73 protein-coding genes and 2 pseudogenes (1 of these 75 running past the window's edge) are annotated in these 115,343 nt (G+C 69.7%); 36 read left to right on the top strand and 39 right to left on the bottom strand.

The annotated features are described in order from the left end of the window. Positions 1-120 carry the start of a hypothetical protein gene (locus tag D187_RS27815; protein ID WP_002632302.1) on the bottom strand. Its footprint begins 525 nt before the window's first position, so the window shows 120 of its 645 coding nt (coding positions 1-120); the start codon lies at positions 118-120; its stop codon lies off the left edge, out of view. A gap of 285 nt (positions 121-405) precedes the next feature. On the opposite strand from D187_RS27815, the gene D187_RS57190 reads away from it, so the two are divergent. Next, the gene (locus D187_RS57190; protein ID WP_211241579.1) at positions 406-1,530 is read left to right on the top strand and encodes a CDP-alcohol phosphatidyltransferase family protein; all 1,125 of its coding nucleotides are present in this window, start codon (positions 406-408) and stop codon (positions 1,528-1,530) included. A gap of 145 nt (positions 1,531-1,675) precedes the next feature. Then, positions 1,676-3,634 (top strand): D-arabinono-1,4-lactone oxidase, encoded by a 1,959-nt coding sequence (locus D187_RS27800; protein WP_002632304.1) that lies wholly within the window; start codon positions 1,676-1,678, stop codon positions 3,632-3,634. A 42-nt stretch (positions 3,635-3,676) separates the two neighbouring features. On the opposite strand, the gene D187_RS27795 is transcribed toward D187_RS27800, so the two are convergent. The 3 genes from D187_RS27795 to D187_RS27785 all read right to left on the bottom strand — a co-directional run bounded on the left by D187_RS27795 (position 3,677) and on the right by D187_RS27785 (position 7,289). Further along, positions 3,677-3,880 (bottom strand): YbdD/YjiX family protein, encoded by a 204-nt coding sequence (locus tag D187_RS27795; RefSeq protein ID WP_002632305.1) that lies wholly within the window; start codon positions 3,878-3,880, stop codon positions 3,677-3,679. Position 3,881: 1 nt separating this feature from the next. Continuing rightward, positions 3,882-5,945: a carbon starvation CstA family protein gene (locus D187_RS27790; RefSeq protein ID WP_002632306.1), complete on the bottom strand. Its 2,064-nt coding sequence runs from the start codon at positions 5,943-5,945 to the stop codon at positions 3,882-3,884. A gap of 78 nt (positions 5,946-6,023) precedes the next feature. Further along, the gene (locus D187_RS27785; protein ID WP_162159692.1) at positions 6,024-7,289 is read right to left on the bottom strand and encodes a right-handed parallel beta-helix repeat-containing protein; all 1,266 of its coding nucleotides are present in this window, start codon (positions 7,287-7,289) and stop codon (positions 6,024-6,026) included. Between the two features lie 607 nt (positions 7,290-7,896). On the opposite strand from D187_RS27785, the gene D187_RS58205 reads away from it, so the two are divergent. Next, positions 7,897-9,468, top strand: a complete 1,572-nt coding sequence (locus tag D187_RS58205) for a hypothetical protein (RefSeq protein WP_020918325.1) — start codon at positions 7,897-7,899, stop codon at positions 9,466-9,468. Between the two features lie 132 nt (positions 9,469-9,600). Further along, entirely contained in the window at positions 9,601-9,915 is a 315-nt protein-coding gene (locus D187_RS27770) for a hypothetical protein (RefSeq protein ID WP_155893611.1), read from the top strand. Positions 9,916-9,935: 20 nt separating this feature from the next. Here D187_RS27770 and D187_RS27765 read toward each other — a convergent pair whose 3' ends face one another. Next, positions 9,936-10,514: a DUF1360 domain-containing protein gene (locus D187_RS27765; RefSeq protein ID WP_002632218.1), complete on the bottom strand. Its 579-nt coding sequence runs from the start codon at positions 10,512-10,514 to the stop codon at positions 9,936-9,938. A gap of 169 nt (positions 10,515-10,683) precedes the next feature. Here D187_RS27765 and D187_RS27760 point away from each other — a divergent pair, with 169 nt between their 5' ends. Genes D187_RS27760 through D187_RS27750 form a run of 3 tightly spaced genes read left to right on the top strand, consistent with a single transcriptional unit; the run spans position 10,684 to position 12,775 of the window. Then, positions 10,684-10,977, top strand: a complete 294-nt coding sequence (locus D187_RS27760; RefSeq protein ID WP_002632219.1) for a hypothetical protein — start codon at positions 10,684-10,686, stop codon at positions 10,975-10,977. Beyond that, the gene (locus D187_RS27755; protein WP_002632220.1) at positions 10,974-11,261 is read left to right on the top strand and encodes a hypothetical protein; all 288 of its coding nucleotides are present in this window, start codon (positions 10,974-10,976) and stop codon (positions 11,259-11,261) included. Before D187_RS27760 ends, D187_RS27755 begins: the two co-directional genes overlap by 4 nt. Next, entirely contained in the window at positions 11,258-12,775 is a 1,518-nt protein-coding gene (locus D187_RS27750; RefSeq protein ID WP_002632221.1) for a PepSY-associated TM helix domain-containing protein, read from the top strand. The genes D187_RS27755 and D187_RS27750 overlap by 4 nt, the downstream gene beginning before the upstream one ends. Here D187_RS27750 and D187_RS27745 read toward each other — a convergent pair. Further along, the gene (locus tag D187_RS27745) at positions 12,753-14,876 is read right to left on the bottom strand and encodes a TonB-dependent siderophore receptor (protein ID WP_002632222.1); all 2,124 of its coding nucleotides are present in this window, start codon (positions 14,874-14,876) and stop codon (positions 12,753-12,755) included. The genes D187_RS27750 and D187_RS27745 overlap by 23 nt on opposite strands. A gap of 304 nt (positions 14,877-15,180) precedes the next feature. Between D187_RS27745 and D187_RS27740 the strand changes: the two genes are divergently transcribed. Continuing rightward, positions 15,181-16,344: a fatty acid desaturase family protein gene (locus tag D187_RS27740; RefSeq protein ID WP_002632223.1), complete on the top strand. Its 1,164-nt coding sequence runs from the start codon at positions 15,181-15,183 to the stop codon at positions 16,342-16,344. 16 nt (positions 16,345-16,360) lie between these two features. Here D187_RS27740 and D187_RS27735 read toward each other — a convergent pair whose 3' ends face one another. Further along, positions 16,361-17,203 carry a GRP family sugar transporter gene (locus tag D187_RS27735; protein WP_043431754.1) on the bottom strand — a complete coding sequence of 281 codons (843 nt, stop codon included), beginning with the start codon at positions 17,201-17,203 and terminating at the stop codon, positions 16,361-16,363. A gap of 95 nt (positions 17,204-17,298) precedes the next feature. Between D187_RS27735 and D187_RS27730 the strand changes: the two genes are divergently transcribed. Further along, positions 17,299-18,474 carry a lactonase family protein gene (locus D187_RS27730; protein ID WP_002632225.1) on the top strand — a complete coding sequence of 392 codons (1,176 nt, stop codon included), beginning with the start codon at positions 17,299-17,301 and terminating at the stop codon, positions 18,472-18,474. A gap of 2 nt (positions 18,475-18,476) precedes the next feature. Here the strand turns inward: D187_RS27730 and D187_RS27725 are convergent, their stop codons facing one another. Further along, positions 18,477-19,376, bottom strand: coding sequence for a LysR family transcriptional regulator (locus tag D187_RS27725; protein ID WP_002632226.1), 900 nt, complete (start codon positions 19,374-19,376; stop codon positions 18,477-18,479). Positions 19,377-19,468: 92 nt separating this feature from the next. Here D187_RS27725 and D187_RS27720 point away from each other — a divergent pair, with 92 nt between their 5' ends. After that, entirely contained in the window at positions 19,469-20,506 is a 1,038-nt protein-coding gene (locus D187_RS27720) for an NAD-dependent epimerase/dehydratase family protein (protein WP_002632227.1), read from the top strand. Here the strand turns inward: D187_RS27720 and D187_RS27715 are convergent. From D187_RS27715 to D187_RS27695, 5 genes are all read right to left on the bottom strand, one after another. Further along, positions 20,457-20,780: a hypothetical protein gene (locus D187_RS27715; protein ID WP_002632228.1), complete on the bottom strand. Its 324-nt coding sequence runs from the start codon at positions 20,778-20,780 to the stop codon at positions 20,457-20,459. The genes D187_RS27720 and D187_RS27715 overlap by 50 nt on opposite strands. Next, on the bottom strand, positions 20,777-21,439 hold the full coding sequence (locus D187_RS27710; RefSeq protein WP_002632229.1) for a hypothetical protein: 663 nt from the start codon (positions 21,437-21,439) through the stop codon (positions 20,777-20,779). Before D187_RS27710 ends, D187_RS27715 begins: the two co-directional genes overlap by 4 nt. Continuing rightward, the gene (locus D187_RS27705) at positions 21,436-21,972 is read right to left on the bottom strand and encodes an RNA polymerase sigma factor (protein WP_043431721.1); all 537 of its coding nucleotides are present in this window, start codon (positions 21,970-21,972) and stop codon (positions 21,436-21,438) included. Before D187_RS27705 ends, D187_RS27710 begins: the two co-directional genes overlap by 4 nt. Before the next feature lie 129 nt (positions 21,973-22,101). Next, a complete protein-coding gene (locus D187_RS27700; RefSeq protein ID WP_020918322.1) occupies positions 22,102-22,623 on the bottom strand; it encodes a CAP domain-containing protein in 522 nt (173 codons plus the stop codon). Between the two features lie 413 nt (positions 22,624-23,036). Continuing rightward, positions 23,037-24,008: an MBL fold metallo-hydrolase gene (locus tag D187_RS27695; protein WP_002628877.1), complete on the bottom strand. Its 972-nt coding sequence runs from the start codon at positions 24,006-24,008 to the stop codon at positions 23,037-23,039. Positions 24,009-24,112: 104 nt separating this feature from the next. On the opposite strand from D187_RS27695, the gene D187_RS27690 reads away from it, so the two are divergent. From D187_RS27690 to D187_RS27680, 3 genes are all read left to right on the top strand, one after another. Further along, positions 24,113-24,709: a TetR/AcrR family transcriptional regulator gene (locus tag D187_RS27690; protein WP_002628878.1), complete on the top strand. Its 597-nt coding sequence runs from the start codon at positions 24,113-24,115 to the stop codon at positions 24,707-24,709. A gap of 149 nt (positions 24,710-24,858) precedes the next feature. After that, a complete protein-coding gene (locus D187_RS27685) occupies positions 24,859-25,365 on the top strand; it encodes a DUF1993 domain-containing protein (protein WP_002628879.1) in 507 nt (168 codons plus the stop codon). A 376-nt stretch (positions 25,366-25,741) separates the two neighbouring features. After that, a complete protein-coding gene (locus D187_RS27680) occupies positions 25,742-26,872 on the top strand; it encodes a Kelch repeat-containing protein (protein ID WP_162159690.1) in 1,131 nt (376 codons plus the stop codon). Positions 26,873-26,914: 42 nt separating this feature from the next. On the opposite strand, the gene D187_RS27675 is transcribed toward D187_RS27680, so the two are convergent. The 6 genes from D187_RS27675 to D187_RS27650 all read right to left on the bottom strand — a co-directional run bounded on the left by D187_RS27675 (position 26,915) and on the right by D187_RS27650 (position 61,518). Next, on the bottom strand, positions 26,915-41,647 hold the full coding sequence (locus D187_RS27675) for a non-ribosomal peptide synthase/polyketide synthase (RefSeq protein ID WP_002628881.1): 14,733 nt from the start codon (positions 41,645-41,647) through the stop codon (positions 26,915-26,917). Next, entirely contained in the window at positions 41,644-53,040 is an 11,397-nt protein-coding gene (locus D187_RS27670) for a hybrid non-ribosomal peptide synthetase/type I polyketide synthase (protein WP_002628882.1), read from the bottom strand. Before D187_RS27670 ends, D187_RS27675 begins: the two co-directional genes overlap by 4 nt. Continuing rightward, the gene (locus D187_RS27665; protein WP_002628883.1) at positions 53,033-58,369 is read right to left on the bottom strand and encodes a non-ribosomal peptide synthetase; all 5,337 of its coding nucleotides are present in this window, start codon (positions 58,367-58,369) and stop codon (positions 53,033-53,035) included. The genes D187_RS27670 and D187_RS27665 overlap by 8 nt, the downstream gene beginning before the upstream one ends. Before the next feature lie 83 nt (positions 58,370-58,452). Beyond that, a complete protein-coding gene (locus D187_RS27660) occupies positions 58,453-59,583 on the bottom strand; it encodes a hypothetical protein (RefSeq protein WP_043431719.1) in 1,131 nt (376 codons plus the stop codon). A gap of 76 nt (positions 59,584-59,659) precedes the next feature. Next, the gene (locus tag D187_RS27655) at positions 59,660-60,613 is read right to left on the bottom strand and encodes a hypothetical protein (protein ID WP_002628886.1); all 954 of its coding nucleotides are present in this window, start codon (positions 60,611-60,613) and stop codon (positions 59,660-59,662) included. After that, positions 60,610-61,518, bottom strand: coding sequence for a TFIIB-type zinc ribbon-containing protein (locus D187_RS27650; protein WP_002628887.1), 909 nt, complete (start codon positions 61,516-61,518; stop codon positions 60,610-60,612). The genes D187_RS27655 and D187_RS27650 overlap by 4 nt, the downstream gene beginning before the upstream one ends. A 90-nt stretch (positions 61,519-61,608) precedes the next feature. On the opposite strand from D187_RS27650, the gene D187_RS27645 reads away from it, so the two are divergent. Both D187_RS27645 and D187_RS27640 read left to right on the top strand, forming a co-directional pair. Further along, positions 61,609-63,039 (top strand): MDR family MFS transporter, encoded by a 1,431-nt coding sequence (locus D187_RS27645; protein ID WP_002628888.1) that lies wholly within the window; start codon positions 61,609-61,611, stop codon positions 63,037-63,039. Continuing rightward, a complete protein-coding gene (locus D187_RS27640; RefSeq protein ID WP_002628889.1) occupies positions 63,036-64,346 on the top strand; it encodes an APC family permease in 1,311 nt (436 codons plus the stop codon). Before D187_RS27645 ends, D187_RS27640 begins: the two co-directional genes overlap by 4 nt. A 54-nt stretch (positions 64,347-64,400) precedes the next feature. Here the strand turns inward: D187_RS27640 and D187_RS27635 are convergent, their stop codons facing one another. Both D187_RS27635 and D187_RS58885 read right to left on the bottom strand, forming a co-directional pair. Then, a complete protein-coding gene (locus tag D187_RS27635; RefSeq protein ID WP_043431718.1) occupies positions 64,401-66,290 on the bottom strand; it encodes a putative metal-binding motif-containing protein in 1,890 nt (629 codons plus the stop codon). Positions 66,291-66,435: 145 nt separating this feature from the next. Continuing rightward, positions 66,436-68,295 (bottom strand): putative metal-binding motif-containing protein, encoded by a 1,860-nt coding sequence (locus tag D187_RS58885; RefSeq protein ID WP_020918321.1) that lies wholly within the window; start codon positions 68,293-68,295, stop codon positions 66,436-66,438. Positions 68,296-68,492: 197 nt separating this feature from the next. Here D187_RS58885 and D187_RS27625 point away from each other — a divergent pair, with 197 nt between their 5' ends. From D187_RS27625 to D187_RS27605, 6 genes are all read left to right on the top strand, one after another. After that, positions 68,493-69,182, top strand: a complete 690-nt coding sequence (locus D187_RS27625) for a hypothetical protein (protein WP_002628893.1) — start codon at positions 68,493-68,495, stop codon at positions 69,180-69,182. 191 nt (positions 69,183-69,373) lie between these two features. Then, positions 69,374-69,823, top strand: coding sequence for a hypothetical protein (locus tag D187_RS52740; protein ID WP_076606246.1), 450 nt, complete (start codon positions 69,374-69,376; stop codon positions 69,821-69,823). Between the two features lie 107 nt (positions 69,824-69,930). Next, the gene (locus D187_RS55520) at positions 69,931-70,200 is read left to right on the top strand and encodes a hypothetical protein (protein WP_155893610.1); all 270 of its coding nucleotides are present in this window, start codon (positions 69,931-69,933) and stop codon (positions 70,198-70,200) included. Between the two features lie 165 nt (positions 70,201-70,365). Next, on the top strand, positions 70,366-70,587 hold the full coding sequence (locus D187_RS27615; RefSeq protein WP_002628896.1) for a hypothetical protein: 222 nt from the start codon (positions 70,366-70,368) through the stop codon (positions 70,585-70,587). Continuing rightward, the gene (locus tag D187_RS27610; protein ID WP_002628897.1) at positions 70,584-71,783 is read left to right on the top strand and encodes an FIST signal transduction protein; all 1,200 of its coding nucleotides are present in this window, start codon (positions 70,584-70,586) and stop codon (positions 71,781-71,783) included. Before D187_RS27615 ends, D187_RS27610 begins: the two co-directional genes overlap by 4 nt. A 123-nt stretch (positions 71,784-71,906) precedes the next feature. Then, on the top strand, positions 71,907-72,317 hold the full coding sequence (locus D187_RS27605) for a hypothetical protein (RefSeq protein WP_002628898.1): 411 nt from the start codon (positions 71,907-71,909) through the stop codon (positions 72,315-72,317). Positions 72,318-72,326: 9 nt separating this feature from the next. Here the strand turns inward: D187_RS27605 and D187_RS27600 are convergent, their stop codons facing one another. The 3 genes from D187_RS27600 to D187_RS27590 form a co-directional block, all read right to left on the bottom strand. Next, positions 72,327-72,980 (bottom strand): HAD family hydrolase, encoded by a 654-nt coding sequence (locus D187_RS27600; RefSeq protein WP_002628899.1) that lies wholly within the window; start codon positions 72,978-72,980, stop codon positions 72,327-72,329. 135 nt (positions 72,981-73,115) lie between these two features. Then, a complete protein-coding gene (infC, locus tag D187_RS27595) occupies positions 73,116-73,799 on the bottom strand; it encodes a translation initiation factor IF-3 (RefSeq protein WP_155893628.1) in 684 nt (227 codons plus the stop codon). A gap of 331 nt (positions 73,800-74,130) precedes the next feature. Beyond that, positions 74,131-74,883: a hypothetical protein gene (locus D187_RS27590; RefSeq protein WP_002628902.1), complete on the bottom strand. Its 753-nt coding sequence runs from the start codon at positions 74,881-74,883 to the stop codon at positions 74,131-74,133. A gap of 124 nt (positions 74,884-75,007) precedes the next feature. On the opposite strand from D187_RS27590, the gene D187_RS27585 reads away from it, so the two are divergent. Further along, entirely contained in the window at positions 75,008-76,276 is a 1,269-nt protein-coding gene (locus tag D187_RS27585) for a GAF domain-containing sensor histidine kinase (RefSeq protein ID WP_002628903.1), read from the top strand. Between the two features lie 65 nt (positions 76,277-76,341). On the opposite strand, the gene D187_RS27580 is transcribed toward D187_RS27585, so the two are convergent. The 3 genes from D187_RS27580 to D187_RS27570 all read right to left on the bottom strand — a co-directional run bounded on the left by D187_RS27580 (position 76,342) and on the right by D187_RS27570 (position 82,281). Beyond that, positions 76,342-78,591, bottom strand: coding sequence for a M4 family metallopeptidase (locus D187_RS27580; RefSeq protein ID WP_002628904.1), 2,250 nt, complete (start codon positions 78,589-78,591; stop codon positions 76,342-76,344). Between the two features lie 290 nt (positions 78,592-78,881). Next, positions 78,882-80,327 (bottom strand): carotenoid oxygenase family protein, encoded by a 1,446-nt coding sequence (locus tag D187_RS27575; protein ID WP_002628905.1) that lies wholly within the window; start codon positions 80,325-80,327, stop codon positions 78,882-78,884. Between the two features lie 157 nt (positions 80,328-80,484). Next, positions 80,485-82,281, bottom strand: a complete 1,797-nt coding sequence (locus D187_RS27570; RefSeq protein ID WP_002628907.1) for a M4 family metallopeptidase — start codon at positions 82,279-82,281, stop codon at positions 80,485-80,487. Positions 82,282-82,687: 406 nt separating this feature from the next. Between D187_RS27570 and D187_RS27565 the strand changes: the two genes are divergently transcribed. After that, positions 82,688-86,638, top strand: coding sequence for a serine/threonine-protein kinase (locus D187_RS27565; protein ID WP_002628909.1), 3,951 nt, complete (start codon positions 82,688-82,690; stop codon positions 86,636-86,638). Positions 86,639-86,650: 12 nt separating this feature from the next. Here the strand turns inward: D187_RS27565 and D187_RS27560 are convergent, their stop codons facing one another. Both D187_RS27560 and D187_RS27555 read right to left on the bottom strand, forming a co-directional pair. Next, on the bottom strand, positions 86,651-87,610 hold the full coding sequence (locus D187_RS27560) for a hypothetical protein (protein WP_051256571.1): 960 nt from the start codon (positions 87,608-87,610) through the stop codon (positions 86,651-86,653). A 329-nt stretch (positions 87,611-87,939) separates the two neighbouring features. Beyond that, a complete protein-coding gene (locus D187_RS27555; RefSeq protein WP_155893608.1) occupies positions 87,940-89,766 on the bottom strand; it encodes a hypothetical protein in 1,827 nt (608 codons plus the stop codon). 472 nt (positions 89,767-90,238) lie between these two features. On the opposite strand from D187_RS27555, the gene D187_RS27550 reads away from it, so the two are divergent. Together D187_RS27550 and D187_RS52735 are read left to right on the top strand one after the other, a co-directional pair. Further along, positions 90,239-91,543, top strand: a complete 1,305-nt coding sequence (locus tag D187_RS27550) for a cation:proton antiporter (protein ID WP_002628912.1) — start codon at positions 90,239-90,241, stop codon at positions 91,541-91,543. A 136-nt stretch (positions 91,544-91,679) separates the two neighbouring features. After that, positions 91,680-92,555 (top strand): acyl-CoA desaturase, encoded by an 876-nt coding sequence (locus D187_RS52735; protein ID WP_002628913.1) that lies wholly within the window; start codon positions 91,680-91,682, stop codon positions 92,553-92,555. Here the strand turns inward: D187_RS52735 and D187_RS27545 are convergent. Further along, a pseudogene (locus tag D187_RS27545) lies at positions 92,516-93,337 on the bottom strand (YihY/virulence factor BrkB family protein); the annotation flags it as partial. The gene D187_RS52735 and the pseudogene D187_RS27545 overlap by 40 nt on opposite strands. A 72-nt stretch (positions 93,338-93,409) precedes the next feature. Further along, positions 93,410-94,072, bottom strand: a complete 663-nt coding sequence (locus tag D187_RS27540; RefSeq protein ID WP_002628915.1) for an FMN-dependent NADH-azoreductase — start codon at positions 94,070-94,072, stop codon at positions 93,410-93,412. Between the two features lie 165 nt (positions 94,073-94,237). Between D187_RS27540 and D187_RS27535 the strand changes: the two genes are divergently transcribed. The 4 genes and pseudogenes from D187_RS27535 (at position 94,238) to D187_RS27525 (ending at position 96,377) form a co-directional block, all read left to right on the top strand. Further along, on the top strand, positions 94,238-94,972 hold the full coding sequence (locus tag D187_RS27535) for a LysR family transcriptional regulator (RefSeq protein WP_002628916.1): 735 nt from the start codon (positions 94,238-94,240) through the stop codon (positions 94,970-94,972). Beyond that, positions 94,941-95,123: pseudogene (locus tag D187_RS59580) on the top strand (LysR substrate-binding domain-containing protein); the annotation flags it as partial. The gene D187_RS27535 and the pseudogene D187_RS59580, both read left to right, overlap by 32 nt. 266 nt (positions 95,124-95,389) lie before the next feature. Continuing rightward, a complete protein-coding gene (locus D187_RS50455) occupies positions 95,390-96,181 on the top strand; it encodes a GTPase family protein (protein WP_002628918.1) in 792 nt (263 codons plus the stop codon). Positions 96,182-96,194: 13 nt separating this feature from the next. Beyond that, on the top strand, positions 96,195-96,377 hold the full coding sequence (locus D187_RS27525; protein WP_020918320.1) for a hypothetical protein: 183 nt from the start codon (positions 96,195-96,197) through the stop codon (positions 96,375-96,377). Positions 96,378-96,451: 74 nt separating this feature from the next. On the opposite strand, the gene D187_RS27520 is transcribed toward D187_RS27525, so the two are convergent. Both D187_RS27520 and D187_RS27515 read right to left on the bottom strand, forming a co-directional pair. Next, the gene (locus D187_RS27520) at positions 96,452-98,752 is read right to left on the bottom strand and encodes a xanthine dehydrogenase family protein molybdopterin-binding subunit (RefSeq protein ID WP_002628919.1); all 2,301 of its coding nucleotides are present in this window, start codon (positions 98,750-98,752) and stop codon (positions 96,452-96,454) included. Between the two features lie 78 nt (positions 98,753-98,830). Further along, complete coding sequence (locus tag D187_RS27515) at positions 98,831-99,385, bottom strand: hypothetical protein (protein ID WP_002628920.1); 555 nt, start codon at positions 99,383-99,385, stop codon at positions 98,831-98,833. Positions 99,386-99,506: 121 nt separating this feature from the next. On the opposite strand from D187_RS27515, the gene D187_RS27510 reads away from it, so the two are divergent. The 4 genes from D187_RS27510 to D187_RS27495 all read left to right on the top strand — a co-directional run bounded on the left by D187_RS27510 (position 99,507) and on the right by D187_RS27495 (position 104,549). After that, the gene (locus D187_RS27510) at positions 99,507-100,058 is read left to right on the top strand and encodes a YaeQ family protein (RefSeq protein ID WP_002628921.1); all 552 of its coding nucleotides are present in this window, start codon (positions 99,507-99,509) and stop codon (positions 100,056-100,058) included. Further along, a complete protein-coding gene (locus D187_RS27505) occupies positions 100,055-100,417 on the top strand; it encodes a hypothetical protein (RefSeq protein ID WP_002628922.1) in 363 nt (120 codons plus the stop codon). Before D187_RS27510 ends, D187_RS27505 begins: the two co-directional genes overlap by 4 nt. Before the next feature lie 68 nt (positions 100,418-100,485). Next, positions 100,486-101,505: a LacI family DNA-binding transcriptional regulator gene (locus D187_RS27500; protein WP_002628923.1), complete on the top strand. Its 1,020-nt coding sequence runs from the start codon at positions 100,486-100,488 to the stop codon at positions 101,503-101,505. 392 nt (positions 101,506-101,897) lie between these two features. Then, on the top strand, positions 101,898-104,549 hold the full coding sequence (locus D187_RS27495; protein ID WP_043431714.1) for a pectate lyase-like domain-containing protein: 2,652 nt from the start codon (positions 101,898-101,900) through the stop codon (positions 104,547-104,549). A 115-nt stretch (positions 104,550-104,664) separates the two neighbouring features. Here D187_RS27495 and D187_RS27490 read toward each other — a convergent pair whose 3' ends face one another. Continuing rightward, positions 104,665-105,369 carry a Crp/Fnr family transcriptional regulator gene (locus tag D187_RS27490; protein ID WP_002628926.1) on the bottom strand — a complete coding sequence of 235 codons (705 nt, stop codon included), beginning with the start codon at positions 105,367-105,369 and terminating at the stop codon, positions 104,665-104,667. Between the two features lie 94 nt (positions 105,370-105,463). Here D187_RS27490 and D187_RS27485 point away from each other — a divergent pair, with 94 nt between their 5' ends. Further along, positions 105,464-105,991, top strand: coding sequence for an Mpo1 family 2-hydroxy fatty acid dioxygenase (locus tag D187_RS27485; protein ID WP_002628927.1), 528 nt, complete (start codon positions 105,464-105,466; stop codon positions 105,989-105,991). A 134-nt stretch (positions 105,992-106,125) separates the two neighbouring features. Next, complete coding sequence (locus tag D187_RS27480) at positions 106,126-106,452, top strand: hypothetical protein (protein WP_020918319.1); 327 nt, start codon at positions 106,126-106,128, stop codon at positions 106,450-106,452. Between the two features lie 1,541 nt (positions 106,453-107,993). Here D187_RS27480 and D187_RS27475 read toward each other — a convergent pair. Continuing rightward, a complete protein-coding gene (locus tag D187_RS27475; RefSeq protein ID WP_002628929.1) occupies positions 107,994-109,409 on the bottom strand; it encodes a phosphatidylserine decarboxylase family protein in 1,416 nt (471 codons plus the stop codon). Positions 109,410-110,114: 705 nt separating this feature from the next. Here D187_RS27475 and D187_RS27470 point away from each other — a divergent pair. Then, entirely contained in the window at positions 110,115-111,716 is a 1,602-nt protein-coding gene (locus D187_RS27470) for a HEAT repeat domain-containing protein (protein ID WP_002628930.1), read from the top strand. A gap of 36 nt (positions 111,717-111,752) precedes the next feature. Here D187_RS27470 and D187_RS27465 read toward each other — a convergent pair whose 3' ends face one another. The 4 genes from D187_RS27465 to D187_RS50450 form a co-directional block, all read right to left on the bottom strand. Next, the gene (locus tag D187_RS27465; RefSeq protein ID WP_002628931.1) at positions 111,753-112,178 is read right to left on the bottom strand and encodes a DUF1761 domain-containing protein; all 426 of its coding nucleotides are present in this window, start codon (positions 112,176-112,178) and stop codon (positions 111,753-111,755) included. Between the two features lie 7 nt (positions 112,179-112,185). Beyond that, complete coding sequence (locus D187_RS27460; RefSeq protein WP_002628932.1) at positions 112,186-112,884, bottom strand: TetR/AcrR family transcriptional regulator; 699 nt, start codon at positions 112,882-112,884, stop codon at positions 112,186-112,188. 68 nt (positions 112,885-112,952) lie between these two features. Beyond that, the gene (locus D187_RS27455; protein WP_002628933.1) at positions 112,953-113,999 is read right to left on the bottom strand and encodes an aldo/keto reductase; all 1,047 of its coding nucleotides are present in this window, start codon (positions 113,997-113,999) and stop codon (positions 112,953-112,955) included. A 262-nt stretch (positions 114,000-114,261) separates the two neighbouring features. Continuing rightward, positions 114,262-115,191, bottom strand: coding sequence for a hypothetical protein (locus D187_RS50450; protein ID WP_002628934.1), 930 nt, complete (start codon positions 115,189-115,191; stop codon positions 114,262-114,264). Positions 115,192-115,343: the final 152 nt, after the last annotated feature.

The raw sequence follows: 115,343 nt of genomic DNA, 5'->3' as shown, positions 1-115,343 counted from the left end.
CAGCGCGAGGAAGGGGGCACCGTCGGCCGCCTGGACTTCGGTTCCATGAAAGGACCCCGGCGTCAGCAAGGTGGGTTGGGGCGTGGCGGACAACAGCAAGAGCAGGAGGAGCGGGTTCATGGGCCTCCCTCATTGCAGGAGGCACGCCGGGCCCAAGTGGCCGGAATGACGGAGGATCCCCTCGTGCCGGACGTGGGTGCACGCCCACACCGCGTGTCGCGGCGGCCACGATGCCCCCGCGCGAGTCCTGAACCGTCAGGGGCCGCGGGGCCCGGCAACGAGGCTGTGATCCAGGCCACGGCCCTGGAGTGAGGCGGCGCACTGCTCGGAAGTCCGCCTCCCCGCACCATGCACCTCATCCCGGGCCACGAGACCCGCTCGGGACCGAAGGGGCAGTGGGAAATCATGGCGATGAGCGAGCAGCAGGCAGGGACGTTGGAGCCGCATGTATTGGTCCTCGACAAGCAGCAGAGCTACAAACGCCCGGAGGAAGACGCCCTCATCCGGACGCTCCGGGAGGGCTGCCGGCGCGCCGCCGTCCGCTACCTGCCCTACCGCCTCTCCCCGGTCATCCTGGGCATGCCCGGGTTGCTGCTGCACCTGTTCCTGCTCGCCGCCGTCCATACCTTCGAGCGCGCGCGGTGGATGTATGGCCTCTGGGTGCTCTGCCGGGTGATTCACTTCTGTCTGGATGCCATGGATGGCACCCAGGCCCGGCGCAACGGGACGCAGTCGACCGCGCGCCACTTCTGGGACCATTGGGTCGACGTCGCCAATTCGGCCATGGCCGTGATGATCGTGGCGCGGCTCGGTCCCCAGCAGGGCGTCTCCTTCATGCCCTACATCCTGCTGACCGCCACCGGCCAGTTGTTCTTCTACCTCGGGCTGTGCCGCTACTTCGCCACGGGCATCATGCGAGACCCCTACATCAACCACCTCTGGAACTATGTCTTCTGTCTGTTCCTCGGGTTGTCCGTCTGTCTTCAGGGCGTGGAGCTGCTCGACACCCGCGGCTTCCAGCTCACCTACGCGTTCGCGAGCCTCGCGGCCTTCGGGTGCGGCTTCGTGTCCCTGGTGAAGGATCTGTTGCTCATGTCCCGCTCGAAGCTGTCCTCCGCGCGCTTCTACGTGCGGATCCTCACGGCGCCGGCGCTCATCCTCGGCATCCACGTGCTCTGGCTCCAGGACTCGAGCGATGTCTTCTGCGCGCGGGCCCTCGTCGCCCTCGCCATGAGCAGCCTCGCGGTGGGCATCCACGCGCGCCAGCTCGTCAACAAGGCTCCGGCCTGGCTGACGGCCGAGGGGGCCTTGTTCCTCCTCGTGCTCCCCCTGTCGGCGCTGCCCTCGTCACTCCAGCCCGCGCTCCACCGCGTACTGCTGCTGGTGATGGTGCTGACCATGGTCATCAACCTGGTCCGCTACCTCCGGGAGATGATCTCCCAGTACCCGGAGATTGGCTTTCCGTGGGTCTGGCTGCCCTCCACGTACCGGCCGGGGCTGCTGCGGGTCAGCAACAAGCTCGCGGCATGAACGGGCTGACATGTCATCGACAGTCCACTGACATGTCAAAGCCCAGCTGGCGCCGCTCCTCCCAATGCAACTCAGAGTGAGGCGCGCGCGACATCCCCGTGGAACAGGCGTTGCTAGGGAGTGGATGCCCAACCACGAGGTAGACATGACTGTCGCAAGAGCGTTCTCGCCGCAGGTTCCCTCCGTCCAGTTCGATCCGCAGACGTGCCTCCACTACCCCACGAGCGAGGAGGAGATCGTTCAACTCGTTCAGTATGCCTCCTCGAACAACCTGCAAGTTCGGGTGATTGGTTCAGGCCATTCCGTGCGGGAGGCCATCCTGTCCACCGCGTCGAATGCCATCAACATCTCGCTGGAGCAGTACCGGAAGGTCACCTCCAACTCGGATGGGACCTTCACGGTCCAGGCCGGGTGCTGCCTGGGGCTGGATGCACCCGAACCCTGGGAGAACACGTTCTTCTACCAGCTGCAGCAGCTCGCACAGGCCGTGCCGGACATGGGCGGTGTCACCCATCAGGCCGTGGGAGGATTCACCACCATGGGATGCTCGGGGGGCTCGCTGCAGTACGCCTACACCGACAGCATTGTCGGTATCTCCCTGGTGGATGGGCAGGGCGTGGTGCGCTCGTACAGCCGAGGGAAGGATCCGGAGTTCGAGGCCGTGCTCGTTTCCATGGGGCTCATGGGCATCACCTCCACCCTCACCTTCAAGCCCAACGATGCCTTCAACATCATCGGGAGCGAGACGTGCTACGCCTTGAATGACGTCAACTGCCCCATCGACTTCTTCGGGCCAGGAACACCCGACAAGCCCTCGCTGGAGCAGTTCATGCGCCAGACGGAGTACACCCGTCTGATGTGGTGGCCCCAGAAGGGGGCCGAGCGCATCGTCGTCTGGAAGGCCCAGCGCATGACGAGCGAGGATTACACCACGTTGGGGATGACCCCCGAGAACTTCCAACCCAAGCAATATCTCGAGTTTCCGGTCGTCCTCGGGAGCCAGATTCCGGCGCAGATCGTCGCGTCCCTGTTCTACCAGCTCTCCGCTGGCTGGCCGACCCTGGTCAATCTCATCCAGGATCCGTTGTTGCGCGCCGAGATCACCCTGCTCATCGATTTGACGTATGGGCCATGCATCCTGCCCTTCGTGATCGACCAGTTCGCCCCTGTCTACACGGGGGACTCGCCGCCGACGGAGGCCCCCCAGTTGGAGATTCCACAGGGCGTGTTCTCGGACGAGGTTCGCATCGTCGAGCTCGGGAAGAACACGGGTGGCGAGTCCATGCGGGGCGCGGCCGCGCAGGGTTCCGCGGGACGGCGCGCCGCCGGGGGTCCGGTCCTCCGGCTGCTGCGCCCGGATGCCCCGACCTCGGCGGATTCAATCCGCGTCACCTCGGTGGCGATCGATCTCTGGAAGGATGTGCTGGCCCGGATGCCGAACGCGAGCACCCACCTTCCCAAGCTGCAGTCCCTCCTGAGCGAGCGGGGCCTGAAGTTGCCCCGCTACTACCACATCCACGTCCCGAGCGACGTCCTGGAGGAGCTCCAGCCCGGGAACAGGACGGCCCCCCAGGATGCGAAGGGCAAGCAGCAGTTCTGGGACTCCTGGTACCGCGGTCTGCCCATGGACAACGATGTCTCCGACTTCTTGATGCCCACCGAGTTCACCGAGCTGTGGATTCCCCTCGAGAAGACGCAGGCGGTGATGAACAAGCTGCGGGACTTCTATGAGCAGGGGGGGCTCGGGGCCACGGGCTCCTACTCCTGCGAGATCTACGCGGCCAAGGCCGATGAGCTCTGGCTGAGCCCCGCCTACAAGCAGGACGTGGTCCGCGTGGACGTGTTCTGGTTCCACGACCTGTTCCGGGACGAGGCGGCCCTCAAGGCCTTCTACCAGCAGTACTGGGAGCTGCTGCGGGAGTACGACTTCCGCCCGCATTGGGCCAAGTACCTGCCGGAAGGGGACCTGGGGCCCGCGTACCTGGCGCGGCTCTACCCCCAGTGGAACCAGTTCCTGGCGCTGCGCGCGCGGATGGATCCCAAGCAGCTCTTCGTCACCGACTACTGGCGCGAGGCGCTCGGCATCCCCCAGAACAACTCGTAGCTCGTCCGGGATGGCGGAGGGGAGAGCCCCCTCCGCCACGGCTCAACAGCAGCGCCCGCCCCCGCTCCGGTAGCGCGCCCGCATGCGCTCGTCGAAGAACTCCTCGTAGGTCATCACCCCGCGCTCCGGATGCTTCGCGCGCATGTGTGCCACGTAGGTGTCGTAGTCGGGCACGCCGATGACCAGCCGGGCGGTCTGCACCGCCCGCCGCCAGAAGTGCCGCAGCGCCTCGCTCGTGCCCGCCATGTCAGGAGCCCACCACCGGCAGGGTCGCGGGAGCCGTCTCGCGCGCCGTGGGCTCCACCGAGCGCCGGGCGGCCAGAATGGCGCGCACGCCGAAGCCGAGAATCACCACCACCACCATCATGAACAGCACCGTCAGGGCGGCGTCCACGTAGTCATTGGTGATGACCTGCTGCATGTCCGCCACGGTCTTGGCCGGAGCCAGCACCTTGCCCTGCTCGGCGGCGGCCGAGAACGCACGCGCGTGGGCGAGGAAGCTCACCCGCACGTCCGAGCTGAACACCTTCTGCCAGCCAGCCGTCAGCGTGCAGCACACCAGCCACACGGTGGGCAGCGCGGGGATCCACGCGTAGCGCTCGCGCTTCATCTTCACGAGCACCACGCACGAGAGCGTCAGCGCGATGGCCGCCAGCATCTGGTTGGCGATGCCGAACAGGGGCCAGAGCGTGTTGATGCCGCCGAGTGGATCCACCACCCCCTGGTAGAGGAAGTAGCCCCAGCCGCCCACGCACACCGCCGTGGCGGCCAGGTTGGCGCCCCAGGAGTCCGTCCTGCGCAGGGGCGCGTAGACGAGCCCCGCCAGTTCCTGGATCATGAAGCGGCCCACGCGCGTGCCCGCGTCCACCGTGGTGAGGATGAAGAGCGCCTCGAACAGGATGGCGTAGTGGTACCAGAAGGCCATCATCCCCTCCCCGCCCACCAGGCCATGGAGGATCTGCGCCATGCCCACCGCGAGCGTGGGCGCGCCGCCAGCACGCGACAGGATGGAGGACTCGCCGATGTCCTTCGCCGTCTGGGCGAGCAGCTCGGGGGTGATGACGAAGCCCCACTCCCCCACCACCCGCGCCGCCTGCTCGACCGTGGTGCCAATCACCGCGGGCGGCGAGTTCATGGCGAAGTACACGCCCGGATCCAGCACCGTGGCGGCGATGAGCGCCATGATGGCGACGAAGGACTCCATCAGCATGGCGCCGTAGCCCACCAGGAGCGACTCGCTCTCGTTGGCCAGCATCTTGGGCGTGGTGCCCGAGGCGATGAGCGAGTGCCACCCCGACACCGCGCCACACGCGATGGTGATGAACAGGAAGGGGAACAGGCTCCCGGAGAACACCGGCCCCGAGCCATCCACGAAGCGGGTGATCGCGGGCATCCGCAGCTCCGGCGCGGCCAGCACGATGCCCAGCGCCAGCACCAGCACGGTGCCGATCTTCAGGAAGGTGGACAGGTAGTCGCGCGGCGCCAGCAGCAGCCACACCGGCAGCACCGCGGCGCAGAAGCCATAGGCGATGAGCATCCACGCCAGGGCCTTGCCGTCATAGGTGAACAGCGGCGCGAGCGAGGGCGAGTCGGCGACCCGGCCCCCCAGCCAGATGGACAGCATCAGCAGCACGAAGCCGATGACGGAGACCTCCAGCACGCGGCCCGGGCGCAGGGTGCGCAGGTAGATGCCCATGAGCAGGGCGATGGGGATGGTCATCGCCACGGTGAAGGTGCCCCAGGGGCTCGACGCGAGCGCCTTGACGACGACGAGCGCCAACACCGCGAGGATGATCATCATGATCATCAACACGCCCACCATGGCCACCACGCCCGCGGCGGGCCCCATCTCCAGGCGCACGATGTCGCCCAGGGACTTGCCGTCGCGGCGCGTGGACAGGAAGAGGACGATGAAGTCCTGCACCGCGCCGGCCAGCACCACGCCGAAGAGGATCCACATCGTCCCGGGCAGGTAGCCCATCTGCGCGGCGAGCACCGGCCCCACCAGCGGCCCCGCTCCGGCGATGGCGGCGAAGTGGTGGCCGAACAGCACCCACTTGTCCGTGGGCACATAGTCCAGGCCATCGTTGCGCAACTGCGCGGGTGTGGCCCGGGTGGGGTCCAACCGCAGCGCCGCGCGCGCGATGAAGCGCCCATAGAAGCGGTAGCCGAGGAGATAGACACAGACCGCGGCCACCACCAACCAGGTGGCGTTGATGGTTTCTCCCCGGTGCAACGCCACCACGCCCAGACAGGCCGCTCCCACACAGGCGAGCACGGCCCAGCCCAGCTTGCTCACGACATGACCCATGAAACCTCCGCGAAGACTCGATCGGGTCAACACTTCCCCCGAGCCCGCGATCGGGTCAACCCTCGGAGAGGCGGAAACTCACTCGATCAGCGCCGTCCCCGTGTCCACCCCCATCACCTGCCGCCACACCTGGAGCTTGTCCGGGTCGGTGAGGGTGAGCCGCTCGCCCGGAAAATCCACCCGGAAGGGCGACAGGGGCCCCTCGAGCAGCGCCAGGACACCATCGGCCTTCAGGATGCCGCCCAGGGAGTAGAAGTTGCCCTGGAGCACCAGGTCCGGACGGAAGCCCTCCCCGCCCAGGCGCAGCAGCGGGGCGTCCGCGCCGCCCCGCAGGGTATTGTCGCGCACCTCGAGGCCCGTGACGCGCTTGCCGTCCGCGGCCAGCATCAGGGCGTAGTTGGCCGAGTACTCGACCGTGTTGCCCACTACCACCACGTCCCGGCCCCCCTCCACCCGGATGCCAAACCCGTTGCCCTGGGGGTTGTCGCGGAGGTTGCGCAGGTGGTTGCCCTCCACCCGGATGTGAGCGGGGGGCGCGGCGTCCTCCAGGATGGAGATGCCCCGGCCCGCGTTGGTGATGGTGTTGTCCTCGACGGTGACGTTGCGGGCCGACAGGTGGACGACCACCGCCTCTCCCGCGGAGGACCCCACGGCGCGGATGGCCGTGTTGGGCAGGCTGGAGATGACATTGCCGCGCACGATGACCCCGTCGCACTGCTTGATGTCCACGCCGTTCTCCCCCTCGTCGTGCAGCGTGTTGTTCTCGATGACGAGGCCGGTGGCGGGAGCCGTCCCCGCCTGGCATTGGACCGAGTCCCCCGAGTTGTGATGGATGTCGTTGTCCCGGATCACGACGTCGCGCGAGGGGCCCACCACCACCACGCCGTGGGAGTCCTCCCCGGGCTTGATGAAGTGGTGGATGGTGTTGTTGCGCAGCGTGAGGCCCTTGGGGCCGTCCACGAGCACGCCCGCGCTCAAGGTGCCGCTGCGCAGCTCGCTCCCGGACAGGGTGGAGCCGTCGGCCCCACTCTCGAAGATGATGGCGAACATCGGCTTGCCCCCGACATCCACCCGCAGGTTCTCCAGGTTCCAGCGCCCCTGTACGCGGATGACCGTGCTGCGCCGCGTGTTGCCCGGAGCGACGGTGGGCAGGGGCGAGCCCTCGCCGCGCACGGTGATGGCCGCCACGCCCGAGCCCTTCGAGCCCAGGATGAGTTCCTCGGGGTACACGCCGGAGAGCACCCGGATGACCTCGCCCGGGCGCGCGCGCTCCACGGCCCGGCCAATGGTACGCAGCGGCGCCTCGCGTGTCCCCGCCGCGTCATCCCGTCCCTTGGTGCTCACGAACCAGGCGCGGCCCTGGGGAACCTCGGGAGGCGGTTGCGTGGGCGGCGGTTGCGTGGGTGATGGCTGCGTGGGTGCCGGTTGCGTGGGCGTCGGCTGCGCGGGCGGTGGCCTCGAGGAGGAAGGAGCCTCGCTCGAGGGTTGCGAGATACTGGGGATCTCCAGCGGAAAGGCCACCATCTCTTCCGTGGGGGGCTCACACGCGACGAGGAGAAGACAGGAGAGCAACCCTCCCGTGCCCATGAAGCATCGTCCGCCCCTGGCCGCTGGCCTTCCCATGTGCCCTCCCTCCCACGCCATCCGTCCGTGGCGCCGCAAGGTCGGCACGCGCGAAGGCGGCATCAAGGGAGGCAGGGCCCCCAACGTGAAGTGGAGCACGGGTTACAGTCGGCGCCCGCCACGCACATGAGCGGCGCGCTCACTGCGCATGCCAATGTTGGCCCACGAGATCCCCGGCCATTCTGTCCAGGCTATCCGGATTTGTCGGGGGGCACCCGTTAGATTGGGAGTCAGCCAACGGAGGCGCTGATGACGTCCACGCTGCTGGTGCCGCGGCTCCTCTCTCAGGCGGAAGGACCCAACAACCCTCCCGATGAGGCACTGGACCATGCCCGCTGAGATGACGCGAAAGTGGGTGGCGCTGGTGCTTGGGGCCGTCGTGCTGTCCACCGGCTGCATCACGGTGACGCCGCCCGTGGGACGCGGTGTGCTCCTGGACAGCAACCCGCGTGCCGCGTCCGGGCTGGTGGGCGAGGTACGTGGTGATGCCCAGCACGTGGACACGGGGGCGAATGCACCCGCGAGGCTGCTGCGCCGACGGGGAGCGCGCGTACAGAGCACGCAGGTGGCCATGGTGAGCCCGGCGGAAATGGCCGTGCGCGCGGTGGCCAGCGGGGCCAGGCAGGCGGACGCCTTCGAGTATCTGCTGCTGCTGGCGGGCCTGGACAACGTCAACGACGAGCCCCCGCGAGGCGCTCCCCTCACTCCCGAGGAGGCGGCCCGGGTGCTGGCGGTGCTGTTGAACAAGCCCGTGACGCTGGGCTCGTTCCCGCCGCGCATGGCCGCCTGCCACCTGCTACGGGAAGTGCTGGCGGGAGGGGAAGTGTCCCGCGAGGAGTTGCTTCGCCGGGTGGAGCGATTCAAGGGGGTGGCCGTGCTACGGCCGGACGGCTATCTGGCCTGGACGCTCAACGGACGCACGCAGCAGAAGGTGGGCCCGGTGGAGTGGAAGGCGGAAGCCTTCCGCGCGGGCTCCTTCGAACTCGGGCGCTTCTACATCGTCCAGGGGTGGGTGTTCCGGCAGGCGGATGCGCAACTGCGCCCCGTCATGCAAGGGCCCGGGCTGGCCGAGGTGTACGACGATGCCGACTACCTCGGCCGCTCGCTGGATGGCGCGGAGGAGGCTTTCGTCGAGCTGTACCATGTCATGGGCCAGCTGCTCACGCGCCCGCTGGACAGCCTCGCGGCGCTGCAACACCTCCCGGTGGGAGTCGCGGCCCTCATCGCCTCCTCGCCCGAGTACCTCGAGCGTTTCCGGTACATGACTCGGGGCGAGCAGGTGAAGGCCACCTCCAAGCTGACAACCCACCTCCTTCTCGCCTTTGGCACGGCTGGGGGCACGACGAGCACGCTGACGCGGGCAGTGGGCGAGCTGGAGGTTACCCTGCCCGTGCTGTCCCTCTCGGCCGAGGGCCTGCTGGTGATGAGGATGGTGGCGGTGGCAGCGGGCACGGTGACGACCACGCTGGAGGTGGGCGTGGGCTCCGTCTCCATCCTCCACATGGCCAGCCGAGGGCAGCGCGCGAATGGTGTGGACCCCCCCAGGCCCGTGAGGTCACCTAACAGGGCGGAGCCTCGGATCGAGGATGGCAACCCTCAGGAGGGCTGGCAGCATATCGAAGCAAGGCACATCACCGGCACGCATCCAAACGGGCAGGGTGATCTCTTCGCGCCGGGAACCTCTCGTGCACAGCTCCTGGAAGCAGCGAAAGACATCGTCAAGAATGGAAATCGCATTTCGGAACCTGACAATGGAAATCGCATTTCGGAACCTGACAGGCGTATCCAGGTCTTCCAGATGAAGGTAAAGCTCAACGGTGTGAGGGACTTGGTGCGGGTCATCATTGATTCGGATGACGCCAACCGGGTCATCACGATGTTCCCAGTCAGGGGTGGATAGATGTTCCAGTTCCAATGTGAGTGGGCCGATGGACCGAGGACCTCCACACGCTCGGGCTTTGACCTGGGGCACATGACATTCGTGAGCGAAAAAGGCATCTGTAGCTCGCGGGGCAGGACACCGGATCAAGCCATGATGCTCGCCATCGCCATCGTGGAGATTCTCGATGGACTGCGTCGGTTCCTGCTGGAGAGGCGAAGCGAATACACCTTCGTTGGAGCCGACTCGTCATTCTCCGTGAGCTTCCGGAAGACGAAGGGGGAACGTATCGCCGTCCAATGCGGTGCGAGCCGTCTCGGCGAAGTGGATGCCACGACCCTGTGCCGGGCTGTTCTCTCCGGCGCTGAAACGTTCTTTCAGCAGCCGAAGAACAAGCTCCCTCAAAGTGATCCAGCTCTGGAAGATCTCACCTCTGCCCTAGAGGCGTTCGCTCGCGCCTTTCGATAAGGGCGAACTGGCCGGCGCGCTCAGTGGGTCGGCGTGGGCTCCGGCTCGCGCAGGGAGCCCTCGGAGACCTCGAGCGCCTCGGCGCGCTCGCGGGTGCGCTTCAACCCCTGCCCCACCCATTCATAGGAGCGGTGGAGGAAGTCGGAGAGCGTGGTGAGGGCGAAGATGGAGGCGACGAGGCGGGTCTCCCTCGGCCGCACGGCATGCAGACAGGCGAGCGCTCCCGCGACCCACGGCCCGAGACAGAAAGGGCACGAGAGGAGGTCGCCCACGGCCCGGCGCAACCCCCGTCCCCGCGAGGACTCCGACACCTCACTCGCGCGGTCCGTGCTCTCGAAGCGGACAAAGGGTGCCCGGACGGGCGCGGTCACGAAGTCCTTGGAGAGGATGCGCGTGACCTTGTGGGTGGCCAGACCGAACAGCGCCACGTCCTCCACGCCCATCCGGGGAAACGCGCTCCGGCCCCGCCCTCCCCTCCACGCGAAGTAGCCCGCCAGCGCGGACCCGTACACGCCCATGAGCAGCGCATAGGAGCCGAGCGGCATCTCCGTGTTGCCGTAACCCGCGAAGAGCTTCGTCTCAGCCAGCGCCTTGCCCATGAATACCTCCCTCGCTGGACGCTGTGCATTCCGCGCCGCCGCTCCAACCCGGCGCAGGCTCCTGGCTGGGGAGCGCCAAGGCGCTTGACAGCCGGGCCGCTCCAGATGAAAACGCGAGTCATTTGCATCTTCGTCTCGAGTGCCTGACATACGGGAAGCGGGGAGCGCGATGCTGAGTCTCGCCGCGCTCGCGTTCTCCCTCTCGGCGGTCTCGGTCCTGGGCCAGGCCGGCCGCGGAGCCTCCCGGTGGATGGCGGCGCCGCTCGCGCTCGCCGCGGCGGGCTCGGCGGTGGCCGGGTTCGGTGTCCTCCAGGGACTCATCGTGTCGCTCGTGCTCGCCATGACGGCGGCCTCGGTGCTGGTGCTCGTGCTGGCGCCCCGCCCCGAGCGCGCGCGCACGGTGGCGCTGGTGAGCGGGCTCGTGGGGCTCGTGCCGGTGGTGATCGCGGGAGTCTCCAGGTGACGGACTCCGTGTTGAGCAAGGCGGCGAATCACAGCGCCGCGCGCACCCTGGCCGCGCTGGTGGGCGCGCCGCTCGTCGCGTTCGCGGTGGGAGCGGCCCTGGTGGCGTTCCTGCCCGTGTCCGGGGTGTGGGCCTTCCTCCTCGGCTTCCACGTCATGGTGCCGCTCTGGGTGGCGCTCGCGTGCGTGCTGCCACTGATGAGGGACGGCCGGGTGGCGTGGGGCGTGTGCCTCGCCATCGTGCTGCCCATCGCCGTGGCGCTGGCGGCGAGGAGGTCCGGGTGAAGCTCGCCCCCCGTACCTTCCGCATCCAGTGGGACTTGCACGCGTGGGCCGGAGTCATCGCGAGCCTCTTCCTCTTCGTCATCTTCTTCTGCGGCGTCTTCTCGCTGTTCCGCGAGGACATCGAGGTCTGGCAGGAGCCCGCGTTCCAGCGCGCGCCGCCCGGCGAGTCCCCTCCGTCCTTCGACGTGCTGCTCGAGCGCGTGAGGGCGCACGTCCCGCTGCCGCGCGGCGCGAACCTGGGGCTGCTGACGCACGAGGAGACGCGGCTCGTCACCGCCTACGTGTTCGAGCCCTCGGGGACGCGGGTGCTCTGGCTGGATCCCCTCACGGGCGAGGTGCTGCCCGAGCGCAGCCGGTTGTCGAGCGAGCTGTACTGGATGCACTTCTTCTACCGGCTTCCCTGGGGCCAGGAGTTCTCCGGGCTGGTGGCGGTCGCGCTGCTCGTCACCCTCGTGAGCGGGCTCGTCATCCACCTCAAGGATCTGCGCCAGCAGTGGTGGCGGTTCCGGCCGGAGGTGAAGCCGCGCTTCTCCTCCTCGGACGCGCACAAGGTGCTCGGGGTGTTCGGGCTACCCTTCACCGCGATGATGGGCTGGACGGGGGCGGTGCTGTGCCTGGCGGGCCTCATGAGCCAGGGGCTCGCGGCCGGCGTGTTCCGGGGAGACCCGGCCCGGGTGAACCAGCTCCGGGGCTATGCCCAACCGGTGCGCGAGGAGGCCCACCGCGAGGCGGCCATGCGGCCCCTGGATGAACTCGTCGCCCACGCGCGCGCCGCCGTGCCCGGAGCGGAAGGCACGCCGCGCTACGTCGACCTGCACTTCCACGGCGACGCGAAGGCCTGGGTGAGCGTCTTCTTCCAGATGGCGCCGCTCGGCGCGGACCACTACGCCTTCGTCGACTCGGTGAGCGGAGAGACGTTCGGCACGAGCATCGACTCCCGGACCCCCTCGTTCAGCTTCGAGCGCGTCCTCTTCGATCTGCACTACGCGCACTATGGGGGCCTCTTGCTCAAGGGCCTCTACGCCCTGCTCGCGCTCGCGATGTGCGCGGTGCTCGTCACGGGCAACCTCATCTGGTTGGAGCGCCGGGACGAGCCGCGCGCCCACCGGGGCAACCGGCTGCTGGAGCGGCTGACGGTGGGTGTGTCCGGAGGACTCGTGCTCGCCGCCGCGGTCTACTTCGCGAGCAACCGCGCGCTGCCGGACGCGCTGGAGCGGCGGGCCGATTGGGAGTTCGGCCTGTTCCTCGGCGTCTGGGCGCTCGCGGCCGCGCTCACCCTGCTGCCCCGAATCCCGCCCCTCCGAGCGGGAGTGTGGCTGTGCACGGGGGCGGCGGCGCTCTACGCGGGCGTCGCCGTCACGGACGTGGTGTTCCACGAGGCACACCTGTTCACCGCGCTCGCACGCGGACTGCCGTCGGTGTTCCTCACGGAGCTGCTGCTGTGCGCGCTCGCCCTGGGCTGCGGAGCCCTCGCCCGAGGGCTCGCGCGGGCTACCACGTATAGCCGACGTTGAGCATGGCGCGGCGCCGGTCGCCGTAGAAGCAGGCCACCTCCGAGCTGCAGGACGACACATACGTGGCATCCAGCAGGTTCGAGGCGTTGAGGGCCGCCCGCCAGTGCTCGCGCTCGTAGTGCACGCCCGCGTCCACGAGCACGTAGCCCGGCACGGACAACGTATTGGCGCGATCGACGAAGGATTGGCCGACGTAGCGCACGCCCGCCCCGACGCCCAGTCCCTTCAGGACGCCGTCCGGCTGGGTGTAGTCGAGCCAGAGCGACGAGAGGAACTCCGGCACACCCGTGGGCCGCTTGCCCTGCTCGAGCTCCACGCCCTGGGTGATGGCCAGCTGGTAGTACGACGCCGAGCCCACGAGGTCGAGCCCCTGGGCCAGGCTCGCGTTCGCCTCGAACTCGACGCCCCGGGAGCGCACCTCGCCAATCTGCCGCTGCACGAAGCCCTCCGTCGTCAGGAAGTTCTCGCGCCGCAGCTCGAAGACGGACAGCCCCAGCACGAGCCGTGTGTCCTCCGGCTGGAACTTGACGCCCGCCTCGAGCTGCGTGCCCCGCTCGGGCTCGAAGAGCGCGCCCTCGGCGGTGGTGCCCGCCACGGGATTGAAGGAGCGGGAGTAGCTCACGTACGGCGCGAAGCCACTGTCGAAGGCGTACAGCAGGCCCGCGCGGCCGCTGAAGGCCCGCTGGCCGCCGTCATAGCTCGACGCCGGCGTGAGCGCGTTGTCCAGGCTCAGCCCCACCCAGTCATGACGTCCGCTCAGCACCAGGTGCAGGCGCTCGAGGAACCGGAGCTGATCCTGCGCGTACACGCCGAGCTGGTTCTGGCGGATGGCGTTGACGGCGTAGCGCGCCCTGGTGGGCGCGTAGGTGGCGTAGGTGGGGTCGAGCAGATCCAGGGGCGCGCCGGCCTCGTAGCCCTGCTCGTCATCGAGCGCGTAGTGCTTGTAGTCGAGCCCGACGAGCACGGTGTGGCGCACGGGGCCGGTGGACAAACGCAGCTCGGCCTGGTTGTCGAGGGTGAACAGCCCGACCTTGGGCGTCGTCACGAAGTTGCCGCGGGCGAGCTGGGCCTCGTCGGCCGGGCCGGCATGGCCCACGCCGTAGAGGTTCTTGAAGTCGATGGCGAGCCGGCCGTAGCGCAGGTTCTGCCGCACCGTCCACGTGTCATCGAAGCGGTGCTCGAACTCGTAGCCCACCAGGCCCTGGTCGCGCTTGAAGCGATCCAGGCTGGGATCGCTGGTGAAGAGGTCCGTGGGGATGCGTCCATACGGCGCGTCCACGACGGTGCCCTCGTAGGGCAGGAAGTTCTGCCCACGGGTGCGATCGATCAGGTAGCTGCCGTGGAGCGTGAGCGAGGTGCGCTCGGTGGGCTTCCAGGTGAGGCTCGGCGCGAGGAAGAGCCGGTTGTTGTCGGTGTAGCGCACCTGGGTGTTGCCGCCCCGGGCGAGCGCCGTCACCCGGTAGAACCACTGCCCGCCCTGGCCGATGGGACCGCCCAGGTCGACCGCGCCGTAGCCGTTGACGTACTCGTTGACGCCCAGCTCCACGTGCCGCACCGCCTCCGTGGGGGGCTTCTTGCTCACCAGGTTGAGCAGACCTCCCGGGTTGGTGCCGCCGAAGAGGACGGACGAGGGGCCGCGCACCGCCTCGATGCGCTCCATGCCGAACGGCTCGAGGCGCCAGGTGGCGAAGGAGCCGGCGGGCAGTTGCAGCCCGTCCAGGTAGTAGCCGGACTCCTGGGCGGTGAAGCCGCGCACCAGGAACCAGTCGTTGCGCGAGTCGCCGCCGAACGTCTCCGAGCGCACCCCGGGTGTGTAGCGCGTGGCCTCGACGATGGACTGCGCCTGCTGGGCCTCCATCTGCTCCCGGCCCACCACGGAGATGGACTGGGGCGTCTCCAGCAGCGACGTGTCCGTCTTGGTGCCGCTCGCGCTGCGCCGGGCGGTGTAGCCCACGACGGGATCCGTCGCGCGCTCCCGCTCCGCCTCCACCTTCACGGTGTCCAGGGTGAGCGCCTCCCCCGACTCCTGCGCCACCGCCGCCGTCGCGAACGCGAAGGAGAGACCCGCCCATGCACGCCTGCTTCGAATTGGAGAAGACATATTGAGAATGATTCTTACTCGCGGAGTCAAGGAGGTTCGGGACGCGGCGTAACATGGGCCTGGGGGGTGGGCAAGGGGGAAGGCGCTCGTGGGGAAGGCGGCGGGCGGCCCGGTGCAACTCCTCTCGTGACGCCCTCGTCAAACACGGGTGCCAAGCCTTCCTGGCAGTGCGCCAGGCGGGCGCGTGAGACCGTCCCGCCGGAGTGCTTTCTCCAGGACGATAGTTCTAGCGGTCCCCGCTCGCGATGGGCGAGCCTCGTGGCCAGTCCACCGACCGCACGAGCAACCAGGAGCCCACATCTTCATGACCACGGCCGTCGCCTACCGCACGGAAGCGCCCCCCCCGGCAGTCTTCCCGGACATCGATGAGGAAGCCTTCGCCCGCGACCTCCAAGCCCTGCGCGTGGAGTTGGAGTCCTCCATCGGTCCCGAGGACCGCGCGCACTTCCGGAAGATCCAGCGTTGGGGTCGGGTGTGCTCGTTCCTCGGATATGCGACGTCCTGGCTGATGCCCAACCCGCTGTCCGCGCTGCTCATCGCGCAGGGCAACACGGCGCGCTGGACGATGATGGCCCACCACGTCACGCACCGGGGGTATGACCGGGTGCCCGACATGCCCGAGCACTCCACCGGCAAGCGCTTCGCCACCGGGTGGCGCCGCTTCATCGACTGGCCGGATTGGATCCACCCCGAGGCGTGGCGCCACGAGCACAACACCCTGCACCACGGGCGCACGGGCGAGACGGCGGACCCGGATCTGGTGGAGGAGAACACCGAGTGGCTGCGCCGCTCGTCCATGCCGATGTGGGCGAAGTACGGGATCGTGGCCTTCTTCGCCTGCACCTGGAAGGTGACGTACTACGCGCCCAACACCTTCTTCGAGTGGCGCCGGGCCGAGCGGCGCCGCGCGGGCGGGGCCGAGGAGTTCGGCACGCCCCCTCTGGTGACGGCCTTCAACCCGCTCACCCCCCAGGGCCGGGACTTCTGGAGCACCTGCCTGCTGCCCTACGCGGCCCTGCGCTTCGTGCTCCTGCCCGCCCTGTTCGCGCCCCTGGGCGCCTGGGCGGTGTTCAGCGTCTTCGCCAACAGCGTCCTCGCCGAGCTGCTCACCAACCTCCAGAGCTTCATGCTGATCGCCCCCAACCACGCGGGCGATGATCTCTACCGCTTCCACGGGCGCTCCGACAGCCACGCGACCTTCGCGGTGCGGCAGGTGGTGGGCTCGGCCAACTACGCCACCGGGAGCGATGGGATCGACTTCCTCCAGGGCTTCCTCAACTACCAGATCGAGCACCACCTCTGGCCGACCCTGCCCATGCGCAAGTACCAGCAGGCCCAGCCCCGGGTGAAGGCCCTGTGCGAGAAGCACGGCGTGCCCTACGTGCAGGAGAGCATCTGGCGGCGAGTGGGCAAGCTCGTCGACATCATGGTGGGGCGCGCCTCCATGCGCTCGCTGCCCACCCTGTGACACCGGTAGTCCGGACTCAGGCGGAGCGCAGCAGCACGAGGCCGGAGCAGATCATCCCCCCGGCCATCCAGCGCCAGGCGGTCGCGCGCTCCTTGAGCCAGAACACCCCCATCAGGATGCTGAACAGCACGCTCGTCTCCCTCAGCGCGGAGACGAGCGCCACCGGCGCCTGACGCATGCACCAGAGCACCAGCACATAGGCCACGTTGGACACCAGGCCGCCCCCGAGCGAGCGCAGCGCGTCGGTGCGCAGGTGCTGCTTCAAGTCCCGCCGCTGCACCAGCATCACCCCGAACCACACCACCCCGTTGGGCACCGAGGACCAGACGGCGTAGTCCAGCGCGCTGGGAGACAGGCGCGCCCCCTTCGCGTTGGCGAGGGTATAGAGCGCGGTGATGACCGCCGCGCTCAGGGCGAGACCCAGGGTGCTCGTCCCCGCGTGCCCCCCGGCGCGCATCGAATCCGCGGCCAGCAGCGCCACCCCGAGCGCGATCGCCACCACCCCGGCCAGGCCCAGCCACCCCGGCACCTCGGCGAAGAGCAGCGCGCCCGCCGCGGTGACCGTCACCGGCGCCAGGCCCCGGGTGAGCGGATAGGCGACGCTGAGCTCTCCCGTGGAGTACGCCCGCGCCAGGATGGCCTGCGTGCCGAAGCTGCCCAGGAAGCCCGCGAACATCCAGGGCCAGGCCTCTGGCGGCGGCGCCTTCACGAAGGGCAGCGCGAGGATGCACATGAACGAGCCCGCCATGGACACGGTCGCCATGCTCAGGGTGCGATCCCCGCTGGCTTTCACGGCGGCGTTCCACCCCGCATGCAATACCGCGCTCAGGAGGATGACGAGGAAGACGGTGGTCGACACGGGCACCACCTTCTCATGCGCGGAGAAACCAGGCCAGTGTTGTCAGGGTTCTAATTGATTGGCGCACCCATTGTTTTCTGCTTTCAATCCGCGCCATGAACCCGACCAACATCACACGCCGCGATTTCGTCTATCTCATGGGTCTGGGCACGACGGGAATCGTCCTGTCCTGCTCGGACGGGGAACCGACGCCGCAGCCCCAGCCCCCCGCTCCCACCGAGCTGTGGCTCTACGTGGGCACGTACACCTCGGGAGGCAGCGAGGGCATCTACCTGTGCCGGTTGGACCTGGCGACCGGTGCCCTCCAAAAGCTGGCGGTCACCCCGAACGTGGCCGAGCCGTCCTATCTGGCCCTGGATCCCAAGGGACGCTACCTGTACGCCGTCAATGAATTGGTGGAGTACGAAGGCAAGCCCAGTGGTGCCGTGAGTGCCTTTGCCATCAACGCCCAGAGCCGGGAGCTGACCTTCATCAACCGGCAGTCCTCGCAGGGCGGCGCGCCCTGCTACCTGGAAGTGGATGCGACGGGCGCCTACGTGCTGGTGGCCAACTACGTCGGCGGCAACGTCGCCGTCCTCCCCATCCTGCCGGACGGTGGACTGGGCGCCGTCGTCGACTTGAAGCAGCACCAGGATCCGCCGACGGCCCATGCCCATCAGATCCGGCTGGACGCGGCCAACCAGTACGCCCTGGCCCCGGACCTCGGACTGGACAAGATCATGATCTACCGGTTCGACGCGAAGCAGGGAAAGCTCACGCCCGGCGAGCCCGCTTCGTTCTCCACCCACGCCAAGGCGGGACCGCGCCACCTGGACTTCCACCCCAATGGGAAGTTCGCCTTCGGCATCAACGAGCTGGACTCGACGATCATCGCCTTCTCCTATGACAAGGAGCGCGGCGCGCTGACGGAACTCCAGACAGTCTCCTCCCTGCCCGAGGGCTACACCGGCACCAGCTACTGCGCGGACATCCACGTCAGCCCCGACGGCCGCTTCCTCTATGGCTCCAACCGCGGCCACGACAGCATCGTCGTGTTTGCCATTGATTCTGCGGGGAAGCTGACCCTCGTGGAGCACGTGACGGGCGGCATCAACTGGCCGCGCAACTTCGCCATCGATCCGACGGGCGCCTACCTGCTGGTGGCCAACCAGAAGGGCAACACCGTCGTCAACTTCCGGCGCGACGCGCAGACCGGACGGCTGACGTCCGTGGGCCAGCCCCTGGACCTCCCCGCCCCCACGTGCCTGCTCGTGGTTCCTCCGTCCGTCTGACTTCAGCGGCGGGAGGTCAGCGCATAGGCTTTCAGCTCCGCCGCGAGGTGATCATAGACGAGCCGCATCGGCTCGCTCGTCCGGAGGTTCTCGTGCATGACGACCCAGAGATCGAGCGAAAAGGCGAAGTCCTCCGCGAGCACATGCACGAGCGCCTCCTCCCGCCGCGCCACCCCCAGCTGACAGACACCGATCCCCGCTCCCGCCCGGATGAGGGCGAGCTGCGCGAGATCGCTGTCCGTGCGAAACGCGAACGCCTCCCGGCCCATCTGAAAGCCCATCGCCCGCAGGGTCTGGATCGACGGGGACTCCTTGTCGAAGCCAATCAACGCGTGTCCGCCCAGCTCCTCCAGGCTCCGGGGCGTCCCATGCCTCGCCAGGTAGTCGCGATGCGCGTGCAGGCCCAGGGTCGTCACGCCCACCTTGCGCGACAACAGCGCCGACTGCTCGGGCCGGACCATCCGGATGGCGATGTCCGCTTCCCGCTTCAGCAGATCCTGCGTGCGGTTGGACAGCACCAGCTCCAGCGCGATCCCCGGATGCCGCGCGCGAAACCGCGCGAGCATGGGAGGCAACACCTCCGCGCCCACCGCCTCGCTCGCGGTGAGCCGCACCGTCCCCCGCGCCCCTCCTTCCGCCCCCGAAACCGCCCGGCGCAGCGAGGCCGCCGCCGCCCGCATCGCCTCGGCATGCGGGCGGATCTCCAACGCCGCCTCCGTGGGCACCAACCCCTGGGGTGAGCGGACGAACAGGGGCGTCCCGAGCGCTTGCTCCAGGGCCTCGACATGGCGGCCAATGGTCGGCTGCGTCAGCCCCAGCGCACGCGCGGCGCCCGAGAGGCTCCCTTCGTCCAACACCGCCAGGAACGACCGGCACAGCTGCCAGTCCAGCTCGTCTGCCATACGTTTTCGTATAACAGCCCCACGGACATCGACAATTTTCCACGAGGCCGTGAAGTCCCATTCTTCACCCTGTCACCACGACGGAGGAACTCATGGCGAAGGAAAAAATCGCGTTGGTGTTGGGAGCAACCGGTGGAGTGGGCGGGGAGACGGCCGCCGCCTTGCTGTCGAAGGGCTGGAAGGTGCGTGCCCTGCACCGTGGCGCCCAGGCGGGCGGCCGGCACGCCCGGCTCGAGGGCGCGGAGTGGATCCGCGGGGATGCCCTGCGCGCCGAGGACGTCATCCAGGCCGCGCGCGGCGCCCAGCTCGTGGTCCACGCCGTCAATCCCCCGGGCTACCGGGAGTGGGAGAAGCTCGTGCTGCCCATGCTGGAGAGCAGCCTCCAGGCGGCCCGACAGGCGGGTGCCCGGCTGGTGCTCCCTGGCACCCTCTACAACTACGGCCTCGACGCGTTCCCGCTGCTGAAGGAGGACTCGCCCCAGCACCCCCACACCCGCAAGGGAAAAATCCGCGTCGCCATGGAGCGCCGCATCGAGGAGGAGGCCGCGCGCGGCACCCGCGCCCTCATCGTGCGCGCCGGTGACTTCTTCGGGCCCCACGCGGGCAACAACTGGTTCTCCCAGGGCTTCGTCAAGCCGGGCGCCCGGCCCCGGTCCATCACCAATCCCAACGTGCCCGGCGTGGGCCATGCCTGGGCCTACCTGCCCGACCTCGCCGCCACCCTGGCCGCGCTCGCCGAGCGCGAGCAGGAGCTCCCCGCCTTCGAGCGCTTCCACTTCGGCGGCCACTGGCTGGAAGACGGCGCGGAGATGAGCCGGAGCATCCTGCGCGTCCTCGGCCACCCCGCCCCGCCCGTGCGCCGGATGCCCTGGGCCCTCATGCGGCTCGCCTCGCCCTTCAACACCACGCTGCGCGAGCTGCTCGAGATGCGCTACCTCTGGCAGCACCCCGCCCGCCTCGACAACACGCGCCTGCGCGCCTTCCTCGGCCAGGAGCCCCACACGCCGCTGGATGCCGCCGTGCACCACTCCCTCCAGGCCATGGGCTGCCTGCCGGACGCCACCGAGCCCACTCCGAGCCTCAGTGCACCCAATGCAGGCCCATGGGCATCAACCCGCCCGGCCCGGTGAGCCGGCGCCAGAACCACTCCGACGAGCGCTCGAGCTCCCAGGGGAAGAAGAGATCCTCGCCCAGGTCCTCGACCCGCACCTTCACCAGGGGCTCGTGCGGGTACTGCCGGTGGGGATCGTCGTACACGAGTGCCACCACGATGCCCCACCGCCCCAGGAACCGCTTGTCCAGGGACTCCTCGGAGGCCGTGAGGGCGATGCGCATCGGCTCGCCGATGCGCACGGGCGCGCCCTCCACGTCGTGGGAGAAGATGAGTGCCGTCTGCTGGCTCATGGGGCGAAGGACCGGGGTGTGAGGAATCTGGAAACCACGAGCGTCGTGACACTGACGAGCGCCCAGGCAGACAGGTGATAGAGCAGGACATGGTGCCGCCCCTGCGCGCACGCGAGTTCCCCCACGAACGCACCCGCGGTCCCCACGGACAGGCCGCCCAGCAGCGCACGCCGCGGATGGAAGGCGGCGCCACGCAGCGCGGCGAGGGCCACGACCCCCGGCACCAGCCCCACGCCGAACTGGCTGAGGGTGCAGATCCACTCCGGCAAGGCGGAGGGCGCCTGGACGGCGTCGCGCGCGAGCACGAGCGCGGCGGCCCCCACGAGCGCCAGGCCCAGCCCGGCCCGCTGCAGCACCTGTCTCCGGGGCGCGAGCGCGGCCCGGGCACACACGGCACTGGTGGCCCACAACAAGGCCAGCACGGGCGCATGGGCCCACAGCACCTCGCTGGACGTGCGGCCCAGGGCCCACAACACCCCGGCCACCGCGACCGTCAGCGCCACCGAGACCCCGAGCAGCCGCGCCGCCTGGGTCCTCCAGCCCCGCACGGGCACGGGACGCGCCAGCTCCGCGCGCACCGCCGCCAGGGCCCGCGCCCTCGCGGCGTCATCTCCGGCAACCTCCCGGGAGAGCAATGTGTCCAGGGACGGCGCCATCATTCCCCCACCAGCCCGTCCAGCAGTTGCCGCAGCTTCTCGAACCCGCGGTGGGCCCGCACGCGCGCCGCGCTCACGCTGATGCCGCGCATCGAGGCGATCTCCTCGTAGGACCAGCCCTCGAGCTTGTGCAGGAGGATGGCCTCGCGCTGATCCGGCGACAGCCGCTGCAGCGCGTCCTCCAGGCGCTTGCGCATGCCGGGATCCGACGGGTCGGCGGTGACCGGGGCCGGAGGGGGCGCGCTGTCCCGATACGCCTCGCGGTGCTGGCGGCGGCGCAGGGCATCCCGCGCGGCGTTCGCGGCGATCGTCATCAACCAGGGGCCGAAACGCGTCCCCCGTTCGAACCGATCCCGCGAGCGGACGACCGACAAGAACGTCGTCTGCAGCAGATCCTCCGCGAGCGCACCATCACGAACCATGCGTGCCAGGAAGCCCTGCACCGCGCCGGCATGCCGGCTGAACAGGACCTCGAAAGCAGCGTGATCTCCCTCGCAGAAGCGTTCCATGAGCTCTTCGTCCGTCGCGTTCCCCATCCCCTGGCCCATCTACGTGCCACGTGGAAAAACGTTTCCGCCCTCCGTACCGGACGGAGGGGGGAAGCGTCAAACGCTCGAAATCCTTGGGGAAACGCCGCGAGAGCCCCTGGAGGAGGCTCGAGCGTCCTACTGAGCGCCGAAGTCCTGCGTCCAGTAGTGCTTGTAGGTGCTCGAGGGCGCGTAGAAGTAGCCCACGCCCAGGTTCTTGACGTTGGCGCCCATGATGTTGTTGCAGTGGCCCGTGCTCTTCATCCAGCCGTCCACCACCGCGGCGGGGGTGGCATAGCCCGCGGCGACGTTCTCCGAGGCCGCCCTCCAGACGTAGCCGGCGTTGGTCATGCGCTGCCACGGGGTGGAGCCGTTGGAGCCGTTGTGGCCCATGAAGTTGTTGGTGCCCATGTCCTGCGAGTGGACGCGGGACGCGCAGCGCAGCCGCTCGTCGAAGGTGACCGCCGGGACCGCGGGCTTGGCCACGCCACCACACGTGGCGCCCGCGGCCCGCTTCTGGTTCACCAGCTTGAGCACCTCGTCCTCGAACGCCGTCCAAGCCGTATTCCAGGTGAGCACCCCGTTACAGTACGCCGGGAGCGCCAGCGGAGCAGCCGCCGGAGACTCGGCCACCGCCGTCGTCGAGGAGGACTCTCCCATCCCCGCCTCCTGCTCCGGGGCCATTTCGCCCCCACATCCAACGGACAGGGTGGCACCCAGGACGAAAGACAACACAGAGGAAAGACGCTTCATGGATGGGCCTCGCTCGACAAATGTCGGGGATGAGTTGTGAAGACACGGGTAATAGACCAAAAACCCGCCTTCATGGCAATACGAGAATTCGATGTAGTATGCCGCCCTGGGTGGAAGCCGGAATGGCTCCCCCTCGCGGGGCGCGCATCGTACAGCGAGGCACGCCATCGTCTTCTCGAAAACAATCCCGCGCACTCGAGGCAGCTCAATCAGCAATCGACCGGGCACTCATGAGGACAAAGGGCCCGTGCGTACCGAGGCCCGGTCGAGCGCCCGCGGGGTTTGACATGGCTTGTCAAAACCGTTGCGGGAAAGACTCATCAGCGGGGGACGCTGTAGTTGGCCGGCACCCAGGTGTATCCCTTGCCATTGGCGCGCAGATGGCCGAGGCCCGGGAACGAGACGTGAGCAATGGCCACCCAGTAGCCCTGCTTCGCGGCCTCGGCGTAGGCCTTGGCGCGCTGGGCCGCCGCCGCCTTGGAATCCACGTCGAATTGGATCGTCACCGAGGGCTCGGGGAACTGCACCGCCGCCACATGCATCATGTCCCCCCAGAACACGAGCTTCTGCCCCTGGCTCTCCACCACGTAGAACGTGTGCCCCGGCGTATGGCCGGGCGCCTCCAGGGTCCTGAGGCCCGGCGCCAGTTGCGTGTTGCCCGTGAACGTCTCGAGCTGGCCCGCCTCGGCATACGGCGTCAAGGTGGCCTTCGCTTCCTGGAAGCGCGGCCTGGCGCTCTCCGGCGCCTTCTCCGCGTTGGCGGCGTTCAGCCAGTAATCCACCTCGCGCTTGTCCACGTACACGCGCGCGTTCGGGAAGACGCGCTTGCCCGCCACCACCAGGCCCCCCGAGTGGTCCGGGTGCACATGGGTGATGAGGACGGCATCGACCTGCTCGGGCTGGTAGCCCGCCGCGCGAATGCTCGTGACCAGCTGGCCCGCGGACGGTCCGATCACCTCGCCCGCCCCCGTGTCCACCAGGAACAGCTTGGAGCCCGTGTTGATCAGATAAGCGTTGATCGACGTCTCCACCGGAGAGGTGAGGTACTCGGCGGCCAGCAACGCCTCGACCCGGCCCGGCCGCACGTTCGTCAGCAGCTTCTCCACCGGCAGCGGCAGGGTGCCATCCGACAGCGCGGTGACTTCGAAGTCGCCCAACAGCATGCGGTAGAAGCCCGGCGCCTGCGTCTTCACCAACGGCGCGGCGGCCTGGGCGGGCGCCGTGAACAGCCCCCCCGTCACCGTGAGCAACGCGGCCAGCGTGGCACTCCTGGAAAGGGTGCGCATCGTCATGAAAGATCTCCTGGATGTAGGATTGCCGGACACCGTCCGGGCTCGGATGATACCGAGCGGTATCGCTTAATGATACCGACCGGTATCAGAGTCAAGGGGAAGGGATGAAGGACAAGACGATGAAGGTGCCGCCCCGGGAGCGGATCCTCGCGGCGGCCGAGGAGCTGTTCTACCGGGAAGGCATCCGGGGCGTGGGCGTGGAGGCGATCGCCGCGCGCGCGGAGACCACGAAGATGGCGCTCTACCGCCACTTCGAGTCCAAGGACGCGCTGGTAACCGAATGGCTCCGGCTCGAGGTGGCGCGCGATGAGGCCGTGCTGGAGCGGCTCGCCGCCGAGCACCCGGGAGATCCCCGCGCACAACTGCTGGGCTGGGCGAAGCACATCACCGAGCGGCTGTCGGGAGAGTCGGACCGGGGCTGCCCGTTCCTCAACTCCGTGGCGGAATTGCCCGACCGGAACCACCCCGCGCGGCAGGTGATTGAAGCCCACAAGACCGCGCAGACGCGCCGCGTGGTGGCCCTCTGCGCCCAGGCGGGCCTTGCCGATCCCGAGGCGGTCGCCAGCGAGTTCGTCTTCGTCATCGAAGGTGCCCAGGTGAGCGCCCAGAGCATGGGCACGGCGAACGCGTGCGAGCGCCTGCTGTGCATCGTGCGAAGGCTGCTCGAAGAGGAGCCCCGTCCTGCCGCGCCGCGGCGATGAGTGGGGCGCGGGCCCGCCCGCCGTGTGACGGATTCGACGATTGACAGCCCTCGCGCGGGCCCCCAACCTGCCGGTCGGCCCCGCCCTCGTCATCCCCCGAAGCCCAGGGTGGGAGCCCCTCGCAGTCCCCCTACCCCCGGAGCTACCCCATGTCCCTGTCGATGTATCAGGCCTCCATCCCCTCCCTCGTGCGCATGCTGGGCAATCTGTCGGCGATCCTCGCGAAGGCCGCCACGTATGCCGAGACGAAGAAGATCGACCCCTCCGTCTTGATCAACGCCCGGCTCGCGCCCGACATGCGGCCGCTGTCCTTCCAGATTCAGACCGCGAGCGATCTGGCCAAGGGCTGTGCCGCCCGGCTGGCGGGAATCGAGGCCCCGAGCTTCCCCGACACCGAGGCCAGCTTCCCCGAACTCCAGACACGCATCGCCAAGACGATCGAATTCCTCAACAGCGTGAGCGCGGCGCAAGTCGATGGCAGCGAGGAGCGCACCGTCACCCTCAAGATGCGCACGCAGGAAGTGCAGTTCCAAGGACAGGCCTACCTGATCTCCTTCGTGCTGCCCAACTTCTATTTCCACGTCACCACGGCCTACGCCATCCTGCGCCACAACGGCTTGGACATCGGCAAGGGGGACTTCCTCGGCGGCCGCTGAGTGAAGGGCTGAGGACCACCACGCTCAAGGTGTACAGAGCGCATCCCCCAGGGATGGCGGGTCAGCAGCTCCCTGGGGGAGAAGTGCGGTCGCCACATGCCGGCAACTCGCGCGTGTACCGCGGCTCGCGAGAAGGATTGGACGATTTCGTCCAGCGAGAAGGATTGGACGATTTCGTCCAATATGGAGCACCCATTGGATGGATTCGTCCACTCAGTAGAAGAGGGCCAGCAATTACAGACATCCCCTGAAATGCTTGTTTCTTTTTCTTACCGGCTGAATGATCCACGTGTACGAAACACTCCGAATGAGATATGGCTTCACACGCCGTCCGCCGACAGTTGCTGGGGACAGCCCTCTCTATTCGGAGCAATGCATGCGCACTGCGCTGGGTCTTTCGTTACTGGTCCTGGGGGTCAGCTTCACCATGGGATGTGGGCCTGGGCAGCCTGTCTCTGAGCCCATCACGAACACGGTGCAAGGGGAGACGATCAACTCCTCCGTGGTCAAGCTTGATTCGGGCCTGGTTCTGATGGTGGGAGGTCGGCCCAAGGAGCCACCGCCGCCGGAAGGCAACTGGGACGAGGAGACAAAGAAGAAAATGGCATTCTCGGCACTCTACGACCCCGAAAAGAATGAATGGAAGAAGACGGGGGATATCGTGCAGCCACGCCAGCTGGCCTCCGCCGTGAAGCTTTCGACGGGCGAGGTGATGTTGTCTGGAGGCAAGTGTCCTTCTTCGGGTCGCTTCATCAATGCTGTGGAGTTGTACGACCCAGTCGCGGGCACATGGAAGACCATCAGCGACTGGGAAAATCCGCGTTACGGACATCAATCCACCCTGCTGCCCTCGGGAAAAGTACTGGTGACAGGTGGACGAGTCTGGAGCAAGGCTCCCTCCGGAAAAGAGGGAGAAGCGAGTACCACCGGCGCGGAACTCTATGATCCCGCCACGCACCAGTGGAGTTCCGCGGGAGGCATGATTCAATCCATGCGTGATGCCACCTTGACCTTGTTGGGCTCGGGAGAAGTCATGGTGTTGAGCAGCCACGGCGTGGAAATCTACAACCCAGAATCCAATACGTGGCGCCGGGAAAAGGCCCCTCCTTTCGTGGCACTCCACGGTCATGCCGCGACCCACCTCGACTCTGGCGAACTCCTGGTCACTGGCGGCACCAATGGGTACAGCTTGAGTTCAACTGCCCTGTACGATCCGTCCGAGAAGACGTGGGTCGCAGGTCCCCCGCTGAACCAGGCTCATTGGAACCACAAGACAATCGCTCTCACCGGTGGGAAGGCGCTGGTCATCGGAGGCTTCGGCGACATCGAACTCTATACTCCTCCCCCCACCTCCGACACCGACTCCAAGGGGTCCTGGACCCATCTCGCCAAGACTCCGCGGCCATACAACAAGGGCAACGCCATCCTCCTGCCCAAGAACAAGGTGCTCCTCTGGGGTGCCATGGACGAGGAGCCTTCCTGGCTCCTCTTCACCCTCCCCGAGTAGGCCCTCGCCCGCGCGGACTCATCCGCGCGGGGAGGCCAGTACCTATCGGAGCAGCCGCTCGAGGTGCTCCGCCAGGTGATCCACGTGCGGCGGCCGGAGCACGCCGTGGTGGTCTCCCGGGACGTCCTCCACCGTGAGCCCGGACGGCACGAGGCCCCCCCAGCCATGGGTGGGGTCTCGCGCCGCGCCTCGCCGGGCATCCCTCGCCCGGAGCAGCACCACCCGCCCCGCGGACGGCTCGGGCGTGTACCGCGACACCGCCTGGAGGTTGGCCCGGACCACCTCCACCACCGCCCTCACCTCCTCCAACCGCGTCCCTACGGGCAGCCACCGCGCCTCCACCGCATGGCTCCACAAGGCGCGCAGCCGCTCCTCCGTCGACAGGTTCTCGAAGGACTCGGGCGTGAGCGATGACTCGTGGCCCGCGCTCCGCGCCAGATCCGCCGCGAAACCGGCGAACAGCAGCGCCTCATCCCCCTCCGGCACGGGCGACTCGGAGGGCGCGAAGCTGTCGAGCAGCACCAGCAACTCCACCTCCTGCCCCTGGCGCCGCAGCTCCCTCGCCATCTCGAACGCCACCGTCCCCCCCAAGGACCAGCCTCCGAGCAGATAGGGGCCCTCGGCCTGCACGGCGCGCACCTGCTCCACGTACCGCCGCGCCATGTCCTCCACCCGCGTGAGCGGCGCCTCGCGCCCGTCCAACCCCGTGGCCCGCAGCGCATGGAAGGGACGCCCGGTACCCAGCCGCCTCGCCAGCTCCGCGTAGCACAGCACGTTGCCTCCCACCGGATGCACCCAGAAGAAGGGCGTCCCCGTCCCCTCCGCCTGGAGCGTCACCCGGTTGCCCTCGTCCGCCCCGGGCACTCCCACGCGGGACTGGATGCGCTCGGCCAGCGCGCCCAGGTCCGGCGCCTCGAAGAGCACCCGCAGCGGAAGCTCCACCCCCAGGCGCTGCCGCACCCGCGCCACGAGCTGGGTCGCCAGCAGCGAATGCCCTCCCAGCTCGAAGAAGTTGTCGTGCAGCCCCACCCGCTCGACCTGGAGCAGCTCGCGCCAGAGCCCCGCCAGTTCGAGCGCCACCGGCTCCTCGGGCCGCACGTACCCCGGCGACGCGTGCGGCGGCTGGGCCAGCAGCGGCGTCGGCCTCCGCGTGGGCATGGGCACCTCGCCCAACAGCCGGGGAAGGGAGACCTCTGGCTGCCTCGCCACCGCCTCGAGCAGCTCCACCAGCTCCGACGCCCACCGCGCCACCGTGCCCTCTTCGAACAGGCTGGCGTCGTAGTCGAACAGCCCGCGCAGCCCTCCCGCCGCGTCCTCCTCGAAGAACAGGGAGAGATCGAACTTCGCTCCCCCCGCCACTGCCTCGAGCGCCGTGAGCGTGAGCCCCGGAAGCTCCAGCCGCTCGCGGGGCTGGTTCTGCAACGAGAACATCACCTGGAAGAGCGGCGTGTGGCGCACGTCCCGCACGGGCCGCAACTCCTCCACCAGCTTCTCGAAGGGCACGTCCTGGTGCGCGTACGCCCCCAACGCCACCTCCCTCACCCGCGCCAGCACCTCCCGGAACGTCGGCGCCCCACCCACCCGCGTCCTCAACACCAGCGTGTTCACGAAGAAGCCGATCAGCCCCTCCACCTCCGCCCGCGTGCGCCCCGCCACCGGCGAGCCCACCACGATGTCCTCCTGCCCACTCCACCGGCCGAGCAACACCTGGAAGCCCCCCAGCAGCACCATGAACAGGCTGCACCCCTCGCGTCGCCCCAGCGCTCGGAGCGGCTCCACCACCGCCTCCGGTACGACGAACGTGTGCGCGCCCGCGCGCGACTCCGGCCGGGCGGGCCGCGGCCTGTCCAGCGGGAGGTTCAACACCGGAGGGCTGCCCGCCAGGTGCTCGCGCCAGTACGCCAACTGCGCCTCCAACACCTCCCCCTGGAGCCACTCGCGCTGCCAGCGCGCGTAGTCCGCGTACTGCACCGGCAGCTCCGCCAGCGGGCCCGGCTCCCCTCGCGACGCGGCCCCATACAGCGCCGCCAGCTCGCGCACGAAGACGCCCATGGACCAGCCATCCGTGACGATGTGGTGCATCGTCATCAACAACACGTGCTCGTCCGGCGCCAGGCGCAACAGCGTCGTCCTCCAGAGTGGCCCGCGTGCGAGCGAGAACGGCTCGCGGGCCTCGCGCTCCGCCAGTCGGTGCACCTCCGCCTCGCGCGCCTCCTCCGGCAGCCCCGAGAGGTCCACCCGCCCGAGCGACACCGCCCCCCGCTCCTCCACGCGCGCCACCGGCCGTCCTTCCACCTCACCGAACGTCGTGCGCAGCACCTCGTGCCGCTGGAGGATCGCCGTCAGCCCCCGCTCCAATGCCGGGAGATCCAACGTCCCCGTCAGCCGCACCGCGTACGGGATGTTGTAGGTCGCGCGCCCGGGCTGGAGCCGATCCAGGAACCACAGCCGCTGCTGCGCGAAGCTCAGCGGCACCTCCCCCTCGGGACGCCGAACCAGGAGAGGTGGTGCCGGCAGCCGCGCCGCCCTCCGGGGAGACGCCTCCACCCGCCGGGCCAGTGCCTCCAGCAGGGGCGAGTCGAAGACGGCGCGCAGCGGCAACTCCACCGCGAACGTGCTCCGGATACGGGACACGAGCCGCGTGGCCAGCAGCGAGTGTCCGCCCAGCTCGAAGAAGGAATCCGTCGCCCCCACGCGCTCCACGCCCAGCGTCGCGGCCCACAGCTCCGCGAGCCGCCGCTCGGTGTCCGTCCGCGGCGGGACGAAGCCCTCGCTCCGCGAGAGCCCTCCGGGCAACGGCAGCGCCTGGCGATCCACCTTGCCACTCGGCGTGAGCGGGAAGGAAGGCAGGCTCATGACGGCCGCGGGCACCCAGGCCTCGGGCAGCCGAGCCACGAGGACGGAACGGAGCGCGGCACCATCCACCCCGGCCCCCGCCACCACGTAGGCCACCAGCCGCTGATCCCCCGGCCCGTACTCGCGCACGACGGCGACCGCGTCCCGCACGTCCGGCTGCTCCCGCAGCACCGCTTCCACCTCGCCCAGCTCGATGCGGTAGCCGCGCAGCTTCACCTGGAAGTCCACGCGCCCGAGGAACTCCACCGTCCCATCCACCCGCCACCGGGCCCGGTCTCCCGTCCGGTACAGCCGGGCTCCGGGTTCGCTCCCGAAGCCATCCGGCACGAAGCGCTCCGCCGTCACGTCCGGACGGCCGAGATAGCCACGCGCCAGCCCCGCGCCCCCGATGTACAGCTCTCCCGCCACCCCCACGCCCACCGGCCGTCCGTGCCCATCCAGGACGTACAGCCGCACGTTGTCGATGGGCCGTCCCAACACGGGGCGCTCGTGCGCTCCCCCGATGAGGCACACCGTCGCGTCCACCGTGCACTCGGTGGGTCCGTAGACGTTGAAGGCCCGCACCCGCCGCGCGGCGCCCAGCCGCCGCCACAGCGCCTCGGAGATGGCCTCGCCGCCAATCAACAGCGTGAGCCCGCGCGAGGTCTCCTCCAGCCAGCCCGTCTCCACCAGCAACAGGAGCTGGGAGGGCGTGCAGTCGAAGACATCTATCCGCTGCCGCTCCAGGTACTCGCGCAGCGCCTCACCGTCGAAGCGCACCTCCTCCGGCGTCAGGTCCAGCACGTGGCCCTTCAACAGTTGGAAGAGCTGCTTCACCGACGTGTCGAAGGACACCGAGCCGTTGACGCTCACGCGCCGCGCCGGCTCCAGTGATGCGTACACCTCGCGGTGCAGCGCCTCGATGAGGTTGACCACCGCGCCCTGGCGCACCATCACCGCCCGGGGCTGGCCCGTGCTGCCCGACGTGTAGATGGCGTAGGCGAGGTGCTCCGCTCCCGCGCCTCCCACGACGGGAGTCTCCGGCCAGGCCTCCGGGGCCTCCGCGTCCAGCCGCAGCAGCCGGACTCCCGGCCCCACGAGCCCCTGGGCCACCTCGCCCGCCGTCACCACCACGCCCGCCCCCGAGTCCGCCACCATGTAGCGCAGCCGCTCGGGTGGATACGCCGGATCCAACGGCACGTACGCGCCGCCCGCCTTGAGGATGCCCCAGAGCCCCACCACCAGCTCCAGCGAGCGCTCCACGCACAGGCCCACGCACACGTCCGGGCCCACCCCCAGCCGGCGCAACCGGTGCGCCACCTGGTTGGCCCGCGAGTCCAACTCGCCATAGGTGAGCCGCTCGGCCCCCATCACCACCGCCAGCGCCTCCGGTGCCCGCCGCACCCGCGCCTCGAACAACGCCGCGAGCCCCTCGCTTCCCCCGCGCGCCACCGCCGTCGCGTTCCACTCCCGCAGCACCCGGCCGCGCTCCGCCTCGTCCAGCGGAGACAGTTCCACCACCGGGCGCCCGGCGTCCTCCACCATGCGGGCGAGCAGCGTCAGCAGGTGCCCCAGCATCCGCTCCGCGTCCGCCCCGTCGATGCGGCGCTCGTCATGGAAGAGGTGCAGCCTCACCTCCTCGTTCGTCTCCGCGATGAGCGTCAGCGGGAAGGTGTCCAGCTCGTGGCCCCTCACGTCGCGGATCTCCAGCGCCGCCTGTGCTCCGGCGGCGGCGTCCATCGGGTAGTTCTCCACGACGGCCAGCGTCTCGAAGAGCGGCGTGCCCTGCGGCACCTCCCCCCAGCGATGGACCTCCACCAGCGGCGTGTAGTCGTACTGCCGCATCTCCACGAGCCACGCCTGGAGCTCGCGCAGCCACTCCCCCACGGCCTTGCCTCGCGGCACCCGCACGCGCACGGGCAAGGTGTTGATGAACAACCCCACCATTTCCTCCACGCCCGGCAAGGACGCGGGACGACCCGACATCGTGCAGCCGAAGACCACGTCGTCCTCTCCCGCGTGGTGGCGCAGCAACAGTGCCCAGGCCCCCTGGATGCACGTGCCCAGCGTCACCTGCTGGCGGCGCGAGAAGGCCCGGAACGCCGCGGCGGCCTCGGGCTCCAGCCGCACGTGCCACTCCCGGCGCACCGGGCCTCCCTCCGGCGGGGCGCCGCGATCCGCTCCCACCCGTGTGGGCGAGGTGAAGCCCGCGAGCGACCGGCGCCAGAACGCCTCCGCCGCCTCCAGGTCCCTGCGCCTCAACCAGTCGATGAAGTCCCGGTAGGGACGCGGCTCGGGCAGGGAGAGCACCTCGCCCCGGCTCAGCGCGCCGTAGCGGCCGAACACCTCGCCCATCACCCGCGGCACCGACCAGCCATCCAACAACAGGTGCGAGTAGCTCCACACGAAGTGCCACACCCGCTCCCCGGTGCGCAGCACGGCGAGCCGCATCAACGGCGCCCGCTCCAGCTCGAAGCCCCGCCGCCGATCCGCTTCCACCCACGCCGCGAGCCGGGCCCCGTGCTCCGAGGCGGGCACCTCCCTCCAGTCCTCCGAGTGGAGCGAAAACCGGACGTCGCGCAGCACCACCTGCACCGGAGTCTCCAGCCCATCCCAGAAGAAGGCGGTGCGCAGCTGGGCATGCCGCGCCACCGTCTCCCGCCAGGCCCGGGCCACGGCCGTCACGTCCAGCTCTCCGTGCACCGCCCAGGACATCTGGTTGAGGTAGACGCCCGCGCTCGTGTCACGCAACACGTGGAAGAGCAGCCCCTGCTGGAGCGGGGAGAGCGCGTACACGTCCTCGATGTTCCGCCGCAGCCGGGCCTCCCCCCGCGTCACCCGCTCCACCAGGGAGTCCAGCTCCCGGTGCCCGAGCGCCGCGAGCGGGAAGTCGGACGGCGTGAAGCCCCCCGCGTCCTCCCGTGTGCACCGGGCGATCAGCGTCCGCAGCGCGCGCAGGAAGTCCCGGGCGAGCGCCTCGATGGTGCCGCGCTGGTGCACCGTCTCGCTGTACGTCCAGGAGAGCTGGAGACGGCCCTGGGACACGATGGCACCGACATCGATCAGGTGGCGGCGCCGGGTTCCGCCCGACCAGGTAGGCCCCACCGACTCGGAGTCCATCGAGACCGGCGAGCCCTCGGGCAGCACGTGGTCGAGCTGGCCCAGGTAGTTGAAGGAGACCTCGGCATCGGGAAGGGCCCGCAGCCCGGGCTCGCGGGACAGGTAGCGCAACACGCCGAAGCCCACGCCGCGCCGGGGCAGCCGCCGCAGCGTCTCCTTGACGCTCACGAGTCCCGCCTCCGGAGGCGCGCCGTCCGCCGTCTCCAGCAATACCGGGAAGAGGCTGGTGAACCACCCCACGGTGCGCGACACGTCCACGCCCTCGAGCATGTCCTCGCGGCCGTGTCCCTCCAGGTCCACGAGCAGCACGGGCGAGCCCGTCCACCGCCGGAAGCTCTCCGCCAGCGCGGTGAGCAGCACCTCCTCCACGCGTGTCCTCCAGGCCCGCGGCACCTCGTGGAGCAACGCCCGCGTCTCCTCGGCGTCGAGCTCCATGCCCACCTGGCGCGAGGACGCCACCGTGTCATCGCCTCCCGGCAGATCCACCGGCAGGCGCGCGACCCGCTCCCACCGCAGTCCCAACCAGTAGCCGGCCTCCTCGCGCGCGGCGCGAGTCCCCGCCCAGGCCTCCAACCGTTCCGCCCACTGCCGGAAGGACGTCGTCTTCGGAGGCAGTTGGACGGCACGTCCCTCGCGAAGCTGGTGCCAGGCGGTGAGCAGGTCCGTCAGCAACACCCGCCACGACACACCGTCCACCACGAGGTGGTGGATGACCAGCAGCAACCGCCCCGGCTCGCCCCCCCCCAGGTCGAACAGCACCGCGCGCGCGACGCTCCCACCCGCCAGGTCCAACGACACCTGCGCCCGCGTGGCATGGGCCTCCAGGGCCGCGCCGCGCTCACCCGGCGCGACTCCGGACAGGTCCACCCGCTCCAACGGGAACCGGCCCTCACCGCCCGCGTTCTCCTGGCGCCAGCCCCCGCCGTCCCGCGTGAAGCGCATCCGCAGCGCGTCATGGTGCAGGTACAGGTGCTGGAGGGCCCGCTCCAGCAGCCCCACGTCCATGGGCTCGCCCAGGGAGAAGAGCAGCGCCTGATTATAATGATGCGGCTCCGGCGACTCCTGCTCGAGGAACCAGTGCTGGATGGGCGTGAGCACCACCGGGCCCGTCACCAGGGATTGCTCGGCCACCACTCCGGGCGTCGAGCCCGCCACCGCCGCGAGCCGGGCCACCGTCGGATGGGAGAAGAGCTGCCGGGCCGTGACGTGCAGACCCGCCTGCGCCGCCCGCGAGATGATCTGGATGGCGAGGATGGAGTCACCTCCCAGCTCGAAGAAGTCATCGTGGATGCCCACGTGCTCGTGCCCGAGCACCCGGGCCCACACCTCGGCCAGGGACTGCTCCACGGGCGTGCGCGGGGCGACGCTCGGCGTCGCGGCCGTGTCCCGGGCTCGCTCCGGCGCGGGCAGCGCCCGGCGATCCAGCTTGCCGCTCGTCGTGTAGGGCAGCGCGTCCAGGACCACGAAGGCCCCGGGAATCATGTACTCCGGCAACCGCTCGCGCAGCCGCTCGCGCCACTCGCGCGCGGAAGGCGCTGGCCCCTCCGCCTCAGGCACCACGTAGGCCACCAGCCGTTGATCTCCCGGCCCGTACTGACGCACCAGCGCCACCGCGTCGCGCACGCGCGGCTGCTCCCTCAGCACCGCCGCCACCTCCCCCAGCTCGATGCGGAACCCGCGCAGCTTCACCTGATCATCGGAGCGTCCGAAGAACTCCAGCTGGCCATCCGGCAGCCATCGCACCACGTCGCCCGTGCGGTACAGGCGCGCGCCCGGGGCCGCGCCGAAGGGATCCGGGATGAAGCGCTCGGCCGTCAGCTCCGGACGTCCGAGATAGCCCCGCGTCACGCCCGCGCCCCCGATGTACAGCTCTCCGCGCACCCCCGGGGCCACGGGCTTCAGCTCCGCGTCGAGCACGTACGCCGTCGCTCCCGCGAGCGGCCGTCCAATGGGCACCACGGGCGAGCCCGGCGGGCACTCGGCGGCCGTCGCGTAGATGGAGACCTCCGTCGGTCCGTACGCGTTGACGAACCGCCGCCCCACGCCCCAGCGCGCGGGAAGGCGGGGTCCACACGCCTCGCCCGCCACCATCATCGACTCCAGGGCGGGCAACGCCTCCACGGGCGTCACCTCCAACACCGAGGGCGTGAGCACCGCCGTCGTCACCCGCTCCTCGCGCAGCACCCGCAGCAGGTCCGCTCCCGGCATCAACGCCTCGCGCGGCGCCATCACCAGACACGCCCCGTCGCTCAGCGCGCCGTAGATCTCGAACACCGACACGTCGAAGCTCGCCGAGGCGAACTGGAGCACCCGCTTGTCCGGACCAATTGCCCACGCCCAGCGCGTGCCCTTCACCGTGTTGCTCGCGCTCTGGTGCTCCACCAGCACGCCCTTGGGTTTGCCCGTGGAGCCCGAGGTGTAGATGACATAGGCCAGCTGGCCCGGCTCCAGCGCCACGGCCGGAGTCGTCCGGGGCTCGCGCGCGAGGCGCTCGCGCTCCGTGTCCAGCAGCACCCGCCGGGCGCCCGTCCCCTCCAGCCACCCCGCCGTGCGCTCCTGGGCGAGCACCAGCACGGCGCCACTGTCCTCGAAGATGGAGCGTAGCCGCGCCGCCGGCCAGGCGGGATCCAGGGGCACATAGGCCCCGCCCGCCTTGAGCACCCCGAGCATCGCGATGATGAGTTCCGGCGAGCGCTCCAGGCACACCACCACCCGGGCCTCCGCGCCCACCCCCTGTCCCCTCAAATGGTGCGCGAGCTGGTTCGCTCGCGTGTCCAGCTCGCCATAGGAGAGCCGCTCCCCGGCGAAGCGGATCGCCTCCGCCTCCGGCGCCGTCCGGGCCCACCGCTCGAAGGAGCCGTGCAACAACTCCGGCGCGTACGCGCGGACGTCCGCCCCGCTCCACTCCCGCAGCAGCCCCCGCGCGGTGTCGTCCACCAGGGACAACTCGCCCAGCCGCGACCCGGGCCGGGCCACCATGGACTCCAGCAGGTGGCGCAGTTGCCGCAGCATTCCCTCGACATGCGCCCCGCCGAAGCGCGTGCCGTCATACGACAGGTGCAGCGGCAGCTCGCGTCCCGGCGAGGAGATGAGCGTCAGCGGATGGTGGTCCACCTCCAACGAGCGCGTGTCGCGCACCTCCAACGCGGGCAGCGACGTGGCCAACGCCGCGTCCACCGGGTAGTTCTCGAAGATCATCAGGCTCTCGAAGAGCGGTGTGCCCGCGGGCACCTCGCTCCAGCGCTGGACCTTCACCAGGGGCGAGTGCTCGTGCTGCCGCATCTCCATCAGCCACGTCTGGTTGCGCCGCAACCACTCCACCAGCGGCTCGTCCGGAGTCAGCCGCACGCGCACCGGCAGCGTGTTGATGAACAGGCCCACCATCTGCTCCACGCCGGGCAGCTCCGGCGGCCGGCCCGACACCGTGGTGCCGAAGACGACGTCGCGCGTGCCCGCGTGGTGACCCAACAGGAGCGCCCAGGCCCCCTGCACCACCGTGTTGACCGTGAGCCCGTGCTGGCGCGCGAACGCATTCAGCGCCTCGGTGGAGGCCTCCGACAGGTGGACCTGCCGCGACCGCCGGCCCGCGTCCGCCGGATGTCCCGGAGAGCGCCCCAGCTCCGTGGGCTCGGAGAACCCCTCGAGCGCGTGGCGCCAGAACCGCTCGGACTCCTCCAGGCCTCGCCCTTGGAGCCAGGCGATGTAGTCGCGGTAGGGCCGCGACGGCTCCACCCGAGGCTCCACCCCCCGGGTGAGCTGGTCATAGAGCGCGAAGACCTGACGGACGACGATGGGCACCGACCACCCATCGAGCAGCAGGTGGTGGTGGCTGAAGACGAAGCGGTACGCCGCGTCTCCCGTGCGCAGCAGCGCCAGGCGGACCAGCGGCGGCGTGGACAGCGAGAAGCCCCGGTCACGGTCGGCCTCCAGCCACCGCGCGAAGCGGGCGTCCTGCTCGGCGGCGGGCACTCCGCGCCAGTCCTCCTGGACGAGCGGCAGCTCCACCTCGCGGAACACCCCCTGCAGCGGAACGTCGACGCCCTCCCAGAAGATGGCGGTGCGCAGGATGGGATGCGCCTCCACCACCTGCCGCCAGGCCCTCGTGAACGCGGAGAGGTCCAGCGTGCCGCGCAGCTCGGTCGCGAGCTGGTTGAAGTACACCCCACCGCCCGCCGCCTGGAGGACATGGAAGAGCATGCCCTGCTGGAGCGGGGAGAGCGGGTACAGGTCCTCGAGGTTGCGCCGGCCCCGCGCGCCCTCCAGGGCCACCCGCGTCACCAGGACGTCCAGCGCCGACTGACCCAGCGGGGCCAGCGGGAAATCGGACGGCGTGAGCACGCTCGCCCCGTCCTCCGCCGCGCACCGCCCGAGCAGCGCACGCAGGGACGCGAGGAAGCCCCGCGACAGCGACTCCACCGTCTCGCTCCGGAAGACCCGCTCACCATACGTCCAGGACACCTGGAGGCAGCCCCCCGAGATGATGGCGTTGACGACGAGCCGGTGCGAGCGGCGCGCCCGCGGATCCTGCGTGGGCCCCACGAAATCGGAGACCAGCGCGAGCGGAGACTCGGGAGGCAGCACGGTGTCCAACTGCCCCAGGTAGTTGAAGGCCACCTCCGCTTGGGGCAGGGCCCTCAGCCGCGCGGCCACCTCGCCCTCGTGAGACAGGTAGCGCAGCAGACCAAAACCCAGCCCGCGCTGGGGAACGCGGCGCAGGGCTTCCTTGACCGCCTTGAGCCCCGACTCGGGCACCCGGCCATCTCCGGCCTCCAGCACCACGGGATACAGGCTGGTGAACCACCCCACGGTGCGCGACACGTCCACGCCCTCGAGGACGTCCTCACGGCCATGCCCCTCCAGGTCCACGAGCAACGCGGGCGCGCCCGTCCACCCCCGGAAGGTCTCCGCCAGCGCGGTGAGCAGCACTTCCTCCACCCGCGCGCGCCAGGCCCGTGGCACCTCCTGGAGCAGCGCGCGGGTCTCCTCCGCGCCCAGCTCCACGCGCACCACGCGCGAGGTGCCCACGGTGTCTTCTCCTCCCGGCACGTCCACGGGCAGCCGGGAGACACGCTCCCAGGGCAGGCCCAGCCAGTACGCCGCCTGTCCCTGGACGGCCTCCGTCTGGGCGTAGGCCTCCAGCCGCTCCGCCCACTGCTGGAAGGACGTCGTCTTCGGGGGCAGGCTCACCGGCCCGCCCGCGCGCAACTGGCTCCACGCCGTGAGCAGATCCGTCAACAGCACCCGCCACGACACGCCGTCCACCGCGAGGTGATGGACGGTGAGCAGCAGCCGCCCCGGCTCCCCCGCGCCCAGGTCGTACAGCACCGCGCGCGCGAGCGTTCCCTCCTCCAGGCTCAGCGAGGACTGCACCCGGGCCGCATGCGCCTCCAGGGCCGCGAGGCGCTCGCCGGGCTCCCGTCCGGAAAGCTCCACGCGCTCCAGCGACAGGCGGCCCTCGGGCCCTCCGTTCTCCTGGCGCCAGCCTCCGCCGTCCCGCGTGAAGCGCAGGCGCAGCGCATCGTGGTGCAGGCGCAGGTGCTGCAGGGCCTGCTCCAGCAGCCCCGCGTCCAGGGGCTCGCGCAGGGAGAAGAGCAGCGCCTGATTATAATGATGCGGGGCCAGCGGCTCCTGCTCCAGGAACCAGTGCTGGATGGGCGTGAGCACCACCGGGCCAGTGACCCGGCCCTGCTCGGCCACCACCACGGGCGCCGAGCCCGCCACCGCCGCGAGCCGGGCCACCGTCGGGTGCGCGAAGAGCTGCCGGGCCGTGACGTGCACGCCCGCCTGCGCCGCCCGCGAGATGATCTGGATGGCGAGGATGGAGTCGCCTCCCAGCTCGAAGAACTCGTCGTGGATGCCCACGCGCTCGTGCCCGAGCACCTGCGCCCAGACCTCGGCCAGCGTCCGCTCCACCGGCGTGCGCGGCGGCTCATAGGCGAGCGCCACGTCCCGCGTGCGCTCCGGCTCGGGCAGCGCCCGGCGATCCACCTTGCCACTCGTGGTGAGCGGCAGGGCCTCCAGCACGACGATGTCCGAGGGAACCATGTACTCCGGCAGCCGCTCGCGCAGCCGCTCGCGCAGGTCGCGCCCCGAGGGCGCCGGCGTCCCCGCGGCGGCGACCACGTAGCCCACCAGCCGCGAGCCCTCCTGGGGCCCCGGACGGAGGACCACCACGGCCTCGCCCACGGACTCCAGCGCCCGCAGCGCCGTCTCGATCTCTCCCAGCTCGATGCGGAACCCGCGCAGCTTCACCTGCTGGTCGGCGCGGCCCAGGAACTCGAGCTGCCCGTCCGGCATCCACCGCACCACGTCGCCCGTGCGGTACAACCGCGCCCCGGCTTCACCACTGAAGGGATCGGGGAGGTAGCGCTCGGCGGTGAGCTCCGGACGCCCGAGGTAGCCCCGCGTCACGCCCGCGCCACCGACGTACAGCTCACCCCGGACGCCGGGCGCCACCGGCCGCAGCCTCGCGTCGAGCACGTACGCCGTCGTCCCCGCGAGCGGCGGACCCAGGGGCGTCACGGGCGCGTCGGGCGAGCACTCGGCGATGGTGCAGCAGATGCTCACCTCCGTGGGCCCGTACACGTTGCCGAAACGCCGGCCCGGTCCCCAACGCGCGGGAAGACGCGGACTGCACGCCTCGCCCGCCACCAGCAGCGACTCCAGCTCGGGCAGGACCTCCACGGGCGTGGCCTCCAGCACCGAGGGCGTGAGCATCGCGCCCGTCACCCGCTCCTCGCGCAAGAGCCGCAGCAGCCCCGCTCCGGGAAGAATCGACTCGCGGGGGGCCATCACCAACGTCGCGCCGCTCAGCAGGGTGCTGAAGATGTCGAAGGCGGAGGCATCGAAGCTCGCCGAGGCGAACTGCAAGAAGCGCTTGCCGGGTTGAGCCGACCACCAGCGAGCCGCGGAGGCGATGGTGTTGCGCACGCCCCGGTGCTCCACCAGCACGCCCTTGGGCCGTCCCGTCGAGCCCGACGTATAGATGATGTAGGCGAGCTGCCCGGGCTCCACCGCCACCGCGGGAGCGCTCCGGGGCTCGCGCGCGAGGGTCTCCCGCTCCACGTCGAGCAGCACCTTCCGGGCGCCCGTCCCCTCGAGCCAGGCCGCCGTGCGCTCCTGGGCGAGCACCAGCACGGCGCCACTGTCCTCCCGAATCGACTGGAGCCGCGCCGCGGGCCAGGAGGGATCCAGGGGCACGTACGCCCCACCTGCCTTGAGCACGCCGAACATCGCGATGATGAGCTCCGGCGAGCGCTCCAGGCACACCACCACCCGCGACTCGGCCGTCACGCCCTGGCCGAGCAGGTGGTGCGCGAGCTGATTGGCCCGTGCCTCCAGCTCCGCGTACGTGAGCCGCTGGGAGCCGAACACCAGCGCCTCCGCGTCCGGCGTCCGGGCCACCTGCTGCTCGAAGAGCCGGTGCAGGGCCTCGGGCCGGGGGACCTCCGCCCCGGGGGTGCCCCACTCCCGGAGCCGCCGGGCCTCCACCCCGTCCACCGGGGACAGCTCGCGCAGCCGCTGACCGGGCCGGGCCGCCATGGACTCCAGCAGGTGGCCCAGCCGCGCCAGCATCTGCTCCACGTACGCCCCGTCGAAGCGCGCGCCCTCGTGGGAGAGCTCCAACCGCAGCTCGCGCCCGGGCACCGCGACGAGCGTCAGCGGATGGTGGTCCGTCTCCACCGAGCGCACGTCCCGCACCTCCAGCGAGGGCAGCGGCGTGGAGAGCGCGGCGTCCACCGGGTAGTTCTCGAAGACCAGCAGGGTCTCGAAGAGCGGCGTGCCCGCGGGCACCTCGCTCCAACGCTGGACCTTCACCAGCGGCGAGTGCTCGTGCTGCCGCATCTCCAGCAGCCACGCCTGGAGCGCGGAGAGCCAGTCCACCAACGGCTCGTCCGGAGTCAGCCGCACGCGCACCGGCAGCGTGTTGATGAACAGGCCCACCATCTGCTCCACGCCGGGCAGCTCCGGCGGACGGCCCGACACCGTGGTGCCGAAGACGACGTCCTCCCGCCCCGAGTAGTGCCCGACGAGGATCGCCCACGCCCCCTGCACCACCGTGTTGACCGTGAGCCCGTGCTGGCGCGCGAACGCGCTCAACGCCTCGGTGGCCGCGGCGGACAGGTAGCGCTTGCGCGTGGCGCGACCGGGCCGAGCGCCGTCCCCCGTCTCCGGGAAGCCCCTGCCCAACTCATTGGGCTCGAAGAAGCCCGCGAGCGAGCGGCGCCAGAACCGCTCGGACTCCTCCAGGCCCCGCGACTGGATCCACTCGATGTAGTCCCGGTACGGCCGCGACGGCTCCACCCGCGGCGAGTGTCCCCGAGCCAGGCTCTCGTAGACGACGAAGACCTGACGGATGAGGAGTGGAACGGACCATCCGTCCAGGAGGATGTGGTGGTGGCTGAAGACGAAGCGGTACGTCGTGTCCCCCGTGCGCAGCAGCGCCAGGCGCATCAGGGGCGGCGTGCCGAGCTCGAATCCCCGGCGCCGGTCCTCCTCCAGCCACGTGGCCAGCCGCGCCTCCAGCTCCGCGGGCGGAACGCCACGCCAGTCCTCCCGCACGAGCGGCAACTCCACCTCGCGCAGCACGACCTGGAGGGGCTCGTCGACATCGTCCCAGACCAGGGCCGTGCGCAGGATGGGGTACGCCTCCGTCACCTGCCGCCAGGCCGCGATGAAGGTGGAGATCTCCTGGGGGCCGCGCAGCTCACACGAGAGCTGGTTGAGATACAGGCCCGTGCCCGGCGACTGGAGGACGTGGAAGAGCAGGCCCTGCTGGAGCGGGGAGAGCGGGTAGAGATCTTCGAGGTTGTCGCTCATCGGGTCTTCTTGCCGAAACGGGCGGAGAGTTTGTCGAGTTGGTTCTGCTTGACCTTCGCCAGCGGGAAATCGGAGGGCGTGTGGCCGCCCGCCTCGGGGGACTGGCAGTGGGCGATCAGCTCGCGCAGCCGCGTGAGGAAGTCCGCCGCGAGCCGCGCGACGGTGTCCTCGCGGTGCGGGGCCTGCCCGTACGACCACGTGAGCTGGAGCCGGCCCCCCACCACCGCGCCCACCACGTCGAGCAGGTGGGGCCTGCGGTTGCCAGGGCCCCGCTGTGCTCCCGCGCTCTCGGGAGCGAGCGCGAGCAGTCCGCCCTCCGCCAGGGCTCCATCCACCTGTCCGAGGTAGTTGAAGCTCAGCTCCGCCCGGGGGAGCGCGATGAGCGGCGACGGCTCCACGAGGTGGCGCAGCAGGCCGTAACCCATGCCCTGGGAAGGCACGGCGCGCAGTTGTTCCTTCACGGTCCGCAGGGCCTCACCGGGGCCCTTCGCCTCCCGGAGATCCAACAGCGCCGGGAAGTACGTGGTGAGCCAGCCCACCGTGCGCGAGACATCCAGCCCGGCGAGCAGCTCCTCGCGGCCATGGCCCTCCACGTCCACCAGCACCAGCGGATTGCCCGTCCAACGCCCCACCGCCTGGGCGAGCGCCGTGAGGAGCACGTCGTTGATCTGCGTGTGGTACGCGCGGGGCACGTCCTGAAGCAGCGCCCGCGTCTCCTCGGCGGTGAGGCTCCCACTCACGCTCCGGGCCAGCGCCTCGGTGTTGTCGCCACCGGACGCATCCACCGGCAGGCGCGTGACGCGTGACCAGGGACGCGCCAACCACCAGGAGCGCTCGGCCTCCAGGGCGTCCGAGCGGGCATGCTCGGAGAGACCCCGGGCCCAGGCCTGGAAGGAGGTCGTCTTCGGCGGCAGCTCCGGCGCGGCCCCCACGGAGAGCCGCGAGTAGGCCGTGAGCAGATCCTCCAGGAGGATGCGCCAGGAGACCCCGTCCACCACCAGGTGGTGCAGCACGAGCAACAGGCGCCCGGACCGCCCCGCTCCGAGGTGGAACAGCACCGCCCGGAGCAGCGGCCCCTCTTCCAACCGCAACGAGCCCTGCACCTGCGTGGCCCGCCGCTCCAGCTCCGCCGCCTGAAGCTCCGCGGGGACACCCGACACGTCCACCTGCTCCACCCGCGGCGGCATGCCCGGGGCCTCGTTCACCTGCCGCCAGCCATCCGCCTCACGCGCGAAGCGCAGACGCAACGCATCGTGGTGCTCCGTCACGTGCGTCAGCGCCCGTTCCAACACCTCCACGTCCAGGGCACCGCGCACCTCCAGGAAGAGCGACATGTTCCAGTGGTGGGGCTCCACGGGCGCCTGGTCGAAGAACCAGCGCTGGATGGGCGAGAGCGCCACCGGCCCCGTCACCGGCCCCTGCTCGGCCCGCACGGCGAGCCTCGTGTTCGCCACCGTCGCGAGCCGGGCCACCGTGGGATTCTGGAAGACCTGGCGCGGCGACAGCTCGATGCCGGCCCGGCCCGCCCGGGTGACGATCTGGATGCCGAGGATGGAGTCCCCGCCCAGCTCGAAGAAGTTGTCGTCCACCCCCACGCGCTCCACGCCGAGCACCTCGCGCCACAGGCCCGCGAGCCGCTCCTCCAGCTCGTTGCGAGGCGCCACGTACGCCGCGCTCCGGCTCGCCAACCGCAGCTCCGGCGCCGGAAGGGCGCGCGCGTCCACCTTGCCCGTGCGCGTGCGCGGCAGGGACTCCCGCTCCACGAAGGCGGCCGGCACCATGTACTCGGGCAGCCGCTCGCGCAGGAACGTCCGCAGCGCTTCCGCGTCGGGACCCGGGTGCTCATGGGCCACGACGTAGCCCACGAGCCGCCGCCCTCCCCGGCCGTCCTCTCGCGCCACCACCGCCACCTCGCGCAGCCCGGGGTGGGTGGCGAGCACCGCTTCCACCTCTCCCGTCTCGATGCGGAAGCCCCGCACCTTCACCTGCCCGTCCTGGCGCCCGAGGAACTCCAGCACCCCGTCCTTGCGCCAGCGCACGCGATCTCCCGTGCGGTACAGCCGCGCTCCGGGGCTCGGCTCGAAGGGATCGGCCAGGAAGCGCTCGGAGGTCGGCCCCGGGCGTCCCAGATAGCCCCGCGCCACGCCACCTCCGCCCACGAACAGCTCGCCCGGCACGCCCACGGGCACGAGCCGCAGCCGCTCGTCGAGCACGTACACGCGCGCTCCCGGAATGGGCCGGCCGATGGGCACCGGCCCGAGTTCCGAGGGCTCCACCCGGTGCACGGTGCTCCAGATGGTGGCCTCGGTGGGGCCGTACTCGTTGTAGAGCGGCGTGTGGGGCAGGGCCTCGTGGTGGGCGCGCACGAGCTCACGCGGGCACACCTCGCCGCCCACGGTGACGGCGCGCAGGCGCGAGAGGGCCCCCGCCGGAGCCGCCGCCAGGAGCTGCCCGTAGAGCGCGGGCACGCCAATCAGGTGCGTGACGCCGTGCCGCGCGAGCGACTCCACCAGGCCGCGGGGATCCTCCATGACCCCGGCCTCGGGGAAGCACAGCGTGCCGCCGTGGAGCAGCGTCCAGAACAGCCCGGCGAGCGAGGCGTCGAAGGTGAACGGAGACAGCGAGACGCAGACCCCCGGCGCTCCGTACACCTCGGCCCGGGCGCGTGTGGCGTGCACGAGCTGGCGGTGCTCCACCACCACGCCCTTGGGCACGCCCGTGGAGCCCGAGGTGAAGAGGACATAGGCGGCGTGGTGCGGCTCGGGGGGCGTGCCCGGGGACGTCGCCGGCTCGGAGGCCGCGTCCTCCAGGGCGACCACCACCCGGCCCTCCTTGTCCGCGAACCGGCTCCCCAGGGCGGCGCGGGTGAGCACCACGCGCGCTCCCGCCTCGTCGAGCACGAGCTTCAGCCGCTCCGAGGGGCTGGAGAGATCCAACGGCAGCCAGGCGCCGCCCGCCGCGAGCGTGCCCAGGATGGCGGACACCACGTCCAGGGGGCGCTCCAGCCCGAGCGCCACGATGGACTCGGGGCCCACGCCCTGACGGCGCAACCGGTGCGCGATGCGGCGGGCGCGCGTGCACAGCTCCCGGTACGACAGCACCACGGTGGCATCGGCCACGGCGGGCGCGTCGGGAGTCCGAGCGGCCTGGGCCTCGAACAGCGCCAGCACGGTGGTGGCGTCCGAGTGCGGGGGCGGCGGATTCCACTCCGTGAGCAGCCGCTGGCGCTCGGCGGCGGACAGCAGCGACAGCGCGGAGAGCCGCTGCCCGGGAGCCCGGGTGAGTTCCTCCAGCAGGTGGACGAAGTGCTCGCCCATGCGGGCGATGGTGTCCGCGTCGAAGAGGTCGGTGTTGTACTCGAGCCCGGCCCACAGTCCCTCGGGGCCCTCGCGCAGCTCCAGGGCGAGATCCAGCTTGGCGGCGCCCACGTGCAGGTCCATGCCGCTCAGGGTGAGCCCCGCGAGCTTCACGGTGGGCATGGGCGTGTTGTGCAGCACCAGCATCGTCTGGAAGATGGGCGTGTGGCCGAGATCCCGTGTGACGTGCAGCGCGTCCACGAGCTTCTCGAAGGGCGTGTCCTGGTGGGCGAAGGCCCCCAGAGCGGTGGTGCGCACGCGACCCAGCAACTCCAGGAACGTCGGCTCCCCGGAGAGCCCGGCGCGCAGGGCCACCGAGTTGATGAAGCAGCCGACGAGGGGCTCCAGCTCGGGCCGATCGCGGCCCGCCACGGCGGTACCCACCGCGAAGTCCTCCTGCCCGCTGTAGCGCGACAGGAGCACCTGATAGGTGGCCATGAGCACCATGAAGGGCGTGGCGCCCTCGCGCCGGGCGAGCGCCCCCAGCGCATCGGCGAGGCTCCGGGAAACGGTGAAGCGGTGCTGCGCGCCCCGGTACGTCTGCACCGCCGGCCGGGGACGGTCCGTGGGCAGGCTCAGCATCGGCACGTCGGCCAGCGCCTCCTTCCACCAGGACACGCCCGCGTCCAGGGCGGGGCCACGCATCCACTGGCGCTGCCACGCGGCGTAGTCCGCGTACTGCACGGGCAACTCGGGCAGCGGCGCCGCGGCCCCCGTGACGAAGGAGGCGTACAGCACGGCCAGCTCCTTCATCATCACTCCCGCGGACCAGCCATCGGAGACGATGTGGTGCGGGGTGACGAGCAGCACGTGCTCCGTGTCGTGCACGCGCAGCAGCGCCGTGCGCAGCAGCGGCCCCGTGGACAGCTCGAAGGGCCGCCGGGCCTCCTCCCGGGCCCACCGGGCGATCTCCGCTTCACGCTCGCCGGAGTCCTCCAGCACCGTGCGCTCCAGGGGCACGTTCAGTGAGTCGGCGATGTGCTGGACGGGGCCGGAGTCCTCCAGGGAGAAGGTGGTCCGCAGCGCCTCGTGGCGGCGCACCACCTCGGCGAGGGCCCGCTCCAGCGCGGAGACGTCCAGGTTCCCGCTCAAGCGGATGGCGGACGCGTTGTTGTAGGCCACGTTCCCGGGCTCGAGCTGATCCAGGTACCACAGCCGCTGCTGGGCGAAGCTGAGCGGCAGGGGCCGATCCCTCGGCACGCGGGTGATGGGGGGAGGACCCTCGGCGCGGGGGGCGGGAGCCGGAGACCGGGCGGGTGCCGGGCGAGGCGCCGTCGTGGGCTTCGCCTCGAGCAGCTCCACGGAGCCGTCGGCGCGCAGGCGGGCGCGCTGCCCGGTGGTGAGCAACCGCGCGCCCACCTCGGACGGATGGGGCACGAGCCGGTCACGCGCGGACTCCGGGGCCATCCAGAAACCCTGGGGCACCCAACCGCCGCCCACGGCCAGCGCTCCGGCCACGCCCACGGGAACGGGCTGGCCGCGCGAGTCGAGCACCTGGAGCCGTACATGCGCCGGAGGGGGCGGAAGGATGGAGGGCTCCGGACGCGCCTCGGGACGCACGGGCAGCCAGGTGCCGGGCCCGAACGCGTGCTCACGGCGCACCACCTCCACCCCAGCCGCGCGCGCGAGCGAGGCGGCCAGCTCGGGAGCCACCCCGTCGACGAGCAGCCGGCGCACCGGACGGAGCGCCTCGGCCACTCCGGGCATCGCGACGAGCGCGCGGGCCAACGCGGGCGTGCAATGCAGGTGGGTGACCCCCGCGTCGCGCACGAGCGCCAGCAGGGCCTCCATCTCCGCGCCGCTCTCGTGCAGCACGACGGTGGCCGGGCCGGTGTCCTCGGGCTGGGAGCGCCGCCGCAAGGCATCCAGGTGCGGCAGGCTGCCCAGTGTCGCCTCGGTGCCCGCGCCGAAGTCCACGAGGCACGCCAGCTCGTCCACGTCCAGCTTCCGCACCCGGTCGATCATCGGGAGGCAGGACTCGGGCGTGCCGAACAGGCCGCCGTCCTCCAGGTAGCGCTCGAGCCCGTGCTCCAGCAGCGCGTCCATGTCCCCGGGCGTCAGCGCGCGCGGATCCACCTTCAAACCCTGGCTCGCGGCGAAGCCACTGAAGATGTCCACCGAGCCGCGGAAGTAGCGCAGCAGGGGCTCGCGCACGGTGCGGCGCACCTCGGCCACGTCCGAGCCCACGAAGGTATGGATCATCAGGCTCACGTGGCCCCGGCTGGGACCATGCCCGTGCTGCCGCCACGCCTCGCGGTAGAGCGCCACCTTCTCCGCGAGCGAGTCGAGCTGCTGGCCCATCAGGTTGGTGAGCACGTGGGCACCCATCTCTCCCGCGAGCCGGAAGGTGTCGGGGCTGCCCGCGGCCGTCAGCCAGAAGGGCAGCTCGACCTGCACGGGGCGGGGCCGGATGGAGATCTCCACCTCCTGGCCATCGCCGTTGCGGCGGCGCACCGAGCCGCCCCGCCACAGGTGGCGCACCGCCTCGATGCCGCGCAGCATGATCTCCTTGCGGCGCGCGTAGTTGTCGGGAGCGAAGACGAAGTCGTTCGCGTGCCACCCCGAGGCGAACGACACGCCCGCGCGGCCTCCGGAGAGGTTGTCGATCATCGCCCACTCCTCGGCGACCTGGATGGGGTCGTGCAGGGGGAGGACGACGCTGCCGGCGCGGATGCCGATGCGCTCGGTGACGGTGGCGATGCCCGCGCCGGTGATGGCGGGACTCGGGTAGAGGCCGCCGAAGGCGTGGAAGTGGCGCTCGGGCGTCCAGATGGCCGAGAACCCATGCGTGTCGGCGAAGCGGGCACCGTCCAGCAGGAGCTGGTACTTGCGCCGGCCGAGCCCGTCCTCGTCGTTGGCGAAGTACGAGAGGCTGAAGTCCAGCGCGCGGCGGGACGAGGCCCCCCGCCCCACCGGCACGAAGCGCGCGTGAGGGAACTCGGGGGGCAGGACGACCCGCAGGCCCCGGCTCAGGGCCCAGAGCACCTCCAGGCCGCTCCCGTGCACGCCGGGCTCCTCGGACCAGAGCCACGCGCCTCCGGGAGCCGAGCCCTGCGCCTCATCGAGCGCGTGGAGCAGGTGCGCCACGGTGCGGTGCGTGTGGATGCCCTGGAGCGGAGCCCCGGAGGCATGGGCCAGGGGCTCGAGGCACACCATGGCCCCGGCATCCGGAGTGGCCTGGGGGAGCGACTCCAGGGAAGCAGCGTCCACCTCGGGCAGCTCATCCACGCGCAGCACCCGGGAGGCGTCGAGCGCCAGGCTCGTCTGGAGCCGCGAGTGCGTGAGCAGCAACGGAGGCGCCACGCCCTCGGGCGAGAGCGAGGCCAGCTCGCGAAGCCGCGCGGGAGGCAGGAGGACCCAGGCCCCACCGGCCTCCATCACGGACCAGAGCGCCACGAGCCGCTCGGGCGAGGGCTCCAGGCACACGGCGACGAGCCGCCCCGGACCCACGCCCCGCTGGACGAGCAGCCGGGAGAGTCGCAGGGACTGCTCGCGCAGCTCGCGCCAGGTGAAGCTCCGGACACCGGCGAGGACGGCGAGCGACTCGGGAGCGAGCGAGGCCTGGTGCGCGAGCAGGGCCGGCAGGGGCGTCGCCTCGGGAGCCGGGAGCGGAGTGGAGGCCGGACGGCGCTCGGCGTCGGTGAGCAGGGGCAGCGCGGAGAGCCGCTGGTGCGGGTCGGCCACGGCGGCGTCGAGGAGCGCCTCGAGGTGGCCGAGCAGCCGCTCGATGGTGGGCGGCTCGAACAGCTCGGCGGCGTATTCGAGACTGCCCTCGAAGCCGTGCTCGCCCTCGCCCATGAAGATGGAGAGGTGGGAGAGCGTGGCGCCGAACTGGGCGGGCACGTCCGGCACGTCCACGAGCTTCAGCCGCAGGCCGGAGAGTTCCATGCTCGAGGGGAAGCCGGCGTGGAGGACGAAGAGCGCGTCGAACAGGCGGGCACGCTCCGGATCCTTGGCGGGCTCCAGCTCGCGTACGAGGTGCTCGTAGGGGATGTCCGGGTGGGCGTAGGCACCGAGCGTGGTGTCGCGCACGCGGGAGAGCAACTCCAGGAAGGAGGGGTCACCCGAGAGGTCCGTGCGCAGGGGGACGGCGTGGGCCACGTAGCCGATGAGCGGCTCCAGCTCGCCCCGGGTGCGGTTGCCGATGGGCGTGCCCACGACGATGTCCTCCTGCCCCGCGTAGCGGGCCAGCAGCGCCTTGAAGGCGGCCAGGAGGATCATGAAGTCGGTGAAGCCCTCGCGCTGGCCGAGCGCGTGGACGGCGTCGGTGAGGCGGCGGGAGAAGCCGAACACGCGGCGGGTGCCGAGGAGCTGGCGGACGGAGTCTCGCGGACGATCCACGGGGAGCGCGAGCGGAGCGGGAGGCCGCGCCATGCGCTCGGTCCAGTAGGCGTGCTGGGTGGCGAAGGCACCCGAGGCCAGGGCGCGGCGCTGCCAGGCGGCGTAGTCCACGTACTGCACGGACAGGGGCGGAAGCGGCGAGGGCTGGCCCTGGACGAAGGCCCCGTAGAGCGCCGCCAGCTCGCGCACGAGCACCACCATGGACAGGGTGTCCGAGACGACGTGGTGTACGGTGGCGAGCAGCAGGTGGACGTCCGTGTCGATGCGCACGAGGCCCGCGCGGATGATGGGGCCCTGCTCCAGGGAGAAGGGCCGGGCCGCCTCCTCGCGAGCGAGCCGCAGCGCCTCGGCCTCGCGCGCCTCCGGGGTGCCTTCCAGCACGGTGGTGGCGAGGGGCAGCGACAGCGAGGGAAGGACGCGGAGCACGGCGCGTCCGTCCACGGTGGCGTAGGTGGTGCGCAGGGCCTCGTGACGGCGGATGACCTCGGCGAGGCTCCGCTCCAGCACGGCCACGTCGAGTGGGCCCGTGAGCCGCAGGGCCACGGGCATGTTGAGCACCGGGTTGCCAGGCACGAAGCGATCCAGGGCACACACGCGCTCCTGGACGAAGGACAGCGGCAACACGCCCTCGCGCGGAACGGAGACGAGCGGCGGCACCGGGACGCGATCCTCGCCGGGCCCCTGCTCCTTCAAGCGCGCCTCGATGCGCGCGGCGACACCCGCCACCGTGGGGGCCTCGAACAAGTCGCTCAGCGGGAGCTGCACCGGGAAGGTCTCGCGCAGGCGCGTGAGCATCTGCGCGGCCATCAGCGAGTTGCCGCCCAGCTCCAGGAAGTTGTCATGCAGGCCCAGGTCCGCGATGCCGAGCCGCTCGCGCCAGATCTCCATCACCTGACGCTCGATGTCGTTGCGAGGGCCCTGCGCGGACGCGGCGGCGGGAGCGGCGGCCGGGACGACAAGAGCGGGCGCGAGAAGGGCCGGAGCGGTCGCGGGCGCGGCTGGCCGAGGCGCATCGGGCTCCAACCACCGGGACTCCAGGGCGAAGCGCTGCCGCTCGAAGGGATAGGTGGGCAGGGACAAGCGCAGGCGCTGCTCGTGCGCGTAGAAGCGGTCCCAGCGCACCTCCAGGCCAGCGCTCCACAGCTCACCGAGCGCCTCCAGGACGGTGGCCAGCTCGGACGCGGAGCCCCCCGCGCGAGGCAGTGACGGCACGGCGAGGGCACCGGACTGGCCGCGCAGGCGCGTGCGGGAGAGCCCGGTGAGGGCCTGATCCGGGCCCACCTCCACGAAGAGGGAGTACCCCTCGCGCAGCAGGGTCTCGAGGCCCTCGGCGAAGCGCACGGGCTCGCGCATCTGCCGGGCCCAGTAGGAGGGATCCGTGGCCTCCTCGGCGCGGATCCACGTCCCGGTGAGGCTGGACACGTAGGGGCGCTGGGGCGGGGACAAGCGCAGGCCCGCGAGCACCTCCTGGAGCGGAGCCATGAGCGGCTCCACGGCGGCCGAGTGGAAGGCCTGACGCGTGGACAGGCGCATCGTGCTCACCTTCTGGCGCGCGAGCTCCTGCTCCAGGGCCGAGATCTCCTCGACGGGGCCGGACACCACGCAGCGGGACTCGCCATTGAGGGCGGCCAGGGAGAGCCCACCCACCAGGAGCGGACGCACCGCTTCCTCCGAGCAGGCCACGGCGGTCATGGCGCCCGGGGGCATGGAGGCCATCAACCGGCCGCGCGCCACCACGAGCTTCAGCGCGTCCTCCAGGGACAACACGCCCGCGAGGCAGGCGGCGGCGTACTCGCCCAGGCTGTGTCCGAACAGGGCATGGGGCTCGAGGCCCCAGTGCATCCAGAGGCGGGCCAGCGCGTACTCCACGGTGAAGAGCGCGGGCACGGCGTAGCGGGGATCCGCGAGGGCCTCGCGCGCCGGGGCCTCCTGTCCGGGCGCCGGGTACAGGAGCGAGCGGAGATCCCGGCCCAACAGGGACGCCAGCGGCACGAGGCACGCGTCGGCGTGCTCCCGGAAGAGGGGCTCGGAGTCATACAGCTCGCGCGCCATGCCCACGGACTGCGCGCCCTGGCCGGGGAACAGGAAGACCACGCGCTGCTCGCGGGCGGCCTCCAGGTGGGAGAGGCTTCGGGCGGCGGGGGGCGCCTTCAACCGGGCGGCGAGCGCGGCCACGTCCTCCACGACGAGGGCCCGCCGGTGCTCGAAGGCCTTGCGGCCCACGGCGCGGGTGAAGGCCAGGTCCGCGAGGTCCACGCCAGGGTGGGCCTCCAGGTGCGTGGCCAGCTCACGCGTCATCGCCTCCAGGGCGGAGGGCGTGCGGGCCGAGAGCGTGACGAGCTGACGCGAGCGGGTGCTCGGCCGGCGGGCCACGGGCGGGGCCTCGCCGAGGATGGCGTGGGCGTTGGTGCCGCCGATGCCGAAGGAGCTGACGCCCGCGAGCCGGGGCCGCTCGCCGCGCTTCCAGTCCTGGCGGCCGGTGAGGACGAAGAAGGGGCTCGCCTCGAAGTCGATGGCGGGGTTCGGACGCTCGAAGTGGAGGCTGGGCGGGAGCTCCTCGTGGTGGAGCGCGAGCGTGGCCTTGAGCAGGCCGGCGATGCCCGCGGCGGTGTCCAGGTGCCCGATGTTCGTCTTCACCGAGCCGAGCGCGCAGAAGCGCTGGGCGTCCGTGTCGCGGCGGAAGGCGCGGGTGAGCGCGGCGACTTCTATCGGATCCCCGAGCGGCGTGCCGGTGCCGTGGGCCTCCACGTAGTCGATGTCGCCCGCGCTGGCGCCGGCGTAGGCGAGCGCCTCGGAGATGACGTCGGACTGGCCCTCGACGCTGGGGGCGGTGTAGCCGACCTTGAGGTGACCATCGTTGTTGATGGCCGAGCCCTTGATGACGGCGTAGACGTGGTCCCCATCGCGCAGCGCGTCCGCGAGCGGCTTGAGCACGACGACGCCCACGCCGTTGCCGCTGATGGTGCCCTGCGCACGCGCGTCGAAGGCGCGGCAGTGGCCGTCGGGGGAGAAGATCATCCCTTCCTGGAAGAGGTAGCCGGTGCGCTGGGGAAGGGAGACGCGCACGGCGCCGGCCAGGGCGATGTCGGACTGACGCATCAGCAGGCTCTGGCAGGCCATGTGGACGGAGACGAGGCCAGTGGAGCAGGCGGTGTAGAGCGCCATGCTCTCGCCGCGCAGCTTGAGCTTGAAGGAGACCTTGGTGGTGGCGTTCTCGGCGGTGGTGGTGCCGAGCGCCTCGAAGAGAGCCGCGGGCTCCTTGCGCACCTGTCCGAGCAGGGACAGCACGTGGTTGGACTGGCCCACGCCGGCGTAGAGGGAGATCTTCCCCGGGAAGCGGCCAGGCTCGTACGCGGCGTCCTCGAGCGCGGCCCAGGCGCACTCCAGGAAGACGCGCTGTTGGGGATCCATCCACATCGCCTCGCGCGGGGCGATGTCGAAGAAACCGGCGTCGAAGAGATCGGCGCCCTCGAGCACACCGCCGGCGCGCACGAAGTCCGGGTGCGAGCGCAGCGCGTCCGGAACGAGCGGCGAGGACTCCAGCTCGTCCTCGCGGAAGCGGGAGATGGACTCGACGCCCTGGCGCAGGTTGCTCCAGAAGGCGTGCACGTCCGAGGCACCGGGGAAGCGCCCCGCCATGCCGATGATCGCGATGTCGTTGCCGCTCCCCTCATCCATCGACTGCTGATCAGCCATTGCCTCGATTACCTCTCGGGTTGCGGCGCTGGAGGGCCTGACGGCGGGCCTCGGCGCGATCCTGGTGGGGGGTGGAGTCGGACGGGGGTGGAGATGACGAGTCCAGGCGCCGGGCGAGCGCGTGGACGGTGGGGTGTTCGAAGAAGTGGGTGATGGGCACGTCCTGCTTCAGCTCCTCGCGAAGCAGGGCCCGGGCGCGCACCACGGTGAGCGAGCTGCCGCCGAGGTCATCGAAGAAGTGCTCGTACAGGCCCACGCCCTCATGGCCGAGCGCCTGGCTCCACGCCCGGGCGATGGACACCTCCAGCGGAGTGCGCGGCGCGACGAAGGAGGCGGAGCGGCCCGGGGGCTGGGGAGGCGGGAGGGCGCGCGTGTCCACCTTGCCATGGGGCGTGAGCGGCAGGGCCTCCAGGGGAACGAAGGCGGCGGGGAGCATGTGCTCGGGGAGGCGCGAGCGCAGCCGCTCCCGCACCTCGCGGCCCTCGGGGAGCGGGGAGGCTCCGGGGACGAGGTACGCCACGAGCCGGGTCTCCCCGTCCGCGCCCTTCCAGGGACGCACGAGCGCCCGCTGGGCCCCGAGCACCTCCAGGAGCGCGGTCTCGATTTCACCGGGCTCCACGCGCATGCCGCGCAGCTTCACCTGGGCATCCGCGCGGCCGAGGTACTCCAGCGCGCCGTCCACCCGCCAGCGCACCACGTCGCCGGTGCGGTACAGGCGCGCGCCGGGCTCGCGGGCGAAGGGATGGGGAACGAAGCGCTCGGCGGTCAGCTCCGGCCGGCCGAGGTAGCCACGCGCCACGCCCGGGCCGCCCACGTACAGCTCACCGGCCACACCGGGGGGCACGGGCCGCAGGGCCGCGTCCAGCACGTACACCTGGGTATTGCCCAGCGGCCCGCCGATGGGAGGAGGACGCGCCTCGTCCGCGCGGCACTCAGCCCACGAGGCGCACACCGTCACCTCGGTGGGCCCATAGGCATTGAGGAAGCGCCGGCCCGGAGCCCAGCGTGCCACCAACTCCGGCGGGCACGCTTCTCCCGCGGAGATGACAGTGCGCAGCGTCTCGAGGCCCTCGGGGGGCAGCAGCGCGAGCACGGAGGGAGGCAGCGTGGCCGTGTCCACCCTCCCCTCCACCAACGTGCGCTTGAGCCCCTCCCCCACGAGCAGCTCGCCCGCGGCGGGGAAGATCAGCGCCGCGCCCGCGGCCACCGTCATGAGGAACTCGGAGATGGACGCATCGAAGCCGAGCGGCGCGAACTGGAGCACGCGGCTGCCCTCGGCGAGCCCGAAGACGCGCCACTGGGTGTGGGCCAGGTGGAGCGCGCCCCGGTGTGTCAGCTCGACGCCCTTGGGCCTGCCGGTGCTGCCGGAGGTGTAGATGACATACGCGGCATGCTCGGCACCGGCCGAGCTCTCCAGCGGGCCCGCCGCGTCGTCTCCGGGCTCGTCCAGCCGCAGCACGCGAACGCTCGGGGGCACCCGGCAGCGCTCGCCCAGGCCCGCGCGCGTCACCACCACGAGGGGCCGCGAGTCCTCCACCATCCACTCCAGCCGCTCACGGGGCTGCATCGCGTCCAGCGGCACGTACACGCCGCCCGCGAGCTGCACGCCCCAGAAGGCCACGCCCACGTCCACGCCCCGCTCCAGCAGCACGCCCACGCGCACCTCGGGGCCCACGCCCTCGCGCCGCAGCCGGTGGCCGAGCCGCCGGGCCCGCGCCTCCAGCTCGCGGTAGTCCAGCCGCTCGGCGCCGCACACCAGCGCCTCCTGGCCGGGCGAGCGCCGCGCCCGCTCCATCAACAACCCCGCGAGGTGGCCCTCGGCCACGTCCACCCGGGGCCCCTCGCTCCAGGAGCCCAACACCCGGGCGCGCTCCTCCGCGTCCAGCAGCTCCGCCGCCTCCACCGGGCGCTCGGGGGACTCCACCAGACTCGCGAGCAGCGACACGAAGTGCCGGGCCATGCGCGCGGCCGTGGAGGGCTCGAAGAGGTCCGTGCAGTACTCCCACGAGCCGCCCAGTCCCTCGCCCGTCTCGGCCATCATCAGGGTGAGGTCGAACGCCGCGCCACGAGTCGAGACCGGCAGGGACTCAAGCGTCAGGGGCCCCAGGCGCATGCGCGCGCCGGCCTCGCCGAGCGCGAAGGCGGACAGCGGCCCCGGGTCTCCGGGAAGGTGGCCGCGCTGGAGGACGAACATCGCCTGGAAGAGGGGCGAGCGCCCCGGCTCACGCGTGGGCTGGAGCTGCTCGACGAGCCGGGCGAAGGGCCACTCCTGGTGCTCGATCGCCTCCAGTACGGTGGTGCGCACCTGGGAGATGAGTTGCGCGAAGGAGAGCCCCGGCGGGAGCGAGGCGCGCAGGGCCACGGGATTGACGAGGTAGCCCACGAGCCGGGCCAGCTCCGGACGGGCGCGGCCGGCGGTGGGCGATCCCACGAGGACGTCCTCCTGGCCGGTGTAGCGGCGCAGGAAGGCGAAGAAGGCCGCGAGCAGCACCATGTACGGCGTGGCGCCGTGCTCCCGCGCGAGTGCCTTCACGCGCGCGGTGGTCTCCGGGCCCACGTGGAACGGGAGCGAATCACCTCGGAAGGACTGGAGCCGGGGCCGGGGGTGATCCAGGGGCAGCGCCAGGGCGGGCAGCTCTCCACCGAGACGCGAGCCCCAGAAAGCGCGCAGGGCCTCGCCCCTCGGGCCCGCGAGCCGCGCCGCGAGGGATTGGATCGCCGCGACAGGCTCGGGCGCACCCACGGGCAAGACAGCGGGTACGCCCCCGGTCTCCGCCGAGTAGAGCGCGCCCAGCTCCTCCAGCATCACCGCGAGAGACCAGAAGTCGGTGACGAGGTGGTGCATCGCGAGCAGCAGCACGTGCGAGTCCGCGCCCCGGGTGAACAGCAGGACGCGCATCAACGGACCCTGGGCGAGGTCGAAGGGCTCGCGGGCCTCGGCGTCGAGCCGGGCCTCCAGCGTGGCCTCGCTCCAACCGGAGGCGTCTTCCACGTGGAGCACGGAGCCCGGCCACGTCACGAAGCGCTGCACGGGAGCGCCCTGCTCCTCGGGGAACACGGCGCGCAACGAGGCATGCCGCGCCACGAGCGTCTGGAAGGCCCGCTCCAGCGCGGGGACATCGAGGGGGGAGACAATCCGCACCGCGCGCACCACGTGGTACGCGGTGCTGTCGGGGGCCATGCGCTGGAGGAACCACAGGGCGCGCTGGCCGTCGGAGAGGGGCGCGGGCGCGGCCGGGTCCACCGGGGTGGCCGAAACCTCGGAGGCGGGCGCGGAACGCTCGGAGAGGCGCGCGGCCAGCTCCCGAGTGCTCGGGCCCTGGAGCAGGAAGGTGACGGGAAGCGCGACCCCCAGGGCGGACTCCAGACCGTTCTGCACCTCCAGGGAGCGCAGGGAGTCGAGCCCGTACCGGGTGAGGGGCTCGTCCAGCGACAGCTCTCCCGGAGCGATGCCGAGCGCCCGGGACAAGCGCGCGGAGAGCCACGGCAGCAGGGCCTCGGGCGACGAGCCCGGAGGAGGAACGGGAGCCTCCGCCGGCGCCGTCCCCTGCCCACTGGAGGACGAGGTGTCCTCGCGCCAGGAGCCGAGGACTTCCAGGGAGCCCTCGAGGAACGCGGCGCGGCTGGCGTGGCGCTGGACCTTGCCGCTCGACGTCTTCGGGAGACTTCCCGGAGTGAGGAGCACCACGGCGTGCACGGCGAGCTCATGCTGTTCGGCCACGGACTGGCGGATGCGGGCGATGACCTCGCGCGAGCGCTCCGCCGCATCGCCGGAGCGGTGGGAGAACTCGTGGACGGCCACGACGCGCTCCTCGCCGTCGACGGTCACGGAGAACGCCGCGCCGCAGCCGGGGCGCAGACCTGGGTCGCACCGCTCGACGGTGAGCTCGAGGTCCTGCGGATAGTGATTGCGGCCCCGGATGATGAGGAGATCCTTCTGGCGGCCGGTGACGAACAGCTCGCCCCCTTCGAGCACGCCGAGGTCTCCGGTGCGCAGATAGGGCCCCTCGCCCGAGCCCGCGAGCCGGGCGTGGAAGGTGCGTCCGGTCTCCTCGGGCCGCTCCCAGTAGCCCTGGGCCACGCTGGGGCCGCGGACCCAGATCTCCCCCACGCGGCCGGGAGCACAGGGCGCGAGCGTCTGGGGATCGACGATGCGCACCTCCTGGTCGCCCAGGGACTGGCCGCAGCCGATCATCGCCACGCCCTCGGAGGCGGCGGCCCGGGCCTCACCGCGCAGCAGGGCCTCGCGCTCGAAGTGGCGGAGCACGGGGGGCTCGGCGCGCCGTCCACCGCTGACGATCAACGTGCCCTCGGCGAGCCCGTAGCAGGGATAGAAGGCCTCGCGCCGGAAGCCCGCGGGGGCGAACGCCTCGGCGAAGCGCTCGAGCGTCTCCTGACGGATGGGCTCGGCGCCGCAGAAGGCGACCGACCAGCGGCTCAAGTCCAGCGCGGCGCGCTCCTCGGGGGTGCTCTTCCGCACGCACAGCTCATAGGCGAAGTTGGGGCCACCGCTGACGGTGCCGCCGTGGCGGGAGACGGCCTCCAACCAGCGCAGGGGGCGCTGGAGGAAGAAGAGCGGCGACATCAGGACGGTGGGGATGTCGCGGTAGAGGGGCTGGAGGATGCCGCCGATGAGCCCCATGTCGTGGTAGGGCGGCAGCCAGATGACGCCCACGGGATTTGGGGGCGCATCGAACCCGAGCGAGATGAGCGCCGAGTTGTGCAGCAGATGGGCGTGGCTGAGCATCACGCCCTTGGGCGTGCCGGTGGAGCCGGAGGTGTATTGCAGGAAGGCCAGGTCCGAGGAGGACAGCCGGGGGGCGGACCAGGCGTCGGAGGTACCGGGGGCCAGGGCATCCGTGGCGAGCCAGCGCAGCGCGCGCAGGTCCGGGGCCTCGCTGGTGAGGAATTCCACCATGTCCAGCAGGGGCGAGGTGGTGAGGGCGGCGGCGGGCCGGCAATCGGCCACGAGGGCCTGGAGCCGAGGCAGGGTGCGCCCCAGGCGGGTGGGGTCTGGCGGATAGGCGGGGACGGCGATGACGCCCGCGTAGAGACAGCCGAGAAACCCCAGCACGTAGTCCCGGCCCGGCGGATACAGGAGCAGCGCGCGGTCTCCCGGGGCGAGGTGGCGCTGGAGCATCGCGGCAACGGCGCGAGCGCCCTCATCCAATTCACTATAGGTGATAGGGGTTTCACCCTCCTCATCGAGGAAGGTGAAGACACGCGCTTCGGGTTGAGCGCGAGCCCGCTCCCGGAGCACATCCACCCACGAGGGCACTTCGGACACGGCGGTGGCGAACGCGGGGGCGTCGCGCGACGGTAGACGCATTCACTCCCTTGAACAGGATACGGGAAAAGGAAGCAAGTCGTGTCGACGCCACGGAATGACCTTGGGAAATGAGACCTGTTTTCTCATTCCCAGGGACGAATCTCGGAGCCGCCGTGACCCAGGCGCATCTGCATTTGCGGATCCTCGTCGACCCAGTCCATGCGCAGCATGTTCTCGTGCAAGCCGAAGAAGAACTCCCGGTCGAACCTGGCGAGCACCCGGTAGTAGCCGGTGCCCATGATGGTGCGCTCCTCCTCGAGGTCATCGAAGCTCTCGTGGGACAGGGGCGGCTCGTCCCTCACCGATGCGGTGGCCAGCCCATGGCTGATGTGGAGGACGTGGATCAGCTCATGGCCGAAGGCAATGTAGAAGGGATTGGTGATGGGGCGCGAGCTGAAGCCCTTGCTCTTCGCGTCGAAGCGCGGCTGGGACTTCGCGGTCATCGTCTGGCGATCCTCGCGCATGTAGTACGGATCCACATGGAGCAGGCAGTTCGAGCCGGCGCCGGGCGTCACGGTGGAGTCGCGGCTGGCCGCCATGTGGAGGGTGCACTCGGCCGCGTTCTCGTCCGCGGGGGTCACCTGGGGCGAGCCCGTGAGCTTCGTTTCGCAGAAGGAGCGGCCATCGAGGGTATCCGGGAGCGCCTGTGAGGACACCTTGGGGAAGATGAGCAGCCACTTGTTCTTGTGCCGGAGCGACCGGTAGAGCGCGCTGAGCAGCAGGCTGCCATTGAGCTTGCTCGCGAGCTTGCGGAACGTCGCGAGGATGCCACGCTCGAACTCGGGAACAGCGCGGGGAAGACGCGCGCCCGTGGTCTGTTCGGCGTGCTGGATGCGATGCTGATAGGTCTGGAGGTACTGGGTGATGCCCGCATCCCCGCCCAGCACGGGCCACGGGCCCAGGTTGGGGAGGATGTCGTTGGTGATGACGACGTGGGTCTGGATGTACTTGCGGGCTTGCAGCAGCTCGAAGACGACGCGGCCCGGCATCCACCCGGTGAGCTTCTCGTAGCGCTGCCCCAGGGTGATGAAGGTGGCATCCGTGAGGCCCGCGCGGTTCGCGGTGGCTTCCCCAAGGGAGAACATCTCCTCCAGGCTCAACTGCCGTAGCTCCCGGTCGGGAAGACCCGAGTAGAGCCCTCGGAGTTCCGCCACGTCGGGCGGAGAGGAAGACGGCTTGAGCGCGGCACGCAGTCCGACCAGGGAGGGGGGCATGGCCAGACGCTACAAGGCCGGTGTCGTGCGAGGCAATCACACCCCCATCCCACACCCGCCGCACCGGGCTCGCCGCTCAGCGCATCAAGAGCAGGAAGAGCAGCCCGAGCGCGAGCAACACACCCAGGACCACCAGCACCACCTTGAGCACCGACACGGGGGCCTCGCCGAGCACCACCGCCGAATCCTGCCCATGCACCACCACCCGGTACACCTTGCGGCGGTAGCGGTAGGCGAGCACGTAGGCGGGCAGCGCGTAGCGCCGCGTCTCCAGGTGGGAGAGCACCACCGCCACGTGCACGTTGCGGAAGCGGCGGCCGGGGATGTGCTCGCGCTGGATCCGCTCGCGCGCCTCGGACTCCACCGCCGCGAGGATCTGCCGCCGTGCTCCCGAGCGCGTCACGTCGAAGCGCTCCACCTGGGCCTCCTCGGGGCCATGGGGCGAGCCCTCCGAGCGCGCCAGGGAATAGGAGCCGGCGAGCCGGGCGCATTCCTGCTCCGTCAGGCCCCGGGACGCGGACACGAGGATGTCCTGGAAGGACAGCTCCACCTGACCCGCGTGGGGCGCCCAGTCCGAGCGGCGGCTCCCCGCGTCCGAGTCCGCGGCCCAGCTCACCCGGGCGCCCGCGCTGAAGCCCCACGCGGGCCACCACAGGGGTTGCAGGGACTGCACCGCCGCGAGCCGCGCCAGATCCCCGGGCCGGAAGAAGCGCTTCTGAGCCAGGAAGCGATCGAGCGCCTCGCGCGCCGCCGCCACGTCCACGGAGAAGGGCAGGAAGGCCTCGGCCTGCTCCAGCGGGTCCGCCGTCATCTCCACGTGCATCACGGACGCGCAGAAGGCGCACCGCGGGGCCTTCACCTCCGCCGAGTACTCGAGCGAGGCCCCACACGTGTCGCACCGCACCACCTTCGCCCGCACCAGCGCCGTTTCGGCCCCCGGCGTCCGGGCTCCGGCCACCGCCAGCCCGCACAAGGGGCAGCGCAGATCGCCCACCTCCAGCGCGCCGCCACACCTCGCGCACGCCGTCATCGTCCACCTCCGCGCGAGGACCACCACGCCAGGAGCAGCACCAGCGCCAGCACGGCGAGCACGGAGAGCAGCACCTTCGCCCACGACACGGGCGCCTGGCCGAACACCGCGCCGGACTGCCCGTTGACGACCACGCGCAGGGGCGGCTTGTCGGGGGCGTAGCGCGCCGCGAGCACCCAGACGGGCACGAGGCACACGTCCAACGACTCTTCCTCCAGGTGCGTGTCGTGCCGCAGCTCGCGGTGCGAGTCGCCCGGCATGAAGGACGACAGCCGGCGGCCGATCCGCTCACGCGCCTCCTCGCGCGCCTGGCGCAGGGAGTCCTCGCGCGACAGGGAGGGCTCCTCGGCCACCCAGCCCGCCACGAGCGCCGGCTCGTAGCGCGCCAGGGCCCGCAGATCGAAGGGCTCCAGCGCCTCCAGCTCCGCGTTGGGCAGCCCCCGGGAGGCCGTCACCAGGACGTCCAGCACGTACTCGGAGTGTTCACCCTGGAGCGAGCGCCACTCGGTCTTCGTCACCGTGCGTGTCTTCGTCACGGTCTTGCCGTTCTCGGTGGTCGTGTACGTCTCGGTCTCCTGGTAGTTCTCGCCGATGGAGGCGCTGTAGCGCGACTCGGCGCGGGCGCTGTAGAGCCACGCGGGCGCGTACACCCCCCGGACGTCCTGGAGCGAGGCGCGCTTGAGCCCGCCATGCGTCCAGGGGTGGCGCGTGCGCAGCCAGTGCTTCACCCGCTCGGCGGCGATCTGCTGGGTCAACGCGAAACCCAGTGCGAAGGCGGGGACGGGCCGCTCCTCGCTCGCCGGGCGCTCCACCACGGAAGGAGCCGCGCAATACGGACACACCGTGGTGAACGACTCGGCGGCCACCACCAGCTCCGCTCCGCATGACTGACAGCGCAGGTTCATTCCAGAGGTCCTCTCCGGGGCGAGGATAGCGAAGTCGTGGACGAGCCAGCGGGAACATGGGATGGAAGCGCGCCGAAAGGAGGGTCCTCCATGAACGCGGAAGCACCTCGCGAGGTGAGGTTCTGGCCGTTCATGTTCGCGCTCTTCCTCGGCTCGTTCATCACGGTGCTGAGTTCCAGCTCGATCACGATCGCCATTCCCGAGATGCAGCGGCACTTCGGTGCCGAGCTCTCCCTGATGCAGTGGACGCTGACGGGGTTCATGCTGGCCATGGGCACGGTGGCGCCGCTCACCGGCTATCTAGGGGACAAGTTCAGCTTCAAGTGGCTGTACCTGGCCGCGCTGGCGGGCTTCCTGGTGACGTCACTGCTGTGCGGGTGGGCCTGGGACGCGATGTCGCTCGTGGCGTTCCGGTGCCTGCAGGGGGCGTTCAGCGGGCTCGTCATGCCCGTGACGATGACGCTCATCTACCAGGTGCTCCCCCGGGAGAAGCAGGCGCTGGCGATCAGCCTCTGGAGCCTGTCGGCCATGCTCGCGCCCGCCTTCGGCCCGACGATGGCAGGAGCGTTGATCACCCTGAGCAGCTGGCGGTGGTTGTTCTTCATCAATGTGCCGCTGTGCCTGCTGGCGATCGTGCTGACGCAGCGCGAGGTGGCCTACTACCGGCTGCGCGCGCCCGGCGCCTTCGATCTGCCCGGGCTGATCACCGTCGTCAGCAGCAGCCTGGCGCTGCTGATCGCCTTCAGCCACAGCGGCACGTGGGGCTGGGGCAACCCGAAGACCCTGGGCCTGTTCGTGCTGGGGGGCGTGTCGCTGCTCGTCTTCATCGTCCGGGAGCTGAAGGTGGAGGCGCCCCTGCTCAACCTGCGGGTGCTCACCAATCGGCGCTACCTGCTGACGCTGATCGTCTCCAGCATCATCACCATCAGCCTGTACGCGGGCGTGTTCCTCCTGCCGGTGTTCCTGCAGCGGATTCAAGGGCGGACGCCGCTCGACACGGGGTTGATCCTCCTGCCCGCGTCCCTGGCCATGGCGCTGCTGATGCCGCTCGTGGGCCGCCTGTACGGCGTGCTCGGGCCGCGCGTGCTCATGGTGGCGGGCATCTCGATGATCGGCGTGGGCACCTATGCCTTGAGCCACCTGGAGACGGACACCTCGAGCACCTACGTGTTGCTGTGGATGCTGGTGCGCAACGTCGGCATCTCGCTGTCCACCATGCCGGCGAGCAACGCGGGAATGGAGCAGATTCCCCCGGTGCTCAGTGGCCACGCGTCCTCGCTGAGCAACTGGCTGCGCAACGTGTTCGGCTCGTTCTCGATCGCCATCTTCACCTCGCTGTTGTCCACGTTCGGCAGGCTCGAGGGAGCGCGGCTGGTGGAGCGGGGAGTCATGGAAACGCCCCAGCGCATGGAAGCGCTCGCGTTCGTGGCGAGCATCAATGACGTGCACCTGGTGGCCACGATCGTGGTCCTGGCCGCGTTGCCGCTCAGCCTGATGGTGCCCAGACTCTCCCGCACATGACGGCCTCCGACTCCTCGAGTTCCGACACCCGGCTGAAGCGGGGCATCACGGGTCCCCTGCTGTACCTGTTCATCCTCGGGGACGTGCTGGGCGCGGGCGTCTACGCGCTCATCGGCAAGCTGGCGCACGGGGTGGGCGGCATGGTGTGGCTGCCGCTGCTGGTGGCGTTGGGGATGGCGATGCTCACCGCGGCCTCGTACGCCGAGCTGGTGACGCGGTATCCGAAGGCCGGGGGCTCGGCGGTCTTCGCGGAGCGGGCCTTTGGCCATCCAGTGGTCTCCTTCCTGGTCGGCTTCTGCATGCTGGCGGCCGGGGTGACGAGCGCCGCGGGCCTGTCGCTGGCGTTCGCGGGGGACTACCTGGGGGCGTTCGTCGACGTGCCGCCCCTGCCCATGGCTCTCGTCTTCCTGGCGCTGGTGGCGGCCCTGAACGCGCGTGGCATCAAGGAGTCCCTGGGTGCCAACGTCGTCATGACGGTGACGGAGCTGTCGGGCCTGGTGCTCATCGTGCTGCTCGGAGCGTGGGTGCTCGGACGGGGGGAAGGAGACCTGGGCCGGGTGATGGAGCTGCCCGAGGGAGCATCGGTGGGCGGCGCGGTGCTGGGAGCGGCGCTGATCGCGTTCTACTCGTTCGTGGGCTTCGAGACCTCGGCGAACCTGGCCGAGGAGGTGCGCGAGGTGCGGCGCGTCTATCCACGGGCGCTGTTCGGCGCGCTGCTCACGGCGGGAGCGCTCTACGTGCTCGTGGCGGTGGCGGCGGTGGTGGCGGTGGAGCCGGGGCGGCTGGCGGAGTCCAGCGGGCCGCTGCTGGAGGTCGTCAAGGTGGCGGGCGGAGTGCCCCCGAGGCTGTTCGCGGTGGTGGCGCTCATCGCGGTGGCCAACGGTGGGCTGCTGACGATGATCATGGCGAGCCGGCTGACGTATGGGATGGCGGAGCAGGGGCTGTTGCCGGCGGTGCTCGGGAGGGTGCTGCCGGGCCGGCGCACGCCCTGGGTGGCGATCCTGGCCACCACGCTGGTGGCGATGGCGCTGACGGCGACGGGGGAGTTGGCGGACCTGGCGGAGACGGTGGTGCTGCTGTTGCTGTTCGTCTTCATCAGCACGAACGTGGCGGTGCTCGTGCTGCGCCGGAAGGAGCCGGCAGGGGGCGGGCATTTCCGCGCCTGGACGGTGGTGCCGGTGCTCGCCATCGTCTGCTGCGGGGTGCTGCTGACGCGGCAAGGAGCGGCCACGTGGATCCGAGCGGGGGGACTGCTGCTGCTCGGAGGCGTGCTGTACCTGCTCACCCGCGTGCGTCGCGCGAGGTGACGGAGGCGGCCCGTGGGCACGATGGCCCACGGGCGGCACTCCGCGAGGGATGGGCTACAGCGGGCACTGCGTATCGGTCGCCGGGCTGATGAGGGGGGAGTTGAGGGTGCAGCGATTCACGGACCTCAGCCGGATGTGGCCCGCGGCTCCTCCGCCTCCTCCGCCTCCTCCCTTGGCACCGACGCCCACTTCAGACCCCGCGGTACCAGCAGCCGCCTTGCTCTGAGCACCTCCGTTGCCGCCGTCTCCTCCTGCCTGGGAATCACCACTTCCGCCAACGGCCTGGCTCCCCGAATCCACGGAACCATCCGCCCCCGCCCTGCCATTGCGCTGGCTGCTGGAGTGATAGCCACCGCCCTCCCCTCCCCCTCCGCCATTCGCGGTCAGTCGGCTCCCGCTCTCGAGCTTCAAGTGGTAGGCCTCGAGCAACACCTGGCCGCCACTGCCTCCTCCGCCGCCCCCTCCGGCCTGACCGCCGCTCGAGGAGCTGAACTGCCCTCCGCGCCCGCCCCCCGCGCTGGCGGAGACCTGTTTGGTGACCGTGAGGGTGCCCGACACGGACACTTGCACGGCTCCTCCTCCCGCTCCCCCCGCGCCTCCCTGAGCCTCCGTTCCTCCGCCCCCTCCTCCGCTCCCTCCCGAACAGCCACCCACGAGGGGGACAAAGACATTGCCCCCCGCGAGCCCTCCATCGCCACGCGTCGCACCAGAACCCGTCCCATTGCCTCCCGCCCCACCCACGGTGCCTCCGCCAGCGCCTCCGCCACCGCCTCCCACCAGGTCACTGCTGAACAGCCCGCCCTTGCCACGTCTATCCTCGCAGGCCGACTCCAAACTGCCGCCCGCGCCGGGCACCGTGCCCTGGGCATTGGCGAGGATGTAGCTGTTCAGCGTGGCGTCTCCGTAGACCGCGAAGATGACGGGACGGTTACCCACGAGCCGGAGTTCTGCACTCAGTTCCAGCTTCGACAAGGCGAACAACACCATGCCATTGCCTTGAGGCAACTCGATGGGGGTAGGTGGATTGCTGACGCAGTTCCCGTCACTCCAACTCAGCGTCGTCGAATCGAAGGTGACATTACACTTCGTGGTCAGCGGCAGGATGCTCTCCGTGGGAATGGCATCCGGATCGAAGTTGCTCGGAATGTAGGGGAAGCGGCTGCACTTGCCATCAGCGGCACGGCATACCCCGGACTGGCCGCCCAGAGTGCACGCGGCATTCACCTTGGACGGATCCGGCGCCTCGGTGCAATTGCCGAGCGCCGCGCAGTCTCCTCCCGTCACGCGGAAACAGATGCTGGAGGGAGCGCACGAGTCCTTGATGCCCTGACAAACACTCGCTCCGGTACACACATCCTGAGTGGTGCAGGCGTTGCCATCGTCGCACGAAGCCTGCTGGCACCTGGAGTCCTGGCAGCCGGACAAGCCGTTGCAGTCGGAGTCCACCGAGGCACTGCACCGCTCGGCGGCGCCCGGGTGCACCTCGTTGTCCCCGTCATTGCAGTCCGTCCCCGCCACGCCCTCTTCCCGCGCGATGAAGGTGTCTCCGTCCTCGTCCTTCGCCCGCAGCACCGCCTCGAAGGGGCGGATATCACCCAAGGGGACCTGGATGGGCTCGGGGGTGGAGTACGTCTCAATCAAGGTGCCGGAGCACTCCGCGTCCGTGGAGCCATCGAAGGAGGACACCTCCAGCGAGAGTTGCCGTTCCCACTCGGCTTTACGGAACACCGCGACGAGGACCTGCCTCGCCTCCGGATCCTTGAACTGGTCCTGGAGGATGTCCGTCTGCTCCACATGCCCCTGGGAGTCCCTGGCCACCACGCGTAGACACGCCGGCCGGTAGGAGCCGTACTTCACCGTGACCCGCACGGCCCCCTCGGGGGGTCCCTTCTCGCTGCACGCTACGGACGTCAAGAGCAGTCCCAATATCCAGAGTCGACGCATGCCGCGAGATTACCGGGCCTGAGCGAACATGGTCAGCGGGAGATGGGTCCGATGACGGAAACACGGCAGGTCGAGCCACCCCGCTCGGAGTGGCTCGCCTCACGAACTGGACAGCCAGTGACGCGGGCACACGCGCGGAGACGAACTACAGCGGGCACTGACTGTTGGTCGGCGGGCTGATGACGGTGGAGGCGTTGATGGTGCAGCGCTTCACGGACCTCAGCCGGATGTGACCCGCGGCTCCTCCGCCACCACCCCCACCTGCCTTGTCATCGGCCGCCCCCAGAACACCATTGCCTCCAGTACCAGGCAACCCCTGGGTGCCACCCTTGCCTCCATCCCCGCCCGGAGTGGAGCTGTTACTTCCACCATTGGCCTGGCTGGCGGACGACGTGGAACCGTCTTCACCCGCATTGCCACCGGGACGGAGGCTGCTGGCGCGAAAGAGGCCTCCCTCACCACCACCTCCGCCATTCGCGGTCAGTTGGGAAGAAGCGTTCAGATTCAACTGATGGGCCTCGAGCAGGACCTGCCCTCCACTTCCTCCTCCCCCTCCGCCGCCCACCGCACCTTCGGCGGTGGTCTGCCCACCTCGCCCGCCACCTCCGCTGGCGGAGAGCTGCTTGGTGACCGTCAGGGTGCCTGCCACGGAAATCTGCACCGCGCCTCCGCCCGCTCCGCCCGCTCCGCCCACGCTGTCCCCGCCTCCGCCCCCTCCCGGACAACCTCCCACCAGGGGAACGAAGACATTTCCCCCCACGCTCCCGCCATCGCCACGCGTCGAGCCGGAGACTGTCCCATTGCCTCCCGCGGCACCGCCGGAGCCTCCTCCAGCGCCTCCGCCACCTCCGCCTACCGAATTACTGGACGCCCCGCCCCTGCCACGTCGATCCGTGCAGACCGACTCCAAACTGCCGCCCGTGCCGGGCACCGTGCCCTGGCCATTGGCGAAGATGCCGTAATTCAGCGTGGCGTCTCCGTAGACGGCGAGGATGACGGGACGGTTGCCCACGAGCCGCAGATTCCCGACCAGATTCAGGTTCGACAAGGCGAACAGCACCATGCCATTGCCTTGAGTCAACTCGATGGGCGTGGGCGGATTGCTGACACAGGTCGCCGGAGTCCAGCTCAGCGTCGTCGAGTCGAAGGTCACATCACACGTGATGTTCAGGGGAATGATGCCCGCCGTGGGGATGACATCCGGATCGAAGTTGCTCGGCACATAGGGGAAGCGGCTGCACTTGCCGTCGGTGGCTCGGCACACCCCATTCGCGGTTCCATCCGCGAGCGCGCACGTGGCGTTCACCTTGCTGGGCTCCGGCTCCTCGATGCAAGTGCCCTGCGCCGCACAGCCGATCGCGCGGAAGCAAATGCTGGAGGGCGTGCACGAAGTCTGGGTGCCCTGACAAACTCCCGAGCCGTTGCACATATCGCCCGTGGTGCAGGCATTGCCATCGTCACACTCCCTCTGTTGGCACTTGGAGTCCTGACAGCCCTTGAAGCCGTCGCAGTCGTAGTCCACCGCGACACTGCACCGTTCAGCGGCACCCGGGTACACCTCGCCGCGCCCGTCGTCACAGTCCGTCCCCGCCACGCCCTCTTCCCGCGCGATGAAGGTATCCCCGTCGTCGTCCTTCGCCCGCAGCGTCACCTCGAAGGAGGCGAAGTCCCGCTGGGGCACCAGGATGGGCGACGGAGTGGAGTGCGTCTCCACCAGCGTGCCGGAGCACGCCTCCCCCGTGGAGCCAGCGAAGGAGGATACCTCCAGCGTCAATTCCCGGCTCCACTCGGGCTGGCGCAGCACCGCGACCTGGACCCGCCTCGCTTCCGGCTCCTTGAACTCGCTCTGGAGGAGGTTCGTCCCAACCTCATGCCCCTGGGCGTCCCTGGCCACCACGCGCAGGCACGCGGGCCGATAGGAGCCGTAATTCACCGTGAGCCGCACGGCTCCCTCGGGAGGTCCCTTCTCGCTGCATGCAACGCACATCCAGAGCAGACCCAACATCCAGACTCGACGCATGCCGCGAGACTATCGGGCGCGCACGTACCTCGTCGGCGGAAGATGAGCCCACGAACCCCAGCGCGGCAGCGGATGTCCAACACACGGCGAAGCGGATGTTGCGCGCCGCGAGGGCCCTGGTGTAGCTCCGCTCCTCCACCCGGACGCATCCGGCTTGAACTCGCACCAGGGGGCACCGTCACGTGAAGGGCCACTTCGATCAATCCACGGTTCTGCGCGTTGGGGTGCTGGCATTGACCCTGATGTTCCCCTTCTCCGTCCACGCGGCGGCCCCGAAGGCGCCCGCGAAAGCAACCACCGTCCAGAGCCCGATCGCCGAGGTCAACCGGCTGTACGAAGACCTCGAATACGAGCAGGCGCTCGAGCAGATCCAACGCGCCCGCAAGGGGACGCTCACGGAGGACGAGCAGGTCACGCTCCAGCTCTACGAGGGCATCATCGTGTGCGAGATGGGCAAGCTGGAGCAGGGCGGTCAGATCTTCGAGTCCGCGCTGCGCACGCGGTCCACCGCGCAACTGCCCATCCGGGTCGCGCCCAAGGTCGCGAAGCTCTTCGAGGCCACGAAGACGAAGGTCACGGAGGAGCTGGCGACCGCGAGCAAGGCACGCGCCGATGCCCCGCTGGCCCCCTCGCTCACGCCCAACATGCAGGACCCCAAGGCGTCTCCACTCTCGGTCCAGGCCCAGCCCGGCGGGCCCCGGGCACTCACCCAGCGCTGGTACTTCTGGGCCGGAGTGGGCGTCGTGGCCGCCGTCGCCGTGGGAAGCATCGTCTGGGCCACGTCCTCGCGTCCATTCAATCCGAATGAGCTCTGTGACGGCGTGTGTGACGACGTCATCGGCAACCAGCATCCCGTGGGCATTCGGTTCTGAGCGTGGGAGTTCGCCTGGGAGGGCAGAGTCCTTCCCGGCGGAGTAATACTTCGAAATCAAACTCCGCCCCCGGAGCGGTAAATACGCGGCCACCTCCAGCGGTCCATTCATGCACAACGGGACGCGAGCAGCCCCCCGAGAAGTTCGAGATGGGCTCCGCGCACCGAAGCGTTGGATGAAGGAGCACCGCCATGAAGCGCATGTTCACGTGGATGTCCGTTGCCTTCGCTCTGTATTCGAGCACCCCGGCCCTGGCCTTGTCGCGGAACGACGGCCCGCCCAACGGCAATCCCGGCACCGTGCATGGCCGGAGTGGCCCGGAGCGCGAGTCATCCCGCGAACGCGCCGAGCGGGAGCGCAGGGAGCGCGAGCGCCGCGAACGTGAGGAGCGCGAGCGCCGTGAGCGGGAGGAGCGGGAGCGTCGCGAGCGTGCCGAGCGAGAGCGCCGTGAGCGGGAGGAGCGGGAGCGTCGCGAGCGTGAGCGCCGCGAGCGGGAGGAGCGTGAACGCCGGGAACGGGAAGCCCGGGAGCGTGCCGAGCGCGAGCGCCGGGAGCGGGAAGCCCGGGAGCGCGCCGAGCGGGAGCGCTGGGAGCGCGAGCGCGGGGGGCGTACGCATGAGGCCTCGCCCGTGTACCGCTGACGCGCCACCCGCCGCGAAAAACGGCACCCCAGCGCGGCCGAAATGAAACCGAAACATTCGGCGCGCAAACTGGCGTACGTCGCATCCTCACCCCCCCGGAGGAGCCCGTGCGCCCATCATCCCGCATCCAGGCAACGCTGACCGTGGTGACGGCCCTGCTCTCCGCGTCGGTTCTCGCACTGCCCGCCAGCCGGCCCGGGCCGGATCTCGAAGCGGTGCAGTCCTGCGCCACCAAGAGCCCTGGAGCGGCCTGCGAGCTCAGCCACCAGACCCGCGCACTCGAGGGCACGTGCCAGGCCCGCGAAGGCGAGGCGCTCGCCTGCCGCCCCGCTCCGCCGCCGAGGCCTCTCTCGCGAAAGCAGACACCCGAGGAGTGACCCTCCCCTACTGCGGGTATTGAAAAATACAGATTCATTCAATCCTCCCCAGCACCTGCTGAAGCGTTCCCGCCCGACGGTGAGCGCCTGGGGAAAAACCCATGACGCCTCGCCCATCCCTGGTGGGATGCTGACTCCCGGCTCGCTCCAGGACGCGGGGTCCCCATGGCCAATCGCATCAGCCGCATCACCGCCTATGTCGAGAAGCGCAAGCTCGGCTTCGGCGTCGCGCGCCTCATCATGATGAGTGGGGTGAACGTGCGCGCGATTCCACCGGATGAGCCGGACCCTCCGGACGCGTTGAGACGGCTGGAGCAGGCGCTGGTCCGGGTCCTGTCGCCCGAGGAGCTGCGAGAACTTCAAACCCTGCTGGAGAACGACCGATGACGGTGTCGATTGGAGTGGGAGTGGGTCAGGACCAGGACACGAAGCAGGCGGTGCGTGGCGCGGTGGAGCGGGCCCGGGCGGGGCTGGGCGGCGCGCCCATCCAGGCGGCCTACCTCACCGCGACGGTGGACCACGAGGCGGCGGACGTCCATGCCACCTTCCGGGAGCTCCTGCCCGAAGTCGCGCTGCACGGGGTGACCACGTCGCTCGGGGTGCTCACGCCGGAGGGCGTCCAGAACGAGGGCCATGGGGCACTGGCGGTGATGCTGTTCGGCGGCCCACCGGGAATGGCCTTCGTGGCCTCGTCCCAGGACGAGGAGGGGCGCCGGGCGGGCGAGGCCGCGGCGCGCGCGCTGGTGCGCCAGGCCGGAGGCCGTCAGCCGAGGATGATCCTCTTCAATGCCTCGCCGGGGCAGGAGGAGGCGATGCTGACGGGCATCGCGAGTGTCTGTCCGGACGTGCCCTGTTCCGGAGGCAGCGCCGCGGATCACGCCATCGCGGGACAGTGGAGTGTGTTCACCCACGAGGGGCCGGTGCGCTCGGGCGTGTCGCTGCTGGGGCTCTTCGGCGAGGTGCGGTGTGGCACGGCGCTGTCGGTGCCCTACACCCCCACGGGCACGCGCGCGCGGGCCACGGGCTCCGAGGGCCGGACGCTGCTGACGCTGGATGATCAGCCCGCCGCCCAGGTGCTGGGGCGTTGGATGGAGGGGGCCATCGACGAGCAACTGCGCTCGGGCGGCAACATCCTCGCGCAGACGGCGCTCCGGCCCATCGCCGTGCGTCGGGAGTTCGGCCAGGGGGAGCACTACATCACGGTGCACCCGGCCCATCTCCACGCGGACCGGGGCTCGGTGGACATCTTCGCCAACATCGAGCCCCGGGACGAGGTGTGCTTGATGACCGGCACGCCCGAGGGGTTGGTGAACGAGATGGCCCACCTCATCGACATGACGCTGGCGCGGGCGGGACTGACGGCGCGTGAGGTGAAGGGGGCCTCGCTCATCTTCTGCGCCGGGTGCGCGGGTGCCCTGGGGCCCCGCATCGATGAAGGACTGCGCACGTTCACGCGACTGCTTCCCGGGGTGCCCATGCTCGGCCTGTGCACCTTCGGCGAGCAGGGCCACGTGCCGGGACTCGGCAACGTGCATCAGGATCTGTCGCTCAGCCTCGCGCTCTTCGGCGACGAGCGGCCCTGAGCAGGTGGCGTGCAATCCCAGCCTGTCCTGCCTGGTGGAAGACGAACACTTCCGGCGACCGTGGCCCGGGTGGGGTTGACTTGGAGCCTGGGGTTCCCCATCTCGGTGAGGAGGAGGGCTCCCGTGAGTCGACGGTTGCTGTATGCGAGCGAGCACATCGACATCCACCACGACGAAGACGAAGTGGGGGGCTGGCTCCACTCCGACTGGAAGGGCTATCAGTCCGTGGACATGGTGAAGGCCGGCTGTGAGGAGATGCTCCGCCAGTTGGAGAAGCTGCGGCTGAGCAAGGTCCTGAACGACAACTCGCACGTGACGGGCATCTGGGTGGGGGCCGCGCACTGGGTGGCGACCCACTGGTTCCCCCGGATGCGCGCGGCCGGAATGCGCCACTTCGCGTGGGTGCAGTCCCCTTCCCGCCTCAGCCAGCTCTCCGCCACCACCACCGTCGAGTACGCGGAGCCGGGCACGGCGGTGCTGTTCGACGATCTCACCGCCGCGACCGCGTGGCTCCACCAGCAGGAGCCCCGCTGACGGAGTCGCTCAGGCCGCGAGCGCCTCGATGGCCAGTCCCACCTCCTCGAGGCGGGACACCACCCTCACGGCCCCCGCCTCCCGCAGGGCCTGTGCATGACCGGGCCAGGTATGGCCGCCTCCCGTGAAGCCGATCACCCGCATGCCCGCCGCGACGGCCCCCTCGATGCCGTGCGAGGAGTCCTCGATGACGAGCGCGTCGCGCGGCTCCACACCGAACATCCGGGCCGCGTGCAGGAAGACGTCGGGCGCGGGCTTGGAGCGGCCCACCTCGGGGGCCGAGAAGATGTGGGGTTGGAAGCGCTCCCAGAGAGCCGTCGCGCCCATGCTGATCTTCAGCCGCTCGGTGCTCGAGTTCGAGCAGACGCAGCGCGGGCCCTGGAGCCGGTCGAGCATCGCGTGCACGCCCGCGATGGGCTTCACGCTCTCCAACCTTTGATCGATCTTGAGCGTCGCGCGCTGACGGAAGTCCACGGGCAGGGGCCGCCCGAGCTCCTGGTGGATCAGGATCTCGAGCTGTGCGTGGGTCAGCCCGGTGAAGCGGTGGATGGCCTCCTCATGGGAGATGACGAGGCCCAGCTCGCGCATCATCTCGGCGTAGACCCCCGACGCCAGGACTTCCGAGTCGATCAACACGCCGTCACAGTCGAAAATGGTGAGCATGGCCCTCCTTTTACTGGAGGGAGGACCCGGGCGGAGAAGCTTCCTGCACCTCCGTGGAGCCCCTACTCGGAGAGACGCCGGAAGCGACTGGGAGTCCAGCGGCTTCCGGCTCACACTCCGGGAGGAACTCGTCCCTCAGGGAGCGGCGGTCTGTGCGTCCTGCTCGCCCGCCGTGGGGGCGGAGGAGGAGGCAGCGGCGGGCTTGGTCTCGCTCGCCGGCTTCTTGGGGCTGGGGCTGGCCGCGGCCTGCCTCGCCAGCTCGCGAGCACGCTGGGCCACCTTGGGGTTGGGCGCGAGGATCATGAACATCAGGCGCCCTTCCATGCGGGGGGCCTGCTCGACGACCGCCACTTCCTTCAGGTCCTGGATCACGTCCTGAAGGATGGTGGTGCCCTGCTCCTTGTGGGTGATTTCACGGCCCCGGAACTGGATGACCACCTTCGCCTTGTCTCCATCCTCGAGGAAGCGCCGCACGTTGCGGACCTTGAACTCGTAGTCATGCTCCTCCGTCTTCGGGCGGAGCTTGATTTCCTTGAGGTGGACGACGACCTGCTTCTTCTTGGCTTCCGAGGCCCGCTTCTTCTCCTCGTACTTGAACTTGCCGTAGTCCATGATCTTACAGACCGGTGGAACGGCCATGGGGCTGATCTCGACCAGGTCGAGTCCCTCGGAGCGGGCCCGATCCAGGGCAGCCTCGAGCGGCATGACGCCGAGCTGCCCACCATCGGAGCCCACCACCCGGACTTCCCGGGCGCGGATACGGCGATTGGTTCTCTGATCGCGGCTACCGCCGCGGCTGCTTCTCTGGTCGCGAATGATGTGACTTACCTCCGAAAAGGGTTTCAAGCCGGTCCCCATGAAGATGGGACAGGCCCCTACAGGACGACAGGGTCCGGGGAACGATGTGAGGCCCCCCGCGAGCGAGAATGCGTTCGGATGCCCGCTCGCCAGCCAGGAGGGAGCGCCCTCGGATACACGCTCCCCGATGGAGGACGGTCATATCAGGATAACGCCAGGACCGTATGCCCGCCGCGCGCAGTTCCTTGAACCCGGCAACACTCGCTGGATACACCCCGGACAGGGGTCGCGCCAACCCCTCCCTGGAGTCCTGGAGCTGACAGACGAGCGGGACGGGCCCCCGACGCGCGGCTCAGGCCCCCGAGGAGCGCAGCTGGGTCAGCGCCGACTCGACGTACTTGACGCCCTTGGGCGTGAGCGCCTTGCCCTTGGGGGTGTCCTGGGTGAAGCCGGCGTTCAGGCGCAGCGCCTTGGCCGCGTTCGGGGCGGCGTACGCCACGCCGAGCTCCCCCCAGAAGCGCGAGGTGGTCCCCGACGTCACCTCCAGTTGCGGGGCGCGGGCGAGGTAGAGCGGAATGAGCGAGCGCAGGAGCTGGTCCTTCCGCCGCCCGGCGGCCACCAGCTCCTCTTGCCTGGGATGAGCCCGGAGCGCATCCACCAGAGCGCCCACGACGTCCTCCGACTCGGCGGCCGGTGCTCGCGCCGCGCCAGCCCGCTGCCCGCGCGCGGCCTTCTTGTTCCGCTCGGACGCCGGTGTGCGCGTGGTGGTGGCCTTCTTCTTCGGCGCGGCGGCCTTCTTCTCGCGCGGAGCCCTGGGCGATGTGGCCGGGGACACCTCGCGCGGGCGCTCCTCCTCCGGCCGCGCCGCCAGCGGTTCCGGACGTCGCGGGGCCGGCGGTGGCACGAGCGGCGTCCCGGCCGGTGCCACGGGCGCGGGCACGTCCTGACGCGGAGCGACCCGGGGAACGTCCTCCGGCCAGGGACGGGACGCACCGGACGGCTTGCACGGGGCGCGGCCGCGCAGCGCCCCGTACGCCTCCGCCACCACGCCTCCGAGCCCCGCGCGCTCGAGCAACGATTCCAACCACCGAAGACCGTTGAACACCTGGTGCGTCCTCCTTGAAGCGCCAGACTCTACTACATACCTGGGAAGGCACCCGGCCAGACAGGCGGGCCCCGGGCAGATCCCCCTGGGCAGCCCGCATGAGGTCGGGCATCGTTGGAGCCAGATGAAGGTTGCCCCGCCCCACCCGCAGGAGGAAGCACGCCTCGCGGCACTGGATGCCCTCGAGATCCTCGACACCCTGCCGGAGGCTGGCTTCGACGATCTCACGCGTCTGGCCTCGCGGATGTGCGGAATGCCCATCGCGCTCGTGTCCCTGGTGGACCACTCCCGGCAATGGTTCAAGTCCCGCGTCGGACTGGAGGCCCAGGAGACCCCGCGCGACATCGCCTTCTGCGCCCATGCCCTCCTGGACGAGCGGCCCTTCGTGGTGGAGGACGCGCGCCAGGACGAGCGCTTCCATGACAACCCGCTCGTCACCGGGGAGCTCCATCTGCGCTTCTACGCGGGCGTCCCCATCAAGAGCGTGGGGGGGCACAACATCGGCACCCTGTGTGTCATCGACCAACGGCCGCGCCAGCTCACCGTGGAGCAGGCGGAGATGCTGGCGGCGATCGGCCGCCAGGTGGAGGCCCAGTTGCAGCTGCGGCTGCGGGTGCGCGAGCTGGAGCGGCGCGAGGAGGAGCTGCGCTCGCAGCGCGACACGCTGGCCAGCCTGCAGCGCCAGAAGGACGGGCTGCTCCAGCGGGTGATGCGTGACTTCAAGGCGCCCCTGTCCAGCATCCTCACCAACGCCACCTTCACGCTCTACCGCCCGCACCTGCCCGAGGAGCTGCAGCGCAGCACGCGCGACATCCGCGACGCGGCGGACAGTCTGCAGCGCACCGTGTCCAACCTGCTGGACACGAGCGGCGACGAGTCCGCCATCCCCTTCGCCGCGGCTCCCTTCGACGCCCACCTGCTGCTGTCCGAGGTGGCGCGGGACTTCCAGCAACGGCTGGTGAGCTCCCCGCGCCGCTTCATCCAGTGCGTGAAGCTGGTGGAGCCGCTGCTCACCGCGGACCGCGAGCTGCTGCGCCGCACCCTCGCCAACCTGCTGGACAACGCCTTCCAGTACACGGCGCTGGGCAGCAGCAGGATCACGCTCGAGGCCTCCAACCCCGAGCCCGGCCTGCTGGAGCTGCGGGTGCGCGACGAGGGGCCCGGCATCACCCCCTCCGCGCGCGCTCACCTCTTCGAGCCCCACCTGCCCGACGAGAACACCCCCACCTCGGGGCGCTCCGAGGGCGGCAACCGGCTCGCGCTCGCCTTCTGCCGCCGCGCCGTGCAGGCCCATGGGGGATGGATCTGGGTGGAGGACAACCACCCCAAGGGCACGGCCTTCTGCATCCGGCTGCCGCTGCGCCCCCACGGGCCCCTGTTCTCCAACACCTGAAAAAGACGACGCCCGAGGGCCATGGGGCTCCCGGGCGTCCCGATGTCACGGCGCGTGCCGGAGGGCTAGTAGGTGCCCTTCATCGTCACGTTGGTGTAGGCGCTGTAGCCATACGAGCACGCGTACCAGGTCCCCGCGGCCGGGCTGCTGATGGTGCAGCTCTCGCTGTTGCCGCTCTTGTACGGGCGGCAGGCGTAGGAGCTGGTGGTGGGCTGCGAGCCCTGCCTCACGTACAGGTCCGCGTCACCCGTGGTGCCCGTCTTGCCCGTCTGGGTGAAGACGACCGAGGTCTTCCCGCTCGGCACGCTCAACGTGAAGCACTTCCACGCGCCCGAGGAGCCCGAGTACGAGGCCGTCTCCACGCCGTTGGTCAACACGCTGCCATCCCCGCCGGAGCCCGTGGAGTACGTGCCCTTGAGGCTCATGCCCGAGGCGGCGGAGTAGCCGTAGATCTTCACGTACCAGGTGCCCGCCTGCGGGTTGGAGATGGTGCAGGTCTCCGTGTTGCCCCCCTTGTACGGACGGCAGTCGTACACGGTGCTGGACGGCTCGGCGCCGAACTTCACGTACATGTCGCCGTCACCCGTGCCACCGCTCAGGTCGAACGTCAGGCTGGTCGAGCCGGTGGGAACGGCCAGCGTGTAGATGCAGCTCCAGACGCCCTCGCTGGCGGAGATGTTCGTCACCGCCACGCCGTTGGAGAGCGCCACCTGCGTCGTGCAGGGGGGCGGCGGGGGGATGCCCACGCCCACGGCCGTCCAGGTCGCCGTCACGGCCTCCACGGTGGCCGTGTCGTAGCCGAGCGCCGTGGCGGCCTGCTCGGTGTACGTCTTCGCCTGGGCGAAGGTGGTGCTGGGCGTCATCAAGTCCGCGTTGGCCTTGTAGAAGATGGCGCCGGCCTTCTCCACGCCGATGGCGGGGACCACCGTGGTGGACTTGCCACGCGGGTGCGTGCCGCCCTTGGAGAGCAGCGTGAAGGCCAGGTTGGCGATGCCCGAGCTGTAGTGCACGTCCTTGCTGCCCGCGCTGCTGCTCCAGTAGTCCAGCGAGACGCCGTCCTTGGCCGGGTCATACATGTAGCGCAGGGCGTCGCCCGGGGTGGCCGGGGTCCAGATGTCGTCGCCCACCATGAACACCTCGTTCGTGGTGGCCCAGGTGCCCGAGGCGTAGCTCTCGCAGTAGGCGCCGAAGATGTCGCTCATCGCCTCGTTGAGGCCGCCGGACTCGCCCGAGTAGGTGAGGTTGGACTCGTGCTCGGTCACCGCGTGGGTGAGCTCGTGCGTGGTCACGTCCGCGGACAGACCGAGCATGGTCGAGTCCGTGCCATTGCCGTCGCCGTACACCATCTGGGTACCGTCCCAGTAGGCGTTCACGTAGCTGCTGCCGTAGTGCACGGTGCTGATGAGGGTGGCGCCCGCGTTGTCGAGCGAGTCGCGGCCGAAGTTGTTCTTGTAGCAATTGTAGGTGGCGCCCAGCTTGTCGTAGTTGACGTCGACGTGGGTGTCGCCGGTGGCGGCCTGGCCCTCGGAGCGCTTGAGCGTGCCCGGAGTGCTGCTGGTGTTGTTGGCCGAGTACACCTTGCGGTTGAGCGCGGTGTGGATGTCCGTGGTGCGGCCCAGGATGGAGCCATCGCGCGCGCTCACGAAGACGTGGTCCCGCACCGGCAGCAGGGCGCCCTCGCCCGTCACCACCACCTCATAGGCCAGCTGGAGTCGGCTGCCCGCGGGGCGGTAGTAGACCAGCCGGGCGCTCCCGGCGCGCAGCCCGGTGCCCTCGGTGTGGCGCAGGGCGGACTGGGTGGCCGCCTCGCGGGAGACGCGCGCCACGGCCGGAACGTTCTCGCCATCGCGCGCCGTGCCGTTGACCGCGTAGACGTGGCCCTCGGGGTCCACGTGCACGACGAGCTCCTCGCCCACCACCGGCAGGCCGTTCTTCGTCTGCGCATAGCGCACGTGCGTGTGGCCCTGGGCGTCCACGCGGGTGCGCCGCACCACCAGGTCCGCCGCCTGCAAGCGGAAGATGGGGGCGATGCGGTTGAGCGCGTCGCCCATCTGGGCGCGCACGTCACCGGCCGCGAGCCCCCGCGGGGATTGGCCCGTGGAGCCGAAGTCACCCCGGACGTAGAAGGGAATCACTCCGTCCTCGTGCTTGCCGACGACCTGGACGCCAGGGATGGCGCTCAGCGCGGACTTCACGTCGGCCGAAGACAGGGTGCCAATCTCGTCGGTGCTCTCCGGCGCCGCGTTCGTTCCCTCCACTCCGCACGCCGCGAGGGGCAAGGCGAGAAGCGCGGTCAGAATCCGATGACGAACCAAGGGCAAACCTCCTGCTGGCCGGTGACGGGGATGCCACCGCGGCCGTTCCCGGGTTCGAGCAGAATCCATGCCATTTGCTAAAGAGCCGAAAGCTCATCTAATCCTTGATGGTGCGAGCACATCCCCTGGTGCATGGATGTCTCAGTCGGCCCCCGCCTCTGTATGGAACCTTTACATCCGATGCGCCAACCCCCTGGAAGCGCGGGAGAAACCAGCCTTCACCCGCACCGTCCTGACTCAGGACATGTCCAGTAGATCCTGACCCCGCCCCCTCCCCAGAGAGCCCCGGGCTACGGGCCGCTGGACGGGGGAGCCGGGGTGAAGCCGCCGTGGAAGGTGGTGGGAATGGCGTGCTCGAACCACGCCCGGGCCAGCGGCTCCGCGCCGGGGTGCCGCGCGTCCAGCACCGCCACGTGTGTCAGACCACTCGGCACGTCGTACACCTGCGTCAGCACGTAGCCGTCATCCTCCTCGGTGGCACCCGCTCGCGGCACGAACACCGGCTCGGTGGGGTACGGCTCGCCGCCCAGCGCGAAGCGCTCCTCGCGCCCCGTCGTCATGTCCACCTTCGCCACCGCGTCGTGCGGGCCGTGCTGCGCCGCCGGCCCCGAGTGCACGGACAGGTAGAGGTAGCGGTGCTCCCGCGTCTCCACCCGCGGCGCCACCCGGGGGAACTCGGAGGACAGGGCCAGGCGCTCCTCGGTGCGGAAGGTGCGTGCCTTCAAGTCCAGCGTCGCCCGGTGCAGCCGGCCCTGGGAGGGCGTCGTGGGCACGCCGTGCGTCACCTCGCGCAGCCACGTGTTGGTGCCGAAGTCCGGGTAGCGCACGTAGTCCACCACCAGGCACCCCGCGCGCTCGTACGCATTGGCGAAGTGCCACGTGAAGAGCGGCTCCGTCTCGATGCGCACCGGGTGGGCCAGGTCATCGAGGGGCACCACCAGCACCTGCGTCCCCAGCTCCGGCCGCCACTCCAGGTTCTTCGAGTAGTACCCCACCCCCAGCAACATCTTGAAGACGTTGAGCCGCAGTGGCGTCACGAAGAAGACGAGGTGCCGCTCGGTGGCGATGAAGTCATGGATCATCGTCGGCCCGGGCAGGGGCACCTGGCCCAGGTGGCGCGCGGCCCCCCGGTCCGGCAGCTCGTACAGCTCCAGCGTGGTGACGCGCCCGTAGCGCATGCCGAAGTTGTACGACGCCTCGCGCCCCGGCACCCGGTGCGGGTGCGCGGAGAAGTTCGTCAGGATGACGCCCAGGTCCGTCTCGCCCAGCCAGCGCGAGTCCTCCGGGGAAAGCTCCGTGGGCAGGCCCCCCTCGTACAGCGCGAAGATCCGCCCGTTCCACTCCAGCACCGAGGTGTTCGCCGCGTTCCTCTTCGTCCCGAAATGCCGCAGCCTGCGCCACGGCGAGGACCCCGTGCCATAGCTGCTGCCGAGGATCCTCCCCGCCTCGCGCCCGGCGCGCAGGCCCGGGGTGTCGATCACCCGCGCCGCCCCTCGCGCGCCGCTCCCGTCGAAGCGCACCGCCATCACCCCTCCATCCCCGTCGAACCAATGCCCGTAGCGCTCCGTCCCCACGCCGAAGGTCATCGGTCCCACCCGCCTCAGCGTGCCCCGCAGATCCTCCGGCAGCTTTCCCTCGATCCGGAGCGGCTGGAAGCCCTGGTCCTTCGTCAGGTCGCGGAAGGCCCCGCGCCAGCCCGGCTGCTCGGAAGACTGCTTCATCGCCGTGCGTGTCATCCCGTGTGTCCTCCGGCGGGAGTTCCCTCGCGGGCCCCGCTCATGATGGCGTTGTCGGGATTCAAGTTACCCCCTCGCACGGGAGGCCCCAAAGACGACCGGCGCGGCCGCCAGGAGTGGCGACCGCGCCGGAAGGGATGCGGCGGAGTGTCCGGACCTACTGCGCGGAGCTCGCCTTGAGGGTCACGCCGGAGTAGGCCGAGTAGCCGCGGATCAGGACGTAGTACGTGCCCTGCCTGGCCGGGTTGAAGGAGCAGGACTCGCTGTTGCCCGAGGCGTACGGACGGCAATCGTAGCTCGTCGTGGTGGGCGCGCTGCCGAACTTCACGTACAGGTCGGCATCACCCGAGCCGCCGGACATCTCGAACTTGATGGCGGTCGCGCCGACGGGCGTGACGAAGCTGTAGTTCGCCGAGCTGCTCCGGGCACCGGAGAGGTTCGTCTGGGTGGAGAACGCCGTCCACACCGGAGCGGGCGCCACGCCCACCGCGCTCCAGGCCTCGTTCACCGAGGTGACGGCGCTCGAGCCCGCGCCGTAGAGGTCGGCGGCGGCCTGCGCGGTGGCGGTGCGCGCGTCGGCGAAGGTGCTGCTCGGGGTCAGGTACACCGTGTTGGCGCGGTAGAAGATGGCCGCGCCCTTCTGCAGGCTGTTGGAGGCGTCGGCCGGATCGATCGCCGGCACCACGTTGCTCGTCTTGCCACGCGGGTGGGTGCCGCCGGAGACCATCAGGTGGAAGGCCAGGTTGGCGATGCCCGAGTTCCAGTGCACGCCGCCGTTGTCCGAGGTGCCCGTGTAGCGCGTCGGGTAGTAGTCGTAGTCCCCCGCGATCGCCGGATCGTTCATGTAGCGCAGCGCATCGCCCGGGGTGGCCGGGGTCCAGCACTCCTCGCCAATCTTCCACGTGTTGGCGCTGACGGCGCCGTCCCGGTACGCCTCGATGGCGGCGCCGAAGACGTCGGACATGGCCTCGTTGAGGGCGCCCGACTCGTTCGAGTAGATGAGGTCCGAGGAGGTGTCGGTGACGGCGTGGGTGAGCTCGTGGCCCACCACGTCGAGCACCGTCAGCGGCGAGGAATCCACGCCGTCGCCGTCTCCGTAGACCATCTGCGTGCCGTCCCAGTACGCGTTCACGTAGTTCTTGCTGTAGTGGACGGTCGAGGAGAGGGTGGCGCCGGCGCCGTTGTAGCTGTCACGCCCGAACTTGCTGAAGTAGAAGTCGTAGGTGATGCCCGCGTTGTCGTGGGCCATGTCCAGCACCGCGTCACCCGAGGGCCCCTGTCCCTCCGAGCGCACCAGCGTGCCGGGCAGCGTCGTGCGGGTGCCCGCGGTGTAGGTCTTGCGGTTGCGCGCCGTCTTCAGGTTGTCGAACTGCTGGACGAGCTCGCCCGTGTGCGCGTCGATGAAGAGGTTGGGCATCGAGGGCTCGCCCTTGGCCGTGACCGTCTCGAGCTGCACCCGCCAGGTGAGCCGGGCCCCCTTGCTGTCGGGGAGGATCTGCAGGTCCGCCTTCGGCGCGGCGCCCAGCAGGCTCGGGCCGCCCACGTGGCCCACCGCCCGCTGCGTGGCCTCGTCCGCGCGCAGCCGCGGAGTCGTGTCGACCTTGAGGCCGCGCGCGAGCCGGTCGGTCACGGACGCGATGGAGCCATCCCCCTTGAGGTGGACGATGGCCTGGGCGCCAAACACCGGCACGCCCTTGAAGGTCTGCGACAGGCGCTCGTGCTTCAGGCCGCGCGAGTCGATCAGCGCGCGCTTGGGCGACAGCTCCCCCGCGTCCAGGAGGAACTCGGGACGCTGCGCCTTGAGCTGCCGCAGGCCCTGCCCGTCATCGACCTTGGAAACCAGGCTGCTGTCCTGCTCTCCCAGGCCGTCCTGGGTGTCGGCATCCATGTCGACACCGCAAGCACTGCCGAGAAGCACGAAGGGGAGGACGGAGACGAGTCGGCGAATACGCATTGCGGGTTCCTCCGGTTCGACACGATGTCGACCTTTCTCCTCACTTTCCAAGAATTCAAAATTACTGTCAAGTCGCACTTTTCCGTTAGTACGGAAATGTGTAGACAACTCGCCCTCTCTGCCACCAGGCAAACGGCGCATGTGGCGAAGAGGCCGTCCACGCGGAGTCGGCCCACGCGCAGCGGCCCGGGACGCCTGACCTCGGGCAAGGTCCTGGCCCTCGGCACGCACTCCATCTGAAACTGTCGGGCGGCGGTCGGTTGACCCGCGGTGCAGAGGGCCGCACCGGGAGCGAGCGGAACCCGCGACAGCCAACCCTGGCAGAATCCATACCGTGATGCGTTGCCAGACTTGCGGACGACGATGGGCGGGGACCCATACGGACTGTCCCCGTGGAGCCCCACCCATGGAAGAGCCGCACCTCGCGCGTGAGCGCGCCCCGCCCCCGTTCGCCATCGCCGGCTACCACCTGGAAGAAGTGTTGGCGCGGGGGGGGTTCGGCACGCTCGTGCGCGCGCGCCGGGAACAGGACGGGGAGCGGGTGGCCCTCAAGGTGGCTCACCCGGAGTTCCCGCTGGCCTGGGCGCAGCTGCACCGGGAAGCCGCCGTGCTGCGTGCCCTGGGGCCCCCCACCGTCCCCGCCGTGTACGAGGTGGGCACCTTCATCGCCAAGGAGGTGCCGTACATCGCCATGCAGCTCATCACCCAGCCCACGCTGGCCGAGCTGCTGGCACGGCGGGGCGCGCCCCTGCCCACCGACATGTTCGCCCGGTGTGCCCTGGCCCTGGTGGACGCCCTGGCGGTGGTGCACACGCGCGGCTTCGTCCACGGCGATCTCAAACCGGAGAACATCTATTACGACGACGCGGCGGGCCGGGCCGGCTTCTTCGACTTCGGCCTGTCGCGCGCGCTGCACGCCCCGGTGGAGCCGATGCCCGAAGGCACCCGGTTCATCCCCTCCGAAGGCGCCTTCGCGGGAACGGCCGAGTACATGGCGCCCGAGCAGTGCGAGGGGCGAGCGGACCTGGACGCGCGCGCGGACCTCTACGCCCTGGGCGTCATCCTCTACGAGCTGCTCACCGGACAGCCGCCCTTCTTCGGCAAGCAAGCGGATGTGCTCCAGGCCCACCTCTCGCGCCGTCCCCCCCGGCCCGGAGAGCTGGCCCCCATCCCCGAGTCGCTCGAGCAGGTGGTGTTGCGCTGCCTCGTCAAGGAGCGCGACCGGCGCTTCGGGCGCGCGGAGGACGTCGGGAGCGCGCTCCGGGAGGCCCTGTCCCGCCAGGAGCAGCCGCGCCCGCGCGCCCTGACGCCCCCACCCCACCTGCGGCTGGTGCATCCCGCGCCCCGCCGGCGCACCGTCGCGGTGCTCTTCTTCCGCTCCAGCGCCACCCCCGTCACCCTCCAGAAGGTGCTCGCCAGCTTCGGCGGGCACCTGGCCTTCCACGAAGACAGCCGGTTCGCCGGCGTGTTCGAGCCAGACGCGGGTGACAAGCCCCTGCAGCACGCCCTGCGAGCCGCGGAGGGACTCGTGGCCCAGGAGCTGGCGACGGCCACGCTGTTGGATTTGCTGTCCGTGGTGGTCCAGCCGCGCCCCGGTGGTCCACCGCGCTACCTGGGCAATGCCCTCTCCCGGAACGAACCCGAGCTCGGGCAGGACGGCGCCCCTCCCCTCCTGCTCACCCGTACCGCGGTGGAGGCCCTGCAAGAGAAGCAGTGCGTCCCCGTCCCCGAGCGGCCAGGTTTCTTCCGGATCGCCACGCTCGCGGTCGCCCCCCAGGACGTCACCGACCTGTGCCTCGAGAGCGGGGAGCTTTTGGGCCGCGATGGGGAGCTCGCGGAACTGGAGCGCAGCGCGAGCCTGGCCCTGGAGGAGCAGGCACCCGCGCTCGTCACCGTGCTGGGGGGCTGGGGCCACGGCAAGAGCCACCTGGGCGCCACCCTCGTCCAACGGCTCCAGGTCCGGCTGCCCCACGCGCGCGTGTACTCCTGGCGCGCCCGTCAACCCATCCAGGGCGGCCTGGAGGGCTCGCTGCGCATGCTGATCCGCGCCGCGCTCGGCCCCGCCTGGCTGGAGAAGCAGCTGCCCGAGGAAATGGGCCGGGCCACCTGCCTCGAGCTGCTGGGGCCCGCGCTGAGCACGGAGCTGTGGCCCGGCGTGGCCTCCGCCCTGGGCTGGCTGACCCACACGGCCTCCGAGGTGCGCAGCCGGGCCGCGGCGCCCGGCGCGCTGCGCTCGCTGGCCATGCGCGCCGCGGGCGAGCTGCTGGCCGCGCGCGCCCGCCGCCAGCCCCTGTGCTTCATCCTCGACGATGCCCACTACGCCGAGGAGACGGTCCTGGACGCGCTGGAGTACGCGACCCGGGCGGGCACCCGCCATCCCCTCTGGGTATGCGTGCTGGCCCGCGCGGGCTTCGCGCGGGGCCGGGCCTCCTCGGGCACGCGCGCCGAGCACCACCGCCGCCTCGAGCTCGCGCCCCTGTCCCTGGCCAGCGCGATGGAGCTGTGCCGCCAGCACCTCCACCCGGCGGAGAACATCCCCGCCGAGGCGCTGGCGCGGCTCGCCCACCACGCCCAGCGCGTTCCCCTGCTCATCGTGGAGCTGATGCGCGGCCTCAAGCGCCAGGGGTTGGTGCGCCAGCACACCAGCGGTGGCAGCTGGTACCTGGCCACGGACGAGCTGGACCGGATTCCGGAGCTGCACCTGGTGGAGTGGCTGGTGGAGCGCGAGCTGAACACCCTGCCCGGGGAGCTCGCCGCGCACGCGCGACTGTGCGCGCTGCTCGGCCCGGACTTCACCCTCGAGGAGACCGAGGACGTGGTGCGGGAGCTGGATCGCACCGGGGGCGCGGAGGACTTCCCGTTGGATCCCCGCCACGCCACCCGCCGGCTGCTGGAGCAGGGGCTCCTGGTGGATGACGGCAGGGGCAACCTCGGCTTCCGCAACGAGCTGCTGCGCGCCATCGTGGCACGCACCCTGCCCAAGCAGGATCAGACGCGCATCCACCGGGCGGCCTACCGCCACCACCGGCGCGAGCTGAGGAGCGGGGAGCGCCAGCGCATGCCCCGGCTGGCCCTGCACGCCGCCGCCGCCGGCCTGCGCCAGGAGGCCGCCGCGATCTACGGCGACCTGGCGGACTCCGCCCGTGCGCGCCACGCCTACCTGGAGGCCGAGTCCACCTACACCCGGAAGTTGGAGCTGTTGGACGAGGGCGACGCGTGGCGCCGCCGCCTCGCCCTGCGTGGACGAGGCCTCATGCGCTACCGCGTGGGGCGCTACGAGGACTCGCTGGCGGACTTCGCCGAGGCCAGGACGCTGGCCCAGCGCATGGGCGCGGTGGGTGAGGAGGTGGGACTGCTGCTGGACGAGTCCATGGCCCTGGACTGGATGAACGACTATGGCCGCTCCGAGGCCCGGGTGGTGGAAGCGCGGCGGCTGCTGCTCTCCGCCGGGCTGTGCTCCGCCCTGCTCGAGGCGCGGGTGCTGCTGGGACTGGGGCGCGCACAGCTGCGCAAGGGCCTCTGGGAGGAAGCCCGTGTCCTCCTGGAGGAGGCCGCCACGCGCGCGCGCGGGTTGGGCGACGCCGGGTACGAGTCACTGGTGGTGTCCCTGTTGATGCTGGCCGCCATCCTCCCCACGCTGGGCCGCATCGGCGAGGCCGGGCTCATCTTCGAGGAGGTCATCGCCGCGTGCGACCGGCGAGGAGACCGGCTCCACCTGGGCAGCGCCATCAACAACCGCCGCAACCTCTGGGTGGCGCGCGAGGACTTGCAGAGCGCGTTGAGGGACCAGGAGCGCGTCATGCAACTGGGGCGCGAGCTGGGCATGGTGGGCTGGGAGTACTTCGCCGAGTACAACATGGGGGAGTTGCTCTACCAGGCGGGAGACACGCGGGCGGCGCTGCCCCACATCACCCGCGCCATCGCGCTGGAGCGGCGCTATCCGGAGGTGGCGCCCCGGCCCTGGGCCTTGTTGCTGGAGGCGCGGGTGCTGGCGTTCTCCGGGGAGGACGCGCGGGCCCGCGAGGTGTTCAGCGCGGTGTGCCAGGAGGTGGAGCGCGTCGGGGCCCGCTTCAGTCCCGCCGAGGAGGTGCTCCTGCACTCGGTGGAGCTGGCCACCCGCGAGGCGAGCGCCGAGGAATGGCGCGAGCTCCAGGCCCGCTGCGACAGGTGCTCGACGGAGCAGGAGCCGCTGGAGGTGCTGGAGCTGCGAGCGCTGGCGCGGCTGCGGCGGGGCGGGCGCGAGGAGGCGGTGGGCCTGCTGGTGGAGGCCCTGCGCCGCGCCGCCCTCATTCCCAATCTCATGCGGGCACGGCTGCGGCGCAGCCTGGAGCGGGCGAGCCTCCCGGGAACGGCGTGAGCACGCCTGTCTTCACCGGCTGGAGCCGCAGTCACTGCAGTTGTTGTAATGCGACCCGGTGCCGCACTTCTCCGACACCTGGCAGACGCCATCCCCGCACCTGTAGATGTCCGTGGCCCGGAGGCGGGTGGTGAGCGGGGCGTACGTCTTCCCGCCATAGGTGCATTGCGTGAAGTAGGTCTTCGTGGAGTCGAGCACGCAGTAGCGCGAGCAGGCGCCCACGTGGACGAGCGGCGGGCACTCCACGCTCACGCCGTTGTCCTGGGAAGCGAGCCCACAGGCCCGGAGGCTGCTCTCCGTTCCATCCAGGTTGGAGCCCCGGCAGACATACGCGGAGCCGCCCACGGCCAGGTTTCCGAAGAAGGCCCCCTCCAACACGGAGAACGTGGTGAGTTCGTTGGTCTCGAGGGGGAGGGCAACCCCCTTGGCATTCAGGCCCTGCACCGAAACGAGCACATGCAGGCCGTACTTGTTGACGTGGGCCGCCAGACAGGCCGTGAGGAGCTGCTGCTCCCGCTCCGTCGCGGGCAGCCCGCTGGCCCAGTCCGGCGTGAGCCCGAGTACCCCATTCCAGGAATAGCTCACATGGGTGAGCGGGTTGGTCCACGTGCGGCTCTGTCCGCTCTGGACCGCGCAGCCGACCACGTACTTCATGACCATGCTGGAGTAGCCCTCCGGGTTGGCGTTGAACCAATCCTTGAACGTCGCGGTATTCAGCCCGCTCGTCATCAACCCATTCATGATGAGCCCATTGGTGGAGAGCCCGTTCATGATGAGCCCATTCATGATGAGCCCATTGGGAGTCATGCTGTTGGTGGACCGCAACGGGTTGTCCACCGTGCTGGACAACCCTCGCTCCTGCTCGAGCGGCTCCACTTCGCTGTGGCCACAGCCAGGAAATACCGCCCAGAGCAGCACCTGGGCTCCGAGGAGCAGGGCCCCCCATGCCCGGCAACGCGCGAGCCGACCCATGAGCGAAACACTCTCATCTCCACCTGCTGGCTTCATGACTCCATCCCCCCATTGACAGACAGAAAACCACGAGGCCCCTGTCAAGGCCTTCTCGGGTGAGCCAGGAAGGCGATTCCTGGTTCAACAAGAAATACAGACTAACCCCAAAAAACATGGCCCCCCCAGGAGAGGGCCCGGCCAATTGTCTCTTTTGAGATAAGGCACCCGCGATTGTCGTCCAGGCGGCAGGCGTACCGTCCGTGGGTCGGAGAGCGCACAGCCCGCGACACCCGCCGAACAGTGCGCCCAGCACCGCGGAGAGGCGCTGGGAGCGGGGCGTGTACGAGGGCCTACCGCGCGCCGCCCGGCCACACGGGAGCGTCCGCCTCGTCCGCGGGCCAGGGCGTGCCCCGATTGCCGGCGATCTCCCGGCCCTCGGGGTCGGTCACGAAGTTGCCCACATCCCCGAACGCCCGCTCGGCATTCACCCGGCCTCCACTGCGGCGCATGGGCCCGAGCACCGTCCCCCGCCGCACCGCGACCACCTCGTGCGGCCCCGGCCTCAGGTCCACGAGCGCCCCCTTGCGCGCGGCGTCCAGCAACTGCTGCTCGTTGCCAATCGGGTCGGCCACCGTCTTGGCCTTGAACGTCCACACCAACAGACTCGTCGGCTCGCGCCCGGCGAAGGCCTGCTCGAGCAGATCCTTTCCGCCGAAGAACTGCTTGCCGATGTCGTTCTGGTTCACCGGCCCCGCCATCAGACACACGCCCCCACGGAGATCACACCCCTCGGGAATCTCCGTCGTGCCGGCCACCTCGGCCACCAGCGCGCCGCGAGCCGCCGCCGCGCCAAAGGCACGCACCGCGTGGGCGAAGGACAGCCCCGAGCGCTCCACCTCGCGGCGCGACAGCCCTCCGACGTAGATGCGTTGGCCCGCCAGTGCGAAGGCCTTGCGCCCCCGCGCGCTGTTGCGTGAGAGCGCACGCCCGAGCGCCAGGTCCGCCCACAGCGGCAGCCGGGCAATGATCTTCTCGGTGACCTGCTCCAGATCCTCGCGCACCTCGCGCAACCGCTCCTTGCCCTGGGGCGTGAGCACATCGACGCGCTCGAGCAGCATCAGCTCCTTGGCCCGCTCGCGCGACACCCCGGTGAACCGGACGAAGGCGTTGTAGGCCGCGCGGCCCGCCTGCTCCGTCAGCTCGTCGGGCACGTCCAGGGGCTGGCGCGCCTGATAGGCCGCGGGGGCGCTCGGCTCGGCGTTGACGCCGGGTTGGATGCGCTCGCTGCGCAGGGAGAGCAACGCCGCGCCCAGGCGCCGCGCCGTGGCGCGCTCCATCGGCACGCGCTCCCCCTCGGGAACATGGCCCACCTGGGCCACCAGCGAGACGCGCCAGCCCGCCGCGCGCTCCGCCGGGGTGAGCCCCACCAGGGCCTCCAGCTCCCGCAGGGCCGCCGCGTCCACGGGCTTGTCGAAGGGCTCCAGGAAGACCTGGGCGGCCCGGGTCCCCGCGGAGGCGATCACCGCCGCGCGCTCCATCGCATCCGCGAGCACGCCCAGGTGCAGTTCCTTGAGGTAGCCGACGGTGGGGATGTCATCCGCGTGGCGGAAGCGCTTGGCCCAGGCGCGCAGCGGCACGGTGAGCAGGCTGGTCAGGGGCTTGTGGCCAACGAAGGTGAGCAGGAAGGTGAAGGGGGTGCGGTAGGGGCGCGCGAGCACGACATGGGTGAAGGCGGCGCCCTCGAGCACGGTCGCCTCCGCGCGGCCGATGCGCCGCAACAGGGAGGCGGCCTGCTCCGAGTCCTTGGGGCCGAGGAGCACCTCGCGCTGCCCGCGGAAGTTGGTGGACTGCCTGGCGGAGAGCACCCCGAGCGAGCACTCCTCGAAGAGCTCGCGCTCGGTGGGGGCGGGACCCGGGACGAAGCGGGAGGGCCTCGGCCGCGAGAGCAGCGACAGCAGCGTGCCGGCCTCTTCCCGCGAGAGCGAGACGCGGGTGCGGTAGCCGACGGGCGAGGCGGACTCGAGCGACTCGGGCAGGTGGTAGCGCGTGCGCTTCTCGCCGGGCGTGGCGAAGCGCGCGTCGCGGCGGACACCGGACTCGGACGGGGGGATGGGAATCGTCACCAGCGCGAGCGGCTTGCTCGCGGGAGACACCTCGGCGGGGATGGGGTTCCTCATGGAGACGAGCATGCCAACGGCGGACGTGGGCTGTCTCGGGTTCAGGAGCAAACAGAATCGAGGGATGGCGAAACCAGACAATGCGACCAGCCCGCGCCGCCAAAGGACCGGGGCGCCCACGTGAGCCACGAGCCCTGAGCCCCTGAACATGCGAGGAGGTCGCCACCGCGCTGCGCTCGGCGGGAGAGCGAGGAGGTGGCGCGCGAGGAGGTGGCGAGGGTGTGCGAGCGCCACGCTGGACGAGGCGGAGGGCCGTGCGCCATCAACCCACCAGGCTGGCGCTCCCACCGCGGCTCGGATGCGTCGGCTTCCCCCTACCGGCTCTCCAGGGCAAGCCACCATCGTTGGACCATGGCCACCACGCAAGGAGTCCGGTGGGTCTTTCTCGGGCCCAGCCTCCTGTCCGTTTCCATGAGCCCTCTGCCGGAGAGGCCCGGTTCACGTTCCCCTTCTCGAGGCTGGAGCCGTTGCCATGGCCAACCTGTGGTTTGTCGTCATCGGCGTCCTCCTCATCTTCATGGCCCTCTCGGGCGCGCTCCTCAAGCGGCTGCCCTTGTCCTCGTCGCTGGTGTACCTGGCGGTGGGGTATGCCCTGGGCTGCCTGGGCGCCGCCTACCTCGCCCCCTCCACGCACATGCACGTGCTGGAGCGCCTGACGGAGGTGGCCGTCATTGTCTCCCTCTTCGGAGCGGGGCTGAAACTGCGGCTTCCGCTCCGGGACAGCAACTGGCGGCTGCCCCTGCGGCTGGCATTGGGCGCCATGGTGTTGACGGTGGGGTTGCTCGCCCTCGGAGGCGTCGCCCTGGGCCTTCCGCCAGGGGCCGCCATCCTGCTGGGAGCGATGCTGGCCCCCACGGATCCTGTCCTCGCCTCGGACGTGCAGGTGACGCACCCCCTGGACACGGACCGGCTCCGCTTTGGCCTCACGGGCGAGGCGGGGTTCAACGACGGCATCGCCTTTCCCTTCGTCATGCTGGGGTTGGGGCTGCTGGGACTTCATGATCTCGGCACGGGCGGCTGGCGGTGGGTGGTCGTGGATGTCCTATGGGCGGTGACGGGGGGCCTGGTCATTGGCTGGGTGCTGGGAGGGGCCGTGGGACGGTTGGTGGTGTTCCTGCGGCGGGCGCACAAGGAGGCGGTGGGACTCGACGACTTCCTCGCGCTGGGCCTCATCTCGCTGGCGTATGGCGTGTCCCTCTGGGCCCACGCCTATGGGTTCCTCGCCGTGTTCGCGGCGGGCCTCTCCTTGCGGCGCATGGAGGCGCGCTCCACGGCGGTACGAGCGCCCACGGACGTCGTGGCCATGGCCGCGGTGGGGCAGGCCGAAGAGGTCGTCATTCGCCCGGAGACGGCTTCGGCTTGCATGGCCCAGGCGGTGCTTGGCTTTACCGAGCAACTCGAGAGGATGGGCGAGGTGGCGCTCATGGTGCTGGTGGGAATGATGCTGGCCACCCTGGGCTTCGAGTGGGAAGGTTTTCTCCTGGCGCTTCTCCTTCTGTTCGTGGTGCGCCCCGCCTCGGTGGCGCTCCTCACCGTGGGCACGCACAGTTCCCCCGAACAGCGCGTGCTCATCGCCTGGTTTGGCATCCGCGGTATCGGCTCGCTGTACTACCTGTTCTACGCACTCACGCACGGCCTCGAGCCCGCGCTCGGAGAGCGGCTGACGCACTTCGTCCTGGTCGCGGTCGCCATGTCCGCGGTCCTGCATGGCGTTTCGGCGACCCCCCTCATGACATGGTACTCGAGGCGAAGGCCCCCGGGCGCATCGGCGGGATAGCGCCCCTCCTGCGGGCGGTGGATGGCCAGCCCGCTCCCCACCGGGTGGACTTGCGTTCGGTTCCCAGCCCAGGGGCCCGTGCCCTCGCCCATGTGCACATTGATTGAAGGTGCGCTTCACACGGGGGCTTTCACCCATGATCACTCTCTTCTTTGTCACCCACTGGGGACTCTCCATCTTGATGCAGAGTCTATTCCTGCACCGCTACGCGGCTCACCAGATGTACACCATGGGGCCGCGCACCGAGCGCGCCCTGCACCTGTTGACCCTGGTCGCCCAGGGCTCGAGCTACCTCGAGCCACGAACCTACGCGCTCCTCCACCGCGAGCATCACGCCTTCGCCGACACGGAGAAGGATCCCCATTCGCCCGCCATCCACCGCAACCCCTTCCGGATGATGCTGGAGACGGCGCGGCGCTACTCCGATTACTTCTCGGGACGAAAGCTCCCCGAGGCTCGCTTCCTCGGTCGGTATCCCGAATGGCCTTTCATCGACCGCACGTTCAACAAGTGGCCGGTACGCATTGGCTGCGGAGCGCTCTACACCCTGTTCTACTGGCGCTTCGCCACCCGGCGCTGGCAATTCCTGGCCCTGCCCATCCACTTCGTGATGGGCCCGCTGCACGGGGCCATCGTCAACTGGTGCGGCCACCGCTACGGCTACCGCAACTTCTCCACCCGGGATCTGTCCCGCAACTCGCTGCCCGTGGACGCGGTGTGCATGGGGGAACTGTTCCAGAACAATCACCACGCCCGGCCGGCGAACCCGAACTTCGCCGTCCGGCGCTTCGAGTTCGATCCCACCTGGTGGGTGATGAAGCTGCTGGCCCGCATGCGGCTCATTCACATCACTCACGCCCCGGCGTCGCCAGCGGACCGCGCCCAGGCTCAGCCGTTGCCTCTCGAGGGGTGGCGGGTGAGCACGGCGTTGATCTCGGCGCCCAGCATCAGCGCGAGCGAGGAGATCCACATCCACAGCAGCAGGACGATGATGCCTCCCAAGGCCCCATAGGCGATGCCGAAGGTGCTGAAGTGGGAGACATAGAAGGAGAAGCCCAGCGAAGCGGCGAGCCACACGAGCACTCCCGTGATGGAGCCGGGCGTCATGAACTTGAACTTCCGCTGAGTATCCGGGAGCACGGAGTAGATGGTCGCCCAGAGGATCATCATCAGGAGCGTGGCAACGGGCAACCGCAGCCAACCCACGAGCGAGGTCCAGGGCGCTCCGAGCCAGGTGGCGAGAGCCGGAGCGGCCACCGCGATGAACCCGGCGAGCAACGCCAGGACGGCTCCCGCCAGCACCATCCCGAGCGCGGTCCCGTAGATCCTCCAGCGCGGACGGCCCTCCGTCACGCCGTAGGCGGTGTTGAGGGCACTCATCAGGCTCACCACCCCAGCGGTCGCCGACCAGAGCGCGGTCAGTGCGCTGAAGGTGAGCAACCCCTTGCTGGGCCCGGAGGTGAGTTGCGTGAGTTGCGCGGAGGGGAGGCGGCTCAAGGCCGGGGGGAGCTCCCTGCCGAGCGCGCCGAGGAGCACTTGCACCTGCTCGGGCTGGATGACGAGGCTCGCCAGGGTGACGATGAGCAGCAGGAAGGGAAAGAGGGCGAGGATGCCGTAGAAGGTGAGAGCGGCGGCCGCGCTACCCAGCTTGTTGCGTATCCACTCCTGCCTCAGCCTCCCAAGGACGTCCTTCCACTTCGCGGCTCCGCCAGGCGGGCCTGGGCTTGGCTCCGCGGGGCTTTTGTCCAGACCGCTCGTTTCCTTGCCCACCCGGCTGTAGGGCACGCTGTCCATGGCCATCTCCCAACCGAAAGGTGGGCTTGAGCCGGTGGCATGGACAGTGGGTTTCTGCCGCCAACTTCGCGGTCAGGCTGCAAGCTCCACATCCACGGGCCGAAAGAACGCTCGGGCTCCCCCCAAGCAGGTGGGGAGAAGGCGAGCGTGGCGCCCCAGGCCGGAGAAGCTGTCAGACCGGGTGATGCCAATATATCCAAAGGCGCTCCGGATGCTCGGCTCCACGTGGTTCATGTGCTCGAGTCGCTGTCCCTTTCCATAACCGAAATCGCCGCGTGAACTCAGCACCACGAGCGTCTTGTTTGCCTCCGCGAGCAGGGGCCAGTAGGGGTCACCCTGCCGTGTGCGGTCGAAGCCGAACGTGCGACCCACACGGACGATGTTGTCGATATAGGCCTTGAATTGCGCGGGGACACCGAAGTTGTACATCGGTACGCCGGCGACGATCACCTCCGCGGCGAGCAACTCGTCCACCAACACATCGCTCTCCGCGAGCGTCTCGCGCATCCAGGGCTCGCGCGATGCCGGCTTCTTGAAGGCGGAGTGGATCCACCGGCCCGTCACCGGCGTGGGCGGATTCAACCCGACATCCCGGTAGATGACTCCATCCCGTGGGCGGGTGGCACGCCAGCGCGCCACGAACCGGGCCGTCAGACGGCGGGTATGAGAGCCATGACGGGTGACGTCGGACCCGCCTGGACGGGCACTCGAATCGATATGCAGCAGCTCGGCCATTGTCTTGTCTCCCCTGCTCCATGAGCATTGCCGGGCCATCCCGCCCGTGTTGGCTCTCTCGCCGCGGCGGCCCTGAGTCATGGAAGAAGATGCGTCCGGGCACGTTCCGTGACAAACGTGTCTTTCTCAGCCGACGGCTGAGTGGAATTCATCCATCCACGACCAATGAGACAGCTGCCTCCACTCTCCGCGCTCCGGGCCTTCGAGGCCGCGGCCCGCCACCTCAGCTTCAAGCGGGCCGCCGAGGAGCTGGGCGTGACCCCGACCGCCATCAGCCATCAGATCCGGCAACTCGAGGAGCTGCTCGGAGTCCGGCTGTTCGAGCGGCGCACCCGGCAGGTGCTGATCACCCCCGAGGGGCAACTGCTCTACCCGGTGCTCCGCGACGGCTTCGATGCGTTCGCGAAGGCGTTGGATGCGCTCACCGCTCGCCCGTCCCGCCATGTGCTCACGCTCTCCGCGACGACTGCCTTCACGGCCCGGTGGCTGGTGCCCCGGATCGCCGCCTTCCGCGAAGCCAACCCCGGCACCGACCTGCGCCTGCACGCCTCGGACGCGCCCGTCGACTTCCGCTCCGGCGTCGCCGACGCGGCGATCCGGTACGGGCGAGGACCCTATCCCGGGCTCGTCACCGAGGAGCTGTTCTCCGATCGCTTCGCTCCCGTCTGTAGCCCCCGGCTCGGGATGAGACGCAAGGAGGACCTGCGCAGCCGCGCCCTGCTGCATTTCGAATGGCGGCGCGTGGATCGCGACACGCCGACGTGGCGCTTGTGGTTCGAGCGCGCCGGTCTGCGAGGGCCTCGACGCCACGGGCGGGACGACCTTCACCGACGAGAGCCACGCGCTCCAGGCGGCGCTCGCGGGACAGGGCATCGCGCTGCTGAGCCTGCGACTCGTTGATGACGATCTGAGGAGCGGGGCCCTCGTTCAACCCTTCGGGCCGGTGCTCGAGGGCTACCGCTACCACCTCGTCCATCCCGCGCAGGCACGGGCGCGCCCGGAAATCTCGGCCCTTCGCGCCTGGCTCCGGAGCGCCGCGGCCCAGCCTTGAGCCAATCGTCCTGGAACGTCTTCCTCACCTTCGAGAAGGTGACGAGCTCGACAGAGAGGACCACCTCACCCCGGGACTTGCCTCTTCGGAGGTACAGACGCACCTAGCGCGAAGTGGCATGTTGTTCTGTATCAGGCCCATCCACCTCCGCCTCGACGCCAGGAGCGGAGCGCGAGGGAGATGAGCTTTTCTGAGTGTCGGTGCCCGGCTTCTTGGAGCGGTTCTTCAGGAATCCGTTCAGCTCCCCCGGGAGTCCAGGAGCAGTCATGCGTTTGATTCGAAAGTTCCTCGAGCTCCTTTCAGGAGAGGAAGTACCGCCCGAGCTGAAGGCCTTGGGCATCACCCGGGAGCAGATGCGTCAGTTGAAGGCCGAGACCGAGAAGGCCGCGAATACACCTCCCCGGATCGCGCTCATCGGGGAGACAGGAGTCGGGAAGTCCTCGACCATCAACGCACTCTTCAACGCCGGGCGTCCGGTGAGTCACACCCAGGCCTGCACTCCCACTGACGCTGAATTCCTCTACAGCGGCTCCAAGGGCGAGATCGCCGTCGTGGACATGCCCGGTCTGGGTGAGGACGTCGAAGTGGACAAGCAGCACCTGGAGACCTACCGGCGGGTGCTGCCTGGATGCGACGTCATCTTGTGGGTCTTCAAGGCCGACAACCGCGCCATCACCCACATCCAGGGTTCGATCAAGCTGCTCGTGGACGAGCGAATCCTCGATATCAGGCACCTCGTCATCGGCCTCAATCAAATCGATCTGGTGCAGCCTGGAAGCTGGGACACCGCCATCAACATGCCCTCCGAGGAGCAGGAGTCCTCCATCACGGCGCGTACGGAGGACATCGAGCAGAAGCTGCGGCGCGTCTGCCCGCTGCCGGAGCACCGGGTGGTTCCCTATTCAGCGATGAAGGGATACGCAACGGACCATCTGCTCCAGGCGATGCTCGACGCGTGCGACCGCAAGCGGCAGTGGGCGTTGGTCGAGCGCGCGGACTGCGCGGACTTCAAGGCGCTCGTCGATCCCCACATGCTGAAGCAGGCCATTGGCCAGTAGGAGCACAACCTTCATGTCGAACGATAAGATGACTCAACGCCTTCGGCGCGGCATTGAGGAGCAAGAGCAGCGAAAGGCCGCCATCGAGAAAACCGCCGTGGAATCCGTGACCAACTTCATCGTGGAACTCATTCGGCCCTTCGTAAGGGGCGTCGTGAAGGGTGTTCTGAGCTGGCTTCAGAAGTTCTTCGGGTAGCTTCCGGCTGGTGCGAGCAGGAGATCTGCCGATGCACGCCCAGCGGATGCGCCAGGGGAACACTCGTCTTCACCTCAGGAGTGGAGTGAGTTCGCGCGCAGGTCGAGGGGCAGGTCGCGCAGCCTGCGGCCAGTGGCGTTGTAGACGGCGTTGGCGATAGCGGCGGCGACGCCCGTGATGCCAATCTCTCCCACCGACTTGATGCCGAGCGGGGCCGTGGACGGGTCCGGCTCGCCCACGAACAGGATCTCGATCTCCGGCACATCCGCCTGCACGGGGACGAGGTACTCGCCCAGGTCCCCGTTCACGACGAGCGCCGTGCGCGGGTCGACGTGCCCCGCCTCGGTGAGCGCCATGCCGAGCCCCATCGTCATGCCTCCGAGCAACTGGCTGCGCGCCGCCTGGGGGTTGAGGATCCGCCCGCAGTCGAACGCCCCCACCATGCGGCGCACGCGCACGGTGCCCAGCTCCTCGTCGACGGCGACCTCGACGAACTGCGCTCCCCAGCTGTAGCAGGAGCTGTCACCCGCGGCCTGGGTCCGCACCGCCGCCATGGTGGTGAAGGCCTTGGGGCCGCTGAGCCGGCTGATGAGCGTGGGATGGGTGCGGTGGATGGCGTCGAGCTGCTCCTGGCCCGAGCCCGAGACGAGGGCCGCGAAGTCCACGCCCACCGCCGGATCCGCGCCCAGCACCACGCGGCCCTCCCGGACGGAGAGCTCCTCCCGGCGCCGGCGGTGGAGCGGGGAGGCCGGCTGTCGGCGCGCCAGCTCGAACAACCGGTCGCGCAGCGTGCTCGCGGCACCATGGACGGCGAGCCCGAGCGAGGAGGACAGCATGGAGCCTCCGGCGAAGGCCGAGCGCGGATGCCGGGTGTCGCCGAGCCGCACGTCGATGCGCGAGGGCGGCAGGCCGAGCACCTCGGCGGCGATGAGGGCGAGCGCGGTGTAGGAGCCCTGGCCGATGTCGACGCCCCGGCTCTCGACGTACACGCCGCCGTCGCGGGAGATGCCCACCCGTGCCTCCGAGGGAGCGTGCCGGGTGGGGTAGGCGGCGGTCGCCATGCCGAGCCCCACCCACTCGTGGCCCTCGCGCCGGCTCCGGGGCTCGAGCGCGCGGAGGGACCAGCCGATGGCCTCGGCCCCCGCGGCGTAGGCTTCCTTCAGCCGGCGCGACGACCAGGGCTTGCCGGAGTGCGGGTCGGAGTCGGCGTGGTTGAGCAGGCGCAGTTGGAGCGGATCGATCCGGGCCTGGGCCGCGAGCTCATCCATCGCCGACTCGATGGCGAAGCTGCCCGGGGCCTCGCCCGGGGCGCGCATCCAGCCGGGCACGGGGATGTCGAGCGAGACGATGGAGTTCTCGGCCCGGTAGTTCGCCACGGCGTAGGCCGACTCGGACGCGCGCGAGCCCTGCTCGGCGTAATGCGAGTCCCGGTCCGACTCGTTCGTCGTCTCGTGGATGATGGCCGAGAGCCTGCCCGTGGCCTGCGCGCCCAGGCGCAGCCGCTGGCGGGTGGCGGGCCGGTTGCCCACTGAATGGAACACCTGGGAGCGGGCGAGGACGAGCTTCACCGGCCGGCGCACCACGCGCGCCGCCATGGCCGCGATCCCCGCATGCGGGTAGAGGCTGAGCCGGCTGCCGAAGCCGCCGCCCACGAAGGCGGAGAGCACCCGGACGTGCTCCCGCTTCAAGTCGAACCAGACGGCGAGCACGTCCTGCGCCCCATCCACCCACTGGGAGCCCTCGCGCACCGTGAGGTGCTCCGCGTCGTCCCACCAGGCGAGTGTCGCGTGGGGCTCCATGGCGACATGGAACTCGCGGGGCGTGGTGTAGACGGCGTCGAGGGTGAGCGGCGCGGAGGCGAGCGCGGCATCGGGATCGCCTCGATGCGAGTCCCCACTCAGCGCCTTGGAGAGGAGCCCCAGACAGGCGACGCGCCGGGCCTCCCCGGCGCCGAGCGTGGCGGCGGGAGGTGTCTCGCGGTAGGTCACCCGCACCCGCGAGGCCGCGTGGCGGGCGGCCTCGAGGCTCTCGGCGATGACGGCGGCGACGTACTGGCCCCGGTAGCGCACCTGCTCGTCTTGAAGCGGCGGGCGCCGGCTGCCGGCGGCGCCCAGGGGAAAGACGGCGGCCTTGTCCAGGCGTGGCGCGTTCAGGTGGGTGAGCACGGTGAGGACGCCGGGCATCGAGCGCGCCTCGGTGGTGTCGAGGGTCGCGATGGTCCCGTGGGCGATCGTCGCGCCCACCAGCACGGCATGGGCGAGGTTCGGGGGCACGGCATCCGCGGTGTAGTCGGCGCGGCCCGTCACCTTGGCGACGCCCTCGATGCGCGTCGTCGGGGGTCCATCGCTCGGAGGCACCACGGGCGGGGTCTTCATGAGGTCTCCAGGAGGTGTACGACTCCGGAGGACTCTACCAGACGAGAGAGCGCACCCAGGGGGTATGGCGACGACCCCTCACTCGGGCAGGGTGAAGCGATAGGCGACCTCCAGGTCACCCCGGCTGAAGCCCTTGAGCACCTCGTGCGCAATCTCCTTGCCGCTCAGGTAGGTGAGCCCGCCGGACGCGAAGCCCATCACCGACAGCTCGAAGTAGGTGTGCGGCCGGGGCACGCCGGTGATTCGCAGTTCCGCCACATTGCCGAGAACCTGCGCCGTCAGCTCGCCCTCGGTGAAGTACCCCTTCCAGATGCCCGGCGTGAACAGCGCGAAGCGCCGGTAGTCCCCCTTGTTGAACAGCGCCTTGAGCTGGCCCTGGCGCAACGCGTACTCGGCGGACTTCACGCCGTATTTCCAGTAGGCCTGCGAATCCCCCGCGTAGAACTGCTGGGTCATGGCGTCGTTGAGCCGCAGGAAGGCATCCACCGGAATGCGCGTCACCGGTAGCACGGGCTGGGCGAAGACGGGATCCCGCTTCGCCTGCTCGGTGAGGAATGCGAGCCACCGCTCCCTGCCGAAGGTCTGCTCCGCCTGGAGTTGCCGAGCCAGGAACGCGACGCCTTTGACATCCATTCGTGTGCCTCCACCGCCGTTCGGCCGCCCCTGCTATCAGACGGACCCGACCGGGTCACGTGGAGAGGTATCCAGGATTGAGCCGGACGGGGCGGGAGAGATGGGTTAGAGAAGGGCTCCGATGACCCTCGCTCCCACGCTGTACGACTTCCAGGTCGCCTTGAGTCACGTCGACCGCTCGATTGACCAGCCGCAGCTCGTCATCAAGCTCGCGCGCCACCCCTCGGAGACGATGCAGCGCGCATGGCTGCGGGTGCTCGCGTTCTGCTGGCTGTGGGAGGAGCGGCTGACCTTCAGCAAGGGATTGAGCGAGCCCGAGGCCCCGGACATCGAGTGCCGCGACTACACGGGCCTCGTCACCCGCTGGGTGCGCGTCGGCAAGGCGGACCCACTGAAGGTCCAGCGCGCCGTCGACCAGAACCCGCACGCGAAGGTCGTCGTGATGTTCGAGTCCGCCCAGCGGCTGGAGGCGTTCCTCGTCGAGGCCCGTGAGGCGAAGGCGACACGGGTGGTGAAGGCCGAGCTCGCCGCGGTGGATGCCGACCTGCTGCGCTCGCTCTCCCAGTTCGACTCGCGGCGCATCAAGCTGTCGCTGACCTTCGTCGGCGACCACGCCTATGTCGAATGCGAGGGGCAGAGCTTCGACGGTCCGCTCACCCGCGCCACCCCATGAAGCTCGAGCGCCACGTCGGAGGGCTCTCGCTCGCGCGAAAGGCCAATTACCTGCGCGCGCGGGGCTGGCGCGAGGAGAAGGAGGGCTGGTCGAGTGAGATCTTCGGCCTGCTCCCGACGGCCAAGGCCCTCCACCACCAACTCACCGACGACCTGAGCCAGGCGCTCTGTCAGCGGGGGTGGCAGGTGCTCGGGTTCTCCGAGCGGGGCTATGTGCGGCTGCGAGAGGGCGAGCGGGGCAAGCCCTGTTCGCTGCCCAAGGCGCTGCGCACCCAGGCCCGCCGCGAGAAACGACTGGTGGCGGAGCTGACGTACTCGCTGTTCCTGGCGGCGCTGCTCGAGGTGGAACGAAGCCCCTGACGGCCGTCTCCCTGGTCTCCTGGAAAACGCTTTTGACGGTTTTCCCGGAGCGATGTTATGAGCCCCCCATGGACGAGCGCGGTTCAACGCCCGGGGTGACGCTGGAGGACGTTGCCCGTCGAGCGGGTGTCTCGCCGAGTACGGTGTCGCGCATTCTCAACGGGACCGCCCGCGTGCGCGAGAGCAAGCGCCGGGCCGTGGAGCGCGCCATCGCGGAACTCCAATATCAACCCAATGTGATCGCCCGGGGACTGGCTCGCGGCCACACCATGTCCGTGGGGGTGATCACGCCCCATATCGCGAGCCCCTTCTATAACGAGACACTCACGGGGATCGAGGACAGCCTGGCCAAGGCAGGCTACTCGCCGCTGTTCGTGAGCGGTCATGGGAACCTGGCCAAGGAGGTGGAGCGCGTGGCGTTGCTGGTCGCGCGCCGTGTCGAGGGCATCATCTTGCTCAACTCCATGATGGACGACGAGGCCCTGCTCAACTGCTCGCAACGCTTGCCGCTCGTCACCACCGGGCGCCACCTGCAAGGCCCCCGGGTGACCAGCATCCAGCTGAACAACGAGCAGGCCGCATTCGAGGCCACCTGGTACCTCATCGAGCTGGGTCATACCCGTATCGCTCACATCGCCGGGCCCGCGCACAACATCGATGCCCAGGAGCGCCTGGCGGGCTACCGCCGTGCGCTGCTCCAGGCGGGCCTGCCCGTGGACGAGCGGCTCATCGCCGTCGGCGAGTTCCACGAAGCCAGTGGCCTGATGGCACTCAACCAGTTGCTGGAGACGCGCCAGAGTTTCACCGCCCTGTTCATCGCCAATGATCAGATGGCCTACGGCGCCCGCCTGGCGCTCTACAGGAGGTCCATCCGCGTCCCCGAGGACGTGTCGCTGATTGGCTTCGATGACCTGCCAAGCTCGCTCTACACCACCCCGCCGCTCACCACCGTGCGCCAGCCGGCGTACGACCTGGGCCATGCCGTGGGCGAAGCGATGCTGCGGATGATCAACGGCCAGCCGGTCTCCCAGCCGGACCTCCCGCTGAGCCTCATCGTGCGCGAGTCCACCCTGCGCAGGCGTGACTGACACCCCTCCCCAACCATGATGCGGCATGTCATCGCGAGGCCCGCGGCCGCGCCCGCCCCTGAAAGCGCTTGTCACCGGTGGGTGGACCGCCGCCGGTGAGTGCCGGGCGCATGGCTTTACGCGGAGCGTCATCACTGTCTGGCCGGGTCGGACCCGACTCCACGCGCCTCTCCCGACGCTCTCTGTTCAAACTTTCCAGTCCACATGTCCGGGACAAGGTGAAAGCGCTTTCAAGAGCGGCCTTTACTTTCTCGATAATTAAGTTTTAATGATCTCTCCGAGAACACGAGCTCGTCTCGACTTGCGCTGCATGGGTTTGACACAGCGCGACATCCGAGTCCGGAGCCACGGTCCTCCTGGAGGCATCGAAAATGCTCAAGAACGTAGCGTCTATGGTTTCCACCTGGGCCGCCGTGGCGGGGCTCTGCTCGCTCCTGCCAGAGAGTGCCCATGCCGGGGCGGTCTCCACGGCGAACACCACCCTCTTCGGCCCGAATGTCTACGTCTTCGACACGAGCATGCCGGCCGCCGACATCCAGGCCAAGGCCACCTCCATCTTCACGCAGATGGAGTCCAACCAGTTCGGCACCGAGCGCTACGCGCTGCTCTTCAAGCCGGGAACGTACAACGTCCTCTTCGACGTGGGCTTCTATACCCACGTGGCGGGCCTCGGGCAGAACCCCGACGACGTGCTCATCAACGGTGGCGTGAACGTTCCGGCCTACTGGATGCCGAACATGAACGCGACCTGCAACTTCTGGCGCGCCTACGAGAACTTCTCGATCAACGCCTCGTCCGCCACCAACAACACGACCACGATCGCCGTCTCCCAGGCCGCCCCCCTGCGGCGCATGCACATCAAGAGCGCGGGCGGACTGTGGCTCTTCCAGGTGGATCCCAGCACGGGCGCTGGCGGTTGGGCCAGCGGCGGCTTCCTCGCCGATTCCGTGGTGGATGGCCAGGTGCTCCCCGGCTCGCAGCAGCAGTGGCTCGCGCGCAACAGCAAGTGGGGCAGCTGGGGCAACGCCGTGTGGAACATGGTCTTCGTGGGCGACATCAACGCGCCCAGCCAGGCCAACTTCCCGACGGATGCCTACACGACGGTGGACCGCACGCCCATCATCCGGGAGAAGCCCTACCTCTACGTCACCAGCACCGGCCAGTACGCCGTCTTCGTTCCCGCCCTGCAGACCAATACCCAGGGCCCCAGCTGGGCCGCCGGCTCCACGCCGGGCACGTCCATCTCCATCGATCAGTTCTACATCGCGCAGCCGTCCACGGCGAGCGCCGCCAGCCTCAACTCGGCGCTGAGCGCCGGCAAGCACATCCTCTTCACGCCCGGCATCTACCAGCTCAACGACACGCTGCGGGTCACCAAACCCGACACCATCATCCTCGGCCTGGGTGTCCCCTCCCTCATCCCCACCAGCGGTCAGCCGGCCATCTCCGTGGCCGATGTGGACGGCGTGAAGATCGCGGGTCTCATCATCGATGCCGGCGCCATCAACTCGCCCTCCCTGCTGGAGGTCGGTCCCCCGGGCAGCTCGGCCAGCCACGCGGCCAACCCCACCTTCCTGTATGACCTGACGGTGCGCACCGCGGGCCCGACGGCGGGCAAGAACGACGTGGGCATCAAGATCAACAGCCACAACGTGGTGGGAGACCAGCTGTGGCTGTGGCGCGCGGACCACGGCGAGGGCGCCGCCTGGAACATCAACCCCACCAAGAGCGGCCTCGTCGTGAACGGCAACAACGTCACGATGTACGGTCTGTTCAACGAGCACCACAACGAGTACCAGACGCTGTGGAACGGCAACGGCGGCCGGGTCTACTTCTACCAGTCCGAGATTCCCTATGACGTGCCCAACCAGTCGTCGTGGATGAGCAAGAACGGCACGGTGAACGGCTACGCGTCGTACAAGGTCGCCGACACGGTGACGAGCCACGAAGCGTGGGGCGTGGGGGTGTACTCCTACTTCCGCGACGCGGCCGTGAAGTCGGAGAACGCGATCGAGGTGCCCAATGTCACGGGCGTCAAGATCCACCACATGACCACCATCTGGCTCAACGGCACGGCCGGCAGTGAAATCACCCACGTCATCAACGGCCAGGGGGGCCGCGTCTACGCGAACACCCCCGCGGAGGCGATGCGTCAGACCATCAACGAGTTCGCGGGCACCGGGACGCCGGTGATCGACACGCAGGCGCCCACCGTGCCCGGGAGCCTGACGGCCACCGCCGCCTCGAGCAGCCAGATCAACCTGACCTGGAGCGCCTCGTCGGACAACGTGGGGGTGACGGGCTACGACATCTACCGCAATGGCACGCTCGTGGGCTCCTCGGGCACCACGTCGTACAGCAGCACGGGCCTGGCGGCTTCCACGACCTACACCTTCACGGTCAGGGCGCGCGATGCGGCGGGCAATACCTCGGCCGCCAGCACCTCCGTCAGCGCGACCACGAAGGCGGCCACGGGCGACACCCAGGCGCCCACCGCGCCCACGAGCCTGGCGGCCACCGCCGCCTCGAGCAGCCAGATCAACCTGACCTGGGGCGGCTCGACGGACAACGTGGGGGTGACGGGCTACATCATCTACCGCGGCGGCACGCAGGTGGGCACCTCGACCGCCACGTCGTACAGCGACACGGGCCTGGCGGCCTCGACGGCCTACAGCTACACCGTCAAGGCGAGGGACGCGGCGGGCAACCTCTCGGCCGTCAGCAACACGGCGAGCGCCACCACGCAGGCGGGCGGCACGGGCGGCACGGGTACCGAGTGGACGTACGGGTGGGACAGCAACAGCGCCACCCAGGCGACCTCGTGGTTCAAGCCCACGGGCTTCACGGCGGCCTACGTCATCGTGCACTACGCCTACTCGGGCATCTCGCAGCAGAACGTCACCCTGACGTTCAACAACACCACGGGCCGCTGGGAGCTCCCCGTGACCGGCCTGAGCTCGGGCAAGGTGATCACCTACTCGTACACCTACAACAAGAACGGCGCGCAGTACGACACCCCGACCTACACCTGGACCAAGCCCTGACGGTCTGAAGAGCTCCTGACACGGACGGCCCACTTCCCCGCGAATTCGCGGTGGGGGTGGGCCGCTTCGTTTTCGTCGCTCCCCGCCGACGGCGCCGAGTGGGCGGGAGCCTGGCTCATGGCGAAGGGCTCGCCGCGTCCCGGAGTTTCTCCAGGCTGAGGAGCTCGATCTTCCCGTAGGTCAGGCGGACGGCGCCCCGGGCCTCCAGCTCCTTGAGAATCTGGTTGGTCGTCTGCCGCGAGATCGCCAGCATCAGCGCGAGCTGCTCCTGCGAGACATCGATGACCCGCCGCGGGCCCTCGTGCAGGTTCCCATAGTCTTCCGCGATCATCAGGAGGCGCCGCACCAGGCGGGCCGGAGCGGGCAGCAGCGACAACTCCTCCAGCGCGATGAACATGAGCCTCAGCTTGTGGCTCATGAGCAGGGCGAAGTCGCGCCAATATCGCGGCTCCTGGGCGAGCATCGTCTTCAGTGCCGCCTGTGGGACCTGCAGCACGCGGGTGGCGCCTTCGGCGACGGCATCGTGGGTGCGCGGCTGGCCGTCGATCAAGGAGATCTCCCCGAACCAGTTGGGCGGCTCCATCAGCATCAGCAGCGCTTCCTTGCCGCTCTCGCTCACCCCACTGATGCGGACGGCGCCTTCGACCACGCAATACAGGCCGCAGGGCCGGTCTCCGCGTGAGAACAGCCGCTGGCCAGAGCGCAACTGGCGCACCACGGCCGCGTCGAGCAATCGGGCCCTCAGCTCCTCGGGAATTTCCTGGAACCAGCGACCGCTGAGGATGAGGGGCCGCCAGGCCTGCACGCGCTCGTCTGACATTCTGTGCTCGGGGAAACAACCTTGTCGGTTACCCGACAGACCCGGGCAGCGCCTGGGGCCATCATGGGGGCTCGAACAACCGAGGAGAGCCTACATGAAGACGCTGGTGGATCATCTCGCTCAATACGCGGCCTATCACCGCGACCGTCGCAACATCGCCACGCACTTCGTCGGCATTCCGATGATCTTGCTGGGCGTCGCCACCCTGTTGTCTCGCCCCGGCTTCGAGGTGCTCGGGGTGGTGCTCTCACCGGCCATGGTCTTCAGCCTCGCGTCGGCGCTCTTCTACTGGAGGCTCGACGGACGCTACGGTCTGGTCATGACCCTGCTGCTGGGGGGAGCGCTGTGGTTCGGTCAGGTGTTGGCCACCCAGGCCACGGCCACCTGGCTGAGCGCGGGGGTGGGCCTGTTCGTCGTCGGGTGGATCATCCAGTTCGTCGGGCACTACTACGAGGGTCGCAAGCCGGCCTTCGTCGATGACCTCATCGGGCTGATCGTCGGGCCCCTGTTCGTCGTCGCCGAGCTGGGCTTCTTCTTGGGGCTGCGGGACGAAGTGCGCCGCGAGGTGGAGGCGCGGGCGGGGCCGACCTGTATCCGTCGCGGGAACGAGGCCCGCACGTAGGGCCGCGGCGCGCCCAGGCGCGCATCGGACGAGAAACCATGGTGGGAGTTCGAGGGCCGGGGATGCCGTATCATGTGCCGGGCTTGGGCGAGCATCTCCACCCCTGACACGGTCATGGCCGTGAGGTGAACCTGATGCGACGATTGCTTCGGTTGGATGTCAGCGTCGAGATGGCCGTGCACCTGCTCCTGCTGTGGCTGCTTTGCCAGGGAGCCATTCCGCTCGTCTTCAAGCTTGGGTTCACCGTTGATGGTTTGCCGGTGCACTTGTTGATCTGGACGGGGGAGTCGCTGCGAGGTGGGCTTGGCTGGGGCATTGGCCTCCTCGTGCTCGGGGTCGCGTGGCTCGAGACTCGAGTGGACCTGCGTCCATGGGTCAAGCGTTGCCTCCGTCTGGCGGGTCCACTGTTCCTGGCAAGCCTCCTGTTCTCACTCTGGCTCATGAACTGGTGGATTGTGTGAGGCCTCCGCCGAGGTAGACGCGCATGGCGCGGGCGGGAGCGCCACATAAGGCCGCAGGGTGTTGAGGAGCAAGACAGCCACGAGGTCCAGGCCCCTGCCGAGCACCTCATCAGCTGTCTCGAATCCTCACGGCCCCGCTCGGAGTCCCGTCACGAGTCCGGGTGGGGCTGTGCCTCCCTGGGAAGGCCTGGGGTAACCGTTCATGGCCTCGGCTTGTCCACCTCCGAACGACGCCTCGGGGGTGAGAGGCTCGGACTGGAAGCACTCAGCAGTTATCCCACTTGGCCTCCGAGAAAGCACCACCGCCCTGCTGCTTGCACCAGTACCTGCCGTAATTCGTGCAGTTGTTGTAGACAACATCCTTGAATGGGCCGTGCCACTTCGAGCACTTGACGTAGCAGCAAGCCGCGAGTTCCCCCACCTTTCCCGTTTGTTCTTGAGCCCAGGGCGGAAGCGCTTCTGAAGGGGTGGTCGAGTCCGCAGGAACCTGGGTCTGCTCGGGGGCAGGGGTCTGAGCCTCCTCTCGACTGTCCTGGGGACCACCACACCCCGCCGCGAGTGCCACTCCCAACATCAGCATGCTCACACCAGCGAATATGCTCTTCATGAAAATAGACCTCTCAATGATGCAGGTGAACGAACGAGGCTCCAGGAAAGAAGCTCGGAATGTCCCCTCTTCACTGGCTCGCGGCGACCCGGAGCGGAGTTCGCGGACTGCCCGCGACTCGTACTCCAGGTATTGATCCAACCCTCCACCGCGCCCCCCTCATCCAGGCATTCACCTCTTCTTTTCCCGGGCTGGCCCTCCGCGCCTCCTCGCCCCCCCCTGAACGCAACCCTTCCTCCGCAAGCACTCGTGAATGAGACGCGAATGCATAGAAAAAGGCCCTACCCCCTCCACGAGACTTCCCGGCCCGAGCGCCTGATGGCTCAAGACTTCGATGAACGGAGACTTCACCCGGAGTGATGGGATTCCAAAGGAAAGCAGAGGACCGGCGGCGCGCCAGGCTCGCGTCCTCGCCTCCTGCCTGCTCGGACAGACGACAGCCGGCTCGCCCCCCGGCTCCTCCTGGAGAACGCTACTTGCGCGGGTAGGTCACGAAGATCATGTCTCGCGCGACAGGACTCCAGGAGACCCCCGAATTGGTGGAGAACAACAGAGAGCCCGCATGGGGTTTGTACCCTCTGCGGAGGTACCGAACTCGCATGGTGCTTGAGCCCGGATTGACCTGATAGGCAATCTCTCGGTAGTTCGACTCGCCGTTGTACAGGGTCAGACCCATGAAGCAGCCAGAGGTCTGAGAGGGGCCACAGTAGGCGCCCCCAAGCAGGTGAGGAGGAGAGCGTGGCACCCCAGGGCCGCTGCCTCATGCAGTGGGCTCGCCTCTTGTGGCTTCGGCCCTGCCACGCTTGGGAGAGCCCTCCTGCGACGTCCCGGCTCTGCCCCCACTTGAGGGAATCAGCGCTCCATTCTCGACCTCAGAAGAAAGTCCACGAGCCGAGGCTGAAAGCCCCGGATCCCAGTTCAATAGTCCTCTCAGTCAGTCTTCGTGTCCCGTGGCTCGGGCGATGACGCTGCCCAGCGGGGTGGGCTTGGGGTCGTCATGGTGCGTCTCCGCCTGGAGTGCCCAGTCCTCCAGACGCACCTTGTCCTTCTGGAAGATCATCATGTGGGTCGACCCGCCGAACTCGAAGTGGCCAATCTCGGTCCCGCGAGAGATGGTGACGGGCGGGGCGCCTTCATCCACGATGAATTCCGGCTCGATGACGCACGTCGATACCTCGACCATTCCAATGCAGATGAGGGCGACGTAGCCGCATCGTTCGTGCTTGAAAATGAAGATGGCGCGCGCCGCGACGTGGCCGAGGTAAGGCTCCGATTCGGTTCCTTCCCAGGTGCCTTGCCCTTCGCCCTGACCCGGACGCTGCGCGAAGTAGGTCCCCGGCTGCACCCATGAGCGCACCAGGGTGCCGTTGAGCGGCGCATTCCACCGGTGGTAGTGCGTCGCGGAGAGGAACCCTTGGTAGAGTTGACCTCCCTCGAAGAGCCGCGCCCAGTGCTCCTGCCCCGCGAAGATGTCGAGCAGTGAGTAATTGACGTCCTTGACCCAGAAGTCCGTCTCGAAGGCGAGGTAATCACTGTATTGCCATGGCGTGGTCTCGCAACCAATGTTGATATCGGTTTCGGGATTCCCCTCGAAAGGACGAGCGTTGGGCACGAACTTCCGAATGAAGAATGAATTCCACGAGTCATAGCCATACCCGGGCTTGGTGGCGTCGTGAATCATCTGCTCCCATACGCCGGCCTTCCATGCAGCCTTGGAGATCCACGAGCCTTCCTTTTCTGGGTTGTGGATGTCGAGCTTGTCGAGCGAGTCCTCGCTCTTGAGGAACGTGTTCCACGCATCGAGAACTTTCTTGAACTGGAGGTTGAAGGTCGTATCGTGAAACAATGCCAGTCCTGCTTCGGTGGCCATGGCGATCGCCAGGAGTCCGTTCATCGGAGTTCCGACTTGAGCCGTCGTGTTGAAGGAGGGAGACGTGGAAATGATCTCGTTGAGGATATCGAAAAGGGAGTCGAAGTCCTCGATCCAAAGCACATCGCCATCCTTGTCCTTGATGCTCTCTTGAGTCTCCGGATCGAGACTCCGGACGAAGTCGTTCGCCTGGTCGATCATCGACGTGACCCACATGCGGTATACGCTGTGCGTCGTCACCCAGTCCTTGAACGCCTTGATCTCCGGCCGCATGGGGGCGAGTTCGCCCTCCTTCTTCTTGGCCGCGATGGCGTGGCGAAGGGGAACAAGGAACTTTGCCGTAGCCCACACTCGGTTGGGGACCCAGAATCCCATCTGGATGGGACCCGCCTTTTCGAGGTCGAGGATGTTCTTGCCTTCCTCGATGACGCGAGGCCTCTTCGGAGATTGGAGGAACTTCTCGGTCTTCTTGTGATTCATTGCTCTCTCCCTTGCTTTGGCACGCTCTTGGCGTGATTCACCCAGGGCTGTCCCTTCACGGTCTACCTGGCTGAAGTCCTGACCTCGTCGACATCGCAGCGACGATTGGGCTTCGGCCAGAAGGAGCCTCTGTCCTGGGAGAAGCCAGAATCGCATCCATGCTCCTCCGGCGATGTGACGTGCCTCACTCTCCCGCCGTGAAGCGATTCACAGCGCGGGTGCGTGAAAGCATTGCTCTCGCGATCAGAGAGAAATAACGCATGGGGCTTGGCCGCGGAGGCAGGTGCGGCCGCGCCATATTGCGTCCAGCATCTCTTGCTCCGGGCGAAGTGGGATGAGGCGGCCGTACGTGATGACGTTCTGGCGTACGCGCGACAGCGGCTGGGCGAGTGCAGTGTGCTCGTGGTGGACGAAACGGGGTTTTTGGAGAGGGGCGACAGCGGCCCTCCTCGGCCCCTCCGCTCCATCCCTCTCCCTCCACACGGCCTCTCTTCCGCACGGCCTCTCTTCCGCCTATGCGCCACATGGGGTGACGCAAGTGACTCCGGAGGCCGGCTCGCACTGGCGCTACACTGTCACGTCCTTCTTCCTGGCCGAGAGCTGCTCCCCTCCGTCTACCTGCTGCCGTCCTACGAGTCGTCTGACCCACGCCCTGGGCCCCTGGGACCTTTGTCCCACGGGCCGGCAGCGGCTAGCGTCTCGCGCATGCTCCGATGCCTGGCACGTGGTCTCCTGCTGCTCAGCGCCGTGCTGCTCCTCGTACCCTGGGGGGCGCTGGCATGCTCCCTGGCGGTGCCCCGCTCCTGGACGAAGCGGACGGCGGACGGGGCCTTCGAGCTGTCCTCTCGCGTGGGGGAGCGCACCTTCGGCCCGGCCACGCTGTCGCTGCGCGAGGTGCGCTCGGACAAGAAGCTCTGGGAGCACACGCTCCAGGAGGCCCCCTACGAGCAGCAGGCGCTCTTGTCGCCGAGCGGCCCGTACGTGGCGCTGGTGGACGACTTCTCCGCCGAGTTCACCGTCTATGGCCCGGGGGGCGAGGCACGGAAGCTGTCGCTGGAGCCTCAGCTCACCGCGGGCGAGAAGCGCAAGCTGCCCCAGACGAGCTGCGGCCAGCAGTGGGTGAGCGCGGCCCGCTTCGAGGGTGAGTTGCTCGTGCTGGAGGTGCCCACCGGGGGCAAGGTGCCGCCCATGTACGCGCAGCCCAAGGGCACGGCCGTGCGCTTCGAGCCGAAGACGCGGCAGCTCACGCGGGACGCGCCCGTCCCCGAGAAGAGCACGGCGGAGCTGATCCAGACCTACCAGGGCGCCTCGGAGCCCCCACAGCGCCAGCGGCTGGCGCAGGAGCTGCTGGAGCGCTCGATGGATGTGAAGGAGGGAGGCGATGCGGCGCTCAGCCACTTCTGGCAGGAGTTGCTGCGGGCCCCCGGCACGCAGCCCCGGCTGCAGGCGATGGCGGTGATGGGGCTTGGGGCCACTGGCACGGAGGAGGAGGTGCGCGCGCTGGCACGGCTGCCGGCGGGGGTGCCGGAGCGGAACGAGAAGGTGTTCCAGGCGCTGCGGCAGCGTGTGCCCGCGGAGGCGGAGGCCTTCGGCCTGCGCGTGCTGGAGGAGCGGCGGGAGCCCGAGCTGCTGCGCGCGCGCGCCATGGACTTCCTGGGCAGCCGCGGGGAGGCGGTGGCGGAGCGGGCGCTGCCGCTGGCGCTGACAGATCCGTCGGTGCAGGTGCGGGAGTACGCCCTGGGGGTGCTGGCACAGCCGCCCTTGAGGGCCAAGGCCGTCGAGCGCGCCCTGCCCTTCTGCCAGGACGGCGAGGAGCGGCTGCGCAAACGGGCCACGGAGAGCCTGCGCCGGCTCCTGCGCGGTGTGGTGGGCCCGGAGCGGGAGCAGGCGATGGCACTGCTGCGCGGGGCGAAGAAGCGGGGGCAGCTCCAGGGCTTTCCCGAGGGGTACGTCATCCTCGCGGGCGTGGCGGATCTGGAGAAGAAGCGCGCCGAGGCACTGGCGCTCTACCGCGAGGGGATGAAGGGGCTCGAGGCGCTGCCCAAGGAGAGCAAGTGGCCCACCGCGGACTTGCGGCTGGAGGCGAAGCTGCAGCTGGCCTTCGAGGCCAAGGCGCAGGGCAAGGCGGCCGAGCTGAAGAAGTGGGCCGAGGAGGTGCTGGGCGACGAGCACAAGCAGACCTTCGTCTGCGCGCCCAAGCCCAACGCGTACGCGGGGGGCCAGCCCCCGGACGGCTGCAGGGGCGGCCAGTTCACCGCCGAGCACGTGGCCCGGCAGCTGCTCAAGGGCGGGACCGCCGCGCGATGAGACTCGGCTGGCTGTGCGATGGAGAGGGCAATCTCGCTAGGGCATCGTCACGAGGATGAGGCTGGTGATGATGCTCAGGAGGAAGAAGTAGGGCCCGCTGACCAGGCTGTACATCAGCGGGCGCGGCATGTTGGGGTTGATGGCGGTGTTCGCCATGGTCGAGACGAAGTAGCCGAAGCCGACCACCGCCCCGAAGGTGATGGCGTCACCGACCGAGGTGAGGTTCAAGGCCTTGATCAGGGTCGCGCTGGTGAGCACCGCGATCAGCGTGCAGACGAGCGGCCCCACGATGAAGATGGGCGCGGGCTTCGCCTTCGGGTCGTGCGCCCGGCCAAGGACGGAGGCATAGGCCTTGCCGAACAGCGCGGTGAACCACAGTCCGCCGAGCACGGTGCAGGCGAAGGTCGCGGCCAGGACTGCGAGCCAGTTGATTCGAGTCACTGCATCGGAGATGTTTGTCATTGGGTTCCTAGACTGATTTGGATTTCGCGCGTTTCCGCGCGGTCGTGGCGGGTGGGGACAACGGGGCCTCGTCGCCCCGTGAGGGGTGATTGCGCAGGGCCGGCAGGAGGACTCCGTCCACCATCGACACGAGGAAGGCCAGGTCGAACGGCTTGCGCTGGACGAGGGCGCGGTAGGCGGCCATCGCCGGAATGACCTGGGAGAGCGTGCCGATGTCGGCGGAGGCCGACACCTCGCCGCGCGCGACGGCTCGCCGCATCAGCGCGGTATGTGCTTCGGCCCACGGCTCCACCATCGCGCTGTTGGCGGCCTCGGCGAGTGCCGGGTCTTGTGAGATCAGCGCCGCGAGCGCCGTCATGATCTTGAGCTTGCGTTCGTTTTCCTCGAGCGACTGCGGCTTGAACAGGCCGAGCAGGTCACCGCGGAGCGTGCCCGTGTCGGGGAGCTGCTGGAGATCGACCTGGTTGCGCTTCATGCGCGCGACCGCGTCGATGATGAGCTCGGTCTTCGACGTCCAGCGGCGGTAGATGGTCGCCTTGCCGGCCCCCGCTCGCGCGGACACCAGGTCCATCGTCAGACCTTCGGCGCCCACCTCGGCGAGGACCTCGAGCGTGGCGTCGAGGATGGCGGCGTCGCGCGAGGGGTCTCGCTTGCGCCCCGACTGCGCTGGCGCGGTCTCGACGGGTTCGTCAGGGGACTGAGGCATGTCGTGTATCTCCCTATGCGGATGCCCATGGGTTTCGAAACCATGAGGTTCCGAAAGGCCGCGAGGTGTCAACGCGGATCCGGGAGCTCGCCTGTCTTCAGGAGCGTCGTGCGCGCCGCGTCGGCCGTCTGGACCATCCACGCGGGGTACTCGAGCGACAGCGCGCTCGCCGCGTCGAGCGTCCCGAGGTCGTCCTCCGACAGCCGAACCTCCAGCGCCTTCAGGTGCTCCTCTAGCTGGTCGAGTCGTTTGACGCCGAGGATGACACTGGTGACCACCCGCTGCTGGAGAAGCCAGGCGAGCGCGACGGCCACCAGTGACGTGCCGTGTCTCGCCGCGATGCCGTCCATCGCTTCGAGCACCGGCGCGCCCTTCACCTCATCCACCGGGGGAAACGCGATGATCGAGCGCCGCCCGCCCTTCGTGGCTCCCCGGTACTTGCCCGAGAGATAGCCGCCGGCGAGCGGGCTGTACACCAACAGGCCGAGTCGTTCTGTCTGGAGCATGGGCACGAGCTCGCGCTCCAGCTCTCGACCGACGAGCGAATAGTAGGCCTGCACCGACTGGAACGGGACCGCGTTGAGCCGCGCCGCGACGCCCAGCGCCTTGGTGACCTGCCACGCCGCCCAGTTGGACACGCCCACGTACCGGACGTGTCCCTGCCGCACGAGGTCGTCGAGCGCGCGGACCGTCTCCTCGACGGGCGTTGCCGGATCCCAGCCATGGAGCTGATAGAGATCGATGTGATCGGTGCCAAGCCTTCGCAGGCTCTTCTTGAGCTGGTCCACGATGTGGTAGCGCGAGGCCCCGCCATCATTCGGTCCCGAGCCCGTCGCGTGCTCGACCTTGGTCGCGATCACCACCTCGTGCCGCGCGATGCCGAGATTCTTGAGCGAGCGGCCGATGATCTCTTCCGACTGCCCGCCGGCATAGACATTGGCGGTGTCGACGAAGTTGATCCCCGCGTCGAACGCGCGACGCACGATGCGGTCCACGTCGTCCTGCCCGACGTCGCCGGCCCCGGCGTAGCGCCCGCTGCTGGGGCCGAACACCATCGTGCCCAGGCACAGCTCCGACACGAACAGCCCACTGTTGCCGAGTACGTTGTAGCGCATGTTCTTCCGTCTCCCTCCCGCGGCTCGGGAAGCAGCGGTCCAATATCGATACCGCTAAGTATCGAAACCGTCAAGTTCCGAAACCCACTGGTGTCGATTTGACCTTCGATGAACCACGCGCTGGCTACCCAGCGCTTGCCGGTCCACCCGCTGGCCAGTTACCGGCGCTTCGTGGGCAATGGCGAGCGCGACGGGGTGCCTCGCAAGCCGGACCCCACACCGAGGCGCTTGGTATCGCGGCCGAATGAGCCCCTCGAAGGTGTCAAAGAATTTGAGCAGTACGACCTGACGCGACACGTGGCGGAAAGGAGAAGGGAGGAAAGCAGGCCAAGAAATCCCCCCGACTCCACCGAACCGCCGCCTCTCGAAATGCCGCGACGAAGGCCCGGTATTGCTCGCGCAGTTCCTTCAACGCCTGACGCGTGGAGGCATGCCCCAATGGCCTCGGGCTTCTCTTGAGCTGCTCGGGCCGGGTATGAGGGTGCTGCGCCCTCACGGCGCTCGCTCCCAATACGGGCATGCCCCGGGTTCGCGCCTCGGCTTCCACTTGCTCCACGAGCCCCCGCACCGCACTCTGCCTCTGCTCCTCCTTCAGTCCTTCCCAGCACGGCAGTGGCGCGAGTTCCAGTTCCACCGGCTCAGCCCATTCCTGTGCGAAGCGCCCCTCTCCCGCCATGTCCTCGCTTCCGCGTTTGCTCCAGCGCTTCGTCCAGTTGAACCACCGGAACATCCGCCGTGCTGGCCCCAGCAGTTGCGGCAGGCACGTGAGCCCCGGCCACTCCGCGCTCTTGTCCACCAGCCCCTCTTTCACCCCATGGGCCAGCACATAGCGCAGCCGGCCCACCAGCGCGGTGTCGTCCAGCACCGGCTCCGCTGAGTAGCGCCTCTCCCAGAAACCTCCGCTCCAATCCACCAACCTCCCTACCTTCTTGGAGAGGTTGGCGCGCAGGTATTGCATGAAGCCGGCGAGCGCGGCCCCTCGTGCCCAGACCAACAGGTGGAAGTGATTGGAGGCGAAGGTGAAGGCGTACAGCCGCACGGTGCCGACGCTCTGCTGGACGGCGCGGGCCAGCACTCCGCCCACCACCTCGTTCACCTCCACGCTGGGGCGGAGCAGCAGCCGCCCCTGGAAGCACCTGGACGTGACGAAGTAGTAGCCCTCCTCCTGGAACATCCTCAACGGCCAGCCCATCCCCGTCCCCCTGCCTGCGCTCCGCCAGGCCGGATGCACCGCACGCGCCAACTCGCAAGTCCGCGGAAGCATTCAAGGGGAGTGGGCTCAACCGTCTACGCCGCGTCTCGTTCTGACTCGGGTCCCTCGTTGTCGGGTAGGCCGGGGCAGTT

The sequence above is a fragment of the Cystobacter fuscus DSM 2262 genome, from assembly GCF_000335475.2.
Lineage (GTDB): Bacteria > Myxococcota > Myxococcia > Myxococcales > Myxococcaceae > Cystobacter > Cystobacter fuscus.
This window is presented reverse-complemented; position numbering and strand designations above follow the sequence as displayed.

Excerpts from the sequence above, each read along its gene's own strand:
- D187_RS27650 (WP_002628887.1), bottom strand. The coding sequence starts at position 61,518 with ATGAACCTGCGCTGTCAGTCATGCGGAGCGGAGCTGGTGGTGGCCGCC.
- D187_RS27760 (WP_002632219.1), top strand. The coding sequence starts at position 10,684 with ATGCTGAGTCTCGCCGCGCTCGCGTTCTCCCTCTCGGCGGTCTCGGTC.
- D187_RS27560 (WP_051256571.1), bottom strand. The coding sequence starts at position 87,610 with ATGGGTCGGCTCGCGCGTTGCCGGGCATGGGGGGCCCTGCTCCTCGGA.
- D187_RS27670 (WP_002628882.1), bottom strand. The coding sequence starts at position 53,040 with ATGGCTGATCAGCAGTCGATGGATGAGGGGAGCGGCAACGACATCGCG.
- D187_RS27600 (WP_002628899.1), bottom strand. The coding sequence starts at position 72,980 with ATGCTCACCATTTTCGACTGTGACGGCGTGTTGATCGACTCGGAAGTC.
- D187_RS27700 (WP_020918322.1), bottom strand. The coding sequence starts at position 22,623 with ATGGGAGAGTCCTCCTCGACGACGGCGGTGGCCGAGTCTCCGGCGGCT.
- D187_RS27500 (WP_002628923.1), top strand. The coding sequence starts at position 100,486 with ATGGACGAGCGCGGTTCAACGCCCGGGGTGACGCTGGAGGACGTTGCC.
- D187_RS27470 (WP_002628930.1), top strand. The coding sequence starts at position 110,115 with ATGCTCCGATGCCTGGCACGTGGTCTCCTGCTGCTCAGCGCCGTGCTG.
- D187_RS27740 (WP_002632223.1), top strand. The coding sequence starts at position 15,181 with ATGACCACGGCCGTCGCCTACCGCACGGAAGCGCCCCCCCCGGCAGTC.
- D187_RS27660 (WP_043431719.1), bottom strand. The coding sequence starts at position 59,583 with ATGCCCCCCTCCCTGGTCGGACTGCGTGCCGCGCTCAAGCCGTCTTCC.
- D187_RS27525 (WP_020918320.1), top strand. The coding sequence starts at position 96,195 with ATGTCGAACGATAAGATGACTCAACGCCTTCGGCGCGGCATTGAGGAG.
- D187_RS52740 (WP_076606246.1), top strand. The coding sequence starts at position 69,374 with ATGAAGCGCATGTTCACGTGGATGTCCGTTGCCTTCGCTCTGTATTCG.
- D187_RS27645 (WP_002628888.1), top strand. The coding sequence starts at position 61,609 with ATGAACGCGGAAGCACCTCGCGAGGTGAGGTTCTGGCCGTTCATGTTC.
- D187_RS27615 (WP_002628896.1), top strand. The coding sequence starts at position 70,366 with ATGGCCAATCGCATCAGCCGCATCACCGCCTATGTCGAGAAGCGCAAG.
- D187_RS27475 (WP_002628929.1), bottom strand. The coding sequence starts at position 109,409 with ATGAATCACAAGAAGACCGAGAAGTTCCTCCAATCTCCGAAGAGGCCT.
- D187_RS27585 (WP_002628903.1), top strand. The coding sequence starts at position 75,008 with ATGAAGGTTGCCCCGCCCCACCCGCAGGAGGAAGCACGCCTCGCGGCA.
- D187_RS27695 (WP_002628877.1), bottom strand. The coding sequence starts at position 24,008 with ATGACGATGCGCACCCTTTCCAGGAGTGCCACGCTGGCCGCGTTGCTC.
- D187_RS58205 (WP_020918325.1), top strand. The coding sequence starts at position 7,897 with ATGCCCGCTGAGATGACGCGAAAGTGGGTGGCGCTGGTGCTTGGGGCC.
- D187_RS27705 (WP_043431721.1), bottom strand. The coding sequence starts at position 21,972 with ATGGGGAACGCGACGGACGAAGAGCTCATGGAACGCTTCTGCGAGGGA.
- D187_RS27565 (WP_002628909.1), top strand. The coding sequence starts at position 82,688 with ATGGAAGAGCCGCACCTCGCGCGTGAGCGCGCCCCGCCCCCGTTCGCC.
- D187_RS27715 (WP_002632228.1), bottom strand. The coding sequence starts at position 20,780 with ATGAGCCAGCAGACGGCACTCATCTTCTCCCACGACGTGGAGGGCGCG.
- D187_RS27800 (WP_002632304.1), top strand. The coding sequence starts at position 1,676 with ATGACTGTCGCAAGAGCGTTCTCGCCGCAGGTTCCCTCCGTCCAGTTC.
- D187_RS27685 (WP_002628879.1), top strand. The coding sequence starts at position 24,859 with ATGTCCCTGTCGATGTATCAGGCCTCCATCCCCTCCCTCGTGCGCATG.
- D187_RS27635 (WP_043431718.1), bottom strand. The coding sequence starts at position 66,290 with ATGCGTCGACTCTGGATATTGGGACTGCTCTTGACGTCCGTAGCGTGC.
- D187_RS27665 (WP_002628883.1), bottom strand. The coding sequence starts at position 58,369 with ATGCGTCTACCGTCGCGCGACGCCCCCGCGTTCGCCACCGCCGTGTCC.
- D187_RS57190 (WP_211241579.1), top strand. The coding sequence starts at position 406 with ATGGCGATGAGCGAGCAGCAGGCAGGGACGTTGGAGCCGCATGTATTG.
- D187_RS50455 (WP_002628918.1), top strand. The coding sequence starts at position 95,390 with ATGCGTTTGATTCGAAAGTTCCTCGAGCTCCTTTCAGGAGAGGAAGTA.
- D187_RS27690 (WP_002628878.1), top strand. The coding sequence starts at position 24,113 with ATGAAGGACAAGACGATGAAGGTGCCGCCCCGGGAGCGGATCCTCGCG.
- D187_RS27510 (WP_002628921.1), top strand. The coding sequence starts at position 99,507 with ATGACCCTCGCTCCCACGCTGTACGACTTCCAGGTCGCCTTGAGTCAC.
- D187_RS27640 (WP_002628889.1), top strand. The coding sequence starts at position 63,036 with ATGACGGCCTCCGACTCCTCGAGTTCCGACACCCGGCTGAAGCGGGGC.
- D187_RS27745 (WP_002632222.1), bottom strand. The coding sequence starts at position 14,876 with ATGTCTTCTCCAATTCGAAGCAGGCGTGCATGGGCGGGTCTCTCCTTC.
- D187_RS27455 (WP_002628933.1), bottom strand. The coding sequence starts at position 113,999 with ATGCGCTACAACGTACTCGGCAACAGTGGGCTGTTCGTGTCGGAGCTG.
- D187_RS58885 (WP_020918321.1), bottom strand. The coding sequence starts at position 68,295 with ATGTTGGGTCTGCTCTGGATGTGCGTTGCATGCAGCGAGAAGGGACCT.
- D187_RS27555 (WP_155893608.1), bottom strand. The coding sequence starts at position 89,766 with ATGAGGAACCCCATCCCCGCCGAGGTGTCTCCCGCGAGCAAGCCGCTC.
- D187_RS27710 (WP_002632229.1), bottom strand. The coding sequence starts at position 21,439 with ATGATGGCGCCGTCCCTGGACACATTGCTCTCCCGGGAGGTTGCCGGA.
- D187_RS27655 (WP_002628886.1), bottom strand. The coding sequence starts at position 60,613 with ATGACGGCGTGCGCGAGGTGTGGCGGCGCGCTGGAGGTGGGCGATCTG.
- D187_RS27480 (WP_020918319.1), top strand. The coding sequence starts at position 106,126 with ATGCGACGATTGCTTCGGTTGGATGTCAGCGTCGAGATGGCCGTGCAC.
- D187_RS27790 (WP_002632306.1), bottom strand. The coding sequence starts at position 5,945 with ATGGGTCATGTCGTGAGCAAGCTGGGCTGGGCCGTGCTCGCCTGTGTG.
- D187_RS27570 (WP_002628907.1), bottom strand. The coding sequence starts at position 82,281 with ATGCGTATTCGCCGACTCGTCTCCGTCCTCCCCTTCGTGCTTCTCGGC.
- D187_RS27505 (WP_002628922.1), top strand. The coding sequence starts at position 100,055 with ATGAAGCTCGAGCGCCACGTCGGAGGGCTCTCGCTCGCGCGAAAGGCC.
- D187_RS27490 (WP_002628926.1), bottom strand. The coding sequence starts at position 105,369 with ATGTCAGACGAGCGCGTGCAGGCCTGGCGGCCCCTCATCCTCAGCGGT.
- D187_RS50450 (WP_002628934.1), bottom strand. The coding sequence starts at position 115,191 with ATGGGCTGGCCGTTGAGGATGTTCCAGGAGGAGGGCTACTACTTCGTC.
- D187_RS27465 (WP_002628931.1), bottom strand. The coding sequence starts at position 112,178 with ATGACAAACATCTCCGATGCAGTGACTCGAATCAACTGGCTCGCAGTC.
- D187_RS27730 (WP_002632225.1), top strand. The coding sequence starts at position 17,299 with ATGAACCCGACCAACATCACACGCCGCGATTTCGTCTATCTCATGGGT.
- D187_RS27680 (WP_162159690.1), top strand. The coding sequence starts at position 25,742 with ATGCGCACTGCGCTGGGTCTTTCGTTACTGGTCCTGGGGGTCAGCTTC.
- D187_RS27675 (WP_002628881.1), bottom strand. The coding sequence starts at position 41,647 with ATGAGCGACAACCTCGAAGATCTCTACCCGCTCTCCCCGCTCCAGCAG.
- D187_RS27485 (WP_002628927.1), top strand. The coding sequence starts at position 105,464 with ATGAAGACGCTGGTGGATCATCTCGCTCAATACGCGGCCTATCACCGC.
- D187_RS27460 (WP_002628932.1), bottom strand. The coding sequence starts at position 112,884 with ATGCCTCAGTCCCCTGACGAACCCGTCGAGACCGCGCCAGCGCAGTCG.
- D187_RS27515 (WP_002628920.1), bottom strand. The coding sequence starts at position 99,385 with ATGGATGTCAAAGGCGTCGCGTTCCTGGCTCGGCAACTCCAGGCGGAG.
- D187_RS27765 (WP_002632218.1), bottom strand. The coding sequence starts at position 10,514 with ATGGGCAAGGCGCTGGCTGAGACGAAGCTCTTCGCGGGTTACGGCAAC.
- D187_RS27610 (WP_002628897.1), top strand. The coding sequence starts at position 70,584 with ATGACGGTGTCGATTGGAGTGGGAGTGGGTCAGGACCAGGACACGAAG.
- D187_RS27725 (WP_002632226.1), bottom strand. The coding sequence starts at position 19,376 with ATGGCAGACGAGCTGGACTGGCAGCTGTGCCGGTCGTTCCTGGCGGTG.
- D187_RS52735 (WP_002628913.1), top strand. The coding sequence starts at position 91,680 with ATGATCACTCTCTTCTTTGTCACCCACTGGGGACTCTCCATCTTGATG.
- D187_RS27535 (WP_002628916.1), top strand. The coding sequence starts at position 94,238 with ATGAGACAGCTGCCTCCACTCTCCGCGCTCCGGGCCTTCGAGGCCGCG.
- D187_RS27550 (WP_002628912.1), top strand. The coding sequence starts at position 90,239 with ATGGCCAACCTGTGGTTTGTCGTCATCGGCGTCCTCCTCATCTTCATG.
- D187_RS27795 (WP_002632305.1), bottom strand. The coding sequence starts at position 3,880 with ATGGCGGGCACGAGCGAGGCGCTGCGGCACTTCTGGCGGCGGGCGGTG.
- D187_RS27495 (WP_043431714.1), top strand. The coding sequence starts at position 101,898 with ATGGTTTCCACCTGGGCCGCCGTGGCGGGGCTCTGCTCGCTCCTGCCA.
- D187_RS27770 (WP_155893611.1), top strand. The coding sequence starts at position 9,601 with ATGATGCTCGCCATCGCCATCGTGGAGATTCTCGATGGACTGCGTCGG.
- D187_RS27720 (WP_002632227.1), top strand. The coding sequence starts at position 19,469 with ATGGCGAAGGAAAAAATCGCGTTGGTGTTGGGAGCAACCGGTGGAGTG.
- D187_RS27575 (WP_002628905.1), bottom strand. The coding sequence starts at position 80,327 with ATGACACGCACGGCGATGAAGCAGTCTTCCGAGCAGCCGGGCTGGCGC.
- D187_RS27540 (WP_002628915.1), bottom strand. The coding sequence starts at position 94,072 with ATGGCCGAGCTGCTGCATATCGATTCGAGTGCCCGTCCAGGCGGGTCC.
- D187_RS27520 (WP_002628919.1), bottom strand. The coding sequence starts at position 98,752 with ATGAAGACCCCGCCCGTGGTGCCTCCGAGCGATGGACCCCCGACGACG.